Annotated in this window: 99 protein-coding genes (1 of these 99 only partly in view); 30 read left to right on the forward strand and 69 right to left on the reverse strand. The window is 47.7% G+C overall.

The window, feature by feature from the left end:
• From pdhA to D3D03_RS13825, 5 genes are all read left to right on the forward strand, one after another.
• Window positions 1-1,036, forward strand: the 3' portion of a protein-coding gene (pdhA, locus tag D3D03_RS13805) for a pyruvate dehydrogenase (acetyl-transferring) E1 component subunit alpha (protein ID WP_119923882.1). It extends 17 nt beyond the left edge of the window; only the last 1,036 of its 1,053 coding nucleotides appear in the window; its start codon lies off the left edge, out of view; its stop codon occupies window positions 1,034-1,036.
• 1 nt (window position 1,037) lies between these two features.
• Complete coding sequence (locus D3D03_RS13810; protein WP_119923883.1) at window positions 1,038-2,036, forward strand: alpha-ketoacid dehydrogenase subunit beta; 999 nt, start codon at window positions 1,038-1,040, stop codon at window positions 2,034-2,036.
• A gap of 12 nt (window positions 2,037-2,048) precedes the next feature.
• Window positions 2,049-3,257 (forward strand): dihydrolipoamide acetyltransferase family protein, encoded by a 1,209-nt coding sequence (locus D3D03_RS13815; protein WP_119923884.1) that lies wholly within the window; start codon window positions 2,049-2,051, stop codon window positions 3,255-3,257.
• Window positions 3,258-4,658 (forward strand): dihydrolipoyl dehydrogenase family protein, encoded by a 1,401-nt coding sequence (locus tag D3D03_RS13820; protein WP_119923885.1) that lies wholly within the window; start codon window positions 3,258-3,260, stop codon window positions 4,656-4,658.
• A 69-nt stretch (window positions 4,659-4,727) separates the two neighbouring features.
• Window positions 4,728-5,231: a methylated-DNA--[protein]-cysteine S-methyltransferase gene (locus tag D3D03_RS13825; protein ID WP_119923886.1), complete on the forward strand. Its 504-nt coding sequence runs from the start codon at window positions 4,728-4,730 to the stop codon at window positions 5,229-5,231.
• Here D3D03_RS13825 and D3D03_RS13830 read toward each other — a convergent pair.
• The 17 genes from D3D03_RS13830 to D3D03_RS13905 form a co-directional block, all read right to left on the reverse strand.
• Window positions 5,220-5,624, reverse strand: a complete 405-nt coding sequence (locus tag D3D03_RS13830) for a VOC family protein (RefSeq protein ID WP_158583702.1) — start codon at window positions 5,622-5,624, stop codon at window positions 5,220-5,222. The two genes, D3D03_RS13825 and D3D03_RS13830, sit on opposite strands and share 12 nt — an antisense overlap.
• Before the next feature lie 446 nt (window positions 5,625-6,070).
• Window positions 6,071-7,090, reverse strand: a complete 1,020-nt coding sequence (locus D3D03_RS13835; protein WP_119923888.1) for an aldose epimerase family protein — start codon at window positions 7,088-7,090, stop codon at window positions 6,071-6,073.
• Window positions 7,087-8,577, reverse strand: a complete 1,491-nt coding sequence (locus D3D03_RS13840; protein ID WP_119923889.1) for a UDP-glucose--hexose-1-phosphate uridylyltransferase — start codon at window positions 8,575-8,577, stop codon at window positions 7,087-7,089. The genes D3D03_RS13835 and D3D03_RS13840 overlap by 4 nt, the downstream gene beginning before the upstream one ends.
• A gap of 30 nt (window positions 8,578-8,607) precedes the next feature.
• Entirely contained in the window at window positions 8,608-9,606 is a 999-nt protein-coding gene (gene galE, locus D3D03_RS13845) for a UDP-glucose 4-epimerase GalE (RefSeq protein WP_119923890.1), read from the reverse strand.
• The gene (locus D3D03_RS13850; protein WP_119923891.1) at window positions 9,607-10,779 is read right to left on the reverse strand and encodes a galactokinase; all 1,173 of its coding nucleotides are present in this window, start codon (window positions 10,777-10,779) and stop codon (window positions 9,607-9,609) included. It abuts the gene before it with no gap.
• On the reverse strand, window positions 10,776-12,908 hold the full coding sequence (locus tag D3D03_RS13855) for an alpha-galactosidase (RefSeq protein WP_119923892.1): 2,133 nt from the start codon (window positions 12,906-12,908) through the stop codon (window positions 10,776-10,778). Before D3D03_RS13855 ends, D3D03_RS13850 begins: the two co-directional genes overlap by 4 nt.
• A 14-nt stretch (window positions 12,909-12,922) precedes the next feature.
• The gene (locus D3D03_RS13860; protein ID WP_119923893.1) at window positions 12,923-14,917 is read right to left on the reverse strand and encodes a beta-galactosidase; all 1,995 of its coding nucleotides are present in this window, start codon (window positions 14,915-14,917) and stop codon (window positions 12,923-12,925) included.
• Window positions 14,918-14,942: 25 nt separating this feature from the next.
• Window positions 14,943-15,728 (reverse strand): carbohydrate ABC transporter permease, encoded by a 786-nt coding sequence (locus tag D3D03_RS13865; RefSeq protein WP_026834043.1) that lies wholly within the window; start codon window positions 15,726-15,728, stop codon window positions 14,943-14,945.
• 13 nt (window positions 15,729-15,741) lie between these two features.
• Window positions 15,742-16,707: a carbohydrate ABC transporter permease gene (locus D3D03_RS13870; RefSeq protein WP_028107046.1), complete on the reverse strand. Its 966-nt coding sequence runs from the start codon at window positions 16,705-16,707 to the stop codon at window positions 15,742-15,744.
• A 74-nt stretch (window positions 16,708-16,781) separates the two neighbouring features.
• A complete protein-coding gene (locus D3D03_RS13875; RefSeq protein WP_026834045.1) occupies window positions 16,782-18,092 on the reverse strand; it encodes an ABC transporter substrate-binding protein in 1,311 nt (436 codons plus the stop codon).
• Window positions 18,093-18,122: 30 nt separating this feature from the next.
• A complete protein-coding gene (locus tag D3D03_RS13880) occupies window positions 18,123-18,605 on the reverse strand; it encodes a hypothetical protein (protein ID WP_119923894.1) in 483 nt (160 codons plus the stop codon).
• 231 nt (window positions 18,606-18,836) lie between these two features.
• On the reverse strand, window positions 18,837-19,997 hold the full coding sequence (locus D3D03_RS13885; RefSeq protein WP_026834047.1) for an ROK family transcriptional regulator: 1,161 nt from the start codon (window positions 19,995-19,997) through the stop codon (window positions 18,837-18,839).
• Between the two features lie 152 nt (window positions 19,998-20,149).
• On the reverse strand, window positions 20,150-20,854 hold the full coding sequence (locus tag D3D03_RS13890) for a hypothetical protein (RefSeq protein WP_119923895.1): 705 nt from the start codon (window positions 20,852-20,854) through the stop codon (window positions 20,150-20,152).
• Between the two features lie 118 nt (window positions 20,855-20,972).
• Entirely contained in the window at window positions 20,973-21,101 is a 129-nt protein-coding gene (locus tag D3D03_RS16970) for a hypothetical protein (RefSeq protein WP_255415535.1), read from the reverse strand.
• A gap of 87 nt (window positions 21,102-21,188) precedes the next feature.
• Complete coding sequence (locus D3D03_RS13895) at window positions 21,189-22,040, reverse strand: MBL fold metallo-hydrolase (protein WP_119923896.1); 852 nt, start codon at window positions 22,038-22,040, stop codon at window positions 21,189-21,191.
• A 74-nt stretch (window positions 22,041-22,114) separates the two neighbouring features.
• Window positions 22,115-24,784 (reverse strand): MMPL family transporter, encoded by a 2,670-nt coding sequence (locus D3D03_RS13900; protein WP_028107049.1) that lies wholly within the window; start codon window positions 24,782-24,784, stop codon window positions 22,115-22,117.
• 36 nt (window positions 24,785-24,820) lie between these two features.
• A complete protein-coding gene (locus D3D03_RS13905; protein ID WP_026834051.1) occupies window positions 24,821-25,264 on the reverse strand; it encodes a MarR family winged helix-turn-helix transcriptional regulator in 444 nt (147 codons plus the stop codon).
• Between the two features lie 150 nt (window positions 25,265-25,414).
• Here D3D03_RS13905 and D3D03_RS13910 point away from each other — a divergent pair, with 150 nt between their 5' ends.
• Window positions 25,415-25,606 carry a hypothetical protein gene (locus D3D03_RS13910; RefSeq protein WP_026834052.1) on the forward strand — a complete coding sequence of 64 codons (192 nt, stop codon included), beginning with the start codon at window positions 25,415-25,417 and terminating at the stop codon, window positions 25,604-25,606.
• A 59-nt stretch (window positions 25,607-25,665) separates the two neighbouring features.
• On the opposite strand, the gene D3D03_RS13915 is transcribed toward D3D03_RS13910, so the two are convergent.
• The 3 genes from D3D03_RS13915 to D3D03_RS13925 all read right to left on the reverse strand — a co-directional run bounded on the left by D3D03_RS13915 (window position 25,666) and on the right by D3D03_RS13925 (window position 27,401).
• Window positions 25,666-26,115, reverse strand: a complete 450-nt coding sequence (locus D3D03_RS13915) for a universal stress protein (protein ID WP_026834053.1) — start codon at window positions 26,113-26,115, stop codon at window positions 25,666-25,668.
• Window positions 26,116-26,144: 29 nt separating this feature from the next.
• On the reverse strand, window positions 26,145-26,594 hold the full coding sequence (locus D3D03_RS13920) for a general stress protein (protein ID WP_119923897.1): 450 nt from the start codon (window positions 26,592-26,594) through the stop codon (window positions 26,145-26,147).
• A 78-nt stretch (window positions 26,595-26,672) separates the two neighbouring features.
• Window positions 26,673-27,401 (reverse strand): hypothetical protein, encoded by a 729-nt coding sequence (locus D3D03_RS13925; protein WP_158583703.1) that lies wholly within the window; start codon window positions 27,399-27,401, stop codon window positions 26,673-26,675.
• Window positions 27,402-27,516: 115 nt separating this feature from the next.
• On the opposite strand from D3D03_RS13925, the gene D3D03_RS13930 reads away from it, so the two are divergent.
• Window positions 27,517-28,149: a FusB/FusC family EF-G-binding protein gene (locus tag D3D03_RS13930; protein ID WP_158583704.1), complete on the forward strand. Its 633-nt coding sequence runs from the start codon at window positions 27,517-27,519 to the stop codon at window positions 28,147-28,149.
• A 50-nt stretch (window positions 28,150-28,199) separates the two neighbouring features.
• On the opposite strand, the gene D3D03_RS13935 is transcribed toward D3D03_RS13930, so the two are convergent.
• The 4 genes from D3D03_RS13935 to msrB form a co-directional block, all read right to left on the reverse strand.
• The gene (locus D3D03_RS13935) at window positions 28,200-29,720 is read right to left on the reverse strand and encodes a GGDEF domain-containing protein (protein ID WP_119923900.1); all 1,521 of its coding nucleotides are present in this window, start codon (window positions 29,718-29,720) and stop codon (window positions 28,200-28,202) included.
• Window positions 29,721-29,927: 207 nt separating this feature from the next.
• Window positions 29,928-32,465, reverse strand: coding sequence for a HAMP domain-containing sensor histidine kinase (locus tag D3D03_RS13940; RefSeq protein ID WP_119923901.1), 2,538 nt, complete (start codon window positions 32,463-32,465; stop codon window positions 29,928-29,930).
• 159 nt (window positions 32,466-32,624) lie between these two features.
• The gene (locus tag D3D03_RS13945; RefSeq protein WP_119923902.1) at window positions 32,625-35,537 is read right to left on the reverse strand and encodes a S8 family peptidase; all 2,913 of its coding nucleotides are present in this window, start codon (window positions 35,535-35,537) and stop codon (window positions 32,625-32,627) included.
• A 147-nt stretch (window positions 35,538-35,684) separates the two neighbouring features.
• Entirely contained in the window at window positions 35,685-36,785 is a 1,101-nt protein-coding gene (gene msrB / locus D3D03_RS13950) for a peptide-methionine (R)-S-oxide reductase MsrB (protein WP_119923903.1), read from the reverse strand.
• A gap of 185 nt (window positions 36,786-36,970) precedes the next feature.
• Between msrB and D3D03_RS13955 the strand changes: the two genes are divergently transcribed.
• A complete protein-coding gene (locus tag D3D03_RS13955; protein WP_119923904.1) occupies window positions 36,971-37,357 on the forward strand; it encodes a DUF302 domain-containing protein in 387 nt (128 codons plus the stop codon).
• 267 nt (window positions 37,358-37,624) lie between these two features.
• Here the strand turns inward: D3D03_RS13955 and D3D03_RS13960 are convergent, their stop codons facing one another.
• The 9 genes from D3D03_RS13960 to D3D03_RS14000 all read right to left on the reverse strand — a co-directional run bounded on the left by D3D03_RS13960 (window position 37,625) and on the right by D3D03_RS14000 (window position 42,950).
• Window positions 37,625-38,401 (reverse strand): sulfite exporter TauE/SafE family protein, encoded by a 777-nt coding sequence (locus tag D3D03_RS13960; RefSeq protein WP_026834062.1) that lies wholly within the window; start codon window positions 38,399-38,401, stop codon window positions 37,625-37,627.
• Between the two features lie 54 nt (window positions 38,402-38,455).
• Window positions 38,456-38,683: a sulfurtransferase TusA family protein gene (locus tag D3D03_RS13965; RefSeq protein ID WP_026834063.1), complete on the reverse strand. Its 228-nt coding sequence runs from the start codon at window positions 38,681-38,683 to the stop codon at window positions 38,456-38,458.
• 36 nt (window positions 38,684-38,719) lie between these two features.
• A complete protein-coding gene (locus tag D3D03_RS13970) occupies window positions 38,720-39,856 on the reverse strand; it encodes an MBL fold metallo-hydrolase (protein WP_119923905.1) in 1,137 nt (378 codons plus the stop codon).
• A 32-nt stretch (window positions 39,857-39,888) separates the two neighbouring features.
• Entirely contained in the window at window positions 39,889-40,455 is a 567-nt protein-coding gene (locus tag D3D03_RS13975) for a sulfurtransferase TusA family protein (RefSeq protein ID WP_119923906.1), read from the reverse strand.
• A 49-nt stretch (window positions 40,456-40,504) separates the two neighbouring features.
• On the reverse strand, window positions 40,505-40,801 hold the full coding sequence (locus D3D03_RS13980) for a rhodanese-like domain-containing protein (protein ID WP_119923907.1): 297 nt from the start codon (window positions 40,799-40,801) through the stop codon (window positions 40,505-40,507).
• Window positions 40,802-40,822: 21 nt separating this feature from the next.
• Window positions 40,823-41,182, reverse strand: coding sequence for a rhodanese-like domain-containing protein (locus D3D03_RS13985; protein WP_026834067.1), 360 nt, complete (start codon window positions 41,180-41,182; stop codon window positions 40,823-40,825).
• A gap of 21 nt (window positions 41,183-41,203) precedes the next feature.
• Complete coding sequence (locus D3D03_RS13990; RefSeq protein WP_014969361.1) at window positions 41,204-41,683, reverse strand: DsrE/DsrF/DrsH-like family protein; 480 nt, start codon at window positions 41,681-41,683, stop codon at window positions 41,204-41,206.
• A 55-nt stretch (window positions 41,684-41,738) separates the two neighbouring features.
• Window positions 41,739-42,002 carry a metal-sensitive transcriptional regulator gene (locus D3D03_RS13995; RefSeq protein ID WP_026834068.1) on the reverse strand — a complete coding sequence of 88 codons (264 nt, stop codon included), beginning with the start codon at window positions 42,000-42,002 and terminating at the stop codon, window positions 41,739-41,741.
• A 99-nt stretch (window positions 42,003-42,101) separates the two neighbouring features.
• A complete protein-coding gene (locus D3D03_RS14000) occupies window positions 42,102-42,950 on the reverse strand; it encodes a LysR family transcriptional regulator (protein ID WP_028107059.1) in 849 nt (282 codons plus the stop codon).
• A gap of 112 nt (window positions 42,951-43,062) precedes the next feature.
• Between D3D03_RS14000 and D3D03_RS14005 the strand changes: the two genes are divergently transcribed.
• Entirely contained in the window at window positions 43,063-43,929 is an 867-nt protein-coding gene (locus tag D3D03_RS14005; protein ID WP_119923908.1) for a sulfite exporter TauE/SafE family protein, read from the forward strand.
• Between the two features lie 275 nt (window positions 43,930-44,204).
• Here the strand turns inward: D3D03_RS14005 and D3D03_RS14010 are convergent, their stop codons facing one another.
• Entirely contained in the window at window positions 44,205-45,062 is an 858-nt protein-coding gene (locus D3D03_RS14010; RefSeq protein ID WP_028107061.1) for a YihY/virulence factor BrkB family protein, read from the reverse strand.
• A 185-nt stretch (window positions 45,063-45,247) separates the two neighbouring features.
• Between D3D03_RS14010 and D3D03_RS14015 the strand changes: the two genes are divergently transcribed.
• The 3 genes from D3D03_RS14015 to D3D03_RS14025 all read left to right on the forward strand — a co-directional run bounded on the left by D3D03_RS14015 (window position 45,248) and on the right by D3D03_RS14025 (window position 47,627).
• Window positions 45,248-46,348, forward strand: a complete 1,101-nt coding sequence (locus D3D03_RS14015; RefSeq protein WP_119923909.1) for a nitric oxide synthase oxygenase — start codon at window positions 45,248-45,250, stop codon at window positions 46,346-46,348.
• The gene (locus D3D03_RS14020) at window positions 46,345-46,791 is read left to right on the forward strand and encodes an NUDIX hydrolase (protein WP_119923910.1); all 447 of its coding nucleotides are present in this window, start codon (window positions 46,345-46,347) and stop codon (window positions 46,789-46,791) included. The genes D3D03_RS14015 and D3D03_RS14020 overlap by 4 nt, the downstream gene beginning before the upstream one ends.
• 149 nt (window positions 46,792-46,940) lie before the next feature.
• Window positions 46,941-47,627 carry a hypothetical protein gene (locus D3D03_RS14025; protein WP_119923911.1) on the forward strand — a complete coding sequence of 229 codons (687 nt, stop codon included), beginning with the start codon at window positions 46,941-46,943 and terminating at the stop codon, window positions 47,625-47,627.
• Between the two features lie 187 nt (window positions 47,628-47,814).
• On the opposite strand, the gene D3D03_RS14030 is transcribed toward D3D03_RS14025, so the two are convergent.
• The 8 genes from D3D03_RS14030 to D3D03_RS14065 all read right to left on the reverse strand — a co-directional run bounded on the left by D3D03_RS14030 (window position 47,815) and on the right by D3D03_RS14065 (window position 58,317).
• Window positions 47,815-48,594 (reverse strand): GNAT family N-acetyltransferase, encoded by a 780-nt coding sequence (locus tag D3D03_RS14030; RefSeq protein ID WP_119923912.1) that lies wholly within the window; start codon window positions 48,592-48,594, stop codon window positions 47,815-47,817.
• Window positions 48,595-48,698: 104 nt separating this feature from the next.
• Window positions 48,699-50,087 (reverse strand): branched-chain amino acid transporter BcaP, encoded by a 1,389-nt coding sequence (gene bcaP / locus D3D03_RS14035; protein ID WP_119923913.1) that lies wholly within the window; start codon window positions 50,085-50,087, stop codon window positions 48,699-48,701.
• 223 nt (window positions 50,088-50,310) lie between these two features.
• Entirely contained in the window at window positions 50,311-52,116 is a 1,806-nt protein-coding gene (locus tag D3D03_RS14040; RefSeq protein ID WP_119923914.1) for a mechanosensitive ion channel, read from the reverse strand.
• Between the two features lie 189 nt (window positions 52,117-52,305).
• Complete coding sequence (locus D3D03_RS14045; RefSeq protein ID WP_119923915.1) at window positions 52,306-53,712, reverse strand: MBL fold metallo-hydrolase; 1,407 nt, start codon at window positions 53,710-53,712, stop codon at window positions 52,306-52,308.
• A 46-nt stretch (window positions 53,713-53,758) separates the two neighbouring features.
• Window positions 53,759-54,094, reverse strand: coding sequence for a rhodanese-like domain-containing protein (locus D3D03_RS14050; RefSeq protein ID WP_369877654.1), 336 nt, complete (start codon window positions 54,092-54,094; stop codon window positions 53,759-53,761).
• 149 nt (window positions 54,095-54,243) lie between these two features.
• Window positions 54,244-56,115, reverse strand: coding sequence for an ABC transporter ATP-binding protein (locus D3D03_RS14055; protein WP_119923916.1), 1,872 nt, complete (start codon window positions 56,113-56,115; stop codon window positions 54,244-54,246).
• Entirely contained in the window at window positions 56,112-57,836 is a 1,725-nt protein-coding gene (locus D3D03_RS14060) for an ABC transporter ATP-binding protein (RefSeq protein ID WP_026834080.1), read from the reverse strand. The genes D3D03_RS14055 and D3D03_RS14060 overlap by 4 nt, the downstream gene beginning before the upstream one ends.
• On the reverse strand, window positions 57,829-58,317 hold the full coding sequence (locus tag D3D03_RS14065; RefSeq protein ID WP_028107069.1) for a MarR family winged helix-turn-helix transcriptional regulator: 489 nt from the start codon (window positions 58,315-58,317) through the stop codon (window positions 57,829-57,831). Before D3D03_RS14065 ends, D3D03_RS14060 begins: the two co-directional genes overlap by 8 nt.
• 197 nt (window positions 58,318-58,514) lie before the next feature.
• On the opposite strand from D3D03_RS14065, the gene D3D03_RS14070 reads away from it, so the two are divergent.
• On the forward strand, window positions 58,515-58,856 hold the full coding sequence (locus D3D03_RS14070; RefSeq protein ID WP_119923917.1) for an ASCH domain-containing protein: 342 nt from the start codon (window positions 58,515-58,517) through the stop codon (window positions 58,854-58,856).
• Window positions 58,857-58,956: 100 nt separating this feature from the next.
• Entirely contained in the window at window positions 58,957-59,508 is a 552-nt protein-coding gene (locus D3D03_RS14075; RefSeq protein WP_119923918.1) for a class I SAM-dependent methyltransferase, read from the forward strand.
• Window positions 59,509-59,547: 39 nt separating this feature from the next.
• Here the strand turns inward: D3D03_RS14075 and D3D03_RS14080 are convergent, their stop codons facing one another.
• Entirely contained in the window at window positions 59,548-60,417 is an 870-nt protein-coding gene (locus tag D3D03_RS14080) for a cation diffusion facilitator family transporter (RefSeq protein WP_119923919.1), read from the reverse strand.
• Window positions 60,418-60,719: 302 nt separating this feature from the next.
• Here D3D03_RS14080 and D3D03_RS14085 point away from each other — a divergent pair, with 302 nt between their 5' ends.
• Window positions 60,720-61,043, forward strand: coding sequence for a thioredoxin family protein (locus tag D3D03_RS14085; RefSeq protein WP_026834082.1), 324 nt, complete (start codon window positions 60,720-60,722; stop codon window positions 61,041-61,043).
• 42 nt (window positions 61,044-61,085) lie between these two features.
• Here D3D03_RS14085 and D3D03_RS14090 read toward each other — a convergent pair whose 3' ends face one another.
• Window positions 61,086-61,385 (reverse strand): excalibur calcium-binding domain-containing protein, encoded by a 300-nt coding sequence (locus tag D3D03_RS14090; protein ID WP_119923920.1) that lies wholly within the window; start codon window positions 61,383-61,385, stop codon window positions 61,086-61,088.
• Between the two features lie 356 nt (window positions 61,386-61,741).
• Complete coding sequence (locus tag D3D03_RS14100) at window positions 61,742-62,686, reverse strand: tetratricopeptide repeat protein (RefSeq protein ID WP_119923922.1); 945 nt, start codon at window positions 62,684-62,686, stop codon at window positions 61,742-61,744.
• A gap of 91 nt (window positions 62,687-62,777) precedes the next feature.
• Between D3D03_RS14100 and D3D03_RS14105 the strand changes: the two genes are divergently transcribed.
• The gene (locus tag D3D03_RS14105) at window positions 62,778-64,049 is read left to right on the forward strand and encodes a M20/M25/M40 family metallo-hydrolase (protein WP_119923923.1); all 1,272 of its coding nucleotides are present in this window, start codon (window positions 62,778-62,780) and stop codon (window positions 64,047-64,049) included.
• Window positions 64,050-64,128: 79 nt separating this feature from the next.
• Here the strand turns inward: D3D03_RS14105 and D3D03_RS14110 are convergent, their stop codons facing one another.
• From D3D03_RS14110 to D3D03_RS14140, 7 genes are all read right to left on the reverse strand, one after another.
• Window positions 64,129-64,602, reverse strand: a complete 474-nt coding sequence (locus tag D3D03_RS14110) for a hypothetical protein (protein WP_119923924.1) — start codon at window positions 64,600-64,602, stop codon at window positions 64,129-64,131.
• Between the two features lie 158 nt (window positions 64,603-64,760).
• Entirely contained in the window at window positions 64,761-67,154 is a 2,394-nt protein-coding gene (locus D3D03_RS14115) for a carbohydrate binding domain-containing protein (protein WP_119923925.1), read from the reverse strand.
• A 67-nt stretch (window positions 67,155-67,221) separates the two neighbouring features.
• Window positions 67,222-68,568 (reverse strand): GH1 family beta-glucosidase, encoded by a 1,347-nt coding sequence (locus tag D3D03_RS14120; RefSeq protein ID WP_119923926.1) that lies wholly within the window; start codon window positions 68,566-68,568, stop codon window positions 67,222-67,224.
• A 22-nt stretch (window positions 68,569-68,590) separates the two neighbouring features.
• Window positions 68,591-69,514: a carbohydrate ABC transporter permease gene (locus D3D03_RS14125; RefSeq protein WP_081776662.1), complete on the reverse strand. Its 924-nt coding sequence runs from the start codon at window positions 69,512-69,514 to the stop codon at window positions 68,591-68,593.
• 3 nt (window positions 69,515-69,517) lie between these two features.
• Window positions 69,518-70,414 (reverse strand): carbohydrate ABC transporter permease, encoded by an 897-nt coding sequence (locus D3D03_RS14130; protein WP_026834090.1) that lies wholly within the window; start codon window positions 70,412-70,414, stop codon window positions 69,518-69,520.
• 60 nt (window positions 70,415-70,474) lie between these two features.
• Window positions 70,475-71,782, reverse strand: a complete 1,308-nt coding sequence (locus D3D03_RS14135; protein WP_119923927.1) for an ABC transporter substrate-binding protein — start codon at window positions 71,780-71,782, stop codon at window positions 70,475-70,477.
• A 201-nt stretch (window positions 71,783-71,983) separates the two neighbouring features.
• The gene (locus tag D3D03_RS14140) at window positions 71,984-72,997 is read right to left on the reverse strand and encodes a LacI family DNA-binding transcriptional regulator (protein ID WP_026829429.1); all 1,014 of its coding nucleotides are present in this window, start codon (window positions 72,995-72,997) and stop codon (window positions 71,984-71,986) included.
• Window positions 72,998-73,208: 211 nt separating this feature from the next.
• Between D3D03_RS14140 and D3D03_RS14145 the strand changes: the two genes are divergently transcribed.
• Both D3D03_RS14145 and D3D03_RS14150 read left to right on the forward strand, forming a co-directional pair.
• Window positions 73,209-73,640, forward strand: a complete 432-nt coding sequence (locus D3D03_RS14145) for a VOC family protein (RefSeq protein ID WP_119923928.1) — start codon at window positions 73,209-73,211, stop codon at window positions 73,638-73,640.
• Between the two features lie 243 nt (window positions 73,641-73,883).
• Entirely contained in the window at window positions 73,884-74,756 is an 873-nt protein-coding gene (locus D3D03_RS14150) for a hypothetical protein (RefSeq protein ID WP_119923929.1), read from the forward strand.
• Window positions 74,757-75,227: 471 nt separating this feature from the next.
• On the opposite strand, the gene D3D03_RS16695 is transcribed toward D3D03_RS14150, so the two are convergent.
• From D3D03_RS16695 to D3D03_RS14180, 7 genes are all read right to left on the reverse strand, one after another.
• Window positions 75,228-75,428: a hypothetical protein gene (locus tag D3D03_RS16695; protein ID WP_147367731.1), complete on the reverse strand. Its 201-nt coding sequence runs from the start codon at window positions 75,426-75,428 to the stop codon at window positions 75,228-75,230.
• A 391-nt stretch (window positions 75,429-75,819) separates the two neighbouring features.
• Window positions 75,820-78,537, reverse strand: coding sequence for a phospholipase D-like domain-containing anti-phage protein (locus D3D03_RS14155; protein WP_119923930.1), 2,718 nt, complete (start codon window positions 78,535-78,537; stop codon window positions 75,820-75,822).
• Window positions 78,538-78,540: 3 nt separating this feature from the next.
• Window positions 78,541-81,381 carry an anti-phage-associated DUF1156 domain-containing protein gene (locus D3D03_RS14160; protein ID WP_119923931.1) on the reverse strand — a complete coding sequence of 947 codons (2,841 nt, stop codon included), beginning with the start codon at window positions 81,379-81,381 and terminating at the stop codon, window positions 78,541-78,543.
• Window positions 81,381-81,971, reverse strand: coding sequence for an anti-phage-associated DUF3780 domain-containing protein (locus D3D03_RS14165; protein ID WP_119923932.1), 591 nt, complete (start codon window positions 81,969-81,971; stop codon window positions 81,381-81,383). The genes D3D03_RS14160 and D3D03_RS14165 overlap by 1 nt, the downstream gene beginning before the upstream one ends.
• Window positions 81,968-85,036, reverse strand: coding sequence for an anti-phage-associated DUF499 domain-containing protein (locus tag D3D03_RS14170; protein WP_119923933.1), 3,069 nt, complete (start codon window positions 85,034-85,036; stop codon window positions 81,968-81,970). Before D3D03_RS14170 ends, D3D03_RS14165 begins: the two co-directional genes overlap by 4 nt.
• Before the next feature lie 685 nt (window positions 85,037-85,721).
• A complete protein-coding gene (locus D3D03_RS14175; RefSeq protein WP_119923934.1) occupies window positions 85,722-88,043 on the reverse strand; it encodes a DEAD/DEAH box helicase family protein in 2,322 nt (773 codons plus the stop codon).
• On the reverse strand, window positions 88,040-88,363 hold the full coding sequence (locus tag D3D03_RS14180) for a nucleoside triphosphate pyrophosphohydrolase (RefSeq protein ID WP_119923935.1): 324 nt from the start codon (window positions 88,361-88,363) through the stop codon (window positions 88,040-88,042). The genes D3D03_RS14175 and D3D03_RS14180 overlap by 4 nt, the downstream gene beginning before the upstream one ends.
• A gap of 110 nt (window positions 88,364-88,473) precedes the next feature.
• Here D3D03_RS14180 and D3D03_RS14185 point away from each other — a divergent pair, with 110 nt between their 5' ends.
• Window positions 88,474-88,863 carry a RidA family protein gene (locus D3D03_RS14185; RefSeq protein WP_088836150.1) on the forward strand — a complete coding sequence of 130 codons (390 nt, stop codon included), beginning with the start codon at window positions 88,474-88,476 and terminating at the stop codon, window positions 88,861-88,863.
• Window positions 88,864-89,114: 251 nt separating this feature from the next.
• Window positions 89,115-89,672, forward strand: coding sequence for a DUF4352 domain-containing protein (locus D3D03_RS14190; RefSeq protein WP_119923936.1), 558 nt, complete (start codon window positions 89,115-89,117; stop codon window positions 89,670-89,672).
• Between the two features lie 82 nt (window positions 89,673-89,754).
• Here the strand turns inward: D3D03_RS14190 and D3D03_RS14195 are convergent, their stop codons facing one another.
• Window positions 89,755-90,132 carry a hypothetical protein gene (locus D3D03_RS14195; protein ID WP_119923958.1) on the reverse strand — a complete coding sequence of 126 codons (378 nt, stop codon included), beginning with the start codon at window positions 90,130-90,132 and terminating at the stop codon, window positions 89,755-89,757.
• A gap of 144 nt (window positions 90,133-90,276) precedes the next feature.
• Between D3D03_RS14195 and D3D03_RS14200 the strand changes: the two genes are divergently transcribed.
• Together D3D03_RS14200 and D3D03_RS14205 are read left to right on the forward strand one after the other, a co-directional pair.
• Window positions 90,277-90,945 carry a Type 1 glutamine amidotransferase-like domain-containing protein gene (locus D3D03_RS14200; protein WP_119923937.1) on the forward strand — a complete coding sequence of 223 codons (669 nt, stop codon included), beginning with the start codon at window positions 90,277-90,279 and terminating at the stop codon, window positions 90,943-90,945.
• Window positions 90,930-91,340 (forward strand): NUDIX hydrolase, encoded by a 411-nt coding sequence (locus D3D03_RS14205; RefSeq protein WP_119923938.1) that lies wholly within the window; start codon window positions 90,930-90,932, stop codon window positions 91,338-91,340. The genes D3D03_RS14200 and D3D03_RS14205 overlap by 16 nt, the downstream gene beginning before the upstream one ends.
• A gap of 116 nt (window positions 91,341-91,456) precedes the next feature.
• Here the strand turns inward: D3D03_RS14205 and D3D03_RS14210 are convergent, their stop codons facing one another.
• Window positions 91,457-91,636 carry a hypothetical protein gene (locus tag D3D03_RS14210; protein ID WP_119923939.1) on the reverse strand — a complete coding sequence of 60 codons (180 nt, stop codon included), beginning with the start codon at window positions 91,634-91,636 and terminating at the stop codon, window positions 91,457-91,459.
• 264 nt (window positions 91,637-91,900) lie between these two features.
• Here D3D03_RS14210 and D3D03_RS14215 point away from each other — a divergent pair, with 264 nt between their 5' ends.
• Window positions 91,901-92,890, forward strand: a complete 990-nt coding sequence (locus tag D3D03_RS14215; RefSeq protein WP_119923940.1) for a DNA/RNA non-specific endonuclease — start codon at window positions 91,901-91,903, stop codon at window positions 92,888-92,890.
• A gap of 56 nt (window positions 92,891-92,946) precedes the next feature.
• On the opposite strand, the gene D3D03_RS14220 is transcribed toward D3D03_RS14215, so the two are convergent.
• Window positions 92,947-94,032, reverse strand: a complete 1,086-nt coding sequence (locus D3D03_RS14220; RefSeq protein WP_119923941.1) for a GGDEF domain-containing protein — start codon at window positions 94,030-94,032, stop codon at window positions 92,947-92,949.
• Window positions 94,033-94,192: 160 nt separating this feature from the next.
• Here D3D03_RS14220 and D3D03_RS14225 point away from each other — a divergent pair, with 160 nt between their 5' ends.
• Window positions 94,193-94,378, forward strand: coding sequence for a hypothetical protein (locus D3D03_RS14225; RefSeq protein WP_119923942.1), 186 nt, complete (start codon window positions 94,193-94,195; stop codon window positions 94,376-94,378).
• A gap of 184 nt (window positions 94,379-94,562) precedes the next feature.
• On the opposite strand, the gene tnpB is transcribed toward D3D03_RS14225, so the two are convergent.
• Both tnpB and D3D03_RS14235 read right to left on the reverse strand, forming a co-directional pair.
• Window positions 94,563-95,735, reverse strand: a complete 1,173-nt coding sequence (gene tnpB, locus D3D03_RS14230; protein ID WP_119923959.1) for an IS200/IS605 family element RNA-guided endonuclease TnpB — start codon at window positions 95,733-95,735, stop codon at window positions 94,563-94,565.
• 108 nt (window positions 95,736-95,843) lie between these two features.
• Entirely contained in the window at window positions 95,844-96,368 is a 525-nt protein-coding gene (locus D3D03_RS14235; protein ID WP_158583705.1) for an NUMOD4 domain-containing protein, read from the reverse strand.
• Between the two features lie 136 nt (window positions 96,369-96,504).
• Between D3D03_RS14235 and D3D03_RS14240 the strand changes: the two genes are divergently transcribed.
• Together D3D03_RS14240 and D3D03_RS14245 are read left to right on the forward strand one after the other, a co-directional pair.
• Window positions 96,505-97,089, forward strand: coding sequence for a DEAD/DEAH box helicase family protein (locus D3D03_RS14240; protein WP_119923944.1), 585 nt, complete (start codon window positions 96,505-96,507; stop codon window positions 97,087-97,089).
• Window positions 97,086-97,382, forward strand: a complete 297-nt coding sequence (locus D3D03_RS14245; protein ID WP_119923945.1) for a hypothetical protein — start codon at window positions 97,086-97,088, stop codon at window positions 97,380-97,382. The genes D3D03_RS14240 and D3D03_RS14245 overlap by 4 nt, the downstream gene beginning before the upstream one ends.
• A gap of 217 nt (window positions 97,383-97,599) precedes the next feature.
• Here D3D03_RS14245 and D3D03_RS14250 read toward each other — a convergent pair whose 3' ends face one another.
• From D3D03_RS14250 to D3D03_RS14260, 3 genes are read right to left on the reverse strand one after another with little or no spacing between them, the layout of a single operon-like run.
• A complete protein-coding gene (locus D3D03_RS14250; RefSeq protein WP_119923946.1) occupies window positions 97,600-97,926 on the reverse strand; it encodes a hypothetical protein in 327 nt (108 codons plus the stop codon).
• Complete coding sequence (locus tag D3D03_RS14255) at window positions 97,923-98,975, reverse strand: DNA alkylation repair protein (protein ID WP_028107112.1); 1,053 nt, start codon at window positions 98,973-98,975, stop codon at window positions 97,923-97,925. The genes D3D03_RS14250 and D3D03_RS14255 overlap by 4 nt, the downstream gene beginning before the upstream one ends.
• The gene (locus D3D03_RS14260; protein WP_119923947.1) at window positions 98,972-100,024 is read right to left on the reverse strand and encodes a bifunctional transcriptional activator/DNA repair enzyme AdaA; all 1,053 of its coding nucleotides are present in this window, start codon (window positions 100,022-100,024) and stop codon (window positions 98,972-98,974) included. The genes D3D03_RS14255 and D3D03_RS14260 overlap by 4 nt, the downstream gene beginning before the upstream one ends.
• Window positions 100,025-100,191: 167 nt before the next feature.
• Between D3D03_RS14260 and D3D03_RS14265 the strand changes: the two genes are divergently transcribed.
• The 4 genes from D3D03_RS14265 (at window position 100,192) to D3D03_RS14280 (ending at window position 104,718) form a co-directional block, all read left to right on the forward strand.
• Window positions 100,192-100,758, forward strand: coding sequence for a class I SAM-dependent methyltransferase (locus D3D03_RS14265; RefSeq protein ID WP_119923948.1), 567 nt, complete (start codon window positions 100,192-100,194; stop codon window positions 100,756-100,758).
• Entirely contained in the window at window positions 100,743-101,432 is a 690-nt protein-coding gene (locus tag D3D03_RS14270) for a response regulator transcription factor (RefSeq protein ID WP_026834125.1), read from the forward strand. The genes D3D03_RS14265 and D3D03_RS14270 overlap by 16 nt, the downstream gene beginning before the upstream one ends.
• Window positions 101,429-102,793: a sensor histidine kinase gene (locus D3D03_RS14275; protein ID WP_119923949.1), complete on the forward strand. Its 1,365-nt coding sequence runs from the start codon at window positions 101,429-101,431 to the stop codon at window positions 102,791-102,793. The genes D3D03_RS14270 and D3D03_RS14275 overlap by 4 nt, the downstream gene beginning before the upstream one ends.
• 134 nt (window positions 102,794-102,927) lie before the next feature.
• The gene (locus D3D03_RS14280) at window positions 102,928-104,718 is read left to right on the forward strand and encodes an acyltransferase family protein (protein ID WP_119923950.1); all 1,791 of its coding nucleotides are present in this window, start codon (window positions 102,928-102,930) and stop codon (window positions 104,716-104,718) included.
• A gap of 44 nt (window positions 104,719-104,762) precedes the next feature.
• Here D3D03_RS14280 and D3D03_RS14285 read toward each other — a convergent pair whose 3' ends face one another.
• Both D3D03_RS14285 and D3D03_RS14290 read right to left on the reverse strand, forming a co-directional pair.
• The gene (locus D3D03_RS14285; protein ID WP_119923951.1) at window positions 104,763-105,779 is read right to left on the reverse strand and encodes a CopD family protein; all 1,017 of its coding nucleotides are present in this window, start codon (window positions 105,777-105,779) and stop codon (window positions 104,763-104,765) included.
• Window positions 105,776-106,351, reverse strand: coding sequence for a copper resistance CopC family protein (locus D3D03_RS14290; RefSeq protein ID WP_119923952.1), 576 nt, complete (start codon window positions 106,349-106,351; stop codon window positions 105,776-105,778). The genes D3D03_RS14285 and D3D03_RS14290 overlap by 4 nt, the downstream gene beginning before the upstream one ends.
• Between the last annotated feature and the right edge of the window lie 168 nt (window positions 106,352-106,519).

Raw genomic sequence — 106,519 nt, forward strand, 5'->3', positions numbered from 1 at the left:
GATCCACCGTATCCTCGATGATGCGGGACAAGTGATCGATACATCTAAAACCGACTTACTGACCAAGGAGCTCAGCCTCGCCCTGTTCACACATATGAACCGCATCCGGACGTTTGACCGCAAGGCGATCAACCTGCAACGCCAGGGACGTCTCGGGACCTATGCTCCGTTTGAAGGGCAGGAAGCCGCACAGGTCGGCAGTGCCTATGCGCTGCATAACAAGGACTGGGTCTTCCCGACGTATCGTGATCACGGGGCGACACTGACCTTTGGCGCTGACATGGTCCGCACGTTTTTGTACTGGAATGGACGGGTCGAAGGATGTGTCCCGACGGACGAGTTGCATATCTTCCCGCCGGCAGTACCGATTGCTACACAAATTCCCCATGCCGTTGGTGCGGCCTGGGCAGAAAAACGTAAAGGGACGAATCAAGTCGCCGTCGCTTATTTTGGAGACGGCGCGACCTCGGAAGGTGATTTCCATGAAGGGATGAACTTCGCGAGCGTTTTCCAAGCACCGGTCATTTTGTTTAATCAAAACAACGGGTATGCAATCTCGGTCCCGATCCAAAAACAGATGCATTCGGAAACGATTGCCCAAAAAGCGTTGGCCTACGGGATGCCGAGCGTCCGGATTGACGGCAACGATGTCTTTGCCGTGTACTTCACGATGCAAGAGGCACTTGAGCGGGCCCGGTCCGGCGGCGGTCCGACATTGATCGAAGCCGTTACATGGCGGTTCGGTGCGCATACGACGGCGGATGATCCGTCGAAATACCGCGATCAGGACCGGTCGCGTGACCACGTCGATCCGCTCACCCGTTTGGAAGATTTCATGAAGGCACAAGGGTTTTACGAGGAACAGGAAATCGAAGCGATTCGAATCCGCCATCAAGAAGAGGTCGAGGCGGCCGTCAAAACGATGGAAGCCTTCCCTTCACCTGACGTCAACGATTTGTTTGACCATACGTTTGCGACACTACCGGACGATTTAATCCGTCAAAAAGCGGATTACCTGACAGCGAGGGGGAATTGACATGGCGACACCAATCAATCGACAAACGGAGATGACGCTTGTCCAGGCTGTCACCGATGCCTTACGGACAAAACTGACGACCGATGAGACGACACTCGTCTTAGGCGAAGATGTCGGAAAAAACGGCGGGGTGTTCCGGGCAACAGACGGTCTACAGGAAGAATTCGGCGAAGACCGGATCATCGATACACCCCTCAGCGAAGCGGGAATCGTCGGAACGTCAATCGGTCTTGCGGTCAACGGGTTTAAACCGATCGTCGAAATTCAATTCCTCGGTTTTATCTATCCGGCCTACGAACAAATCATGACGCATGTCGCACGAATCCGGATGCGGACGATGGGACGTTATGGTGTCCCGATGGTCATCCGGGCTCCTTACGGGGCAGGCATTCGGGCACCGGAAATCCACTCGGACAGTACGGAAGCCCTCTTCACCTCGATGCCCGGCTTAAAGGTCGTCTGTCCGGCAACCCCTTACGATGCCAAAGGCTTATTGATTGCAGCAATTGAAGATCCGGACCCGGTCTTATTCCTCGAATCGATGCGCAGTTACCGCGCCTTTAAGGAACCGGTTCCGAGTGAGTCGTACACGGTTGAAATCGGAAAAGCCAAATGCGTCACGGAAGGTCACGACGTGACACTCATCGCCTGGGGGGCGATGGTGCAGGTTGCCCAAAAAGCGGCGACCGAAGCAGCGACACGCGGTATTTCCTGTGAAGTGATTGATTTACGGACTCTTTATCCGCTTGACCGGACGACGATTGCCGCCTCCGTCCAAAAAACAGGTCGGGCTGTCATCGTTCATGAAGCACAGGCAACGGGTGGACTCGGGAATGATTTGATTGCTTTAATCAATGATACTTCGTTCTTGTATTTACGGGCACCGATTGCCCGGGTCACCGGATTCGATGTGCCGGTTCCATTATTCGCGCTCGAAGACCATTACATCCCGACGCCGACTCGTGTGCTTGAAGCGATCCAGCGTACGATCGATTTTTAAGGAGTGAGCAGGATGATTGAAGTGAAATTGCATGATGTGGGGGAAGGCATGACGGAAGGTGAAATCGCAAACTATCTGGTCCAGGTGGGCGATCGGGTCACGATTGACCAACCGGTCGTCGAAGTCTCGACTGACAAGATGGTCGCCGAACTGCCGGCTCCGGTGTCCGGTGTCGTCACGGACCTGTTAATTCCTGTCGGACAAACGGTTGGCGTCGGGACAGTCTTGTTATTGATCGAGGCAACGGAAGCACAAACGGCAGTCACCGTTGAACGAACGGTTGAACAGTCCCAGCAACCGCAACAACTACAGCCAACCGTGACTGCCCTCCTGAAGGAACGTCCAAAACGTGTGTTGGCAACACCTTACACCCGGAAAATTGCCCGCGATCTTGGCATCGATCTGGAACTAGTTCCGGCTGTCGATCCATCCGGTCGCGTCACGGAAGAAGATGTACGTCGTTTCGTTGAAAGCGGAACGACTCCTGAGCCCGATCAGCGTCCAGTCGCGGTCGAGGCACCACCTGCGCCGGTCGATACGATTCCGTTCCGGGGTATCCGCAAACAGATTGCCAAAAAGATGACCCAGTCACTCTTTACGATTCCGCATGTCACCCACTTTGAAGAAGTTGACATGACCCGTTTGCTGGCATTGCGCGAAGAATTGAAAGTCGCCGGGAAACCGATCAGCGTCAATGCTTTTTTCATCAAAGCCTTGATCGTCGCCTTGCAAGACTTCCCGGTCTTCAACGCCAAGCTCGATGAAGCAAACGAACAGATTCTTTTGGAGCGGCAGTACCATATCGGTGTCGCGACTGAAACGACCGACGGATTGATCGTGCCGGTCGTCCGGGACGCCGATAAACTGACGATGCAACAATTGCATCAACAAGTCGCGGATCTGTCCACCCGCGCCAAGACCGGTGATTTACGGGCAGCGGACCTCAAAGCGAGTACCTTCACGATGAGTAATGTCGGACCACTCGGCAGTACAGGTGCAACGCCGATCATCAATTATCCGGAAACGGCGTTGATCGCCTTCCACAAAACGAAAAAACGGGTCTGTGTCGACGACCAAGATCAAATCGTCATCCGCTCGATGATGAATCTGTCGATGTCCTTTGATCATCGTGTGGCGGACGGCGCGACCGCCGTCGCCTTTACGAATCGGTTTGCCGGACTGATCGAACACCCTACTACTTTATTGCTGGAGTTGATCTAAATGGTTGTTGGTGAACTGACCCAAGAACGTGATCTGTTGATTCTCGGCGGCGGTCCGGCCGGTTACACGGCTGCCATCCGCGCCAGTCAATTGGGACGAAAAGTGACCTTGATTGAACAAGCACAACTCGGAGGGCTTTGTCTGAACAAAGGCTGTATTCCGTCCAAAGTCGTTGCGCATGCGGCGGAAGTAAAACAACAAATGAATCATTTGACGGCACTTGGTTTTTCGATCGAACCGACGCATGACTTCAACCAATTAGTAAAGTACCGGGACGGGATCGTCCATCAGTTACGCACCGGCGTCGAAGCTTTATGCCAGGCAAACGCCATCGAATACATTCAAGGGACCGCCTCGTTCTTGGCGGACGACCGGATCGGCGTTGAACAGGGACATCAGTTCGACACGTACCGGTTCAATGATGTCGTGATCGCAACCGGAAGCCATAGTCTTCAGCAGACGTCCCCTCTCCTCTTAAATGCGGAACAACTCTACCAGCTGACCGACTTGCCGGACCGGCTCGTCATCATCGGTCAGGACTATATCGCGATTGAAGCAGCAATGAGTTTTCAGGCACTCGGCACACAAGTCACATTGATCGCCGATGCGTTTCAGCTCGATCCGAGCCTCGACAAAGAACTGCGGCGGCTCTTTAAAAAACAAAAAATCCGACTCGTAACGGGCATCGTGACCGCCATCGAGACAACGGATGAAGTGACGGTCACCGTCGTCAAAGAAGGACAGGAAACGACCTGGACCGCTCCGTTTTTATTCCACTCGTTACCACGGATTCCAAACACGTTGGAGTTGGGTCTCGAGCGCATCGGTGTGACGATGGCAGAAGACGGCACGATTCCCGTCGATCCGTTCGGACAAACGAGCCGGTCCCATATTTATGCGATTGGTGACGTTACACCCGGTCCGCCGTTGGCAACCCGGGCCATTCATGAAGCCAAACGAACCGCCGAACAGTTGGCGGGACAATCCCCCGACCCGACGATGCCCTATTATCCAACGGTCATCCGCTCCCTTCCGCCGATCGTCTCGATCGGATTGACGGAGCAAGCGGCGACGGATGCCGGTCATGCTGTCCGGGTTGGTCAATTCGCCTTAAACGCCAATGGCGCAACGACGATTGAAGCCGGCAGTGGATTTGTCAAAGTCGTCACGGATGCCACGACGAGTCTGTTATTAGGCGTTCATATGATCGGTGAAGGATCGGTTGAACTCGCCGGCACCTTTGCCCAAGCCCTTGAAATGGCGGCCAAAGAAGAAGATGTCCGTTTCCCGGTCATGCCGCATCCAAGCCGGAATGAAGCCTGGACGGAAGCCATCGAATCTTTGGTTGGACAAGCCATCCACTTGTCACCCCGGCAACAAGCTATCTTGACGAAGTCGTAATCCAAAAACCGGTCAACTGAACAGTGACCGGTTTGTTGTATGAATTTTTTAGTTGAAGGAGGGACAACGATGGACTTGTACTTTACGACGCTCAACTGGAACGGTACATCATTCCCGATTGCTGCGACGACGGATGGACTGTGTTACGTCGGCGCCTTAAACGAACCGGTCGACCTGTTTCCCGACTGGGCCCGGAAACAGTTGCCGCGTGCAGATCTCATCGAAGACACCCGGATCATGCAACCGTATCAGGAACAGTTGATGGAATACTTAAACGGCACACGGACTCAATTTTCATTTCCGCTGCACTTGATCGGAACCCCTTTTCAACTGGAGGTCTGGAACGCCTTGCGTCACGTTCCGTATGGCGTGACGGCGACCTACTCGGATATCGCGGAACGGATCTACCGACCGAATGCGACACGCGCCGTCGGTACGGCAATCAGTAAGAATCGTGTCTTGATCGTCATCCCCTGCCACCGGATCATCGGCAAAAAAGGCGATTTGACCGGTTATTGGGGTGGTTTGAACATGAAACGGCAATTATTGGCATTGGAACAGTTAACCGGCTGATTCGCGTCCGTTTTCGGAGTATTCCAAAACGAAAGTGACCCCAAAAGGATCCGTCACTTGAGCATATAATCCGCCGAAACTCGGCACGCCCAACGCTTCCATGATCTGACCGTCCGCTGCCAGTGCCGCGTAGGCGGCTGAAATTTCTTCGCTCGTCTCAAATGATAGCAACAGCAGGATGTGCGAAGCCGCCGGAATCGCTGACGAGACGTCCCACAGCATCAATTCAAAAGCACCATTCGCCAAATGGGCATGAAAGATTTCCTGTTGTCCCAGCGCATTTGTTTCCGATAAGATGCGGCGTGGTTTTAACCCCAATGTCCGGTCGTAATACGCAATGGCTTCTGCCGCTGTGCCATTCAAGGTAATGCAAGGTGTCGCTGGGTAACGCATATTCTCTCCTCCTCTTCGTGTTCCCTCCCTTTCTCTAATCCGACGGGCGTTCCCTGCTTGATGATCCGGAATCGTTGGTTCTGATAAGCGGGCGCAAAAGTCGCTGATAAACAAACAAGGGCCTGACTCAAAAGTCAATCTCTCCAAAGATAAGGGTGGCAGAATGATCATCTGCCACCCTTGTCTCTTAAAAAAAAGAATTACTCGTTACACGCAACTCCTACAGGAAAAAGCGCATGTTTGCGCTGCCAGAGACAAACAAGACCCGCTTTCCTGCCTGAATGAGGCAGGAAAGCTGGCTTGTGTCTCGCCTGAGGAACGGGCGTGAAAAGACGAGTGATTCTTTTTTTGAGTCAGCCCCTCGTTTCATCCAAAAGGAATCATTTGTTTCACACGCTTCTTGTTCGACTGGTCCCTCTGTTGCCTGAAATCCATCTGTCAATCCTTTACGAACCATCTGTCCCGAAGCGATACGTCGTTTCCCAGCGGTATGTCTCGCCCGGTCGTACCAAAACATCCGGAAAAGATGCCTCTTTGACGGCATTCGGATGGACCTGTGTCTCAAGACACAGACCGAGTGACGGACGAGAAGCGACACCGCGAATCGTATAGTTTGTTTCGAGTTGTGTCCCGGTGTAGAGGACAACGACCGGCTGATCGGTCGTCACTTCCAGAAAACGGCCGCTTGCCGGGTCTTCCAGTCGAATCGCTTGTCCCGACAAGATGAACGGATGGTCATACCCGTTGCCGGCTGCCGTTGTTTCCGGATGCCCGGACTCCGCACCACTGCGGATCGAACGTCCGGTACGAAAATCAAGCGGTGTTCCGGTCACGTCACGAACCTCTCCGGTCGGCAACAGATCCTCTCCGACGGGCAGGTACGTGTCGCTCGGTACTTGCAAACGGTGATCGAGAATATCCCGACGTAAGTTCCCCGACAGGTTCCAGTACGTGTGGTTCGTCAAGTTCAACGGTGTTGTTTGGTCCGTCGTCGCTTCCATCGTCAACGTCAGCGCCAGACCGTCGAGTTGATAAATCGCATCCAGCGTCACAGTACCGGGATAACCTTCCGTTCCATCCGGACTGACGTGCCGTAAATGAAGCCGCGTTTCCGTCATCTCCATGACTTCAAACAGTGCTTGATCAAATCCGTGAATCCCGCCATGAAGATGGTGCTCTCCGTCATTGGCTGCCAACGGATAAACGGTGCCCTCGACTCCCATCCGCGCTTGGCCGATGCGTCCGGCGACCCGGCCGACAATCGCTCCAAAGTACGGGGAATGGTTTTGATACTCTTGGACGGATTCCAGTCCAAGGACAACACTTTCCATCACGCCGTCCCGGTCGGCCACACGAATGTCATTGATGATGCCGCCGTAGTTCCAAATCTCGACTTCAATCCCGGGTTGCGTCAACGTATGGCGTATGAAATCGATTTCCGGAAGTGATTTTGTGTGCTCACTCATCGTCGATCACCTGCCACTTGGCGGCTGACTGTCTCAAGAAACCGCCCGAGTCCGGCTTGTCCGTGCTCCGTCTGCTTGAAGACACCACAGTCTTCGAGCCCGCGAACGAATTTTGCTGCGACAGCCTGGCGGACATAGTCTGATACGTCTTGTCCGGCATAGGTTGACTTCAGTTGTTCCGCCCAGGCTTGGTGTGACGGAGCGACCTGGCTTGTGCCGGTGATGAACTGTTCGACTTCTTTCAGTTCACTGAGCAGACGGGCCGGCAGAACGGCGAGTCCCATCACTTCAATCAAACCGATGTTCTCACGTTTAATATGGTGAATATCCGCATGCGTATGGAAAATGCCGTCCGGATGTTCCGCCGACGTCCGGTTATTGCGCAAGACCAAATCCAGTTCAAATCGTTCTCCGCGCATCCGGGCAATCGGTGTCACCGTGTTATGGCGGACACCGTCCGTTGCCGCAATAATCTCATGCTCGGTATCTTCGTATGTCAACCAGGTCTGATACACCTCGTCTGCTGCATCGAGCAAGGCCGACGCATCGGAACTGCTCAAGCGCACGACCGTCAGCGGCCAGTGCAACGTTTCGCCGGTGACGTCCGGATGATCCGGTAAAACAAACTCATGCAACGCTTGTGCCCGGTCCATCGCAAATTCATAACGACCGCCTTGATAATGATCGTGGGTCAAAATCGAACCGCCGACAATCGGTAAATCGGCATTCGATCCGGCAAAATAATGCGGGAACTGAGCGACGAAATCCAGGAGTCGCGCAAATGCTTGACGGTCAATCACCATATCACGGTGCGTCTGTGACAAGATGATGCTGTGTTCGTTGTAATAGACGTATGGGGAGTATTGCAAAGCCCACGCTTCGCCTTCGAGGGAAAGCGGAACAATCCGGTGGTTGGCACGGGCCGGATGATTGATGCGACCGGCATAACCGACGTTTTCGACACAGAGCAGACACGTCGGATAGGTCGAATCAACGATTTCCGTCCGTGCCGCCGCAATTTCACGCGGATCTTTTTCCGGTTTTGAGAGATTGATCGTAATATCGATTTCACCATACACCGTATCCGCCTGGTATTGAATATTTTTAGCGATTCGTTTTGTTTGAATGTAGTTGTTCGCCTGACTGAGTTGATAGAAGTAGTCGGTCGCCTGTTGCGGACTTTCCGCATACAACCGTCGGAAGGTCGAAGTGATGGTCGACGGACGATCGACGAACACATCCATCAGTTCCGCTGCCAATCGTTCTTTCTCGTCAAGACGTGCTGCCAATTGTCCGGCAGCAATCTGTTGTTCAATCATCGCATCCAAGATGTCGGGAATCGACGCGGTGTCGACAGTACCCGGATCCGTGTAAGCTGCTTCGCCCAGCAACGCCAATAATCGGTTTCGTGCATACACCGTGTCTTCCGGTTGAATCAACTGCTGACGGATTGCCTGCTCTACTAATTGTTTGATGAGTTCGTTCATCGCCTTCACTCCCCTAAATCCATTCTCTCTTTACCGTACCGGTGTCTTGTAGCCTTGCGGACGTTGTTCATGCCAGCGCCACGCATCTTGAATGATCGTTTCGATGTCTGTCCGGCTAGCATTCCAGCCTAAGACTGTTTTCGCCTTATCCGATCCGGCAATCAACGTACTCGGATCGCCGGCGCGTCTTGCAACGACTTGTTCCGGAATCGCATGTCCCGTCACGCGGCGTGCGGCTTCAATGATCTCCCGGACTGAAAAACCGCGGCTTGAGCCCAGATTAAAGACATCACTCGGCTTTCCTTGTTTTAAGTAGTCCAAGGCGAGCACATGGGCATCAATCAAATCCTCGACGTGAATATAATCGCGGACACATGTCCCGTCCTCCGTCGCATAATCATCCCCATAAATCGAAATGACCGGACGCTGATTGTTTGCGACTTCGAGCACGAGCGGAACAAGGTGTGTTTCCGGTGTATGGTCTTCCCCGATTTCCCCTGTCGATCGGGCTCCGGCGACGTTAAAGTAACGCAACGCAACGTAATTCAGCCCGTAAGCCGTCTCACACCAGCGCATCATCTTCTCCATCATCAACTTCGTTTCGCCGTAGGCGTTCGTCGGATTCGTCACAGCTGTTTCGAGAATCGGCATCTGTTCCTGCTCCCCGTAGGTCGCGGCTGTCGATGAGAAGACAATCTGTTTAACGTCGTGCGCCATCATCGCTTCCAGCAACACTTGTGTACCGTAGACATTGTTGTCGAAATACGCCAGCGGATGTTCCATCGATTCACCGACTAACGAAAAGGCAGCAAAATGGACGACCTGATCAATCACTTCCGTCCCGAAGACCGTATCGAGAAAGGCCCGATCCCGGATGTCCCCTTCATAAAAACGGGCTTCCGGATGAACGGCTTCCCGGTGACCGGATTTTAAATGATCGATGACGACCACTTCCTGTCCGGCATCGATCAATTGATAGACTGCATGCGATCCGATATATCCTGCTCCACCTACTACCAGTACTGCCATTTAGATGACCTCCTGTTCTACTTCGCGTGCTCCATCCCCGACGGTTGCCGTATAAAACGATGCCGGATAACCGATTGCTGCCTCATATTGCCGACCGACTGCCGTCATGAATGTCTCGACTGTCTCGTCTTCGACGATGGCAATCGCACAGCCGCCAAAACCTGCCCCTGTCATCCGGGCACCGAGGACACCCGATTGCGACCAGGCGGCCTCGACCAGCGTATCGAGTTCTTGTCCCGTGACTTCATAATCCACCTGTAACGACCGGTGAGACGCATTCATCAATTGACCAAAAGCTTCGAGCCGTCCTTCCATCAAGGCATCGAGCGCCTGCAACGTCCGCTCATTTTCGGAAATCGCATGACGTGCCCGCCGTTGCAATCGTTCATCTTCGAACGGAACTGCTTCGAATTCAACCGTCGACCACTGTCCAAGCGTTTCATACGGACGGTATTGTTGCAGATAAGTAAGTGCTTCTTCACATTCAGAACGGCGTTCATTGTATTTCGAGTCTGCCAGTTCGCGTCGTTTGTTTGTATTCATGATGATGATCGTGTAACCCGATAAATCGAGCGGGGCATACGTATAATCAAGTGTTTCGCAGTCAAGCAACAGACCGGAGCCCGCTTTTCCCATGCCGATCGCGAATTGATCCATGATGCCGCTGTTGACACCGATGTATTGATTTTCCACCTGCTGACCGTACTTAACGAGTTCGATCCGGTCGACCTTCAATTCATACAACGTATCAAGCAGCACACCGATGACAAGTTCGAGTGAAGCCGAGGAAGACAATCCCGCTCCGTTCGGAATATCTCCTTTGATGAGAATGTCGCATCCCTCGTCGATTTGGTATCCGGCTTCACGCAATACGTGAATCATCCCTTTGGCATAGTTCGCCCAACCGTGGACCGGTTGATGCGTCAAATCATCTCCCGACACTTCGATGATGCCGTTGGCTTCAAAGTTCAAGGAATAAAAACGAAAGACCTGATCGTCCCGTTTCCGGACAATGGCATGAGTCCCAAGCGTCAAGGCGCACGGAAAAACGTGACCCCCGTTGTAATCCGTATGTTCGCCGATCAGATTGATTCGTCCGGGGGCAAAAAATCGGTGGGTCGACGGTTGACCGAATTGTTGTTCAAAAATCTGTTCGAGTGTCTGGTCTGTCATACGATCGGCTCCTTTGACTGTTTTGTTGTCACGCCGCGACGAACCGGTTCGATCTGCAAGCAACCTGCTTCATAATCGTTCGTATACGTCACGGTAATTCCTTGTTGCATCAAGTAGGCACCACTGAGTGTGCGTCCTTCAACCTGATACAGGACGGTTGCCTCAAGTCCTCTTAACCGGAAGCTGTATTGTCCGATTCCATGCTGACGCATCGGCGCAACAGCCAGGATGACCGTTTGTTCACTCGCCGTATACTGCATGATCGAGGCGCCTTGATTATCCGCTTGAATCCGCTGTTGACGTCCGAATTGAACCGTTTCCCGAATCGTCTTGTATGTTGCAATCCATTCTTTTGCTTCTGCTAATTCTTCCGTCGTCCATTCGCTTAAGTTGCCGCCGATGCCAAGCGTGCCCTGCATCGATGAGACAAACCGTGTCGCAAGCGGCAGGTTCCGACCGTTGAGCCAGTTCGGGCCATCCGTCACCCAACAACTCATCATCTTCGCATTGTAGGCAAACGAGAAATCGTGTTGAATCGCCAGTCGATCCAGTGGATCCGTGTTGTCGCTCGTCCAGACTTGTTCCGTCCGCTTGAGAATTCCGAGATCAATCCGTCCGCCGCCTCCGGCACAGGCTTCAAAATCGACTTCCGGATGACGCGTCCGTAAGCCGTCAAAGATCCGGTACAACGCATCGACATGCCGTTTCCACAGTTCCTGTTGCGCTGCCGGTGTCGCACCCGGAACGCCCGGTTCTGAAAAGGCACGGTTCATGTCCCATTTGATGTAATCAATCGCATGGGTTCCGAGCAGTTCATCCATCATCCGGAATACGAATTGTTCCACTTCCGGTAAGCCGAGGTTCAGGACAAACTGATTGCGCGAGGTCGTCCGCCGGGCACCGGGACTATGATAAATCCAGTCAGGATGTATCCGGTATAAATTTGAATCCGGATTGACCATCTCCGGTTCGACCCATAAACCAAACTGCATGTTTTGTTGTTTCACATAATCGATCAACGGCGTTAATCCGTTCGGAAACTTCTCCGGATTGACGACCCAGTCGCCAAGACCGGCCTGATCGGAGTTTCGTTCCCCGAACCAGCCGTCATCGACGACGAACAGTTCACAACCGATTGCAGCTGCTTGATCGACGAGCGCGCGTTGTCCGTGTTCCGTCACGTCAAAATAGGTCGCTTCCCAGGAATTGTAGAGCACCGGCCGGACTTTATTCCGGTCCGATTCCGGCATGATGACGTCCCGTTGGAAATCGTGGGCCCGGGCACTCATCCCAGCAAATCCATCCTGAGCATAACCGATATAAAAGTCTGGTGTGACGAGCTGTTGTCCGGCTTCGAGCGTCCAGCTGAAATCAAACGCATTCATGCCACCCGACAGTTGAACAAAACCAAACGCATCCTGTTCAAAATGCATCGACCAGTTGCCGGAATAGGCGAAATGACCATAAATGACTTCTCCTGCCGATTCAGTGGCACCGTGTTCCAAAGCGAACCACGGATTCGCCTGATGGCTTGTCACGCCGCGTCGGCTGTCAATTGTCTTACGTCCCGGCGTTAGTGGCGTGACTTGTTTTTGGAACTCGCCGGTCCATGTTCCCGCAAAGTGATGCAGGTTCAAGTTCGGACGTTGCAAAATGCCCATTGCAAACGACTGGGCCGTCGTCAACCGGACCGATTGTGTGCCGGTATTTTCAATCACGAGCGACCGTCCGATGATATCGTAAGCTTCATACAGATCGTAGCGAATCCCGACACGAAGTTCCTGTAACGGATCAAACAACCATAACGTCAATCCGGTCTCCGATGTCTCAGCACGTTCAAATGCAAACTGGCTGATCCGTTGTCCGTCCTGCCGCTCTGATTTTAAGGTCGGTTCTGTGTAGACCATCTCACCGAATGGAATGAAATCATAGACGGCGACACCGTCCGGTGATTCAAACGAACTGTGCGCAAGTACCGGATTCGGTAATGCTTCATAGTCGGATGGGTACGGCAGACGGGCGCCAAAATACGTATGCAACACTTTGCCGTGCTGTCCGATCGTCACGACATGCGCGACGTGTTGTCCTTCGAGGACGAACCGCTGATTCGGCAGTTCAAGAATAGCCATGGTCGTTCTCCTCCTTACGTTGTCAGAATCAGCGTCTCGAGTGGGGCGAGCGTCACTGTTCCACTATATGTCTCGTTCGTATTCAACTCGCTGTAGGCAGCATCAAGTACAACCTCACGGCTGGCTTTTGTATCGTGGTTCATCAAGAACAGGAAGTCTCGTGTTTCCCCGTGACGGCGGACGACTTCGACTTGATCCGGTGCTTCAAACGTTTGAACATCGGCATCGAGAAACGCCTGGCGGTAGATCGTATCAATCATCGCATCGTCAATCGATGCGCCGATGTAGGTAATGGTTCCTTTATACACATTGCGTGTTACCGCAGCGACTCCGTCATAAAACGTATCGCGGTAAACGGCGAGCGGTTCCGCTGTCGTCGGTGTGATCAAATCGCACCAAAGACGTGCCGGTGACGCTTGTCCGGCGAATGCCCCGATTCCTTCGACCCGGTTTTCCTGAACCGCTTGAAGGGATTCGTATTCATCAATTTCAATCCCGGCATATGGTGCGAACTTACCCGGTAACGTCAACGGAATGACGTTATTGTGCGGATCCTTGACGCCGGTCCGGTACGTAAAGATGACGTGACCGCCCTGTTCCATGTAATCGATTAACGCTTGGTCAAATGTTGGATTCGTTAAGAAATACAGGGGAACGATGATCAATTTGTATTGATCGAGCCGGTCACCCGGGAAGACGATATCAGTTGCGGCCTGACGCCGGACGGCGCCGCCGTAAAACCGAACGAACTCGGTCCGGAAATCAAATGCGTCACTGTGCGGTTGATGCGTCCAGGCCCAGACGTTTTCCTGGTCAAAATAGACACCGACTTCTGCTCGATAGCTGCTCGCGTTGATCTCGTCACCAAATGTGTTGAGTTCCGTCATGATTTGTTTGACTTCATTGAATTTCCGTTTTGGTTTTCCATCGTGATCGATGATGCCGTGGCAAAACTCTTCCGTCCCGAACAAGGCGGCGCGGAAACGGAAGTAGACGATGGCTTCCGCGCCGCGCGCGACAGCCTGATACGTCCACAGTCGGATGTGTCCCGGACGCGGCAAGTAGCCGATTTTACTCCACCCTTGCGCTCCGCTGAGTTGCTCCATTACCCAAAAGCCTTTACCTTGTTTTGAGGAACGGCAGAGATCGTGATCGCTCGCCATCTTCTCGAAACGGTTCGGTTCCGGCAATCCTCCCCAGACCGGGTAATTGTCGAAAGCGACGTAATCGAGATCTTGCGCCATCTGTTGCTGATTCACCGCCATGTCACTGTAGACGAGGTTGTGTGTGATGAAGGCATCCGGGTGAATGTGTTCCCGGAGCGCATCGACTTGCAACTTGTTGTAATGGTTGTAACCGTCGGCACAGAAACGGTCGAAATCGACGAGTAACGACGGATTGTGCTCTTGATAAACTTTCCGCGGTACCGGGATTTGTTCCCATGCTGTATAGGTCTGGCTCCAGAAAACCGTTCCCCATGTTTCGTTTAACGCGTCAAGCGTCCCGTAACGGTTTTTCAACCAGATTTGAAAAGCTGCCCGGTCGACATCACTGTACGAACGGTCGGACTTTTCATGACCGTATTCGTTATCCGTCTGCCAACCGATGACACGTGGATGTTTTCCGTAACGCTTCGCCATTTCCGTCGTGATGGCAACGGAAAAACGTTGGTACATCTCACTGTGGACCGTATAGTGACGACGAGCGCCAAAGCTGATCGTCACGCCGTTCTCGTCTGCCGGCAAAATCTCCGGATACTTATGACACATCCAGGCCGGTGGTGTCGCCGTCGGTGTCCCGAGCACGATGTCAAAATCGGCCGCACTCAGGCGCTCAATGATATCGTCCCAAAAACGGAAATCGTAGACTCCTTCTTCCGGCTCCATCATCGTCCAGGCAAATTCCGCCAAGCGAACGACGTTGACCCCGAGCTCTTTCATTAAACGAAAATCTTCCTCCCATAACTCGCGTGGAGTTTGTTCCGGGTAATAATCGACTCCTAAATACATCGTGCTCCCCCTGACTGAAAACAAATTATTTTACTGCGCCCGCCGTCATTCCTTTTTGGAAGAAACGTTGGAAGAAGATATAGAACACCATCGTCGGTAAACTGATCAAGACGAGTGAAGCGTAGATTTTTCCAGGGTCACCGCCAAGTGCATCTTTGAAGAAGCTTGGAGCCATCGTGACCGTTTGATACGCTGGGTCTGTCATGAACGTCAAGACCATCAAGTACTCGTTCCACGAGTTGAGGAATGCATAAATCAAAGCTGTCGCAAGGGCTGGTTTCGCAAGCGGCAACATGACTTTGAAGAACACTTCGAGAATCGTCGCACCGTCAATGTATGCGGCTTCCATCAATTCATTTGGTAACTCGTCAAAATATCCTTTGATCAACATCAAACCGAACGGGAGGAAAAAGGCGACTTCCGCCCCGATCAATCCCCAGTGGTTGTTGAGACCGTCAAACGAACGTAACGTGAAGAACAATGGCACGATCATCGAAGCGACCGGTAACATCAGACCGGCGAGCACCATGTTGAACAACAGGCGTTTGCCGGCGAACTCAAGTTTCGAGAACGCGAATGCCGCAAAGGCGAGAATCGAGATCGAGATGATGATCATGAAGAACGCGACGAAGAAACTGTTGAAGACGAACGTCGGGAAGTTCGGGTTTTGCAGCGTCGCGATATAGTTTTCAAAGCCGTTGACACGCAGGCTTTCCTTAAACATGACGAAGATCGGGAACAGCCAGACGATCGAGGCGAGCACTAGGACGAGGTTAATCATCCAGCGGCTTTTTTTAGATTCTACATTCATGGGACGTTCCTCCTTAGTTATCCATTTTCTTTTGTACACGCAGTTGGAAGTACGTGATCAATAGGGCGATTGTCAGCAATACGATGGCGACGGCACTTGAAAAGCCGACTTCTTGTTGCAGCATCGATTTACGGAACAGGTACGTCGAGATGAATTCTGTTGAAGAACCGGGTCCGCCGGCGGTCGTGATCCAGACTAAGTCAAACGTCTTCAATCCACCGATGACGCCGAGAATCGATAACGTGAACGTCGTTCCTTTTAAGTTCGGGAAAACGATGCTCCAAAGTGTCCGGAAGAATCCGGCACCATCGATTTTGGCTGCTTCAAAGATTTCTTTTTCAATCGTCAGCATTGCCATGTAGTACATGACCATCGACGAACCGGTCCACTGGAAGATGTTGATCGCAATGACCGAGTACAGGGCGATATCCGGATCACCGAGCCAGTTCTGTTCCAAACTGCCGAGTCCGATTGCCCGAAGGAATTCATTGATATAACCGAATTGGAAATCATAGATTTGCGAGAACGCGGCACCAAGTACAACCGGACTTAAGACAACCGGGAAGAAGAAAACCGATTTCATCGCTGTCCGAAGCGGTCCTTGTGTGTGCAGGAAGTACGCCAGCACCAGACCGATAAAAGCTTGGATCGTGACCGTTAAGATCGTAAAGATGAATGTATTTTTAAGCGAGAGGTAGAAATCCGGGTCACGGAACATTTCCGCGTAGTTCTCAAAACCAACGAAGGCCTTATCAAACGAAATGCCGTCCCAAGAGAAGAAGGAATTGTAGGCATTATAGAAGATGCCGTAATAGATGAACGCGACGACAAACAGGACGATGGGTCCAACGAACGCCCAACCGACCATATTTTGTTTCATTTTCCCTTTGTTTTTCTTCTTCGGAGCAGTTGCCCGTGGTGCAGGCTTCAGCGGCTCGGCCTTTGGTTTGATCGGCAATTCTTGTTGCTCTGTCTGCATAACGATTTCCCCACTTTCTTGATCTTAAAAATCAGGAAGTGGCACGCAAGGCGCACCACTTCACTGTCTCGTTCTTATTTTTTCGATTGGTCGGCTGCATCCTGAACACGTTGAAGTGCTTCTTTTGGATCTTGACCCGTCGCGATGTTTTGAAGTTCCTTACCGAGGATATCGTTGAGTTTCGTATCACGGATTCCACGGCTTGCTACCGCTTTCGAAAGTGTTTCGTTTAACATCTTGTACGACTCTTTTTCACCTTCTGATGTGAAGGCAGCATCGGAGTCAATTTTGACATCCTTGATTCCCGGCGCCATTTCGAACTCACCCATGTAGACTTCTTGTCCTTCACCTTGACTCATGAAGGCGACGAATTCAGCTGCACCCTCTTGTTGCTTCGATTCTTTGTTGACCGCAAGCGCCATGTCGATGGAGGCGATGATCGGCTGTTCTGTTCCACCGGCCAAGTTTGGAAGTGGTGTGAAGCCGAGTTCATCTTCAATTTTCCATTTTTCTTTTTTCTCTGCTGTCGTCATAGAGTGCGCTTCCCATGAACCGATGACCCACATGGCTGCTTTTTTATCGAAGAACTGGTTCATCCCGTCATTGTATGTCGCAAGACCAAGTGCTCCTTCTTGGAAGACTTTATCTTCGAACAGATCTTGCCAGACTTGCGCTGTCTTGACCATTTCGTCGTCCGTCCATTTCGCCTCACCCGACAAGACTTTTTGGATGTAACCCGGTGCGACCTGGTGGCTTAAGACGTTGTAGACATCGATGTCGATCCAGGCATCTTTTGCGCCAAGCATCAACGGAATGACTTTATCGCCGGACGCTTTGATCTTTTTGACGGCGTCGACCGTTTCTTTGTAGTTTTTCGGTGGTGTCACACCGTATTTATCAAGCATCGTCTTGTTGTACATCAAGTACGCTTGACCGGTAAAGCCGATTGGAACCGCGTATTGTTTGCCGTCGATTGTCGTCTGTTCGATGCCGAGCTCAACGAACTTATCTTTCCAGCCTTTGCCGGCTGCTTTATCCATGTAAGAATCAACCGGTACGACACGGTCTTTGTATTGTTGAATCATTGGTTCTTTTAAGCCGATGATGTCTGGTCCCTTACCTGACAACATCGCGACTTGAAGTTGTTTTTCATAGTCTTCGCTGTAACGTTTGAATTCAACGACGTATTTGTCCTGCGATTTGTTGAACGCGTCAACGACTTCTTTCCCTGCTTCCGGCTGAGGTGCCCAGCCCCACCATGAAATGATTGTTTTTCCATCTTTTGTTGTCGCTTGTTTTTCGTCTTCGCCACCACAAGCAGCGAGAAGTGCCGACAATGTTAAGACTGAAGCGGCTGCGAGAACTTTTGATTTTTTGAATTTCATGTGAGTGATCCCCTTTGTATGTGTGAGTGGTCAAGCATGTTTTTTAAGCTGCTGTCCTTCGTCCCGTGCCTGTTGACACCAATGTTCAATGACATCGGTTCCAATCGGCATCCGTTGGAGTTGAATCAGAACACGTGCGATCAGCCGGAGACGGTACTCTAACGTATCGACTTCGCCGGCGACGAATAAGTAAAACTCACCGCCGAGTGTCAAACAGCCGGCTGTACGCATTTGTTGCATCAACGCCCGTAATTCAATGTATCCGCTCTCATTTTTTCGAATATGAAGTTCCGAAGAACGAATCGTCAGCACCCCTTGTACAGACGACATCCGAAATTGAAAGACTCCATCCTGTCGTGGACGAACAAGAACGCCGTCTTGATTCGCAGTTCGCTCATCTCCCGGTTTCTGTTCCGTCATTTGTTGTGTTAAACGGTCCACATAAAAGCCACGGATTGCTCCGTAACGCCCGAAAGCTTCACGGTAGGAAACCCATAAATCTTCTGTTTCCATCTGCGCGACGCCTCCTTCTTTTGGTTCAGCTTCACCGGTCCCTGCCGGTCTGCATCCACCTCCACTGGTTGATGAAAACTTAGTAAATTAAATTTATTATCTAACTTTAAGAAAACTATAGCACAGATGATTTTATTTTGTAAACGGTTTCATAAAATTTTTATTTTTTGAGTAAACAGCAAAAAAAGCTTGTCCGATTCCGGTCCTCGACCAAAAACGAACAAGACTTTTTCAAATCGTCTGAAAGATACTGTTGGTAGCCAAGGCCGCTGCACTGAGCGCTCCTTGTTTTTCACTCCACGGAACCATTTTGACATCGGTTTCACGTGAAGCCGTCGTCAAGGCCGTATGCGCAACACGTTCCTTAATCTGATTGACGATGGATGGAGCCAATTCAAACATCGGGCCGCCAAGCAGAATCCGCTTCGGATTCAACAAGTGAATCGTGTTCAGGACACCGATGCCGATGTATTCCCCTGCCCGGTGATACGCCGCTTTCGCATAGGGGTCTTCCTCTGTCAGGCGTTTCCGGAGTTCGGTCAACGTCTTGACTTGTGGATCAATCGCTTCGAAATCCCGTAATAACGCTTTTTCACCAGCGAGTGCTTCGAGACATCCCCGATTCCCACACGAACAAATCGGACCGTCTAAATCGAGGCGCATATGACCAACTTCCCCGGTGATATGATTTTCACCGTCAATCAATTTCCCGTCGAGGACATAAGCGCCCCCGATTCCTTCTCCCGCGTACAGGTAGAAAAATTGATCGACTCCGACGCCTTCTCCGAACAACAATTCAAACGAAGCGAGTGCCCGGACGTCGTTTTCAATGAAGACCGGATACGCAAACCGTTCTTCCAAATGTTTTTTTAAGGCGACGTCATGCAGGTGAAAACGTGGTGCAAACAGGATGACGCCGGTTTCCGGATTTACCATCCCGTGAACGGAAATTCCGATCCCGTGAATCGTTCCGACCTGATTCGTCGCCTGAATCAATTCATCACACAAACGAATGACGGCTTCAATCATGTCGTCATTTGTATCAAATTGACCAACTGCTTCCACTTCATGAATCGTATTCCCGCTCAAATCAGCGATGACACCGATAAAACGGTGACTCGTCGCATCAATTCCGATGACATACTGTTCTGTCGCCACCAGTTCCAATAAAATCGGTTTTCGTCCGCCGTTCGAGACGCCTAACTCACGTTCCGTCACCAACTGATCCGCAATCAGTTCTCCGACGATATTCGAAACGGTTGGTTTCGTCAATTTTGTCTGTTGTGCCAATTCCACCCGTGAAATCGGCTGATGCATCCGAATCAAACGTAATACGAGCGCACGGTTGTAGGATCGCATCCATTTCGAATTTCGTGGCATCTCTTTGACCATGTTCTCCCCGCATCCCTTCCATGCTGTCTCTTTTCTTATTCTCGCATATTTTGTAAGGGATTTCATTCTTCGGACGGAGATTCTTGGAAACTGTCAGTTGCCTGTACCAAAATTACTGTCGTGTTTTTTTGATTACGCATTTTTAACTCGAATCACGCTTCATCATACGGCTGTTCAATGACTAAGACACGACTTCCGTCTGCATTTTCGGTCAGTTCCATTTCGATGATGGCTTCTCCAACCAACAGCACAATCGGTAATGCTGGATCGGTGTTCCGGAAAAAACCAACCCGACCCTGATAAACATCCATATAGTCGGCAAATAAAAACGTTCCGTTGACATGCAGTTCATCTTGATTCGGATTAAATTCAAGGCGCGGCACGCCAAACCATGCCTCACCGTTCAAATACAGCAATGGCTTTTTTCCCATCACTTCACTAGATTCCCGACGCATCTCGATTGCTCCTTCGGTGTCATAATACAACCGGTCTGTTCCTCTGGTTGCAATGACGATTGGATTCCCTTGATACAACACAATTTCTAAAATTTCATCCGCCTGTTCCACGTAGTAACCGGATGCGTCAGAGATCGCAAAACTAATCGTGTACAATTGCATCCACGATACGATATCTGCCACCTCAACCGGTTTTAAGAATAAAGCCGAAACGAGCCGGACCTCACTTTTTGTCATCGCTAAATTCACATAAATATCAGCCAGTTGAATCGTTCGGATCTCGTTTGACTGATACACCTCATCATAGTCGGGAACAAACATCGTTTCATAATAATCGTCCATTTCACGTAATTCAAGCGGCGGCATACGACGGTCAAAGTCGGCAATCTGGATGCGTTTCATGGGGAAGTGCCTCCTTTTCGTAAAGTTCATTTTGTCCTTTGTATTGAATTACCCAATATCTGGTTCCGTTGCACTCCCCTAAAACGAAAAAAATCACCCTGGGCTACAGGATGATCCGTCATTTCATAAAAAATTGATACAGCAGATATAAGGCAAAGCCAATCACTACAAGGACCGTGAAAATATTAGCTGTTCCAAAAAACACACGATTGGCCGTTTCATTCCGATCTTCAGGCTGACGATCCATTACGAGAACTCCTTTGCTAAAATCCATTTTTTTCTATCTTATACCTAAGGAATTCTCGAATGTTCTGTTCAGCACCTGCTGTTTTAATTATTTTTTCGCACCATTTGCAAAAAAGACGAGTGTTTCTTCTTCGTCTGTCGTCAAGTCCCGTTCGACCACCTCACGGTATAACCGCCGCATCTCGGATATTTTTCCCGCCGCCTGTTTCGTTACTTCGATTGCCTGACGCAACAGGCGGACTTCTTGCTCAAACGCGTCCTTTGGCATCGCTTCGCCATGCGACCAGACGTAATAGTCAGCGTCGTACTCAGCGATGACATCCAGTAACCGGGTCGTCTGCTCCACCGTATAGTTCCATTTAGCAGAAAAGATGTCGGCGTACATGGCGTCCCCTAAAAACAGAACACGGTCTTGCGGTACATAGATGAGCGCACTGCCCGGCGAATGGTCATTTTCGACCTGGCGCAAGAGGCACTGGACACCACCGAGATCCACTTCGAGTTGTCCGGCAAACCGAATCGTCGGCAAGACCAGCTCAATATCCCGGTTCGCCCCAAATTCGAGTTTGATCGCATCGGCACAAAACGGAATTTCGATCCCCTGTCGGATCCGTTCCGCAAGCGCCTCGTCCGACCAGTCATAGTCCATCATCTTCCGCATCTCGTCGACGGTCCGGTGGGTCGCAATCGCCGGTACAGCCATCTGCTTCATACCGAAAACATGATCCCAGTGCCAATGGGTCAACGCCACCAAGTCCGGTTTTCCAAGCCCTTGTTGTTCCATCTCGTCGACAAACAATGCCGCATGACGACTCGAATTACCAGCATCAATCACGAGGTTTCGTTCGTCACCGGTGATGACAGCGACGATCGGTCGATCCGTCTCACTGACCGGTGTCTGATACCAAATACGATCGGTTAATTGTTTAAACTGTTGCATCTTGATCGCCTCCTGTTTGTAGTATAACGAAAAAATCCATCCGGATGATGTCCGGATGGATCAGTCGAATCGACTTACTTCTTATTTTGCTTTTGACGGAATGGCCACCAGACACCTGGTCCAAACGATACTGTAATCGCCGGAATCAGGAGCGGTAAGACAATCAATCCGTACAAGAGAAGACCCGTGATGACGATTGTCGCAATCTGAACCAGACTGAGGACGCCGGAAGGCATCATCGCACCAAACGTTCCGGCAAGAATGATTGCCGCCGTAATGATGACCGAGCCCATCTTTTTCATCGAGAGGTACATGGCTTCTTTTGTATCCAATCCGTTGATAGTTTCTTCCCGGAACCGATCGAGCAGGAAGATCGAATAATCGATTCCTAAGGCAACGAGCATGACGAAGCCGAAGAATGGAACCGCCCAGCTGATGCCGTCATAACCAAGACCGTTGACGAAAATCAGTTCCGCAATCGAGACCGACGTATAGTACGTCAATAACAAGGAACCGATCATAAACAGCGGCATGATCAACGAACGGAACATGATCGCAAGAATGATGAACAAGCTGACGATCATGATGATGACGGTCCGTGTAAAGTCCGCTTTCGACGTATCGTTTAAATCACTGTTGATGCTTGAAATACCGCCATAGGCCACTTCTGCCTGTTCGAGCGGCGTATCTTTTAATGTGCTGGCTGTCGTTTCTTTGATCGCCGCGACCGTTTCAATCGCTTCCGGTGAATACGGATCATCGTTTAAGATGACTTCGAATTTCAGACCGGTTTGATCATCAATCGTATACCGTTCGATGACCGGTTCAAAGTCTTTGCCCGACAAGGTATCTTTCGGAATGAACATCCCCGTGCCACGAATCGTTTCGGATTCCCCCATCTCCTTGAGGAAATCGGCAGCTTCCGTCAATCCGTCTTCGATCTGACCGAGTCCTTCATTGGCAGAACCTACACCATCGGCAAGTTGCGTCAAACCGCTTCCGAGTTGACCGGCCTGTGCGCCCTGCGTTTCAATGCCGGTTGCCGCTTGCGCGATACCGGTTTGAATTTGTGTCAATTGACCGGATAACGCTGTCAATGTTCCGACGGTTTGTGGAATGTTTTCAGCTGATTGTAAGCCTTGACCGACAAGTGTCAGCTGTTGGTTGATTTGACCAAGACCAGTTGCTGCTTGTTGCAACTGTGCCGCACCGGCTGCTGCTTGATCGCCGGCTGGAATCTGACCGCTGATGGCTTGCAAGTTGTCTTCAACTGTCTGCAGACCCTGCCCGACTTCGCCGAGTCCATCTTTGGCATCGGTCAGACCATCGGCGACTTGCTTCAGTTGTTGATCGACATACAAGTCTTCGATGACGTCACCAGTGGGACGTGAAATCGAACGAACGGCTTTAACTCCGTCCAGTTTGACGAGTTCACGGCTCAATTGTTCTGCATACGGAACAGTTTCTTCCGTCACGATATTCTGATCATCTTTTAAGATGACATTGACCGGCAACGATTCGCCGGCTCCAAAGCCGTCCGAAATCGCATTTAAGCCTTTGACCGTCTCATACTTTTCCCCGATCTCATCGACCGTATTGAAGGACAGATCGTCATCGTACGTAAACAAGGTCGGAATCGTGACGATGGCAACAATCGCCATCGCAAGCAACGGACGACGAATCGATAATCCACCGTACCGAGCCCATAAGCGGCTGTCTTTGTGACTTGCCGCATTTTTCGACGGCCAGAACAATTTCTCTTTTAAGGTCGCCATGAAGAACGGGACAAGTGTAAAGAGCACAAGTAACAAGACGGCGATTCCGACCGCAACGGCGACGGAAGATTTAAAGATTGGGAAATCAGCAAAACCGATGGCCGAGAAACCGACGAGAACAGCGAGTCCACTGATCAGCAGTGTCCGACCTGCCGTTTTATACGTGTTGACGATTGCCGTCTCGACGTCATGACCGGCAGTCAACTCTTCTTTGTAGCGGCTTAAAAGCAGGATACAATAATCCGTCCCGATCCCGAAGAGAATCGCCACGAGGAAGATTTGGGTAAAGTTCGAAACCGGGAACCCAAACCAATCGACGAAAAAGGCGACGAATGATTGGCTCATCAAGTAAGTCACACCAACGGCGAATAACGGAACGAACGGTGTGACGATCGAGCGGAAGACAATCAACAACAGACCAAAAATCAGTCCGACAGTGATCAATTCCGTTCGTTTTAACCCTTCCTGTGAACTCGTGTTGACGTCCGCATTGATGAGCGACTCACCCGTCAGGTAAATCGTCCGATCGTCCGGTAACAGATCGCTCCGGATGTCTTCAGCGAGTGCAGTGATTTCTTCTTGTGAACCGTCGACCGTAATCGGTACGAGGACGGTTTTTTTATCTTCTGAAATCAACTGGCCTTCTGTTTCTTTGCTTTCGAACGGGTTCAAGACACCCGTCACCGGCTCATCCAGTTGTTCGAGATCTTTCACGATTTGACCAATTTCCGTCCGGTCTTCTTTCGTGACCGCTTCTTTTAACGGAATGACCAGTGAAATGGTTTCCTCACTTGCACCGGCTGCCTTTAAGATTTCAGCCGCCCGCTGTGAATCATTATCGCTTGCGAGCTGAATAGCCCCTGCGTCTTCTGCTTGTTTCGATAAATTTGGTGCCGCTAAAAATAATCCGACTGTCGCAAGCAACAAGACGATTACGATCGGCCAACGCCATTTGACGATTTGTCGCATTCCCGTTCCACCTCTTCTGTCTCTATTTTTTCTGAATCAATCTTCAATCTTCAAAATCGCTTTGACTTTCCGGAACGTTTCGATGAATTGTTTGATTTCCTCATCATCCACTTTTCCGTCAATCAATTGTTCCAGGTAACTGTAAATCGCTTGATTCGAAGCTTCCACGATGTCGCGTCCTGCTTCGGTCAAGACGATGCGTTTCGTCCGATGATCGTCTTCCGCACGTTCGACCTCGACCAACCCGTGTTCATTCAATTTTTTTAAGCGGTTTGAGATTGCACTTTTATGCACACCTTGCATGACTGCAATCCGACCGGACGCGACCGGACCATATTTATCCACCAACTTCAACAAGTGGAGTTGTTCCGGCGAATAGAGCCGCCAGACCGGTGAATCAACGGATTTCAGCACACGTTCGGTTCCGTGAATCATCACCTCTTCAAACAAAAGAACGGCTTCCCGCAGATTGTCTTTCATTTTTAGTTTACCCCCTAAACTTATACAAGTAGTTTAGCCCCTAAACCAGATAGCGTCAACTCCAAACTGTCACAAAATATCCTGACGGACAATTCCAATCTTCGTTATGATGAAAGAGCATACATCATACCTAAAGGGGGGGACTGACACATGACCGCATTATTTTGGATTGCATTAGTGATTTGTGTACTTGGACTTATTTTTACAGTGATGGTCGGACAAAGTCGGAACGAAGAAACGTACAGTAACAGCCAAACAGCGAAAAATATGTCCTGGATGTACTTGGTATTGTTGCCCGTCATTTTGATTATTTTAGGCGTGTTCTATTATTTATTGACGTAAGTCGAAGGACCGAACAAAAAAAGCTGCCTCGATTGACCATCGAAGCAGCTTTTTGGCACTTATTTGAGTGTTTTCGGGCGAACGATATAGATGTCACATTTGGCGTAACGGGAGATGTTTTCAGACACACTGCCGATCATGATCCGCTCCATCGCATTCATCCCGACGGCACCACAAACGATCAGTCCCGCTCCGACACGCGGGGCGATGACTTTCGGAATCAATGTCTTCGGTGAACCGTTCTCGATGACAAGTTCGACTTCACCAACCCCTGCTTCTGTCGCCCGTTTTTCATACTTGTCGAGGAGCTGTTGTGCATACTCGGTCACGTTTTGATCGATGAATCGTTGGTTGGCACGAACGTTGGCAAAGGTTTGGATATCAATGACATGTGCGATGACGAGCTTTGCTTGATCAAGTTTTGCGAATTGGACGGCTTTTTCGAAAGCCAAGTCTGCCGTCTTTGATCCATCGACTGCGACTAAAATTGTATGATAGTGACTCTCCATCGTTGTTCACCCTTTCCACTCAGGCACGTTTACAACATACGGTCGTTTTCATTCTCAAGTGCCCGGTTCTCATGATCAAGCTTCCGCTCCGCCTCAATGCCTTCCGGTTCACTCTCTAAAATACTCTTCGGTTCAGGTGCCGGACGTTTCGCCCCCTCTTCGTCCGCAAGCAAAACATAGGCGCCACTTTTAACGCTCGCCACATGCTTGTCGACTTCTCCGTCCGCTAAGCCAAGCGAGTCAAAGGCGGCTCGCGTTTCCTCGTCCGTTACCGGTTTTCCGGTAAATCGTTCGAACAGTGTCCGTTTGCCGGCAACGAGTTGGGCGGCAGATTGCCCCCGTAACATTGCCATATCGGTTTTATCCTGCAGGACAACATATAAATCCTCTTCTAAATAGCCTGCAAAATGTAAGTCTTCAATCTGGCGAATTAAATCCGTCTCATTTTCGTACGTACCGATCAACTGCTTTTTCCCCATTGGTCATTTCCCCCTTTTATACTTCTATAAGGGATATACCCCAAAAAACCAAAAGCAACGTCATCAACTGCTGTTTTCTTAGGAAACCGGTCTTTTTTCTTCCGCAAACAATTTTTCCCGTTTCCGAAAGACGACAATCACGGCTACAGTTACAATGATGACACTGAAGATTGTGATGCCCTGTTGAAAGTCGGTCAATCGTCCGTTAAAGAACAGACCGATGTAATACCAAATCATGACGAGTCCGAACACCCAATCAGTATGAACGAAAATAAAGAATGCGGCTCCCAGTGCAAACAGGATCAGCATCACCGTGATCCATTCCGACGTCGTCAGTCCAAAAAGATCGTCAAATCGAAAGTCCCGTAAAATCCGGAACGGCAGAATTAAAATCTGAATACTCGACCAGGCGAGAAACACTGAAAACGGTGAGCGCATCCAGGGGGAACGGTTCGGATGATGTTGAATTTTCATATAAATGATGCATAAGGCAATAAAAGAAATCGTCGTCAAAACAAGTTCCCATGGCGGTCCGATGATGCTGCTGGCACCATAGCCGATCATCGTCAGCATGAACCAGCCGCTCATATCAAAAATCAATGTCCGGTCGGCCGGATAAGCCTGGACCGGTCGAATACACCAAATCAATAACGTCGTATAGACGACACCGAAAATCGCATCGATGAACGGTGCCGGCATGATCGCGAGACGTTCGCCCACCGGTGCCTCATACCAGACGACACGAGCCAAAAGAACAAATAAGAAACTGATCAGGTTCAACAAGCGAAGTGCGGTTAACGGTTGCATGACTGGACACCTCCTCAGGTATTTAATTCCCGCCTGTCGAACGGTGGAAACAAGGAAAATGTCGTTTCGACAAAAGCGATTCCGTGAATATAGGACTACAAAGGAGCGATGTCGTATGGAACCATTCATTAAACCCTTTCAATACAATTTCATCCGGAGCCAAGTCGATTTGTTGACGCAACAACTGACGACGGTCCATGATCCGGACGTGTTGGATGCCGTCATCTACAGTGCCGCTCAAAAGATTTTTGATTTAATCCCGGTTCTGACGTCAGAGCAAGAAGAATTGCTGATGCTCGTGCGAAATGTACACTCGGAAGCAGATTTAATCCGGTATATCGAGAAAATCCAGCCGTTTGTTGCGTCTTTTCCGTCCATTACGGAGTCCCAGCTCCAGCAACTGTTTCGAAAGACTAAAAAATTGCGGAATCCGCCGCTTCATTCCTTCGATTTTCTTAAAACGACCTATTTAAGTTGGAATGATACCGGTAATAAAAAGAAGTTTTTTGTCTATCCGTTGCAAGGAGAATGGGTCGGCGTTGAAGGTCATTATGTTCCAACGATCAAAAAAGGCATCTGTACGGTCTGTCATCAGTACAGCGATGTCACCCTGGTCTCTTCCCGCACGAACCAATCGGCAGATCACTACCGGGCTGTCGGCAACTACATTTGTATCGACAGTGATCATTGTAATGAGCAAGTGACGGATCCCACGTCTCTTGAAAAATTATTAGCTAAAATGAAGTAACAACAAAAGAGGAGCGAACCGAGTTGAATCGGCGCTCCTCTTTTGTTGGATCAGACTTCCACATGAAACTGATTTTTCCCACGGCGTTTTGCTTCATACATCGCGACATCTGCCTGCTCAATCAGGGCTGTCCGCGACGTGGCGTGGGTCGGATAAATCGCACCGCCGATGCTAGCGGTCATGAAGACCGGCGTCTCCTGGAGAATGAACGGCCGCTCGAACAAGTCAATCAACTGTTGACCGCATGCTTCGATATCCGACTCCTCTTTTACATCAAATAATAACACCACAAATTCATCCCCACCTTGGCGTGAGATGACCGTGTTATGCGGTAATCGTTTTTCAAGGCGGCTCGCAATATCGATGATCAGTTGGTCTCCGACATGGTGTCCGTACGTATCGTTCACTTGTTTAAAATGATCGATATCAATGAAATATAACCCGACGAACCGTTGGTGAATTTCCGCCCGCCGCAACTCTTCCTTAAACAACCGGGCAAACAAGTAGCGGTTCGGTAAATTTGTCAGAGCGTCGTGGTAGGCCATGTGTTCCATCTCTTCGAGCGCCTGTTCGAGAGCAGCCGTCCGCTCCTCGACCTTTGCCTCAAGGTTTTCACGCAGCCGTTGATTATCCATCACAATCCGCACCTGTCTTGAAATCAACAGCGGAACCGCAATCATCAAACCAATCGTTAACCCATTCCAACTGACCGCCTGTCGCGCCATTGTCACGAATAAAATCAACAAAAAGATGTACGGTGTCACGAGGCGAATGCCCTCTAAAATCTGCCGATCAATCTTTAAGCCGATGGGCCGTTCGTCTGCATCAAATAAGATCGCCGCCCCGCCAATCAACAACACCGTCGCTATCCAAAGGGGATCGAGCCACATGACCGAGATCGGAAAATCGGTTCGATACAAAGCGACATATAATATATCTGCAATGAGTTGCAGATGGAATCCAGCTAAAATCATCAGAAGTGGAATGCTGTTGCCTCGCTTCATGATGCCAAAAAATAAGATGATCATTCCGCCGAGTAACAACAAATCTCCAAGGGGATAACGGAGCAACAGTAGCGTTTCAAAACTGAGAAATTCTGCTCGCTCCAAGTAAGGGCTGACAAGATAATGCCAAGAAATCGCGCCCGTAACGATCAGGATGATCAACTCATCAAATAAAAAGAACCGCAGATTGACCTGTGAACGACGACTGATTAAAAAATAACAAAACGCCAGCAAATAAAAAACGATTTGCAAGCTGAAGACTAAATCAATACCGTCAAAAGGTCCTGAACGTTCCAGATTGCGCCTTTCCGCAATCAGTTGTGCCGTTTCACCAATGGCTAACGATACATTTCCGAACAACAACAACAAAAACAGACGTTGGGTAAAGGGGCGAGTCGGATGACGGCGCACCGCAATCACTAACAAAACCGTCGAGACGACAGCACCCAGAATCATAAACAAGCTGTTGCCGATTTTTGAAAGTTCCGAAGACGTGCCGATGATTCCTAACCATAACGTATGAGACAAGACCCATCCGCCAATGATTGCATAGATTAGTTTATACATCGTTCACGCCCTTCCCTATTTTTGTCTAGTTCGTTTGTCCTATATGATTATCGGCAAATCTTTCTGTTTTTTAACCATCTTTTCATTATATTTAAATATTCTTAACGTGTCCTGTTTTTTTGCTCTGAAGTGGGTCAATCGATTTCTCCAGAATCAGACAACAAAAACAAGCACCACCGGTGAAGCGAGGCGGTGCTTGTTTTGACTTCAGACATTCTCGGTGACGTGTAGCGGCAACTGAACGGTAAACGTACTGCCCTGTCCTTCGATCGACTCGACATGAATCACCCCGTCATGTTCCTTGACGATTTCCTTACAGATCGATAGACCAAGACCTGTCCCGCCAATCCGTCGGGTATCCGAATTGTCGACCCGGTAAAACTTATCAAACAGTTGTGCGAATGCATAATGCGGAATACCGATGCCGTGATCCGTAATCCGAATCGTCGCATTGTCTTCATCGGTACCGACACTCACTTCAATCAATCCACCGTCTGGTGAATACTTGATGGCGTTATTCACCAGGTTGTTCAGCAATTGTTTGATTCGATCTTCATCCCCAATGATGGTCGGACGTTCCGTACCTAGCATTTGGACACGAATGTCATGTTGTCCATTCGACACATCATATAATCCAGCGACCTGCTGGACAATCGTACATAAATCAAGATGCGCCATTTGGTACAGTTGTCCTCCGGACTGCATCCGCTGAACGTCCAAGAAATCTGTCACCAAATTAGACAACCGTTCCGTTTCCGTATGAATCGTCGCTAAATACTTTCGTTGCTTCATCGTATCGATTTCACGATTCAACATCAGCTCCGTAAATCCATAAATGGATGATAACGGTGTGCGCAATTCATGCGACACGGTTGAGACCAGTTCAGTTTTTAATCGATCGGCCTCTGTTTCCCGGGTAATATCTCGAATGACCAGAATGACACCTTTCCAGCCACCCTCAATATCAATCCGCTCGGCATAGACTTCTAAATGGGCCGTATTGTTTCGAACATCAAATTGAACTTTATCCGGAGAAACATCTCCTGCCCGAATCAAAGCTAAATAATCATTAAAACGATCGACATCATCGACGATATTACGCATCACTTCAATCACATAACTGCCGGATGATAACGTCCGGTCTTTTGTGAACTCTGACTGGAGTTCCGGTACCAGTTCAAACAAGGGACGGTTCACGTACAATTCATCGTTTCCGTCTTCCAGATAAATGATGGCTTCTCGAATCGAATCAAGAACTTGTTCCGTTTTTTGTTTCTCTTGTTTCATCTCGTCATAAGAACGTGTCCGAAGCAATGATAACGTCATCTGTTGCGAAAACTCACGCATGTCTGCCAGTTGTTGCGCTTTATATGTCGACTGGTAACGGACCATGTAAACCGCTGCCATTAACTGATTCGTCGATGGATCGTAAATTGGCAGTGCGACTTCATGGGTACTGAAGCTGTATGGAACATCATCCGTCCGGGAAACCCGTTTCTCTGACTGGACGACTTGATTGCGAAGCATCATTCGATTGAGGACAGAGGTTTCATCTGCTAACAATGCCTCGATCTGTTGAAGCTTCATTCCGTTTGTCGTAGCTCCAATGTACTGTCCATCTTCATACAACAATAAGGCACCGTACTCAGACGAAGTAATCTCAAGCATCTTCCGCACAATCGCCGGATACGATTCGACGGTTTCACGGACCGCCAGTGCTTCTGTCAACTCGCTTCGCATTTTTAGCTTTTCTTCGTTTTGCTTCGTCGTTTGGTATGCTTCTTCTAATTCTTCTTGCTGTGCCTGCAGTTCTTCCTGTTGTGCAAGCAGTTCTTCACTTTGCGCCTGTAATTCTTCATTTTTTCCTTGCATCGCTTCTGTATGGGAGCTCGTTGTCACTGCCATCTGGTTAAAGGATGACCGGAGCATTCCGATTTCGTCAGTCCGTTGCTCCTTTAAGTCCATTTCAATCGGTTCGTTGCGTGATAACTTTTGATTGTCATCAATCAGACGCAAAAGTTGTTTTGTCATTTTCCGGATAAACGGATGCACGAACAATAGGATAAACCCGACCAACACTAAGATGCTCGAAATCCAAATCCACTGCGTTTTCGCAACTTCACTTCGCAGGTTCATGACGGCATTTTCCTGCTGTGCTTGTAAATTATCGCGGTAATCCTCAAGTGCCACCGATGCCCGTTCAATATCCGGTGCAATATCAATCGATCCGTCTGCCGAGGGTTTCAACTGTCCCTGTTCGACAAGCCGCTTGGCAACCGGTAATGAAAATAAGCTGTCGCCTTGCAAAAAGTCTTCATTGATTGTATTGTCTTTTTTTCCATTGACATAGGATTGGGTGACCGGGAAAAGGGCACCGTAATACAGGTCATACAAGTTCGTCATCTGTGCAGCAAACTCTTCTTCTTCATCCGTCTTGGCTTTACGGGAAAACCAATCGGTCTCACTCTTGATTTCGGTTCGTAAATCCTCGACTTCATCAAACCGGTCTTGATCTCCGAAAATGACGAATCCCCGAAGCCCGAATTGAACGGTCTGCCAGTTATCCCACAGCGTATCTGCCCGTCGGTTTTGCTCGCTGATAATCTCCAGGTTGTTACGCGATGACTCGATCCTGCCTTCCATATAATCGTAGACAAAAAACGAGGTGACTGAAACCAACACGAGTACGGTATAAAAGACTGCCAACAACTGCCTTCCAATCCGCCTCCGAATCCATTTGATCATGAAATATCCTCCTCATCATTCGCTTCGAATGATGCATTTTTGAAATAAATGTAATCACTTAAAAGTATCATAATTTTTTAAAAAATACTTTAAAAATAAGATATCTGGTAAAAAAAACAAGCCTTTTCCGTTTTACCCGAAAAAGGCTTGTTTGAAGACTTATTTTTTAGCTTTTTTGACGACGACTACCGTGCTCGTACTTTTTTGTTTAAAGCTGTTTTCAACATAAACAGAAAGCTTGGCTCCTGCTTTTTGTTTGGCAATCTTGACGGTGAACGTCCCTTTTGACGTGACCGTTCCTTTACCGATTACTTTTTTCTTTTCGTTTTGAACATAGACACGTGCTTTTTTCTCACCTGTCCCGGTTACTTTCGTTTGACCGGCTGTAACCGATTTAACTTTTGGTGCTGCCGGAGGAGCAACAACGGTAATCACTGTCGCTTTACTCGAACGGTTCGCAATATCTTTCACGGTGACAGCAAGACGGGCATTCGCTGCTTGTTTTTTGACCTTCACTGCGAACTTCCCTTTGCTGTCAACGGTTGCTGTACCGACGACTTTGTTTTTGGCGTCTTTGATCGTGATTTTACCTTTAGCAATCGCTGTTCCTGTTACGGTTGTCGCACCGGCGAGGACACGATTGACTTTCGGAGCAGCTGGTGCTTTTCCTGGTAACACTTCCGTCCGTTCTGACGTGACATCAGAACCGTTGGCGTAACGAATCGTCAAGACAGTTTCTTTTTCCTGACGGGGAATCGTCACGCTGTATTTACCGGATTTTGAAGTTGTTTTCGCTAATCGTTTAGACGTATCTTTTGTATCCGTCAACTTCTTCGTCGACCAGACTTCTACTGTCGTACCCGATTTAACTTGTCCGCTGACAACCAGTTGGTTGTCATAAACCGGGTTTACTTTTCCTTTAAGGTTTAACTGGGCAATCGCACGCGTGATGTTGACTTTTCCGTATCCGGATACCGGACTGACATATGCCGGGAATTCCGGTGTGCTGTCCTTCTCATATCCAGGTGGGTACTCATCTTCCATATCTTCGTCTTCATCGTACCAATCATTCGGATTTTCGAAAGCAAGCGGTTCTGCGCTCGTCCGTAAGATTGCTTCGATTTGTGTCGGCGTCAACTTCGAATCAAGTGACGCGAGAATTCCAGCAACTGCTGCGACGTGCGGTGATGCCATGCTTGTTCCGTCCATATAGACCGTGTTACCGTCCGGAACGAGACTCGCAATTTTTGAACCCGGTGCAACGACATCCAGTCCAATGCCATAGTTCGAGTAGTCCGCGACCATGCCGAGCGGGTTTGTTGCGCCGACAGAAATCGCATATTCCGAGCTGGCCGGGAAACCGACGGACATATCATATTCGTTCCCTGATGCTGCAACGACTGTCACGCCGTGATCGGCTGCGTATTTCATCATGTACGCCATCGTCCGGCTTTCACCGCCGCCAAGACTCATATTAATGATTTTAGCACCATGATCAACCGCGTATTTGATTCCGAGTGCAATCGCATCGGTTTCTCCTTCACCGTTGGCATTCAAGACTTTGATCGGAAGGATCTTCGCTGACTGGTGAATTCCGCGAATGCCGTAATCATTTTCAAGAGCTGCCGCGATGACACCCGAGACGTGTGTCCCGTGACCGTGGTCATCTAACGCATTTCCGTTGCCGTTAACATCGACATAGTTCTTTTCCTGGGCAATATCGACTTTACCTTGGAAGTCTTTCAGACGGTAATCCACCCCGGTGTCGATGACTGCAATCGTGACGGGTGCTAATGTTTTACCCGCACGGTACTTCTCGAACTGTTCAAAGCCGATTCCGGCGTTCGGGAACTGTTCGACATTTGATTTTTGATTAAGTGACCATTGGTAGTCGTAGTTGATGTCCCCTGTTGCACGGTATGTCTGAACTTCCTCGACATACTCAACCGCACTTGATTTCTTCAACGATTGTTTGAGGACAGCTGCCGACTGGTTTTTGACTGTCGGATCTTCCGTGACGATGACAAACTCACCTGTTTTACCAAGCGATAACTTTTCAACATCCGGTGCTTGTGCTCCGGCGATTTTCATCGTCCGCTGCGTGTGACCCGGTTTTAACTTCACGATGAAACGTGTCTTAGCTTCTGATTTCACTTTAATCCCAAATGGCTTGAACGCTTCACTCAAGTCGGAACCACCAATCGTTTCGATTCCCGCAGTTTTTGCGACTTGATTGATTTCAGTTGCGATGACTTCCGGAGAAGCATCACGTGTCAGGGCATGCAAACGATTGATTGCCGTCTGATCCGTTTTGGTTAATGTATAAGCCGTTCCGTTGACAAGAGCTGTCATGGCAGGTTTTAACGTTTTTAAATCTTCATACGTTTGTGTCCGCTTGTCTTTATTGAAGAGAAGTGTTTTGACGACGTATGGAGAGACTTTGTAGTACAACGAGGTTAAGTCGCGTCCTTGTTCTGACTGGCTCAACACCTGTTTTTGGATCGCGTGCATCAACGCAAGCAACGGTTTCTCGTCCGTTGTTTGTTTGAGGGCTTCTTCTGCCATACAGCTCATATCGCTGATTGGCTCATACTCGACTGGCAACTTGACATTGTTGTATGTCAATTTGACGTGTGCTGCTTTCGGTGTTTTGCCTTCTTCGATTTCCGGATAATAGTCGACTTTGACGTAATATGGACCATCCCAGGCGTACGGGACAGCGATTTTTGTTGCGTCTTTATCGTTTGGTTCTGCGTATCCGCGGTAACGATCAAACGTTTCATCCTTTGACGCCATTTCTTGACTTGGGTAAGCCGTCACTTCAATCGGCTGATCCGTATCAAGCGACAATTCAAAGTGGCTTGCTGTTTTTTCAACACCCGCTTGATGCTCGACCTTATACCAATATGTATTTTTTTCTGCCGTTCCGGTTTCAAGCACTGTTTCTTGCCCTGCGTTTAATAAGACAGCTTCCGATAATGCACTTGCTGCCGCGGTCTTCGTAGCTGACGGTCCGATTCCAAGTGACAGAATCAAACAGCTCAGCATGAGCCAAATGGTTAACTTTTTCACGACGTTCCTCCTCAAGATATAATCCTACATTGTTTATAGTATAAACAATATTTGGATAAAATGGATAGCTATTTTTTAGGCGACTCACCTTACAGTTTCGAAAGAAAAGACACCTTCCACAAAAGTGAAAAGTGTCTGTTTGGTTGATTATTTAAATTCAGAAAGATATTGTTCGTACCCTTCTTGTTTCAACTCTTCTTTCGGAATGAATCGTAAAGCAGCCGAGTTCATACAGTACCGTAACCCTGTCGGTTCAGGACCGTCCGTAAAGACATGTCCAAGATGGGCATTGCCGTGACGGCTTCTGACTTCCATCCGCTTCATCCCAAGCGCAAAATCACTTTTTTCAATGATGTTCCCGGGTTCAAGAGGTCGCGTGAAGCTGGGCCATCCGGTTTTCGAATCGTATTTATCCTTGGAAGAGAATAACGCTTCACCGGAAATCAGATCGACATAAATCCCATCCGCCTTCAAATCATGGTACGGATTATCAAATGCCGGTTCTGTCCCGTCTTCTTGGGTGACTTTGTACTGAATATCCGTCAATTTCGCTTTAATTTGTTCGTCAGTCAACTTCGTATACTTGGGTAAATCAAGTTTTGGTTGATCGTTCCAGTATTGGTTAATGAAGTCATCACGTCCAGATGCAGCGCGGTAGAATTTGTATTTCTTTTCGCTTTTCAAGTAATAATCTTGATGGTAGTCTTCCGCCTCATAAAACGGACCGGCCTCAATCAGCGGCGTAATGATTTTTTCATCGAAGATGCCGCTGGCTGCCAACTCTTTCTTCGATTGTTCCGCAATCTGTTTTTGCTCAGCGTTCGTATAGAAGATTGCCGTCGTATACGATTCCCCCTGGTCGACGAACTGACCGTTCGGATCAGTCGGATCCACTTGACGCCAGTAAACATCCAGAAGTTGTTTGTACGAGATGACCGATGGATCAAACGTGATCAGGACCGCTTCCCGGTGACCGGTCGTCTCCGCCGATACTTGGTTATACGTCGGATTTTCAACATCTCCACCGGTATAGCCGGAAATGACTGATTTCACACCTTTTAACTCTTCAAACGGCGGTTCCATACACCAGAAACATCCTCCGGCGAGAATCGCCGTTTCTTCTTTTGTATATGACAACTCTTTACTTCCGCTCGATTTTGCCTGTTGTTGTTGGAAAACAAAGTAGCCGCCAATCATGATCGCAATCAATGCTACGACCGAAAGAATCGTCAACATTCGTTTCTTCATCTCCCTCCGCCTCCTTTTTTAAGCTTACGTCGTTCACCCGCGGACAGATGTCTTTTTTCTAATGTACCTTGATTTCCCACAGTTTGTCGCCCGGTCCGCCTTCATTTGGCACATTCAAAAAAAGATTCATCTTACTCAGACAGGGAATAAGATACAAGAATCCAAAAAAACCGGGAGGGGTATTTATGTTTGATTATACAGTCAGCTCAAATCATTCGACAGCAGAAACCATTACACGACTGAAGACAGAGCTTGCCGAGATTTCGTTCGGAGTCCTATGGGAGTTTGATTTAGCGAAAAAATTTGCTGAAAAGGAGTTACCGTTTGACGACAAGTACCATATCCTGGAAGTCTGTAACCCGAAAGAGGCTCATCGTGTCTTATCGACTGAACGGCGGGCCGGTTACTTTTTGCCGTGTAAACTCGCTGTCTATACGGAAGATGGACAAACGAAGATCGGCATGCCGCGCCCGACCTCACTGATCGGTTTGGTTGAAGACGACGAACTGAAGCAAGTCGCACTCGATGTCGAACAAAAACTTGTTGATGTCATCGAAAAAAGCCGGATGTAAAACCGGCGGGTAGTCAAAAGTTATGTTTTACACAGATGAGGGTGACAGATTTTAATCTGCCACCCTCATCTCGTTCAAGTGGAATCACTTGCTTCGCTTGACTCCTACAGGAAAAAGCGCAAGTCGACTTGCGCTGTCAGAGACAGACAAGACCCGTTTTCCTGCCTCCATTAGGCAGGAAAATTGGCTTGTGTCTCGCCTGAGGAAAGCACGTGAACGAAAAAGTGATTCCTTTTTGAAGCTGTCTATTTTTTGCGTGTCTTTTCCTTAGAGAATATCAATCCAGATTTTGATCGCTGTCGCTAAAATCAGGACCGCCAAAATGATTTGTAAAATTTTCGTGTTCATTTTTTTCCCGGCAAGCGCGCCGAGCGGTGCCGCAATCAGACTCGCGACGACCATGATGGCAGCAGGACCCCAATCGACTTGTCCTGTCGTAATCTTCCCGACCGTTGCACCAATCGACGAGATAAAGGTAATCGCAAGAGACGAAGCAATCGTCATCCGGGTCGGGATCTTTAGAATGACGAGCATGATTGGAACGAGTAAAAAAGCTCCGGCCGCACCGACGATTCCTGCCCCCACTCCGACGATAAACGCAGCACTTGCCGCAATCCCTTTATTGAAACGAACTTGATCAAGCGGGATATCATCGATGCCTTTTCGCGGAATGAACATCATCACGGCTGCAGTCAGTGCCAACACGCCGTAGACAAGATTGATTGTATCTTCTGCCAGCACATTTGATCCGTAGGCACCGATGAAACTCCCAATCAGAATCGCTCCGCCCATATACAGAATCAGCGATTTGTTTAAGAAACCGCCTTTTCGATAGGCCCAAACACCGCCAATCGTCGCAAAAAAGACTTGAATCGCGCTGATTCCGGCGACTTCATGTGCAGAAAAGGCAGCAAATCCGAGCAGTGGTGGAATGTAGAGTAGCATTGGATATTTGATGATCGAGCCGCCAATTCCGACCATTCCCGAGATATATGATCCGACAAACCCAATTAAAAAAATTGTGATGATAAAACCGAGTTCCATTTGATTCACTCCTTTAAAAAAAGAGGACTGTCGCCAGCCCTCCTTCAACTTGAATTACCCTTTTTGGATCCAGAATTTTAAGACACTGGCCTCTTCCTCATGTTTCACAAGCTCATGGCCACCTGATTTTGCCCAGGCTTGTAAATCATTTTTTGCCCCTTTGTCTGTCGCATGGACTTCAAGGATTTGACCGGATTCGAGTCCGGAAATAGCTTTTTTTGTTTTGACGATCGGCATTGGGCAGGCAAGCCCTTTGGCGTCGAGTACGAGTTCTGATTTCATGATTGTGATTCCTCCTGAAGTAAGTGGTTTTTTAGTTTAGCGAACAGCGCAACGGTTGGGTCCGACTTCCATCTCGCGTTGTGCTTCGAGATCCGGCGTCTGTTTCCCCATGTTGGTTTCGCGAATTTCTTGATAGGCATTTGGTTGCGGTGGTAGGTTTTCGGTCACCATCTTCCGGAATGTTTCTTCATCTTCGATGTTCAAACCGTGATTGTTGGCGAGTAAGATATCGAGTTTTTCTGCGACACTGCCATCTTCATTTAACTCTTCAATCAGCATGAAATGGGCCGGTAAGACGACAAGGTCTTTCGCAAGTTCGCGGTACGTCTTGTAAAGCGACTCCCGCAGGTCGCCGACCCAATCTTCTGCCAGACCGGCTAAATCCGGACGGCCAATCGAATCGATGAATAAAATATCACCCGTTAAGAGGTATCGATTGTCGACAATAAACGACGTGGAACCGATTGTATGTCCAGGGGAATACAGTGCCCGGATATCGATTTTTGTATCGCCTACTTGAACGCGGCTTCCGTCTTCGAGTGCTGCATAATCAAACGTGACATCTGTCGCGTCTTTTGGTGGCAACCAGTAAGTTGCTCCTGTTTTTTCAGCAATCTCACGTCCGCCGGAAATGTGATCGGCATGAAGGTGTGTATCAAAGACGTGCGTGATGGTCAGTTGACGTTCGTTGGCATAATCGAGATAAACATCTGTCATCCGCGCGGCATCCACAAGGACGGCTTCGCCTTCTGAGATGATCATGTATGATAAGCAGCCTTTCCCGATCCGGACGAATTGAACGACTTCCCCTTGATCGGCTCCGGTTTCATTTAATGATCCGAGTGAAATCGGCTCCAGGTGTTCGCTCCAGGCTTTCATGCCTCCTGAAAGATACGAGACGGTCCGTCCTGCTTTTTCCAATAAATCCGCGACAAAGATCGACGATCCTTCTTTTGCACAAACGACAAGAACAGGTTGGTCCGTCGGCAGTTGATCTAAAATTTCTTCGACACCGTCGAGTAAATCGAAATACGGAACATTGAGATATGAAAACTGTTCGCCTTCAATTTTCCAGTCTTGAAATGCCTCTTCATTTCGGACATCCAAGATAAACATTTTTTCACGGTGAATGATTTTTTGCGTGACTTCGTTTGTTGTCATTGCGTGTGCCATCTGCTTGATTCCTCCTGCTCATAATTTACGGATTAAACGGTTTGATGCGTGTCATACTTCCAATCACTCATGCCGGGGATCACGTTTTGAACGTTGAACCCTTTTGCATCAAGCTGTTGGCAGGCTAAATCACTCCGACTGCCTGTCCGACAGACGACATAAATCGTTTTCGCTGTGTCGAGCTCTCCGATTCGCGTCTCCAGTTCACCGAGCGGAATGTTGACGGCATTCGGGATATGGGAAAACGCATATTCAGCCGTTTCCCGGACGTCCAAGATGAGCGTATCCGGATTGTTGCGAACCGCTTCAACAGTTTCGTTCGTAACAACCGATTTAAATGCCGGTGCTTCTTGCTCGTCACCGGAAGATTTACGGACGTAATGCCGCAAGACGTCTCCTTCTTCGATTGTTCCAAGATATTGATTCCCGGTACTGTTCGCCCAAGCACGGAGATCGGCTGTTGATCCTTTGTCAGTGGCCTGAACTTCCACGACTTGACCCGGTTCCAGCGTCTTCATCGTCTTTTTTGTCCGGACGATCGGCATCGGGCACGCTAAGCCACGTGCATCGAGTACGATATCTGTTTTGATTGTCTGCAAAAGTATTCGCTCCTTTTTACCTGTAGGGGTATATTTAACATTAAATTTTTTAGTTGGTCTTACCTTCGTATGCCATCATGCCGCCATCCATGTTGATGACCTCAAATCCTTGTCCTTCGAGATATGTTGCGGCACGACCACTTCTGGCGCCAGAACGGCAGACCATGACATATTGTTTTTTCTTATCGAGTTCGTTCATTTTAAACTCGACGAGACCAAGTGGAATATGAATCGCTTCCGGAATCTTGCCTTCTTTGACTTCATCCACTTCGCGGACATCAATGATGTTGAGTTGTTCCCCGTTTTCAAGCTTTTCCTGTACTTCTTTTGCCGTGAATCGTTTCATCTGTGATTCCTCCTCCTAGTGTTAACGCCAAGCGTTCATTCCGCCTGACACTTCTGTAACCTGGGCATAACCCGCCTTTTTTAATTGTTTGACCGCCTGTTTACTGCGCATGCCGCTCTGACAGATTACGATGACTTCTTTGTCTTTCGGAATCTTGTCGAGTTGTGACGGCAATACTTGAAGCGGAATGTTTTTAAAGCCTTTAATGTGATTGCCTTTGAATTCACCCGGTGTCCGGACGTCCAAATAAAATCGGTTGCGGTCGCCTAACTTCTGTTTTAAGTCCGACGTCGACCATTTGTTGACACCTTTAGTTGGCGCAAACATCCGATAAGCAAGAAATGCAACGATGATTAGAAATACGATGGTCAAGATATCCATTTGTATCATCCCTCCTCGAGATTAGATGAACAGGTTGACGTTTCCGTCTTCGGCATCGGCAAGATATGCAGCGACACCGGCATATTCGATCCCGTCATGCAGTTCTTCTTGTTTCAGTCCGAGCAGATCCATCGTCATCGTACACGCGACGAGTTTTACGTCTTGTTCTTTTGCCAATTCAATTAGATCGGGAAGTGGCATCGCGTTGTGTTTTTTCATGACGTTTTTGATCATCTTCTGACCGGCACCACCAAAGTTCATTTTCGAGAGCGGCATCTTGTCTGCTCCGCGCGGCATGAATTTCCCGAACATTTTTTCAAGCAACGTTTTATCGGGCTGAATCGGTTCGTCCTTGCGCATCGCGTTTAATCCCCAGAACGTATGGAAAATCGTCACTTCATGGTCGTAAGCCGCTGCACCGTTGGCAATGATATATGCTGCCATGACCTTATCGTAATCTCCGCTGAACAATACAATCGTTGTTTTTTTAATCTCTGACATCTGAATAATTCCTCCGTTTTTTACCCTAAGGGGTATATTTTCTTTTAAAATTTTTTTATCTGCTTTTCAATAACAGTTGAACCGCTTCTGCTACAGCCTGTTCATGATTGTCTGCCGTGTCATCATTCGTCACACAGTCAATGAGATTTTCACTCACGACCAGTCCAATGACACGATCAATCGCACTCCGTGTCGCACTCAGTTGAGTGACAACCTCTTTGCAGGATGCTTCTTCTTTCATCATCCGGGTGATGGCGTGAAGTTGCCCTTCAATCCGGTTCATCCGGTGAATGATTTTGTCTTCGTATACTTTTTCCATGTGAAGAACACGCTCCTTTTTTCGTGTGACCTGCGTCATATCCATTGGCTACATTCCATACAATAATACCTACAGGGGTATAAGTCAACGAAAAAGTTTTTAATCTGATCCGGAGTGTTCCTTCATCCACTTGTGGGACAGACGGGTCGTCTCCCCTTTTAACGTAATGAATTGAAAAACGCGTTGGTCGATTCGGGAATCATCATGTGTCTTAAATCTATTCGAATCGAGCAAAGTACCTGCCAAACGTTCCGAGAGAATCGAGATTCCCGTCCCGTTCGCGATCAATTGTTTAATCAGCCGATTGGAATACACGGTAATGATCCGTTTTGGAACAATCGCTTGCGTGGCTAACCATGTTTCCAGTGCGAAGCGGGCAGCTGACCCTTCTTCCCGGTAAATCCACGTCGCCTGCTCCAAAGCAAGGCTTTCGTGACCGATGATCCGTAATCGGTCGGTCGCAAAAGGAAGCGCCTCGATTTGATGGGAATGATGTGGTCCTTCCACCATCCCTAAATCGATTTCGTGATGAAGTAATGCCTGCTCGACTTGTTCTTGGTTCATCACCCGGGCATCCACTGACGCGTCCGGATAAGCGACAAGAAAGTCGTGGATCATCTGTTCTAACATCGCTTCATAGATGGTATGCGTCGCGGCGATTCTTAAGGTCCCTCGGGTAATCCCTTCTAATTCATCCATTTCTTGTTCCAACCGTACCGTCTGGTGCAGAATTTCTTTGGCATGGCGATACACAATCCGTCCGGCTTCTGAGATTTCAATCGTCTTGTTAAACGTATGCCGATGAATCAGACTTTGCCCGAAATGTTCTTCAAGATGCTTTAAATGAAGACTGACCGTCGGCTGCGAAATATACAGCCGTTCAGCTGTTTTCGTAAAGTGTTTTGTTTCGACTAACGTAACAAATGTCTTCAGTTCATTAAAATTCATTTCTTCACCTCATTTATTTTTCTGATCCTTAGTATCAGTATAATTCATTTTCCTGATCAAGACTTTCCCCGTAAAGTCATCTGTATCACCTCACAGAAAGAAGGAACACCCTTTGGAACTATTACTTTTTCTTTTACTCGGCGCCGCGATCGGCATTCTTTCCGGCTTTTTCGGAATCGGTGGAGGCATCATTTTGACCCCTCTTTTATTGATCTTAGGGTACGCCCCCAGTACAGCGATCGTCTTAAGTTTACTGTTGACGCTTGGTTCGACGGTAACCGGCACCTTTGCCCACCTCCGCCAGAACAACTTTCATCTTCGGGATGCGGGTACGATTGGGCTGGCAGGGATCATCGGATCTGCTGCCGTTACGCCTGTCGTCTTTTGGATGGAACAACACAGCGGTGCAGACATCATTATTTCCACGCTGTACATCGTCCTGTTGCTTCTATTTGCGATTCAATTCTTAAAACCGGCAAAAAAAATCATCCGCGAGACGCCTGTTCCGCACGCTTCGTTTTATAAATTGATCGCAATCGGCGGAGCCGCCGGAATTCTGTCGTCTTTGATGGGCGTCAGCGGTGGCTTTTTGCTTACACCGCTGCTGATGGGATGGGTGCGTTTCCCCCTTAAACAAGCCATCGGAACCAGTATCGCAGCAGCTACGTTAATTGTCCTCGGCGGGATCACGAGTTACTTCATCTCGGGGACGCAGGCTCCGCTCGGTTTAGGAGTGGTTTTGATTATCGGCGCACTGATCGGCTCACCACTCGGTGCTTCCTTTCTCAATCTCTTCAGCACACACTTTGTTAAAAAGAGTTTGGGCAGTTTTTATGCAGCCGTCGCCACGAGTGTTTTCTTGAAAACGACACACCATGAACAACTTTCTCTGCTCCTGCTCGCTTTGTTTACGACCGGATTGATTGGTCTGTTCTTCTATCAAAAAACCGTTCAACGTCAAACAAAAGACTGTCCTTAACGGACAGTCTCAGAACAATGATGTTGATCTCTTTTTCCCATCATAATGATTCTTCTTCTTTTGAATATCTATGCTGGTTTTATACCCAAAAGCGTGAAAGAAAAAGCGGTTGTTCACTCGAAATCGATTCCTAGGGAAAAACAAGCAGGAGCGACCCAGCAGCAAAGCGATGCGGCGCGATGCTTGTCCCAGGAAAACGATTCGAAGCGAACAAAAAAGCGGTTCTTCTCGATAAAGAGAAAAACCACTACTTTGTCTTCAATCCGAGACTGCCCTTAACGGACAGTCTCTTGTTTGATTTTTTCGGGTTTTAAAACTTTGGCTTCCTTCTTTTGACGCATCCGTTCAGCATTCATCAAGCCGCCGAGCATCAAGACGACCGATGAAAGATAAAACCATGTCATCAAGACGATGATCCCGGCGAGTTGTCCGTACAGACGGTCATAACTGCCGAATTCTGCATAGTACGAGAAGAATTCCGATACCGCCTGCCAGGCAATCGTTGCAAAAACGGCACCCGGTAACACTTGGCGTACAGTCAGCCGGACACTCGGCAAGACGCGGTAGAGCAGGATGAAGAACATCAACAGGAACAACGAACCGAGTCCCCAGCGGAACAGAAACCAGACCCACGAATAGTTGGTGACAAAGTCATTGACGAGGGCAAAATGCGTGATGAAGCGGCGCGTCAGCTTTTCCGCCACCGGAACGAGAAGTGACATCGGTAAGATGACCATCATTCCGATCGTAAAACCAAAGTCCTGCAACAACCCTCTCCAAAACGGCACTTTTCGTGTCACTTCGAGCGCATCATTTAACGAACGGACCAGTGATTGGACCGACATCGAAGCAAGCCAAAAGGCGGCCAGGAAACTGATCGAGGCGAGTTTTAATCCACCGTCATCAAAAATTCCGACGACATTTCTCCGGATCAACTCATACGTCTCTGCCGGTGCAAACGGACGGATCAAATCGAGCACGTCTCCGGACGTAAACGGTAAAAAGGACACCAGTCCCACAACAAATAATAAAAACGGGAATAAGGACAACATCAGATAATAGGCGAGTTGTGCCGACTTATCAAAGAAGGCTTCGCCGAAAAAACGCGCAAATACAGGTTTTAATAATGACATAACTATTTCCTCACTTTCGAATGATTCCTTTCTCTATCCCCCTTTCAGTGCTACTTTTAAACTTTTGTAGTCTTTTGAACTCGTAAGTAAGCGTTTAACGATTATCGATTGGCAGAAAGCTGAAGCAGGCGGTACACTGAAACAAGAACAATCGTCGTGTTGGATAAAAGAAAGGATTCTACGCCGTGCCTACTTTACTTGCCGAAGCCGAACGCTTCTTAACTGACTATATAGAACAATACCCGCAGGACAGTAATCGCCTGCATGAAGTCCGGAATGAAATTTCCCGGACAGGGACATATGAACAAACGTCCCAAGAGTTAGCGTACGGGGCAAAGCTCGCCTGGCGCAACAGCAACCGCTGTATCGGCCGCCTCTTTTGGGATCAGCTCCACGTCATCGACGCACGGGATGCTTTAACCATCGAGACGATTCGCGATGCCTTGTTTGAGCATATCGAGTATGCGACGAATGATGGTCGTGTCCGTTCGACGATTACGATTTTCCACCCGGACCGCGTCCGCGTCTTGAATCATCAATTGATTCGTTATGCCGGATATGAGACACCGGAGGGCATCACCGGGGACCCGAACTCCGTTGCCTTTACCAACCAGTGCCAGTCACTCGGTTGGTCCGGTCAGGGAACCGCCTTTGATGTCTTGCCGTTGTTGATTGAACTCGACGGGCACGTCAGCCTGCATCCGCTTCCGGACGACCTGGTCCTCGAAGTAACGATCACCCATCCCGACTACGACTTATTCGGCGACCAGACCATCAAATGGTACGCCGTGCCGATGATTTCCGATATGCGGCTCGAAATCGGCGGTATCTCCTATCCGTGTGCGCCGTTCAACGGCTGGTATATGGGAACGGAAATCGGTGCCCGTAATTTAGCGGATACCGATCGTTATGATCTCTTGCCGCTTGTTGCGAGACAACTCGGACTCAATACGTCACGGGAACGTTCCTTATGGAAAGACCGCGCCCTCGTCGAATTGAATCTGGCCGTTCTCGATTCGTTTGAACGGGCCGGCGTAACCATCGTCGATCACCATACAGCTGCCAAACAGTTTGCCCGGTTCGAAAAAAATGAAGCCGCATGTGAACGAGATGTCACCGGTGACTGGTCCTGGCTTGTACCGCCGATGAGCGGTGCCGCGACATACCTGTTCCATAAAGACTTTGAACCGACAATCAAACGGCCTAACTTCTTTCCCGGTGTTGCCCCGGCAGAAAAAACAACTGCCCCCACCGGTTGTCCGTTCCATCAGGAGGTTTCCCGATGAATTACGTCAAGACGCTGCGGGATCAAGTCGGACAAACACCGTTGATCTTGGTCGGTGCTGTCGTGCTTGTCATCAACAACGGGCACATCCTGCTCGAGCAACGCAATGAATCGCAGGCACGGTTCGGACTGCCCGGCGGATTGATGGAATGGGCCGAATCAACGGAAGAAACGGCCCGTCGTGAGCTGTTGGAAGAGACCGGTCTCGTCGCGGAACAGTTGACGTTACTGGGTGTCTATTCCGGAAAAAATTACGTCACGACGCTTGCAAACGGTGATGTCTTTCAAAGCGTGACCCTTGCTTACGTGACAACTGAAACGTCCGGTACGTTACGAATCAGCGAGGAAAGTTTTGCGTTGACCTATTTTCCGTTAACGGAAGTACCGGATAACATCGTCGGATCGCATCGTGTGATGATTGAAGACTATCTAAACCAGAGTTAACCTGCGTCGCTATAAAGTGAATGACCATACGCCTTCTTCAGTAAACGAAAGAAAGGCGTTTTTGGTTTTATTTTTTTATCTTTTTAACCGAACTCCTTTTAAATGTTATAAAATGGAAGATGGGCTTATCATGAAAAGGAGGCTATACTTTGAAAAAACTACTTATTACCACCTGTGCCGTAACGTTAATTAATTTCTTACCACTTTCTACTGAAGCCGCTACTACTTCAAAGAAAATCGATCAAACTTATACACTCGTAGACACTAAAAATAAAAAGTACACCGTTTCTGTCCGCTCTACAAAAGCATCTTGTCACAAGGCTACATCAAATGATTCCTTATGGTTAAAAGGAAAAGATGAACTTTGCACCGGAAAGTTCACGCTATATCTTAACGGCAAAGCGACCAATTATTCTTACAACTATACAAAAGATAACCCTTATGTCAGAGCAGCACATGATTTCAGAACGAGTGCAAAATTAAGGAATACGACAGGATCGCCAAACGTATTTTCCTTATCAACTCGAGAAACTCCGTCACTGATTAGTTTAAAAACGTATTCAATTGTAGATAAAAAATTAGTGCGTCATCCTGGTTCGATTTTTTCTTACGGTATGCGCCCTAAAATGAATAAAAACCTCATCCAGACACCAATCTATGTGAACGGTGGCGAAAAAGTCGGCTTTATTTTCCATGATTTTTCTTTGGTAAAAAATAAATTAGTCGAAAAGGAATCCCACAGCTACCTTTCGCGTAGTTTTAACAGCAAAACATATGACAAAGGACTGGACGAATGGGAGAAATATAGTGCAAGCTTAAATTACTTCGTAAAATAAATCGTAGTTTTCTACAGATTTGAGGTTGTTCTATGATGAACAAAATCATGCTGATCATGCTCGGTGGCACCGGAATCCTGTTTGTGATTTTTGCCATTATCGTCATGATCAGTTTATGGACCTGACAAAAAGCCGTGATGTGTGGCGTTCCTCCAGGGGACTTCCACACATCATGGCTTTTTTGATATCAGATGGTTTGACTCATGACGAATTGCTTCAAGTCCCGCTGCTTCCAGCCGGCTTGCCGTAAGTCTTCCCACACTTGTGGATTGGTCGACTGCAACTGATAACGGGTTCCCGTCAAACGGCGTGTCGCTTCTGTCGCAATCCGCGCTATGTCGTCTTCTTCCGTTACAATCGCAAAAATCGACTCATTGGCGGTCGCAATGAACGCCCCGTCGAGTTCATAGTACTGTGCTTGCGCCTGCTTCATTACCGTCTGGTCTTGTTGCCAGATGTATTCCCCTTGCTGTATGTAGCGTCGCTCAAATGCAACAGCATCAATCTCGATAAGCGGCTCCGTCTGGTCGGGTTCTTCCCGAAGAAAATAGCCGAGTTCGTCGACTGTGCGATAACCGAATTTCTGATAGAGCGAAATGGCCGGCTCATTTCCTTGAATGACTTCGAGCATCAGACAATCGACCTTTAACGATTTAGCATAACTTAGCTGGGCGTCATAGAGAGCTTTGGCAATCCCAAGCCGTCGGTATTGGGGATCAACCGCCAGTCCACCACAGCGCATGACAGTCTTTTTCTTGATGGTCTTCAGCCCATTCAACCAAATGGCGACCGGTCGTTCGCCGTGGTAGGCAATAAACGAATGCTCAAGTTGATTCCAGTCGCGTTCCAGGATTCGTTCTTGAAATACCTCACGTGAAAGACCTAATGGAATGATGTAATCGCTGAATCCCTCTTGCATCACTAAAAATGCGGTTTCTGTATCAGGTGCCCGTTTAATATGAATCATCTCGGATCGCCCCTTTCTTTACAATTGTTCGCCTTTTTAGCACGCCATTCCTGCCGAGGACCAAACAAAAAAGCCATTCAGAACAGCTTCTGAATGGCCGAATCTTATTGGTGTAATTTCGAGCGTGTTCTTCCGTACAGGAAGTAAACTGCAAGTCCGATCCCTGTCCAGATGAAGAACGCGACCCATGTGAACGGTTGAAGGTTCAACATCAACATGATACAGGCGAGGACCGAAAGAATCGGCAAGAATGGAACCAATGGTACTTTGAACGCCCGTTTCAAATCCGGACGTGTTTTCCGGAGGATGATGACGGCGATGGAGATTAACGAGAAGGCAGCCAGTGTCCCGATATTGATTAATTCTGCGAGCGTACCGAGTGGAACGAATCCGGCAATCAATCCGGCTGTTGTTCCTAAAATCCATGTTGCTTTCACCGGCGTATGCGATTTTTCGTTCACGTCCGAGAAAACTTTTGGCAACAAGCCATCACGGCTCATTGCGAACAAGAGACGAACAAGACCAAATGTCATGACGAGGATAACCGTTGTCATCCCGACGATCGCGCCTAAGTCAACGAATCCTGCGACCCAGTCCTGACCGGCTACTTTTAATGCAAGTGAAACCGGGCTGTCGACCCCTTCAAATTGTTTGAACGGGACGATTCCGACCATGATGGCGGATACGACAACGTACAATACGGTAACGATCCCAAGTGATCCTAAGATCCCGATCGGTAAGTTACGGCCTGGATCTTTCACTTCTTCTGCTGCCGATGTGACGGCATCAAAACCAAGATACGCAAAGAAGGCGATGGCGGAAGCTTGTAACACACCACTGATACCGAACGGTGCGAACGGTGCGTAGTTGCCTGGCTCAACGTACCAGATCCCGACGACGATGAACAAGATGACGACGGCGACTTTGACGAGAACCATGATATTGTTGACGCGTTTTGTTTCCTTAATCCCCATCGATAATAAGAACGTGATGACCATTAAGATCAAGAAGGCCGGCAAGTTGAAGAACGTTTCGCTGCCGGGTACTGCTCCTGGTGCAGCGGTTAAAGCAGTCGGTAAACTGATACCAAATCCGGATAATAACGACTGGAAATAACCGGACCAGCCTGTTGCGACCGCACTCGACGCTAAACCGTATTCTAATATGAGACACCAACCGATAATCCAGGCAACGAGTTCCCCAATCGTTGCGTACGTGTAGGTGTAGACACTACCCGACACAGGAATCATCGATGAAAATTCCGCGTAACAGAGGGCGGCTAATGCACAGACAATAGCAGAAATAATAAATGCAACCGGTAAAGCTGGTCCTGCATACAGCGCTCCTGTTCCTGTTAGGACAAAGATTCCCGTCCCGATAATGGCACCAATACCGAGTAAGACAAGATCAAAACCCGATAAATGCCGTGCCAATTTGGAATGACTTTTTTGATCCATCATGACACTGACGTCTTTCTTACGAAGCAAACTCATAAAACACCCTCCGAACTTTCTCTTTTTTCTGAATATTCAAATCATTTTTCTGATTGACTTCATCATCATAACAAACGATGTCAGGTTTTATAAGCCGTTCTTTCTGTGTTTTTTCACAAATTGGTCAAACCAGTTTTGTTGTTTTACTACAATACAAATATGTGGATACGCGTTAACGCACTAAAAAACTCCTCCACCGATGGGTGAAGGAGTTTTGGTTTGGTTACGGACGATCATTTGGGTGATCTAAGTTCGGACCGCGGTTAGCATCCGGATCGATCGGATAATCGTCTTGTTGTGCTAAATCATTTTCAGGAAGTGCACCCTTTGGCGTACCATGTGTCGGGTTCACGTTCGTAGAAGATGATGGTTTAGAGGCTTTTGATGCTTGATCTGGTGTGACATCATCTGCTGCTTTTGATGCTGCACCTTTTGCTGCTTCTTTTAAGCTCGGCTTTGTTGAAGCAGACGATGTGTTGTTTGATGGCAGGTTCGATGTGTCGATGTCTGCATTTTCTGCTTTTTTCTGGAGACGATCGAGGTAACGTGATGCGTTATCACGACCACCTAAACCAAACGCCAGTCCGAAAGCAAGTGCGACAGCACCGAGGATCAAGATGAACGCCGAGTTAACGATTGTTGCTGCTACACCAAGCTGATCAAGTGCCATGAAGACAGCAAGAGCAAGGATGGCATATTTTGCGACGCTTGAAAGAACTTTTAAGTCTGAGTTCGCGAACAAGCTGTCCATTGTACGTTTCACCAAGTTGCTGATGATGATACCGATTGCCAAGATGACGATTGCCGTCAAGACACTTGGAAGGAAAGCAAGAACTGCGCGACCCAGGTCAACCATGAAGTCGAGACCAATCAGGTTGAATGCTTCAACGACGAACAAGACGACGATGACGATTTCAACAAGTGATCCAACGATCGATGATGGTGATGTCGAAGCATTGTTCGCATCCCAGCTACCGATTTTCAAATGACGTGTTAAGTTGTTGAATCCAAGGCGTGACAAGAGGTCCGCAACGAATTTCTTGACGAAACGACCGACGTAAAGACCCACAAGGATCAAGACGACGCCGATGATGATGTTTGGAATCATACCGAGAACATCATTTAGCATGTTGATGGCTGGTCCTGTGATTCCTTTAATGTTGAGTTGATCCAGTGCCGAAATCGTGATCGGAATTAAGATCAGGATGAAGACGACTGTACCAAGGATTGAAGAAAGTGATTTTGTATCTTTTTGTTCGTTTGTACCAATGTTAAAGCGTGAAGCAAATTTGTCTGTCCCGACAGCATGCAGGAAGTTCGTTACGATATCGCGAACGATTTTCGCCACGAGGAATCCGACGAAGAAGATGGCTGCTGCAGCGATCAGACGTGGGATGAACCCAAGGAACGATGACAACAATTGACTGAACGGTTCCGAAACACTTTCAATGTTAAGCGCACCGAGTACACCTGGTAAGAACAGTAACAAGACAAGGTAGAAGACGATTTCGCCTGCAACCTTCGGATAGTTTGACAGATCCGTTTGACCTTGAAGCATTTTGTTCGAACGAATTTTTTCATTCGACATCAATTTCGTTCCTGCTTTGACGATGATCATACGGAGAACAACCGCGATGACGTACGCAAGAAGAAGAATCAATGCTGCTTGCAAGATATTCGGGATTGCGGCGAGCAATGTGCTCATCGTATCCGCAAGTGGTCCTGCGATGATATTCAGGTTCAAGATGTTAAAGACTAAGATTAAGACAAATACCATCAAGACCCAAAAAACAACAGTTCCGATAATTTTTTCAGGCGTCCACTTTTTCTTTTGTGGTGGCGTACCTTCTTTTTGCGGTGACAACTTGTTGACGACACCAGATTTTTCTAATGCCTTTTGAATGCCGTTTGCGATCAGCTTCGCAATCAGCCATCCGATCAGGAATACGATAAGTGCTCCTAAAATGTTGCCGAGGGATCCTAGAATCCCGTTCAGGTCAAGCGACGTACTGTTCCAAAAGTTGTTCATCCTGCCACACTCCTTCATCTCTAAATAAATTAATATATCTCCGACACTTCTTTAATTTCCCCCGCTAAAGAAATTACTAAACCACATTTAACCTGAATGTGGGAGTTTGTGAATAGTATTTAAAAAAATGGATGATTCTAGTCAGAACCATCCATTTACAATAAACTATGCTTTTTTAGTATTTTACCGTCATGATTTCGTTGCCGTGCGTTGATTCAAAGCGGTCTGTATCGCCGTATATCCGCCCTCGATATTGATGACGTCTTTGATACCATGCGATTGCAACACACTGACCGCCATCCGTGAACGGACGCCCGATGCACAATGCACCGCGACCGGTCGATCTGTCGGAATTTCCTGATGACGTGTTGCAAGCTCCCCAAGCAAAATCCGGTTTGCTTGCGCATAATGTCCGCCGTCCCATTCGGTTTTGTTCCGGACATCCAGGACAAAGACATCACCCGCTTCTGCCGCTTGCATCGCCTGATCCGCACTCCAATCCGGATAACGTTCCGTCAATTGCTCATCTGAAAGATTCGCGACGTCAACCACTTTTACGAAGCGATCGAGACCAACGGACTGTAAATCTGTCTGGATCATCTGAAGTTGATCCGGTTCTGCAATGACGGCGATGTCATGGTCAAAATCAAGCAACCAACCTGCCCATGTGACGAACTTCAAGTTGTACGGAATGTTGAGCGTGCCGGGTACATGACCGGCAGCAAATGATTTTCCGTCTCGTGTATCCACGACTTGCATCGTTTGAACAAGCTCTGTTAGTTCGGAAGCGTCCGCGGCACGTGGTGCAGAAAGCGTCGTTGTGACGGCAATGCCCTCTTTGTTGACCCGTTTCATCATGGCAAAGTAGTTGGGTGGTTCCGGCTGATCCGTCGTCAATTCTTTGACAAATGCTGCCTCGTCCTCCATCTGCAATGCCCAGTTCGTCGCTTTTTCGTAGCCGACCGTAGAGGTTGGAATCGCACCAAGTGCTTTCCCGCAGGCACTGCCTGCTCCATGACCCGGCCAGACTTGAACGAAGTCCGGTAACGCTTTGAATCGTTTGAGTGAGTCAAACATCTGCTTCGCTCCGACTGCTGTCGTCCCTTGAATCCCGGCCGCTTCTTCGAGTAAATCCGGACGCCCGATATCGCCGACGAAGACGAAGTCTCCTGTAAAGATTCCCATCGGCACCGTTTGGTCACGATCGTATAAAACGAACGAGATATGTTCCGGGGTATGACCCGGGGTATGCATGACTTCGAGTGTCACGTTCCCAACTTTGAACTTCTCCCCATCTTTGACGAGACGCGCCTGAATCTCTGAAGCAAAACCATACTTCCAAGAAGCATCGCCTTCATCGGACAGATAGGCTGTCGTTCCGAGACGTTGCGCGAATTCGCGTGTCCCGGAGACGAAGTCAGCATGAATGTGTGTTTCCGCCGTCGCCGAAATCCGAAGTCCTTCTTTTTCTGCTTCTTTGAGATACGGTTCGATGTTTCGTGCCGGATCGATGACAATCGCTTCTCCCGTCTTCTGGCACCCTACCATGTATGAAGCTTGTGCTAATTTTTCATCATAGAAATAGCGTAATAACATAACGATTCCTCCTTTAGTTGAATGGCTGTGCTCGATTGATCCGTTCTTAGCGTATGACGTTTCCTTCCCAGCTCATCATGCCGCCGTCAACGTTTGTCACGTCAAAACCTGCTTGTTCCAAATACATCGCGGCATTCATGCTGCGTCCGCCGGATAAGCAAATGACATGAAGCGGTCGCGACGGATCCAGTTCGTTGGTCCGCTCCGTCAATTCCGACAACGCCACGTTTTTTGCTTGTTTGATATGACCGCCGGCGTATTCATCCGTTTCCCGGACGTCGATCAGTTGGATCGTTTCGTCTTGTTGCAGTGTTTGTTCCAGTTCATTTGTTGTCATGTTGTTCAAGTTGTTTGCCCCTTTGCTACATAAGTTGATGTCCACAATATACCCCCTACCGTATTTAAGCGCAAGAAAAAAGATTGCATCAAAAAAGACAGCACCCGGATCGGGTACTGTCTGACGTTTCACTTTTCAGGAGAAGTAGGGTGAAGGACAAGCCTTTTCCGAGTCCACTTCCTCTGTTTTTCTCCTTAGACCACTTCTTTTTCCGAGAACTGACTGTTGTAAAGATCAGCATAAAACCCGTTTGCGGCAAGCAATTCTTCGTGTGTTCCCTGCTCGATGACGCTTCCCTGATCCATCACTAAAATCAAATCGGCATCTTTGATTGTCGAGAGACGGTGCGCGATGACAAAGCTCGTCCGTCCTTCCATTAATCGTTTCATCGCTTTTTGAATGAAGATTTCCGTCCGTGTATCGACGCTTGACGTCGCTTCATCGAGAATCATGATGGGCGGATCGGCGAGGACCGCACGGGCAATCGTCAACAACTGTTTTTGCCCTTGCGAGATGTTCGACGCTTCTTCGTTTAATACGGTGTCATAGCCGTCCGGTAACGTCCGGATGAAGTGATCGGCGTGAGCCGTTTTTGCTGCTTCGACGATTTCCTCTTCCGTCGCACCGGTTTTTCCGTAGGCGAGATTGTCGCGGATTGTTCCGTTAAAGAGCCACGTATCTTGCAACACCATTCCGAACGTCGTCCGTAAATCTTCCCGTGACATCTTCCGCGTATCGATGCCGTCGATGCGGATGACACCGTGGTTGAGTTCATAAAACCGCATCAACAGGTTGATCAGCGTCGTTTTCCCGGCACCGGTCGGACCAACAATCGCAACCGTTTGACCCGGTTTAACGTCGATGTTCATGTCCTCGATCAACAGTTGTTCGCCGTAACCGAAGTCGACGTGTTCAAACGCAACTGCTCCGTCGGCTTTCGCCAACTGATGCGTCGTCACTTCTTTGACTTCCTCTTCTTCATCCAACAGTTCAAAGACCCGTTCGGCAGCGGCGACCGTCGACTGGACGATGTTGGCAATGTTCGCCGTCTGGGTGATCGGTTGCGTGAACTGGCGTGTATAGGTGATGAACGCTTGAATGTCCCCGATCGAGATGCTGCGCTGGGTGACGAGAATCCCCCCGACGACACTGATCAAGACGTAACTGATATTGCCGATGAACATCATCATCGGCATGATGATCCCGGAGATGAACTGGGCTTTTCGTCCCGCCTCATACAACTCGTCGTTGACGGCATCAAACTGTTCAACAGCTTTCCGTTCATGTCCAAACGCCTTGACGACGGGATGACCGGTATACATCTCTTCGACGTGTCCGTTTAATTGTCCGAGCGTCCGTTGTTGATCGGCGAAGTATTTTTGCGACCGTTTCAAAATTGGACGAATCGCAAAAATCGACAGCGGCAACGAGACGAGTGAAATCAAGGTTAGCAATGGACTGATCGTCAGCATCATGATCAAAATCCCGACAATCGTCACGATCGATGTGATGAACGACGTCACACTTTGCTGCAACGTACTGCCGATCGTATCGATGTCATTTGTGACCCGACTGAGCGTCTCCCCGTTCGGACGGCCGTCATAATACTTGAGTGGTAACCGCTCCAGTTTCTGATTGACGTCTTCGCGCAAATCATAGACCGTTTTTTGGGCGACACTCGACATGATGTATTGCTGGATGTAACTGAACAGACTGCTGATGACATACAGTCCGGCGAGCACTAATAAAATCTGTCCGATTTTCGTAAAGTCGATTTCCGCACCAGGTACTCCCTGGAACTTGGCATATGCCCCTTCGAACAGTTCCGTGATCGCCGTTCCCATGATTTTTGGTCCGGCAATCATGAAGATGGTACTGAGAATCGCGGCGATGAAGACGGCAATCAAGGCCGTCCGACGCGGTTTCAGATAGCCGAGCAACCGGCGGAACGTCGCTTTGAAGTTTTTCGGTTTTTCGCCCATCATCATCATGTTCCCGCCGCCGGGACCACCACCCGGTCCACCTGGAGGACCACCGGCAGGACGTTTTGTTGTACTTGTACTCATGCGATCTCCTCCTCTGACAGTTGGGATTTGACGATTTCTTGATAGACGTCGTTTGTTTCATACAGTTCGTCATGTGTTCCGATTCCGGCAATTTTCCCTTCTTCGAGAACGATGATCTGATCGGCATCCATGACTGTACTGACACGCTGGGCAACGATCAAGACGGTTGCGTCCTCCGTTTCTTGCTTCAGAGCTTTGCGTAAGGTCGCATCTGTTTTAAAATCAAGCGCCGAGAAACTGTCGTCAAAGACATAGATGTCGGGTTTGCGGACAAGCGCCCGGGCAATCGACAAGCGTTGTTTTTGGCCACCGGAGACGTTGGATCCACCTTGTTCGATGATCGAGTCATACTGATTCGGCATCCGTTCAATGAAATCCGTCGCTTGGGCGACACGCGCCGCATGTTTGATTTCTTCGTCCGTCGCGTCCTCTTTCCCGAAGCGGATGTTGTCCGCGATCGTTCCCGTGAACAACAACGCTTTTTGCGGCACAAAACCGATTTTTGAACGTAATTCCTCTTGCGGGACGGCTTGGCTGTCGACACCGTTGACTTGAATACTGCCGTTCGTCACGTCATAAAACCGGGGAATCAAATTGACCAGCGTTGATTTTCCGGAGCCGGTTCCGCCAATCACGGCCGTAATTTCACCCGGACGCGCTGTAAAGCTGATGTCTGATAAGACCGGAGCTTCGGCTCCCGGATAACTGAACGTCACCCGGTCAAAGACCAGTGTGCCGCGTTCGCGGTCGGCGGAAGCTGTTCCGGCGTCGACCATCGTCGGCTCCATCTCGAGGACTTCATTAATCCGTTTCGCCGAGACGGCTGCCCGGGGAATCATGACGAACATAACGGATGCCATGACGAGGGCAAACATGATTTGCATGACGTATTGAATAAAGGCCATCAAATCCCCAATCTGCATCCCGCCGTTGTTGATCCGGATGCCGCCGAACCAAATGACGCCGACGACGGTCAAGTTCATGACAAGCATCATGACCGGCATCAAAAAGGCCATGATTTTATTGACTTTGATCGAGACGTCCGTCAAATCGGCATTCGCTTTCGTTAACCGAACCTTTTCTTCCGATTCCCGGTTAAAGGCCCGGATGACACGAATCCCGGTCAGATTTTCCCGTAAGACGAGATTCAAACGGTCGAGCCGTTTTTGGACTTGTCCAAACAGCGGAACCCCTTTCCAGAGAATCAACAGAATCGATACAACCAAAACCGGCATCGCGGCGACGATGACGAGTGACAGTTTGGCGTCTTTCGAGACGGCCATGATCAGACCCCCGACAAACATGATCGGCGCACTGACGACCATCCGCAACATCATGATGACGACTTGCTGGACTTGCGTAATATCATTCGTCGTCCGCGTAATCAAGGACGCCGTTCCGACTTGATCAAACTCTTGTAGCGTAAAGCGTTCGACGTGGTTAAAGACTTTTCGGCGGATGTCGCGTCCAAGCCCCATCGCGGCTTTTGAGGAATAGTAGCTGGCGGCAATCGCTGCGAGTGCACCGAGTCCGGTAATCCCGAGCATGACCGCACCGATTTTCCAAATGTACGCCGTATCGCCCGTCACAACCCCTTTATCGATGATGTCCGCCATCAAGGTCGGTAAATACAAATCGGACATCGATTGGGCGAAGACGAGGATCAAGACAGCGAAGACGGCCCATTTATAGGTCGTCAGATTTTTGAGTAACTTAATCATCTGCACAGCCTCCGTTTCCTGGTGACAAGATGTCTTTTAATCCGTCTGCAATTTGTTCGTGTGTCTTGAGCATCTGTTCAAAGGCAGCAGGATCAATCTGATCGAGGACCTGTTCGAGCCGTTGTTGCATCCCCGCCTCCTGCCGCTTGATTGCATCAACGAACTGTCGCCCGTGATCACTCAAATTCAGGACGACTTCGCGCCGGTTGTCCGGATTTGTTTCCCGGATCACCCAACCTGATTGAACAAGCCCTTCAATTGATTGACTGAGCGTACTTTTCGGTAAATGCGTATGTGCGGCAAGTTCCTTTTGAGTAATCGGACGTCTTGGCGCAATCGTCATCAAGCTGTGAAATTGCGGTAAACTCAGTCCATTTTCCTGCGCCGTCTGATGAGCTGCCCGAACGAGATGCCGTTGGACGTTCCAAAAAGATTGCATCATTGCCGTTGAACGGACCGGCTCACGTTGTTCCGTTTCCATCCTTCCACCTCCATGTTCCATTTTGAATCGTTCCATATCGAACGATTATCTATATAAATTAAATTACGCCGATTAGTTCAGAATGTCAATGAATAAACAATGTGAAAATGCACATATTCATCATCGTGCGGTTAATCGTTTCAAGTATAATGAAGTATCTGCAAAATCAAGGGGATTGTCAGGAAGGAGAAACTGAAATGCTACATAAGATGGGATTATACGAAGAACCGTTTCAGTCAATCGTTGCCGGAAAAAAAGTGATTGAAATCCGTTTGAACGATGAAAAGCGGCAAGCTGTCCAAGTTGATGATTTGATTGAATTCACGAACCTCTCAACCGATGAACAAGTGATTGTCAGAGTCCTTGAACGGCAAGCATTCAACGATTTTCAATCGCTTTACGAAAACGTTTCTCTCGAACAAATCGATTGTATCGGTTGGTCGATGAATGACTTGTTAAAGGCAACCTATACGATATACTCAAGAGAATCAGAGAAACAATTTGGTGCACTGGCATTAACAATCGAACGGAATCTTTAAGCGGAAGGAGCGGATCACCATCATTGCAACCATTAAACGTTTCATTGATCAGCAATATGCACATCCTACAGGACGGTTTGGAACATACATCGGGGAAAAAATGGTGAGACAACATCAACCTGAGACTGAGTGGACCGTAAATCTGCTGAACGTCCAAAAAGATGACACCATTCTAGAACTCGGCTGCGGAGCAGGTTATGCCATCGAGCGACTTGTCCATCAATCATTAGCGAAAAAGATGGTTGGTGTCGATTCTTCTTCAACCATGATTCGTTCCGCCCAAATCCGAAATAAACAGGCCATTCAGTCGAATCAAGTCAATATCGTATACGGCGACCTAAACAAATTAGCTTTTCCAAACGAACAGTTCGATAAAGTATTTACTATACACACACTTTATTTTTGGGAAGATATCTCGGGTACCTTATCAGATCTCTATAAAGTGCTAAAACCAGGTGGTCACTTCGTCATTACGTTCTGCGATGGCAAAAATGATGAGATCTGGACTGGCGTGAAGGATTTGGTACAAACCCAAGTCATTCCCGCTGCAAAAACACATGGTTTTACCGACATCACACTTGTCGAAGGTCCCGTCTCAAGGCAATTCCATACTGTAGCGGTCATCGGACATAAATCTACAAATAAAAAATGAACGACCGTCCGTCGACGGTCGTTCATTTTATCGTTTGATTCATTCCGGTTCGACATGGACATGAATGTCGTACACACCGTACTCATCGGTCAACGTATCTTCGACCTTCGTCGCGATATCGTGCGCTTGATGGACGTTTAACTGGGAGTTGACGAGAATGACGACATCGACGACTTCATTGTTGCCGTAATTCCGGCCTTTGATTGATTTAATCCCTTTGACGCCGTCAAGATCATAAATCACATCTTCATACATTTTGAGTTTGTGTTCATCAAACCCGTCCGACAGCTCATGAGACGCTTCCGAGAAGATGTCCCACGCGGTCTTACAGATCAAGAATCCGACGATGACCGCCGTCACGACATCGAGCCACGGCATCCCGAACTGGGAACCGATGATCCCGACCGTCGTCCCGATACTGACCCAGGCATCGGACAAGTTATCCTTCGCGGCCGCCATGACCGCCTTGCTGTCGATTTTACGCGACAAGTTCCGATTGTAACGGTAGACGAAGTACATCACGATGGCAGAACCAATCCCGACATAGGCAGCAATCAAATCCGGCGACTCCTGTTTTCCTTCGAATAACGTTGAGATCGTATCAATCAAGACTTGCAGACCAACTGCCATCATAATGAAGGAAGCGACCATCGAAGCAATCGTCTCACTTTTCCAGTGCCCGTATTTATGATCATCGTCTGCCGGACGTCTTGAGATTCGTAATCCGATCAAGACGGCAATCGATGCAATGATATCGGTCGTATTGTTCAAGCCGTCTGCCCGTAAGGCAGCGGAATCGGCTGTGTAGCCGACAATCAATTTAATGACGGATAAGACAATATAGGCAACGATGCTGATGATGGCACCGCGCTCGCCAAGCTTTAAATTATCGTATTTTTGTTGATCCATTTGTAGTCGCCCCCACTCGCTCTGTCGATTAGCAAACCTCATCGTAACAGGTCGAAATCAAGTGGGTCTATAGAAATCATTTTGCTTAAAACTAGTTAATTAACAAAAGACCAATAGTGTTTCCTGAGGGCAATTCATCTTTTGTTGTTGCACGGCGCTTCTTGTGCAATTTGCGCATACTTGATGTCATTCTATCCGCCAACATTTTTGCAAAATTTCTTTGTTGGGCAATCATAATTCGTGCATCTTATGCTCGGAATCAGTAGACTAAAGATACACACCAACAACAGGGGGATGAACACATGAGTAACTACATTAAAAGTGAAGATACGTTTAAAGAATTGATCGCAAGCGACACACCGGTCATCATCAAGTTCGAAGCAGACTGGTGCCCGGACTGCAAACGGATGGATTATTTCATGCCGGATGTCGAAGCACAATTCAAAGAATTGCCGATCTATACGATCGACAAAGACGAGTTCCCGGAAATCGCATCGGACAACGTCGTCATGGGGATTCCAAGCCTGCTCGTCTTCCAAAACAACGAGAAACTGGGTCACTTACACAGCGCTAACGCAAAAACACCGGACGAGGTCACAGACTTCCTCAAGAAAAACTTCAACTAAACAGACGAAGACCCACTTTCCAAAATGGAAGTGGGTCTTTTTTTAGCGTTCGCAGGCGATGCCGTCTTTGTCACGGTCACTTTTCGTATTAAGGTTATATGTCGCTGAGCTGACATAGGCTTTGTATTTTGTGTCTTTGTAGATGGCTTTGCCGTTTTTATCGTAACCGGTCCGGTTTTTAATTCCCTTTTTCTTCGCGACGCCACCTTTATAGGTTTTCTGCATCTCCGTACAGTTTTTGAAGGCCTTCGCTTTCGTCGCGGCGTGGCTTTCTGCCGATGTCACACTGATCAATGAGAGACTCAGTACACCGGTCATGATGAGTTTTACTGCTTTGTTCATATCAATTCCTCCTCAATTTTAAAATTCCAAATTTTAGTGATAATTTGATTATAGAGGATTTTTTTAGAATGTGTTTTGACTTTTTGATTTTTACAGGGATGATTTGTCAGAATTTTTTTTATGAATCCATAAAAAAAGACCTATCGCGTCGCGACAGACCTTTCTTGAACACCCGATTGAATTATCGTGTTCCTGCCAAATACATGATAACAAACATCAAGATTAACGGGGTTATCAAGAGGACCAGAAGCGTCAACCACAATCCTAATGCAAAAGCACCCGAATCCCGTAATCGAATCGCCTTCCTGGACTTTGCTTTTCGTTCCCCACTTTTTTCCTCACGTTCACTGACTGGACTAAACATCGCTTCTCTCCTTTTGAATCGGATGAATGAAATCATCTGCCCGGCAAAGAATCGTCACCGACCAGTTCGGGTGAATCCGAAATCCTTGGACAGGACGTGCAGAACCCGGGACGACTATTGGTGTCGCCTCAATCAGATCCAGCCGGGTAAAACGATCGCGGATTCTTCGAATCAACTGCCGCATATGATCGTACGTGATGTCTTGTCCACTCAGCTCGGACAAAGCACTCTGCAAGACCGGATACGTTTGAAATGTCGCTTGATTTAATAACACGATTGTCAAAAACATATGTTGATTCAGCAAATCACTTGGTCGCCCGGCAGTATGTAACGTTTTCCCGGCATCTGAACTTTTCAGCAATATTTCCATTTTACCCGGTTGCGTCTCGTGAAACGTTTCTTCGTTGATAATCGTTTCATATTCTGCTGCGATTTTCCGGTAATAGATCCGGTCCAGTACGTACTCATCCTGAACGACCATCTCGGCCCGGTAACGGTCGATTCGTTCTTGATCGATGTCGCCCTCGATTTGAAGTTCTAAATCCTCAAGCTTCCGCAAGGCTTCCCGCGTAATCGCAACGCCACAATTAACGAGAAACGTATTCGCTAAAATCAGTTGTGTGTCACTTAAGACGTCCGTCCGTGTACCATCAAGTGCTGTTTTCAAATGATAGGCGGCTTGTTCATATTCACGTTCACGATACAAGATATAACCCAATCGATAGTTCGCGATTGGATGATGTTTTTCGATTTTAATGGCTTCCAGTAACCACCGTTTTGCTTGGTAATAGTCCGGTGTATTCGACAACTTATAAAACTCTGCCTGACGAACAAGTAAGTCAAGATGTGCTTGACGCTTGATTGCCCGTTCCTCGTGAGTTTCATTCGGTAATTCCCGGCGGATTCGTTGCGCTTCCAAATATCCTGACAGTTCCATTCCCTGTGACTCCTTCATTTTTGACGTGTGACAGCTTGTCACAGCTCCCTTGCTACACTGAAAACAACTTATCTGACAAGGAGCTGTTTTTATGACAAACGCAACGATTCTCTTAGCACGACACGGTCTGAGCCAGGACGACCGGTACAGCAAAACGCATGTGGCCCGTTTGACTCAATCCATTTTACAATATCCAACTAATGACTGGAGCGATCGCCGGCTGATCGAGTGGATTCAGCAGGTTCCTTTTCAGGATCTGCCCGGGCGAGAAGCGATGATCAATCCATTGACGGATGACTTGCCGTATCAATCCTTTGATCCGTACATCCGGGGAATCGTCCGTTGGCTGAACACTCTCGGTATCCTGACATTGTCTTGTTGTGACGGACATGCCCGCGGTCAAGCTTCAGTCACCCTCCAGCAAGCCCCCTCTTTGGAGCAATGGCAACTTCTCGAGCTTGCCTTGCCGCAACAGATGACGATGCAACTGATTCATCTGACGTTGCAGCTGAACTACCGCAGAAGCGGATTCGCCTCCCTCTTGCTATTTGCGGAACGTCTTTACCGGTTGACCGCAGATCAACACTACCTCAAGACTTTGCGACTGGAACGGTTTAAACATCGTTTGCTGACTTGGCTTGAGGTCCCTGGTGTCAGCAGACGGGAACGACTGGTCGCGATGCGCCTTCGCAATGAACTGAAATCACAGACCGATTTCCTCTATACCGACAAGCGAGGCAATGTACTGGCGACCATTCCGTGTGGCGTCGGTCCGACTGTTCTGTTGTCCGCTCATATGGATACGGTCGAACTGATCGAGGAGGATCGGGTCATTCTCGAGGACGGAACGACACTCCGCAGTTCCAGCGGCATCCTTGGAGCTGATGATCGTGCCGGGATCACAACCATTCTGGAAGTACTTGACCGCGTCCGGAACACGAACTTCTCCGGTACGCTGAAACTCGCCTTCACAGTACAAGAAGAGATCGGTTGCCGGGGTGCCGAGGGCATCGATCCCGCTTTTCTCAAGGATGTGGATGCCGCCATCGTCGTCGACCGCCGCGGAACACGGGATATTGTCACGGCCTGCCGAAATCAAATACCGTTCTGCACACAAGAGTTTGGTCAGCTGTTCGAGGAAGCCGGTCGTCTCGTCGGGATGCCGGACTGGCAGACGACGACCAATGGCGGATCAAGCGACACGAATGTATTTGCCGGCTTCGGAATTCCTTCCGTCAATCTGTCGGTCGGTTATAGACACGAACATACGGAGCACGAAACGGTCGACTACGCCGCGACGTTCGAGACTGTCGCTCTGATCGAATCGGTTCTCCACCATCAGCTCATTCCGGTTCGTTCTTAAACTTCCTGCACCTCTTCGACACGAAAAGCGCGCCAAGGCGCGCTGTCAGAAGAAAACGATGAATTAGGAAAATCTGCCTTCAGTACCGCAATCGCTTCGCCTCTAGTCTTTTGTATCGGACACTTACACCAATCGCCAGCAGGATGTAGGCAAACCCGGCAAACATCGCAAACTGTCCGTATAAGACGTCAAACCATGCATTAAAGCCAAACAGCGGGACCGCAAACAGATAATAAAACGGGTATTGAATAGCGGATACGATATCAAACCAAAAGTCCCCTAACCAGTACCGCTCAAAGAACGTGACTAAATAGACAATAATGCCGGCTAAGAACCCGAGACGCAGGTAATTGAAGACAAACAAGATTGTCTTTTCTTCGCGGACCAGCATCACAGAACCGATTAAAAAGATCAGCCAAACGAAGGATGCTGCGATTTGCAGCAGACCAATCGAACCGTCCGGATAAAGACTTGCCGGCCAGGCATTGATACTGATGGTTGCGAGCAAAAGCACGACAAACAAAGCGATATACTGTTTCGTCGAACGAACCATAATGGTGTTCCTCCTCTAAAATTGCATGGTATACCCTTTCTCCGAATTGGATTTAAATTCCTTTTTCATATGAAAATAAAAACGTCCAGAAGTCTCTTCCCCTTTAACAAGCGAGAAAGTTATTCTGGACGGATTTGTATAAAACAATTTAATTCGTGTTATTTCACTTCCAGTTTCACATCATCAATTGTCACGTCATGCGCGGCAAACGGAGAACCAGCTGCCTTGCCAAGCAAGAACTTCAACCCGGCTGTATCGTCTTGTTCGATCGTAAAGTCAAACTGATACGTTTTTGCTTCTGTGCCAAGTTCGACGATCTGACTGAAGTAACGTGTATATGAAGCGTTTTCGACAGTGACTTCGAGTGGGCGCGCCACCGTTGACGATGCCTTAAACGTCAGCTGATACGTCTGTCCTTTGACGAGCTGCAAGTTGCCTTGCTCCAGCAGAACGCTCCATGGTTCCTGTCCTTCTGATGCAATGGCGAGCTTCGCGGCGTCATTGACCGTTGAGACGACCGCTTGCGCGTCATAATGAACGTACGAACTCCAGAAGTTCAGTCCGTCCGAGAACGAACCGTTTTTCAGCGGTGACCGGTCGACTTCGACCGGTGTGACATCGATCAACTCGACATCATCCAGTGTCACTTCCCCTTTTGCTAATCCAAAGTTGAACTGGAGTTGACTGTTCAAATCCGTTGCTTGTGTCATCGTGAACGGAATGTCAACGGTCGTTGCCTGTTTGGTCAACGGTACGTCATGCGTCGGCAAGTAGGCTGTTGTTCCATCCGCATTTGTCGCCTTGACTTGAATCTGTTTGATCCGTTTGCTGTCCGCCTTGAAGCGAAGCACATACTGATGGTTTTCCTGCAGTTGGACACCACGTTGTGTCAGCGTCGCCGGTTGTCCCTTTTTCGTCTGTGCTTTTGTTTTGAATGTAAAGTCACGTGTCACCGGGTCGACCGATCCGGTTCCTTTTGTCTGACCGGCATCAAACTGCCAGTACGTCAGGCGATCCATTGCGCCCTGGTCAAACGTACCGTTGTAGATCTGATTGCCGTCCGGTAAAGCTGGTTTGGTTGCCGTTTCATCGATTTCACCGCGTGGCACCTGTTCGACACGGACATTCCCGATCTTAACACCGGCTTGCGCAAGACCCAGATTGAATTCGAGTCGTGCCGCTAGATCCGTTTCTGCTGCCATATCGAATGTGAAAGTATGCCGTTTGACGGTTGGTGTCAAATCGATGACTTCTTCATTCGAATATTTCGTGTAGCCCCGTTCTGCCCCGCCGCCGACTTTGGCGACGATTGTCCGCGCCTGTTCACTGCTGGCGTCAAAGCTGACTTCATAGCGTCCGCCTTGGGCGAGGGAAATCTTTTGGATCAATTGGTGGGCATAGTTTTGCGCCCCCGGTTGATCGATCGTGACGCTGGCGAAGCGGGTTCCGTCCTGCTCCGTCACGTCGACCGATCCCTTGCCGCCGAAGTCCGGCAACGTCACATAGTTCCAGTACGTCGGGTCAAGGACTTGCGCGCCGTCAGTGATCGTCTTGATGGCTTTTTCATACGCTTGATCATACACGAGATTGCCGTCTTCTAAAGGTTGTTTTGCCCCGTCCGGTAACGTCACGTCTTCATAGACCGGTTCAACCGGTTCGCGGTAGTCGCGATTCTTCAGATCATAGACCCGGACATAATCGACTTCCATCTCGGCCGGGAACTTCGTCGTCTCGTCGACTTCGCCGTCAAACCAACCGCCGACCGCGAGGTTCATCACGAGATAAAAGTTCTGGTCGAATGGTGCCGGATAACTGTAGTTGGTGGCCGTGTTTTTGCCTTTGCTGTACCAGTCGTTTTGTGTTTGAAAGAGGTTGCCGTCGACATACCAGCGGAGTTCGCCCGGCTCCCACTCGACGGCATACGTATGCCATTGGTCAATCCGTCCGCCGTCCGGGAAGTGGTAGTCCTTGCCGGTGTACTTATTGTTCGGCCAGTTTTCACCGTAGTGGATTGTCCCGGCGATTTTATCCGGCTGACTGCCCCACGCTTCCATGACATCAATCTCACCGGACGAAGCCCATGCCCCGTATTTGTCCTGCTCCGGCAACATCCAGAATGCCGGCCATAACCCTTTGCCGGTCGGCAGTTTCGCTTTGATTTCATAACGTCCGTATGTCTTGCTGAATAAGCCTTTTGTTTTTAATTTGGCTGATGTGTAGTCGTACGATCCAAGCGAGTCGGTCGTCTTTTCTTCTTTTGCCCGAATGACGAGTTTACCGTCCCGGATAAACGAATTGTCTTTTTTGGTCGTATAGTATTGTTTTTCATTATTGCCCCAACCCGGTGAAATCGCATTCCCTTCAGCATCGACAATCCAGTTTCCCGTATCATAGGTCCACTTCGTCCGGTCGAGCTGTTGTTTCGTGAATTCATCGGACCAGACCATCTTCCATTTCGCCTTGTCTTTTTTGTCTGCTTTCTCGGCATGACCGGTCCCGGCATAGGACAGGACAAGTCCAGTTCCGAGGGCAATTGCGAGCCATTTCTTCATCTGTAATTCCTCCTTTGAATGAACAACAGGCAAGGGCGATGAATTCGACCTTGCCTGTTCGACGACGTTACGCTTCTTGCGGAAGTGCTGCCTTATGCGTCTGGATGACATTCGCATACCAATGCGCGCTGTCTTTCCAGATTCGTTCTTGTGTATCGAAATCGACGTAGATGATGCCGAATCGTTTGTCGTATCCGAAGCTCCACTCGAAGTTGTCGAGTAACGACCAGAGGTAATAACCGGCGATGTTCATGCCTTCCTCATTCAGATCAGACACGGCTTGCAGATGCTGCGCGACGTAATCGATCCGGTTTTGATCGTGCACTTTCCCGTCGACGAGCTGGTCGTCAAAGGCGGCACCGTTTTCCGTGATGAAGATCGGCAGGTCCGTATACTCGGCCCGCAACCGGCGGATCAGGTCTTTGAACTCACTTGGTGCGATATCCCAGCCCATGCCGGTTTTGTCGTAGTCCGAGTAGGAGTCTTTGTGTAAGAAGTCACTCGCAGCACTGAACTCAACCAAGTTCCGGCTGTAGAAGTTGATCCCGAAGAAATCACACGGCGTCGAAATCGTCGCAAGGTCTCCCGCGTGGATGAAGTCGTACGTATGAACATATTTCGAGAACAGGTTCATCATGTCGATCGGATATTGTCCTTTGAAAATCGGATCAAGGAACCAGCGATTCGCGTACCCGTCGGCATTGTTCATTGCAATCTGATCGTTAACGGAATCCGTCTTCGCGTACTTCGGTGCCAAGTTGAGCGTGATGCCGATTGGCGTCGAGGACTGGAGTTCCCCTTTCAACAGTTCGACGGCTTTTCCGTGTGACAACAACATATGGTGAACAGCCCGGACAGCTTCGTTCATGTCCGTATGTCCCGGTGCATGTTGCCCAAGGTGATAGCTCAAGAAGCCGGCACACCATGGTTCGTTGTGCGTGATCCACGAGTCGACGATGCCGTCGAGCTCTTCGAAGCAGACGCGGGCGAAGTCGAGGAACCAGTCAACCGAGTCGCGGTTGACCCAACCGCCTTCTTCATGCGCCCACATCGGGAGATCCCAGTGGTAGAGCGTGACGGCCGGTTTGATGCCTTCTTCCTGCAGACGTGATGCCAGTGTCTTATAGAAGGCCATCCCTTCCGGATTGAACTGCCCTTTGCTCGGGAAGATCCGTGGCCAGGCAATCGAGAAGCGGTACGTATCGACGCCCAGTTGTTTGATGTGTTGAATGTCTTCTTCAAACCGGTGGTAATGGTCGCAGGCGACATCGCCGTTGTGTTTTTCAAAAACTTTTCCGTCCGTATCGCAGAATGTATCCCAGATCGACGGCGTACGACCACCCTCGTCGTGTGCGCCTTCGATTTGGTACGAGGACGTCGCCGTCCCGAAGACGAAGTTCGGTGCAAATTTCATAGATGTAAGCTCCTTTACCAGTTTATTCTTTGACGGCACCAGCTGAGATGCTGCTGACGATGTATTTCGAGAGGAACAAGAAGGCGATCATGATCGGTACGACGGAAATCGCGATTCCGAGATAGAGCGAGCCGAGGTTTTCGGCGACTTGTGACCCTTTGAGGAAGCCCATCAAGACCGGTAACGTATACTTTTCCGGTGAGAACAGCAGGACAAGCGGCATGATGTAGTTGTTCCATGAACCGATGAACGTAAAGATCGACATCGTCGCAATTGCCGGCATCATCATCGGCAAAGCAATCGTGTGGAAAATGCGCATTTCACTCGCGCCGTCCATCCGTGCTGCCTCAATCAAACTCGGGTGCATGACCGTCTGTAAGTACTGACGGACAAAGAACACCGTGAACGGACTGGCAATCGCCGGCACGATCAACGGGATGAAGCTGTCGAGTAGACCTAAGTTCTTACTGAGTTCGTAGAACCCGATCAATCCGAGTTGTCCCGGGATCATCATCATGACAAGCATGAAGACGAACAGGACGTTTTTTCCTTTGAACTGGTAGAAGGCAAATCCGAACGCTGTCATTGCCGAGAAGTAACCCGATAGGACGGTGACGAGGACGGCGATGATCAGACTGTTCTTGAAGCCGGACCAGATATTGACGTAAGAGCTTAAAGCGGCATAGTTTTCAGCGAGCGAGTTCCCTGGAATCAATGAGAAACCGGATAACACTTCTTCGTTCGAGCGGGTCGCGTTGATGATCATCATCAAAAACGGAATGATACAAGCGATCGTCAAAGCAATCAGTCCGACGTAGATCAGACTTTTCCCGAACCAGGCTTTTTTCTGCTTCGGGGGTGGTGTCAACTTCAGTGGACGTTCTGAACGTTCTGGTTGATCTTCCGTTTGTGGCACGATCCGACGTGCTTCTGCATTTCGTTCCATCGGTCAGGCTCCTTTCGCTGAACGTTCTTTTCGGAACATCCCTTTGAAGACGATGATTGAAAAGACGAGCGTGATGGCAAACAATCCGTATGCGACCGCAGCGGCGTAGCCATAGTTGTTGTATTTAAAGGCTTGGTTGTAGAGATACAGCACCATCGTGTTCAGGGCACCATCCGGCGCACCGACACCGTCCGTGATCAACATCGGTAAATCGAACAATTGCAGTCCGCCGATCAGTGACGTGATCATGATGTAGAGCAGGATCGGTTTTAAGAGCGGTAACGTGATCCGCGAGAAGATTTGCCAGCGTGTCGCACCGTCAATCAGTGCCGCTTCGAAATAGTCCTTCGAGATCCCCGATACACCGGCCATGACGACGATGAACGAGTGACCGAGCCACATCCAAGTCAGGATGAGGGAGACGGAAATCTGTGCTGTGACCGGTTGTGTCAACCAGTTGATCGGCTCCGAGATGATGCCGATTTTGAGTAACATCATGTTCAGTGAACCGTGCTGCCAGTCGAGCAGGATACCGAACAATAAGGCAACCGAGCTGATTGTGATCAAGTTCGGCAAGTAGAATGTCGCGCGGAAAAATGCGAGACCTTTCATCTTGAGCTGTAAATCCGAGAACAGTAAAGCGAGCATCAAGGCTCCCCCGATTTGCAGGATGAAGTTCAGTCCCCAAATCTTGATCGTATTGAAGAACGCTTCAATGAAGTACGTATCTCCGAGCAAACGCGTATAGTTCGCGAGTCCGACGAGTTGTTCGCCTTCTGCGCCTGTGTAGTTGGTGAAACTGTAATAGAACGTCAAGGCAACCGGATAGATGCTGAAGATCAAGAAGACGATCCAAAACGGTGCGATGAACAGATAACCATGGCGATCAAGTTTTTTCACAGGTCAAACCCCTTTCTTAAACAAGAAGAGGTGAAGCGAGGACCGCCCCACCTAGACTCCTTATTCCGGTACTTTTACGTCCGGATACGCATTTTTGACTTTTTTGTAGAATTCAGCAAGTGCTTCGTCTTTTGATTTTTTGCCTTGGACATATTCCATGACCGACGCACCGTATAACGTATCAAGCTGCTGGTCGTACTTCGTCACGATTCCCGGTGTGATCTTGTCTGCTTGATCGAGGAAGAACTCGTAGTTGTTCTGTCCGCCGAGGAACTCATCTTTGAAGTCGGTTTTGATTTTGTCAGTAACCGGTTTGTAAGCGAGAACGTCCCCTGTTTCTTTCGCCCAGTCAGTCAAGAATTCATCGTCTTGCGTCATCATTTTAACGAAATCATACGCAAGCTTTTGTTTCTTCGAATCTTTGTAGACACCTAACCAAGTACCGCCCCAGAAGTATGGGCTCGGTCCGCTTGTGACAGCCCAGTCACCGGCTGATTTCTTCGCGTTTTCTTTCAAGACACTGTGTAAGCCCCATGTTGGAAGGACATACGAGAAGATTTCTGTTTCAGTTTCTTTACCGTTTTCTTTGACTTTAACCGGCTTGTCCATCCCGGCGAACCATGATGGTGACCACTCCGGCGCAAGTGCCGTGTATTGTTTTGTCCGTAATTCTTTCGCGTAATCCATGTAGTTTTTCTTGTCTTCCGTCACGACGAGTTCCTGTTTGTCGTTGACCCAAGCTTCCGGCTCATTTCCTTGTGCGAACCAACGGATCGATCCTTCATCCGGGAACATTTTGTAGCCTTTGCCTTTCATCTTCTCAGCGACTTCGAAGACGCCGTCCATCGAGTTCATCATCGCACCGATTTCTTTTGGATCATCTGTGCCGAGGACTTTTTTCGCGATGCTTCGTTTGTAGTAGACGCCACCCGGTGTCGTTTGCCATGAAAGGGCACGAACATTACCGTCTTTGTCTTTCCCCATGTCATAGACATACGGGATATAGTCATCTTTGACGTCACCCGCGTTAAATGGTTTTTCCGACAAGTTCGCCCAGTAGCCCGCATCGACCCATTGTTTCAAGAAGGCGATTTCACCTGTGAAGATATCCGGTGCGCCGACGCCGCTCTCAAGTGCCGGCTTTAACTTCGTCGGATAGTCAGCGATCGGGACGATCGTCAATTCGACTTTCACGCCGTTTTTCTCTTCGAACTTTTTGATTGGCTCTTTTAACTCATCCGTGAACGACCAGATTTTCAGGACTTTCTTGCCACCGCTCGTTTTTTCCTCTTCGCCGCCTGAACATCCTGCTAAAACGCTTGCTGTTAATGCGCCGACTGTTAATACGCTGACTAACTTCTTCTTCATGTCATCCCATCCTTCTCATCTGTTGGTAGTCCCCTAAGTAAGCGGTCTCATTTATTATCCAAAAATATCGAAAGCGCTTTCGTAAATGGTCTGAAAAAAGTTCCGAAAGCCCTTTCGGAAACGTACAAAAAAATATCATGTATTTCGAAACCGCTCTCGCGTTTTCTCGAAGGCAACCTGCGAGAGCGATTCCGAAAAAAATTATGGTTTTACGGGTCCTGTCGACTGACGGACGATCAAGTCGACTGGAATGATATCCGTCGTCATGACACGTCGTTTGTTGACGATTTGTTCAATTAACAATTCTGCTGCATGCTGCCCGATCCGTTCCGTATCTTGCCGGACCGTCGTCAGCTTGGGTGTAACGTATTTCGACATTTCGATATCATCGTAACCGACGACGGAAATGTCATGCGGCACCTGAAGGCCCGCTTCATGAATCGCTTCCATCGCCCCGATCGCCATTTGGTCACCTGCGACGAAGACTGCAGTCGGACGCTTCGGTAAAGCAAGCAACGTCTGCATTGCTTGTTTTCCTTCTTCGACCGAGAAAAATCCTCCGTTGATCAGATAGCCGTCCGGAATCGGTAAGCCAAGTCGATCCATCGCCTGTTTGTATCCTTCGATTCGTGCGAGTCCCGCATCGATCGTCATATCACCTGCGATATGGGCGATCAAACGATGTCCCAGTTCGTAGAGATGGTTGACGGCGAGTGTCCCGCCGGATAGGTTATCCGAGAAGACGACACTGCAATCGGTGCTGTCCATGTCGACGACAACGATTGGAATCGAACTTTGAATCAGTTCCTGGACATGCTTGTCCATTTGATCGGAACAGATGACGACGATGCCGTCGACCGCCCGATGCTGGAAATGCTCGAGGTAACTCATGTCCCGATTGCGGAGATTCCGCGAGGCGAAGATCAAGTCATAGCCCTGCTGCTCCGTTGCTTTCCGGAAACTTTCGATAATCGCGTTGAAGAATGGATGCATCATCCCGACTTCGTTTGCTTCCGAGAACATGACCCCAATCGTCCAAGATCGTTTCGTCGAGAGCGACTGGGCGTGGGCGTTCGGCAAGTAGCCCATATCGGCTGCTGCCTGAACGATTTTTGCTTTTGTCTTCTCACTGACGTCGGAATAATTATTTAAGGCTTTTGAGACCGTCGTGATCGAAAAACCGGTTATTTTCGCTAAATCATAAATTGTACCCATGTAACCACTCCATTTCACCGAAAGCGCTTTCGATAAATTTAGTATAGGTCGGAATCTGGAAAGACGCAACCATTATTTGCGAAATTTTTTGGAATTTAAAAAATAAATGATATCGCTTTCATTTTTAATCAGAAAGCCCTTTAAATAAGAACAAATGTTTGGTACACTATAAGCATCAGTCAGACGTGTTCAAATGGAGAGGAGCATTACCATGCCAATTAACCCTTACCTTGTTTTCAACGGAAATACCCGTGAGGCGATCCATTATTATGCCAAAGTTTTTGGGCAAGACATTCCTGACATCATGGAGTTTGGTCCCGGCAATGGTCCGGACGGTCAACCGTTTGAAAAAGATGTCCAGTCACTTGTCCTGCATTCGCAATTAATTGTTCACGACACACGCGTCATGTTTTCTGATGCGATGCCGCATGATTCGGTCACGATCGGCCAAAATGTCACGCTCGCTCTACATCTGCCGGACATCCAAATCATTCACGAGACATTTGATAAACTGGCGCAAGACGGCAACGTCATCATGCCGATTCAAAAAACGTTTTGGAGTGAAGCCTACGGCATCGTCGAAGATCCGTTTGGTGTTCAGTGGCAGCTCAATCACGAAGTGAGTGAAGTTCCAATAACTTAATTTTTTTATACAATTAGGATGAAAATCCAAACGATGTAGATTTAATCCAAATCTACATCGTTTGTACATCACGACCGTCATAAGTGATAGCTATCTAACCATAAATGTATTACCAAGGAATCAAATGAACAAAGACAAAATTTTGTACTCTCCTCTCAAGAACTGGAAATTTTTTATTATTTCGAATCTTTTATCATTGAATACTCGTAAAGTATATTAATAAAAAATAAGGAGTGTATGCCATTGACATTTGATACAGTGATTTATCGAAATAGTGAGGGCGAAGAAGAATTAGTTAACGCTGAAGAAATTGCTTTAAGAAGTGATTACGAAGTGATTAAAAAAAATCTGCACTGTTCTTTTGAAGGATGTACTTCTAGAATTAAATATGTTCCCAAAAGTAAAATAAAAGCATTTTTTTCTACATGGCCAAACGATAATCATACTGAAGAATGTTTAAATTATTTTGAGCGAGAAAGAAAAAATGCATCTACTAAAAAAATTGCTTCTAGTTCTGCTAAATTAGAAGATAAACATATAAGCAATATTTTAAAAGATATGTTCAAAATTAATAATGAAACTCTTGAAGAGAAGGAACTACGCCTAAAAAAACAAAGAGAAAAAAGCAAAAAAAACAAGACTAAGGTAGTTGATAAAACTCAAGAACCAAACACTACGGTTTATGCTAGACCATCAACAAGTAATGATGCTGAGTTTGTTGCATCAGGAACAAGAGCACCAAACGTTAAAAGACGATTTAATATATTTGATTTACAAGAAGATGATATTGGTAAAGCAACTGCATTAATAGAACGAGCTAGTTCGATTGAACTTTCAGAAAAAAGAGCTATATTCAGTTTACAAAATAAAGATAAAGAAGTGAACGTCTATTTAGAAGAAGAATTTTTTGCCACTGGATATACAAATATCAATACTTTTTTAGAAATAGTTAACGAAGCTTTTATAAACGGAGAAGAACTTACCTTAGGTTGTGTGGGAGACGTAGAAAAAAGAAATGGAAAGCTTTGCTTAATTGTAAATGGTCAGGCTCATCTGAAAATAAACGGTCAGCGTATCGATAAGTTTGCTTTCAATTACAGAGGTTCAGATTATTGATGAAAAACAAATCAATAATACAGTAATACGATATATTAATTGAAAAATTTAATTTAGGAAAATTCTCTTAATAAATCATGTAATTTTGAATGGTTTAAATGAAACAGTGTAGGCCTGACCTTATGTTACAAATAATATCTGTAAAATTTCTTTAACACTATGGTATTAACAATCAATTAGAAATTTGGAATTAGTTAATTCGTAAGAATGGAAATACGATAGTCATCATCGCTTGAAACTTACATCGTACAAAAATCATTTAGAAATTAGTTTTAAAATAGCAGAAATAAGCTAATTGTTATCGATCGATAAAAAGTTGTGTATCATATAGCAAACTTCATTCAGATAATCAAACAAGTAACTTTACCTTTTATTCAACTCATTGAGTATTTTTCTAATAGAAGATCTGAGGATGGAACGATTACTAAAAAAAATAGTTAGCTTTTTACAATAATAAGAGGCGATTCTATATCATAGAATCGCCTCTTTGTTAGCTCTCAATTGATGAATTTGAAGATGCATATGTTTTGATGAATTGTTCTGTCTCATTTCTGCTAAAAAGTCAAATACCTTTACTTTAAGCGGAAGTACAGTTAACAGCTGACGCTCGAATGCTTGCCGTGCCTGTAAAACAGCGGTCATCCCTATAATTCCTGATAACGAGCGATTCATAACATACGCCTGCTCAGTGTAATAAGATACGAGTCCGTCTCCTATTCCATCGGATGCTCTTTTATTTCTTAGCGGAAGCTTTATTATATATCCAGTTGATCGACATAGACGAGAATCAATTATAACGGCTCCATGCTAGTCGCTAAGCATTCAATATATGCTTGTAACGTTGATGATAAATCATATTTGATGAGACCAATCGTCAATGGATTTTACAGAAAGCAGCATGGAAAGACATACGTCGTATGAGTCATTAAGGCTCGAGCTTTCGATTACGCTTAAAGAGTTTTTTATATTTAAATTCAATTTATTGGTATTATTCCGTAGATAATTAATATATGCTTTATTATGGCATTTATAAGTTTCTTTACGAATACATTGAAATGGCTTATTACCAAGGTTCGCTAAGTTTTCTCGTAATATCGCTACGAGATAAAACAGACGTACATCGTTCCCATAAATAAGCTTCTGGATCTATGGTCCCACGATATTTTAAGCTAAAGGCATCCTGTGCCTTTTTCCTTTCGTGAATATATTCATTCATTCTATCTTTAAGCTGTTCTTCATCTTTTATCCAATCATCTTCAATAGTATCTGGAAGGGTTCCAAAAATATCATAGGTGTCACGCAGGCGTTCTGATAATACGTTATAGACCTTTTCATCTTGAGTTTCACTATAAACAAGATTAAGCATATCAACAAACTTACGAGATTGACCAAATCGTTTGATTCTACCTAATCGTTGTTCAAGGCGAGACGGGTTCCAAGGAAGATCGATGTTAATCAAAGTACCTAAGGTTTGAAGATTCAATCCTTCACAAGCGGCATCAGTTGCTACTACTAATCTAATCTCACGATTTCTAATAGCAGCTTTAATGACTTCACGTTCAACGTTATTAAACTGATTATCTCGAAAGAAACCGCTTTTCCCTAGACCAGCATATACTGCTACAACTTCGCCTTTCATAGATTTAGCCAGTTCTTTGGCAATCCATTCGGCAGTGTCATAATATTGACTAAAGATAATACAACCATGCTCAAGCCAAGTTTTCCTGTCAGTCCTGAATTCAGTTAAAAACCACTTCACTGTATTAAGTTTAGAATCAACCGCTTCTGGTCGTGAAAGCTGTATTTCTATTTCCTTGAGACAAGCAACTTCGGCCTCAGTCATGTCAGAAAGTATGTGCTCCACTTCTTCAATACGGTCCTCATCCTCGTTTGAAATTGAGTGCTTTAGCATCTTCTGCGCAGTTTTTAAACCCGATGCAAAACTTGAACAAATTCGCTGTAGCATTAATGATTTCATAAAGCCACCAGCCTTAGTTCTAGATTGAAGCAACTGGCTAAACTCTTCTGCTTTTTCATAAGCAACCTGAAAGGGCGTATTGGTGGGAATACCTAAGCCTACAAAGCGAGATTGGTACTGGGCAAGGTTTTGGGTTACTGGATGTGTATTAACGCCTACTTTTTCTAATAAACCATCATCTTCGAGCTGTCTTCGCTTTCTCAAAACTGTGTGGCGTAATACGGGATTATTTTCTTTAAAGAAATTAATATCCAGACACTCAGAAAGCCACATACTCTGAATCATGTAATCCAAATCTTCATACCTATAACTGCAAACGAAAGATTGTACGTCAACTAACAAATAATCACGAATCTGCTGAACAATATGATGTTCGCTCGCCGGTGGAAGTGGATTGCTTAACCATTGCCATGCCTCTTGTTCAGAAGAGACTTGGCTTTTTCCAGTTAACAGAGAAATAGCTTTCTCATGATTTTGCCAAAGTGATAATGAATCTCCGAGAACAAATTCTGCACCGCTGTTTAGAATTCCCAAGAGGTCCCAAAGCTCACGGACATCTGTTTGAATAGGAGTCGCAGTACCCAAAATTATATGCCTAGTACGCTTTCCGATTCGTAGCATAAATGAAAGAAGATTATTAGGTTCTAACGCTTTATTACCCAGTCCACCTCTTAAGCGTGCTTTGTGCGCCTCATCCAAGATAACTGTTCCGAATCGATTTTTAAGAAGCATTCCTGCTTCTTTAACAAAGTCAAACTCATCTCTCTGATGCATAATTAATCCTGTTGAAACAATGGCAATTTTGTAAGGACATTTTTTTATAGAAGATGCTTCTCCACGTGTCGATAAAATTTGACCTTCTACACCAATCCATACTTTTTTTTGTGACGACCATACCGCTGCGGGAACTCCGAGCTTATCCATCATCTCAATTTGCCATTGAATTGTTAATGTAGATGGAGCAAGAATTAGAACCGGACCATCTTCAAGAAGAACACTTACTAAAGCGCTAGTCGCCATTGATAGTGTTTTACCAACTCCAACCTCGTCTGCTAAAAGTAATCGTGCTTTTCCATATATTTCTCTGTGTTTTAAAAACATAGTTACAAAGGAACGTTGCCATGGCTGCAATTGTTCACCAGCCCGATATATCGGAGCTTCTGCCATAGCAGCAGCTGGGACATCATCGGGTTTCAATACTTCTACTGTAACCTCCTGACGATTAGCTACACGATTGATTTCTGACAAAATGGCTTCTGGTAGTGGTACACCATCCTTCCACAATTCCCAGAACTCATTCTCTACCCAGTCAGCGCTCTCTTCATCGTCATCCTCCCATATAAGTTCATAGTTGTGAGAAAAGGCACTTTTAGACTCGTTTACAGATCCTATGAACGACTTACGACTGCCGTCAGGATAATGTACAGACCCAGCCTTACCATGAAGAAAAAGACGTTCCTTAGGTACAACACGAATTTCCACATTACCAGACTGTAATAACTGATCGAGGAGCTGATAACGCTCCTTTTTTAGGAGCGCCTCTGCTTCTATATCCACTTCATTCCAGCGCTCTTTAAGAGCTATATTCCTGCCTGTAGCTACATTAAAGTCGATCAAATCTAGTTCCGAATTACAAACAATCTTTACTTCTGGAATTCGAGAAATTTCTTCGCCAACCAACTCAAATATGGAGCTTCTAAAATACCCTGCAATACGAAAATACTTTGATGCACCATTTAGACTTTTAGCCAGAAATTCAGTATCTAATCTTTTCGTTCGAGAAGAAAAACGCTTTAAGGTCATATTTTATAGCCTCTGATTTCTTATAGATTCAGCTAACACGCGAGCGCAACTAGCTTCCACATTAGGTTTAAAAGTTTTTGTGCCCTTAAGACCTTCTCTTTTTTCTGCTAGATAGTCTGCTATTTTGGACAATAGCGTTTTATTAGGCAAATAGTTCGGGCAGTTCTCCATCAAATGTAACAAAACATCATCTACTTCCACATCTTTAGAGAGTTCAAAGAGAGCATAGAGTAAAGCTCGTAATGGTGTTCCTACAAATTCACCGTTACCAGACATCATCGAGCCTTTAAACTCAGTCGATAGCTTTAATCGCGCAGAATTAGCCTTTGTAGTGTCACTCATCAATTGATCAAAATTATGCACCTTAAAGGCTTTTGCGAAGTTCTGATAGTTATCTAGAGTTTTGGAACCTTGATGTTCCATTTCTACCATTTTCAAATAAAAGCGCTCGGCAGCTTGAAGTTTCTGCCATTCTCCTTTTTCAAATCCTACTGGTACAAGGAACTGGACAGCCGTTTGTACTGCAAATTCTATTAATTCATCAACAAAAGTTTTTTTCCCTTTTTGGCGAGGAGATTCAGCTTCTATGACCATGTCCTTTCCATCAATACGAGAGTATGCTGTCAGGACTTTCAAAGCTGCAGCATATCCCGCCATCTGCAAGTCGGCATCGGTGTAAAGGCCTTCGGATCCTTGAGCTCTAACTTTATTATCCAGCCCGATAAGTGATTCCACCTGCTCTTTAACAGCATCCTCAATTTCCCATCCAAGATCATCACGAAAAGTCTCTAAATTTTGTTGTCTTTTACGAAGAATTAATATGATAGTTCCTTTTACATTTGCTCCTTGACGCAAAGCTGAGTCAGTTTCTGTTACAACATACCAAGCCGCCGTCACTTGTAAACCACTAGCCCAGATAATATTTGCCATATCTGCCCAGATAGCTCCACTTTGATGGGTAAACATTAAAATTTGAATACCATTATTAGGCATATTTTGTGCCATCTTACGATAGGCAGCAACCATGCCTTGACGGAAACCCTCATCCTCACCTTTAATAGCTAACGAACGTCGGCTATCCCAATTCCAATGTGCAAATTCTTTAGGTGGATTTTTTTGTAGCCAAGCAATAAAGAACTCGGTAATTTCTTCATATTTAACCGCGTCACCATACGGTGGGTCTGTCACATAAATGTCGTTTTCAACTTCTAGTTCTTGTGCAGGATGAGCGTTGACTTTTGTTTTAGTTTGAAGTGAATATGATTTAAAATTGCCAGTGGTAAAAAATTCTTCTGACCATACACTACCACGGCAAGCATAGTTGTATAAAGTATTTAAAGCTTGATTATAAAAGGCTTGAGAAGTTTTTCCGGCACGACCTGGACCAGGATATGAATCCCATCTACACAATTTAGCATTATAACCAAGAAAACTTCCGAATTGAGGATAATCGTACGCTTCTAATCGTTTTCGGAATAAGGTGCCAACCAGTAATTGTCTAGGATTAAACAAATGGTGCCAGTGAGTCCAACCACGAGTCCTGATAGGCTCGTCTGTTTTATCTCCCGCTTCAATGACCATGTCTGGAATGTATCCCTTCTCTTGCCAGTCCTCGAAATGTTCACGAACATAGTTTATTACTTTATTTTCTCGAACTAAATCTTCATCGGTCACCGAACGAAATTCATATACATCACCTCGTCCATTTTGCTTTGGTTGCAACCACATTACAGCATAAAGTCGTTCTTGAAAAATGTCATCTGGACGTGGAGAAAAATCCCTTTTTTCCCACATTCGCAAGCGATTTTTAATTTCTTTACCTTCTTTATAATCACCACGAATTGTACTTATCTTTGTGCGATATATTGTAATCCCGTTCGGTGAATGAACAATTTCACCACTTTGTACAGTTCCTTTCACAGCTCCGTCAATTTCTTCTTTAGTTTTGACGTATTTTACAGCTATATTGTATCTTTTCTCTTCTGGAACAGGAATTAATTCGGCTATGACACCATAACCGCGACTAATAACTAAACTGGGGATTAGTGGTACCATCCATCCAGATTCAGGACACTTAACTTCGACACAGTACAGATACGCCTTAGCCCTCCAACCTTTTCCATCAGTCTCAATACCAAGCTCATCAATTTCTTTTCGAACCTGCTCAACCATTTTTTTCTGATCCACTTCTAATTCAGTACGTTTCTCTTTAGAGGCACCAACAATGTTGAAATCACCCCAAGTCAACATACATGCAATAGGATTTAAATCGGAAGCATAAACATCACATCCCAGTCGTGCGGCCTCAAAAGGTATCTGACCAGAGCCAGAGAAGACATCTGCAACCTTTGGTCTCCTTCCAAAGCGAGCAATTCCCATCTGTTCAACCAATTCAGGAAAAGAGCTGGCTGAAGTACCAAGATGCTCATTTACTTTTGGCCACGCATGGCTAAATAGAACATCGTCAACCTCTTCACGTCGTTTCGCTTTTCGCACCTGTTCGTTAAACGGCAGTGTTAGATATTGGTCCGTAGTATCCTGCTTTGAAGCAGGGAGATTTTGTTCAATACGTTTCCTCATTGAATGGGAATCCATACCCATTAAAAGTTCAAATATTTCTAGATCTTTGAGATGATCTTCTGTAACTGGAAGCAATGAACCTAGTATACACGCTTTATTAAGTACAAGCGGCTTCCTCCCTTTCCAATAACTGCCCATAGCTGTAAGAGTTTTACCTGATCCTGCCATCTGTTCCTTGTAACTTTCTGCTGATATTTTCTGCACCGGAAAGAGGTGTTCAATTAGTGCAGGTTTGTCTTTCCATTCAAATAATTTTAGTGTCATCACATATCTCCTTTATCTATGAAATCAAATAGGGACACTGTCTCCTCCTGATTTAATTTTTTTTCATTCATTTTTGGTTTTTTCTTAGGTTCCAACTTAATATTTGCCCCATCGGATAATGCACAATAGAGTGCTTTACGCCAGCCTCTTTTGGACTGATTATCAAGTCCAGCCTCAGAAGCAGTTTTGCTGTAAAGCCACCATCGTTCTTCAGGACGCAATGCCAGCCACTTTTCACAAATCACTGAGCATTCTTCAGGAGAAGCATGTTCCGCTGCCCAACCAAGGACGCACAACTCTCTACCAAGAAATCGATCAAGCTTGATTTTTCCAGTTATCCAACTTCCAGTACTTTGTCTCTTATTTTTTAAACGTGCATTAAAATCACGTCTAGCATCATCTCTAATTTTAGTCCAAAGCTCACGCGCCAAAACTAGTCTACACTCAACGGTTTCTCTTCTAAATTCATCACCATCAAAGCCAAAATCCTCATAGATATAGATAGCATCCCGCGGAGCTACAGGAATTTCCACATAAAAGTGGTGCATGCCAAACTCTGATGGTGCTCCAAAATCTATTGTTTTATTCATTTTTGTTCTACCTCTCCATTTCCTATTTCAATACCGAGTTGCTTGGAAAATTGCTCTAAATCATAACCTGTGGACGTATAAGCTTTTTTAAACGTCATAATAACAGGAGCATCAGGATTAAGGAGAGTCTGAAGATTTTTCAATTCGTTTTCAATAAACTCAGCATTTATTTTTATCTCACCAAGAGAAAGATGAATTGCCTTTGGTGCAGAACCCACCATCAGCATAACCTGCTCAAATTCAATGTTTTTTTCCTTAGCAATTTTCAACCCCTCATACGTTTTGGTGGAACTATCCAAGCGTTTCGGTGATTGGCTAAATAGAATAGCTGGCGCTTCTTTAATAATAGGAACTTCTGTAGATCCGGACTTAGCAAAAGTGAAATTTCGTTTTTCTTCAATACCATCAGACTCTGCAAAGACATAGATAGTCGTTTCTTCATACCCCAATTGAATAGGACCTGTATACTCTGTTCCGTTACGTGCTTCAGAACCATCTAGAGTAAACTTGATAGAACCTCTCGGTGCAACAAACAGCTCTACTGTTCGAGAAGATTCGTCAAAATTATTTCGTAGTGTTAAGTTATTTTCAAAAGTTTTAGGCGGACCTGTAAGATTTTTACCAGTAGGGTCGACGGCAATAAACTGAACGCGAAGTGCTTTGGTAACCAATGTATTTTCATTCAAAATCGGGCTACTTTCAGAAACCTCACTATCTTCAGCGTAGTAAATTCTTGGACTGTTCCCTGCATTCACTACATCAATTTTCAATCGCACTGTACCTGAATCATCCGGAAAAGTGTCTTCACTATAAATAACTTCAGTAGTTTTTGGTTTAGGTTTTTTCGTAATGTATCCATTCCCCAAGTCTTCCCACACACCACGCTGGTACGCCTCAATAGTAAGTTGTTCAAATCCACGGCTTGGGAGCCACGGCATTTGAGTTTTCTGTTTCATTTTGTCTATTAAGTCAGTCTTGCGTATCTCATCCTGAGAACTAAAAAGCAACGACTCTGCTCTGGCGCGAAGCGCATCAAAGTTTTCATTTACCTCTGTATATAGTTTAATTGGATCAGAAGTTAGTGTTTTTACAATCTGTCGTTCCCCATTATAGGTTTCATTTGAAGGATAAGTACTATCAAGTACTTTCGGTCGTAGTATATCTTCTCCTCGACTGTTTCCCGGGAAAAGTAGTTTGTCGAAAACCGAAAGAACTGTTGTTTGAAAATCCTGTTCATATTGTGCTTTCTTTTCATCCAGCTCTTTTCGCTGTGGATGTGAATCAAGAATCTCACTATTCGCTTTTGTTACTGCATAGACATGGCGAGCAGCTTTTTCAATACTAGCTATAGATGACTTATCACCAGTCAAAACAAGTACATTATTTTTGTTAACCATTTCTTTGAAAAATTTCGATATGATCCCTGGTGGAGTCTTTCCGTCTGGACTAATAACGAGAAGTGCTCGTCCAGTTCTTAAAACAGCTCTTGCTTCATCCATTTCAGGAAGAGGTAACACTTTATCGTAAGCTTCTTTTGTTACTGGTTTATACATTTCTTGAAGGCGATCTCGTATCAGTTCTTCAACTTTATTCTGTGGTGCTTTGTCCGCATATCCCTGAAGTTTTTTTGTTAAATTTTCCTGTCGACTAAAATAATTGCGACCTTCTTGAGTCTGATGTAAATACCACGCTGACTTTTGAAGTTCACTGAAAGCAATTCTGTAGTCACTTCCTTGGCGTACAGGATCAATTAAGCATTCAAACATTTCACTTTCAGTGAGCCCTCTTACAGAATTTACAGCAGTAGAAAGACTGGCGGTGAGCAAAAGAGTACCAATTTGTCTCGCGTAATTATTTCCAATATTGATATCAATAATTTGAGCATGAGCACTATAAGTCGAATCCCATAGGTCTCTTGAAATTACATCTCGCATTTCGGAGATTTCGGTCAATTTTTCACGAACTTCATGAAGTGAAAGATCAAAATGTTGAGCACCAATTAAGTATACATCCTCGTTACTTTCCCACACAGACTTTAAAAGACGCGAAACTAATTCCATCAAACCACGTGTTTGTTTAAATTTTTCGTTATTCTTAAATAGTGCAATTATATTTTTGAAACTTGGATGAAAAGGATAAGTAGCTTCTATATCATTAGCCATAGCTTCCGCACTTCTTTCAACTGTTTTTGCCCTTGCTGCTTCTGCTAGTCTTGATGCATAGACAGCAGCTGTTTCCGATATCTCATTTTTATCTGGCAAGGAAAGAAATAGACGTTTCCGAAGAATTTCATATATTTCATTAGATTCTAAATTAACTGGTGTAATAGAAACTTCCGCACGCCCTAACTCTTGAGTAGCATCATCAAGAGCACGTTGGATTAACTTTCCCCCAATCTCATAAGCAGCCTCTAGGTCAGAGACTACAATACAGACATTTTTCTTTTTTTGAGCTGCAGTAAGCATGTTAGAAAACGCTCTAGTAACAACGTCGGCAGCTGTTCCATGCCCTAATACCTGAGTGCTATAGTAATGAAAATATGGTGGCATTTCATCTAATAGAATAAGTATAGGCTCTTCACCATCAAAAAGATTTATCCACGATTGTTCATCTGGAGCTTTAGCACCGTATTCCCAATATTCCCTGAAGTAACTCTCTTTCCCCAACTGACGAGCAATTTCCCCCCAAAAGTAAGTATCAGGATTATTACGTCCATTAAAAGCAGCTATCTTTGCCTTATCAAAATCCGATTGATAAGGTATAGAACCTATTTGGGTCTCTCGAAGTGCAGAATTTTTTGCAAGAAGTCCAAATCCCACCATTAAATGTGTTTTACCTCCACCCATAGCCTGTTTAAGGTGGAATACAGTATCGTTTGAATTTCCGGAAAGACGCGCCATTCCTTTAGAAAGAAGCATTTTCATTCCATCTGTTATAAAAGTTTTTTCGAAGTATTCTTGTCCGTTAGTATCATGAATAATTTGGTCTAGTTGTTCAATTTGATCACCCACATTTATTTCAAGAGCTCTAGGTTGCAATTGACACGCAGATTTTATTGTTTTCATTCTATTTGACTCTCCTTTTATAAGCAGTTTATAAGCAGATAAAATGTCCTCTATTATTTATTTATATTTATATAGTATATTTTATCGTTTTAAAGAAGTATTTCATAGCACGGCTCGTGTATTCATTCGATTTTTGATGAGACTTGTTCATTACTTAATCTTTTTCAATATTTTCACTATTTTTATATTGATTAAATTCAACTTTGAGTTTTCTCTGATTAATTAATAAGGTTTATTACTTCCTTTTAAGCTTAATTATAATTTTATAAAGACAATTTATCCTCCACTGCTCGTAAGAAGAATAGAGAATCACAAGTATTCTTGAAGTAACCCTCCTATTACCTAAGAAAGATTTGAAAGATGTGCTGTATATTAGTAACACAGATGTTTATATTAATTTAAGAAAGAAATGGAGTACTTTGCTATAAGTCTTAGCCTATAGAGCAGATGTTTTATTTTTATCAATAAATGAAAGGAATAATTCAATTTTATTATCAATTATTTAATTTATTAGCATGCTTTTAGACTTAAAATTTTTAAAGGTTTATCCATACTGACATTTGTAGAAGGTAAATAAGTATCAAAAAGAAAAGTGCTTTTTAAACTTCGCTAACATTTGTTTTTAACATTTCAATCATTAGTTTACAGTTCTTTTGTGATATGTCTCACCTTACTATAGTTAACTTTAATCATTTATTACAAAGTATAAGTAAGTTCTAAATAAAATAATCTCCTGGATTATTTTATATAAATTTCGGAAACCTGGTTTCACCGTTTTTATATACAAAATATTATCATTAAATACAAATGGCTTACCCATCTTTGGAAATGGCATCTTCTTCAATAACTTTTCTACTTTTGTTGCATCAAACGGTCCTTTTAGCTCCGTCGTCTGCGCATCCTTCAACTCCCGGTACTTTTCCGCATGCAAATACTCATAAAAAAACGGCGCGACTTCCTCTGCGGTAATCGGCTCCATCCAACGTTCTTCTCCCCGCTCGAGCATCGCCAGCAAGACAACCATCTTGTAACTCCGGTTCATGACCGTCTTTTCGATCTGTTCAATCAATTCCTGATTAGCATCGTAAGTCTCGATTTCTTCGTCCGTCAATTCACTTTGTTCCTTTAAAAAGCCGACGTACGAGCCCCACTCTTGTTTATAGCCCGTTGGCACGGCTGTCAGTTGTCCGATTTCAACGTAAGTCGGACGACGTCCAAGATCGAGTTTCAATTGTTCGTAACTCTCAATCAAACGTAGTTTCCGCTGATTCGGTTGACGCATCCGATGAATAATATTCAGTGCTTGTGTATCGAACTCGATGATGCATCCCTTTGGTGGGGTAATCGGCTCCTTATCTCCCCGCTCGAGCTTGTCTTTTACTGTTCCAAGCAACATTAGCTTCGTCTCGACATTTTTGTAGTTCCCAATCAAATCGATGATGACACAATGTGATTTCTCATTCGCTAAACGTAAGCCTCGTCCGATTTGCTGCGTGTAGATTGCAATCGATTCCGTCGGACGACAAAACAGTAACGTATCAACTTTTGGAATGTCGACTCCTTCATTAAACAAATCGACCGTAAAGACGATTTCTACCGTTCCCTGTTCAAACTTCTGAATCCGCTCTCGTCGATTAATGGTCTGTCCGGTCAAGGCAATCGCTTGGTGTCCCATTTCCCGGAACGTCTGCGCTAAGTATTCGGCTTGGCGGATCGACGAACAAAAGCCGATCGTCTTCGTCTGCCGGTGCTTCGACCAGGCAGCATAGATGTTTTCTGAAACTGCCCGATCGATCTGCGCCTGTTCCAGTTCCATCGCATCATATTTCCGTCCCATGCGCCGTAGTTGCGAATAGTCGATGACGTCATGAATCCCGTAATAATGGAACGGTGTCAGGAATCCTTCGTTGATCGCTGACGTGAAGTGCATTTGAAACGCAACGTGATTGTCGCACAGTGCATAGACGTCCGCTCCGTCCATTCGGTCCGGCGTCGCTGTCAGTCCCAGCAAAAACCGCGGTTCGAAATGCGCCAGGACCTTTTGATAACTTTTAGCTGCTGCATGATGAAACTCATCGATGATGATCAAATCAAAATAATCTTGTGCGAACCGTTCGAGATGACGGTTTTGGGATAACGTCTGGACTGATCCAAATAACACGTCCGTCTGTTCATCGTTCGTGCGGTCTGATCCGATATAAAAGGCTGTCTGCCAATTGGATTCGACCTTTTGAAACGAACGTTCCGCTTGTTCCAGCAACTCACGTTGATGTGCGAGGAACAGAATTCGTTTAAAATCACGCGCAAAGAACGCACTGAGATACGTTTTCCCAAGTCCAGTCGCAAGCACAGTCAAAGCACGCGTCCGTCCTTCTTCCATCGTTTCCCGGAGTGCACGTAAGGCTTCCTCCTGCACCCGGTGCGGCAGAATTTCTTCGGACATGACGAGCTGTTGCTCCGCATAGTCAACTTCTGGTTCTGCAACGTATTGCCGTGCGTCATGTTCCTGTCGGTACGCTTCAAGGACCATCAAATTCAGGTCTTGAGCTGTTTCACTTAAATAAAGATCCATGAATGCTTCGATCGCATCATCTAAAATATGCGGTGCGACGGCTTGCGGCAAATGGAGATTCCACTCGACACCGGTCCGGAACGCGCTTTTAGAAATATTCGACGAGCCTACAATCGACAGCCCTGTCTCCGCATTGCGGAACAGATAGGCTTTCGGATGAAACGCCCGTCCGCCGGAGCGGTAAAACCGGATCGACAGACCATCCAGTTTCAATAATTCTGCCAACGCTTCCGGGTCCGTAATATGTAAGTAGTCGCCAATCAAAAAATGAATATCTGCGCCTCGTTCGACGGCGCGACGTAACGCCGGTAACAACAGTTCGACACCCGAGCGTTGTGCAAAGGCGGCGACGATATAGACTTCATCGGCTTGATCAATGGCGTCGACCAACGACGCATACAAATCGTGTGTCGTCAGTTTTGCTGCCGGAATCAATCCTCGACCTCAATCAGATACAGCTTATCATCAAAGCCGCCCCGCTTATCATGTTTCGTCAGCCGGATTGCTTCCAGTTGTTCCGGTGTCGTCCCGTGCGTCCGAGCCAGCGCGTGAACCAGCTCCAATAAGTCGGCCAATTCTTCGACCGCTTCTTCGGTCGCCGTTGCTTCTTCATATTCGGCTACTTCTTCATGCAATTTCCGTTTCGCTTCAACGAGGAATTCTTCCTCGTTAAGTGTCCGGAACGTTGCTTTTTTTCCGTTCCGAGCAATGATAGTTGGAATCTGATCCCGGACTAATTTATGATAAAGAGGCATTGGATTCACTCCTTGTAAGTATGGTAATGGTGTTGTAAAAATTATCCTATAGTTCAAGGCAGATAGCACGTTCTACATACGATTTATTTTAGATTAGAGGAGGAGTTTTCATGAGTTCATTCCAGAAAATCGAAACAACCAACGCCCCGGCTGCCATCGGTCCTTATTCGCAAGGCTTCATCGCTAACGGTACGTTATATGCTTCAGGTCAAATCCCGATCAATCCAGCAACGGGTGAAATGGTTGTCGGTGGCATTACTGAACAGACAGAGCAGGTCATGAAAAACGTCGATGCCATCTTAAAAGAAGCCGGTCTGACGCCGGATCGTGTCGTCAAAACAACGTGTTACTTAACAAGCATGGATCATTTCGCTGCGTTTAATGATATCTACTCCGATTACTTTGCTCCGCATAATCACTTCCCGGCACGATCTTGTATCGCCGTCAAAGAGTTGCCGAAAGGTGCTTTGGTCGAGGTTGAGATTTTAGGGTTAGTTTAATGACTTGCCATCCTATTTAATAAAGGATGGCTTTTTTTCTCTTAAATAATCAAATAAATTGTAATAGCTATATTTTTTTTACTTTTTTATTTTGAAATGTGGGAAATTATTGGATTGGGTGTTAAAATATTTTTAAGCCCAATATTTTTTAATTACGCCATTTTATTTCAAAATAAATATCGTATTAAACTATAGGCTAACTTACATATGAGTTTTGTAGCAAAACTCTCGAAAGGAAAGAAACGTACAGAATGAAAAAGTTTTTTAAGCTCGTCCTTGGTTTTATTATTGCGCTGGTTATCTTAATCATCGCTATGGTCGCATGTACATCATTTTTTGCAAGTGAGGTTGACAAAGAATTAAAGAAAAGTGATTCGGTTTCCTCAGTTGACAGCAATGGAGATTCTGAGTCAGCAGACAAAGAAGAAGCTCCAAAAGAATTTAAGCTCGGTGAAACAGTGAAAGTCGGAGATGTTCAATTAACCGTTTCTCAAGCTCAAAATCAATCGCCTGACCAATATAGCGAAACTAAAAATAATAATGTCATCGTATTTGATATTACCGCTGTCAATAAAGGAACTGATTCAGCTTTCATTGATAGTACTGAATTCAATCTTTATATTAACAATGAAAAAGTTGAGTCTTACTACGGTAGTGATGAAATGGCAATCAGTGATGACTTGAACAAAGGGAAAACACTGAAAGGTAAGATTTTCTTTGACGCACCAAAAGGACAACAACTTGAACTTATTTACGAACCATCATTCTCTTGGAATGACACTGAAGTTGTCTTTAAAGGTAGTAACTAACGCATGTTAAATGCCGTCTGTCCTAGTGACAGATGGCATTTTTTATTCCTCATTACCTTTTCTTTTATCTTTTTTTGTGTGTTCATTTTTTGCCTTCGCTGCTCCTTCCAAACTGTCCATACAACCAGTCCCGAAGAAGTTCCCACTTGTCCGGAAAAGCATTACTGCCTCGAGACGTCCCCTCTCCATTTGGACCACTCCACCTGATCTCCCAATTCGTGCCGTCGAGAATCAGCCACTCCGTCGTATACACCGGTTGCCAGTGCATAAGATTAACGTGGAGCAACAGGTGCTCGAGTTCCATTTGTTGGTGCTCTGATAACAGATAAACGTCTTCCGAGACTTTTCCTTCTTCATCTTCTAACCGTAATTCCCGTGTTGCTTTCGTCCACGTGAACATTTGACCTTTCCCCATGCCTGATTCCCGGTATGTTATCTGATTGATCTGCTTTTTCATCATTTCACTTAACCCTTTCGTTTTCTCCCTAGTATTACCATTGTAATTCATTTTCCGTTTTCTACCTATCCAAAAAAAGAGTCAGGTACCCTTGTTTTCGATTTTCTTTTATTCTAAGAGAATAGTTTGAGTAAGGAGGTAGCAGTCATGGTCAATCAACACCTCTTTTTATTTGGCGGTGGTCCCCCGTTCACGCCGGGTTTATGTCAAACGTTTGTTTCGTGTTTGAACGGGACACGTCCCGTCGCTTTACTGTATGTGCCGCGTCCCGGTTCGTCCTGGTCCGATTACGCGCCGATCTATACGGAGATGTTAACCGCTTGCGGCGCAACAGCATTTTTCCACTTGCCGTTGTCCGCAAGTCCAACAGACGACCAACTCGAGCAGCTGAGTACCTGCGCCGGCATCATCATCTCGGGTGGGGAAACGGAACTGTACCAACAATTCATCGTGCAGACGCCAATCGGAGCCATCGTTCAGGACCGGTTTCAGCACGGCGTCCCGGTCGCCGGTTTTTCCGCCGGCGCCTTACTGACACCGAACGAATGCCGAATTCCCGCGATCGATCAACGGGCGGGCAAGGCGCTCGTCCTTGAAGGACTCGGTCTAATGGACGCCGTGATTTCCGTCCACTATGACACATGGCAGGAAGAGACGAACTTGTTGCAGGCATTTGAAGCAACACAGAGTCGCTTCGGTTACGGCTTACCGGAGCAAACCGGTATTCATCTGCAAGACGGTCAGTTGATTCAACAAGAAGGACCGGAAGCAGTTGTACTGAAGCGAAAGGAGGAAATGACATGTCGACTATCGTAACAGCCGTCAAAGGGATCGTGCGGCACGACAACCGGATTTTAATCGTTCAGCGTGCTGCTGCCGACTCGGGTGGCGGAACGTGGGAATGTCCGGGTGGAAAAATCGATTTTGGCGAGCAACCGGAAGACAGTCTGATTCGTGAAATCCGGGAAGAAACGGGGTTGACGGTCACCGTCGACAAAATCGCTTATGCCTCGAGCATTCTGACACATCCCGATCGCCAGGTCATCCTGCTGGTCTACTTCTGTACAGCTGTGACCAGCAGTGTAATGTTATCAGAAGAGCATGACGCCTACTCATGGGCAGATGAACAGCTGATTCGGCAACAGATTGCGCCGAGCATCTTAACTGCCTTTGAACGGCATCAGATTTTTCAGCAGCTTGTCTTAACATAGGTGTTCCATACATTCTGCATTACAAAAGGTGATCCTCCCGGAAAACGGGTGGATCACCTTTTCTGTCTGATTATGACTCGTTGAAACGGTACGTTCAGACAACGTGCTGCTAACAATTATTTTCTTGCATCATGCGTTAAAAAACGTCGAAATTCGTATAAAAAAACAGACAGTACCACTACTACAATCACAGCGACGGCACTTATTCCTTTCGGTAAATCCAGTACACTAAACAATATTACGGCAATTCCTAAAATGATGAACGAGATACCATAATCCTTCATCCGTTTGGTCATACCATCCCTCCTCTGACATCGTCACGCTTCGCGATCTGTTCAGGTGGTGAATGCTTATTTTACACACTATTCCTATTTTAAAACAAGGTCACGCCCTTCTGCGATTTTCGAATCACTGTCTCCTGCCCTCGAAGTAATCTCCCATTTTTCGTTAACTTTATCTATTGTTCTATTAAGACCGCTAAATGTTAAAAATCACCTTGTATTCGGACTGGAAGATTTCTACAATGGACAAGTATGTCATGATACGCGAGGAGTCCACTGATGAAATCATCCTTTACTTATTTTGCTTTACCGTTAGCCGCCCTGTTGTTGACGGGATGTGCTGCGGAAGAATCATCTGCGCCGGCACCAAAGGTCGACCAGGCGGCGTCTCAAGAAACGCCTTCCGCAGAGAAGACCGAAGAAAAACAGCAAGAGACAACATCTGCTGATGTACCTTCCGCAGAAACTGCCGAGACAGAAGCAACGGAACCGATTCAGGAAAACGAGTCGACCGTCTCTTCCGAGGACAAGTCGTTCCCCGGCTATACACCCATTGAAGTCGACGGCGGCGACCTGTCCGGCGACCGGGAACCAAATGCCGTCGTGAACATCGGTTTTGGCGACCGCGAGTATTGGGCCTTTACAAATGAACACGCGCAACTCGTTAAAGTCACTGCCAAAAAAATCACGCTCCAGCAAGATACGGAAGACGTGACGTCATCCGGTCGCTATTATTCGGACGAAGCGAAGGTTCCGGGTGTCGAGAGTCCTCAGCTTGATGAAGGACATGTCATTGCCGATTCGCTCGGTGGTGTCTCGAACGCCTACAACATCACGCCGCAGGAGAGCACGCTCAATCGCCACGGCGATCAAGCCTATATGGAGAACAGTATCCGCCAGGCCGGTGAGGTGTCGGATTTTGAGGCGATCATCACCTATCCCGATACCAAGACGCAAATTCCGTCCCATTATCGGTACACGTATACGTTAAAGGGCAATGTCATCGTCGATGACTTCGACAATGTGAATCCGGATGAAGTCAATGCGGCACTCGGTTTGACAGAAGACGAGGACAAGACAGCAGAAGCTGCTGTTGAAACGGCACCTGCTCCAGACACGGGTGATGTCTCAACCGTCGACACTGACGGCAACGGACAAGTCACGATCCAAGAGGCGAAGGACGCCGGTTTCGCTATGCCGATCGCGGATGACCATTGGCTCTATCCCCATATGCGGGACAATGACCATGACGGGATGGTCGGCGAATAGTTTTACGTGCAGCATGAAACAGGCGGACTCCGAGGAGCCCGCCTGTTGGTGTTGGATTATTCTTCGCTGTAACCGACGACCTTGTTCCGTCCCGTCTGTTTCGCTTGATAAAGGGACTGATCGGCCTTTTGGACGACTTCAAACGATGTCTCACCTTGATCCGACGAGGCCGCCCCGATCGATAACGTGACATGGAATGCCGGATACGTGCTGAAGACAAAATGTTGATCGGCGCAGGCCAAGCGAATCGTTTCCCCGAGGCGGACGGCTTCTTTAAGCGGCATGTCCGGCAGCAAGACAACAAACTCTTCCCCGCCATAACGTCCCACAACGGCTTCGTCGGGACTACAGTGTTGCAACAGATGACTCAGTTGACGTAAGACGACGTCGCCGCCGTCATGGCCGTATGTATCATTGACCGATTTGAAGAAATCAATGTCGACGATCAGGACGGAGAACGCATAGCCGTGTTGGTCGTAATGCGCCAACGTCTCGTCGAGCTTTCGCCGATTGGCGAGATTCGTCAGTCCGTCGGTCAACGCCAGTTCCTGTTGCGTCTGGACGAACTGGAAGTGTTTGCGTAACTCCTGCAGGAAGCGGTACGTGACGTAGCCGCCAAACAAATTAAAAATAATATAGACAAATGCCATCTCCAAAAAGCGCATAAATGTATCCGTCAACAAATATAAGGCCGGTAGACTATACCCGATCCCGACTCCAAGGAGAACCAAATAATCCTTGAAGGTTTGGGCTGCAAATCGACGGTAAATACTTGCCGTGACAAGCAATGCCAAACAAATCAATGTGGCAAGAATCAACCCTTCATAGACCCCGGGCGGCGTAACCAGAAAACGTGCTCCGATGATCGCCGTCATCGTAATCCCACCACTGACCCAGCCGCCATAATAATAAGCCGTCACGAGCGCGACGAGCCGTAAATCAATTTTCGCCCCGTCATAGGTGATACTGTTCAAGACAAGCAATCCGCCGATCAGACCGGCAATTAGTCCTACCACTAAGCGAGTTCGAATAGGAGAATCCGCTGAAATCCGTTCCGTATGCCGAAGCGGTAAAAACGCAAACAAGAGGGATGTAATCAACAATGAAAAATTCAACAGAAACTGATTAAACTGACTCAACATGGCACCCTGACACCCCTTCGACTGACAAACTTCATACTTTGTATAGTTCTCTATCGGTTGATTTCAGTCCTTTTTCAAGCAGACCAAAGGTTTCCATTTTTGCAACGAGGGAAACATTCCATACAGGCTTTGCTTATTTTGGATAAGGGGGATTATTACAATGGACATGAAAGAGGAAAAAAAGAAAAGTAAGATGCCGTTTTTTGTTGTTCTCGTCATCATCATCTTTGTTGCCGTCGCCGCTGCCCTGATTATTTACGTCACATCCGAACCAAAAGAAGAAACACAACAGCTGCTCCAAATGACGACCAGTTTCGTCTCGACTTACCTGCCGCATGCCGGCTGACAGCGGACATCCTCGGATGTCCTTTTTTTGTGGGCTGAACCTTTACAAGAACGCTACATGTCCTTCATAAAATCTGCCCTCCCACTTCCCGATAGGAAGCATGGAGGCGTTGAACTACCTCCACCTACGCTTCACTTAGAGGTGAAGGATTCCTGAGTTATCCGACCTAACGGTCGAAACCTGATCAGGCTAACCCCGTCGTCCCGACGGTTGAAGAAGCTAAGATACGTTCGGCTTCTTGTTTGAGATTCAGTCCTGCGTTCACATCCCGGTCGTGATGGATGCCGCAACTCGGGCATGTCCATTCACGCAAGCCGAGATGTTTCACGTCTTTGTGTTGATGTCCGCAACTGGAGCACAGTTGACTGGAAGCAAAGGTCTTGCCGACTTTCACGACGGTCTTCCCGTACCATTCTGCCTTGTATTCCAGCATACGGAAGAACTCCGACCAGCTGACGTCAGAGATGGCCTTGCTCAACTTACGATTCTTCTGCATGTTCTTCACCTGCAAGGTCTCAATCCCGATGACATCGTGGTTTTGGACGATCTCGGTCGATACCTTGTGCAGGAAGTCAGTGCGCTTGTTGACAATCTTCTCGTGGATACGCGCAACCTTCCGCTTTTGCTTCTGATAGTTCTTCGACTCGGAAAGCTTCACTTTCTTGTTCAGAGCGATGCGTTGACGGCGGGAGAGCTTACGCTGTTCGCGCGCCAGTTTCTTCTCAAGTGTTCGGAAGTAACAGTCGTTCTTGTACATCGTTCCGTCCGACAGGATGGCGAAGTTCTTGAGTCCGACGTCGACACCGACAGATGAACCGGTCTTCGGCAGTTCGTGGATTTCCTGCTCGACGAGCAGGGAGACGAAGTATTTTCCTGAAGTATTGCGTCGGATCGTGGCGTTCAAGATACGGCCTGTGACCTGTTTCGAATGGGCGAAACGTACCCATTTCAGTTTTGGCAGTTTGAGCTTGTTGCATTCAATCGAGACTTCAGGAAGCTGGTTTTTACCTTGGATGTTGGTCTTGTATGACTGGACGGGATTGCGCTTGGACTTGAAACGAGGGCGTTCGTTCTGCTTCTTGAAGAAGCGGTCAAACGCATCAGCAAGATGCTTGACGCTGATCTGAACAGATGTGCTATCGACTTCCTTCAACCAGTCGAACTCCTGCTTCAACATAGGAATTTCTTTGGAACAAGAACCGTAGGACAGACCTCTTCCAGTGGTCTTGTACATTTCATCCCACTTCGCTAAGAAGTGGTTGAAGATGAAGCGCGAACACCCAATCGTCTTCGCAATCAGGATTTCCTGCTCTTTTGTGGGGTAGATTCTGAATTTGTAGGCCTTGTGCTTCAACACCATTTTTCACCTCCTTCAAAGAGAATATACCCGAAAGGCAGGCTGGCGATTCATCTCCCACTTTTGATAAACGGACCCTGTGCTTGAGGCACGGGGTCTGTTTATCTTTTAACTAATATACCGGGCTTCCTTTTTGTCGATGATGTTGCGAATCCGGTTTTCCGTCACCTGATAGGTCAACGCCAACCGGCGAATCGAAAGTCCGGTTTGATACCGACGCCGAATGTCCCGGATCTGCTGCGGCGACAATTCGATATGTTGCGTCAATAACAGGTCGAACTCGTCGAGGAGCGACGCGTACGCTTGACTCGTCGACGGTCTGACGGTCAGATTGTCGATTTGATCGTTTACACGATCACCGTCCGCCCGGATAATCCGGTCGTGCGTGGCCTCGGAATCGAGAAACGCTTTGGCGACAAGCTCGGCGATATAAAACCGTTCCCCGCGTCCTTGTTTGTACAACGTCACTTTCCGGTAACCTTCTTGATTGATTCGCGGGCGCAACACGACACCTTGCCGTCGTTGTTTAACACCACGACTCGTCTCGATGGTCCGGTCGAGCGACCGGACGTTCCCTGATGTTGAGACTTGATACATGCCTGCATAGCCCTGTACTGCCTTCCAATATTCCATATAATCAATGACCTCCATTCGGTCCTAAAACGACAACATTTCCTACTGCCATTATACCATTTAACGAACAAACGTTCTAATAGGAACACTCTGTTTTTCTGTGCTAGTATTAACAAAAAAAGGAAGAGGTGTCAGGATGAAGTTTGTTATGTTACTTGGTCCGCAAGCGGTCGGCAAAATGACGATTGGTCAGGAACTCGAACAAAAAACGGGCATGAAATTATTCCACAACCATCAGACGATCGACTTGTTGCATCCGTATTTTGATTTCACGAAACCGGCGCATCATAAACTGAAGGACTTGATCCGGCGGGAAATGTTCAAGGAAATGGCGGTCAGTGATCTCGAAGGGGTCATTTTTACGTTTTTATGCTTGTTTGGCGTCGAAGACGGCGGCATCGAATTCATCGAAGAGACCGTTCAACTGTTTGAAGAAGCCGGTGCCGAAGTCTTCATCGTTGAACTGGAAGCCGAACTGTCCACCCGTCTGGCCCGAAACCAGACCGAGAACCGTTTACTCCATAAGTTCACGAAACGGGACATCGCTGCGTCGGAAGCCAACTTGCTTGAAACCGCCGAACAGTACCGGACGCATTCGCTTCCGGGAGAACTGTCGTATCCCAACTATCTCCGTCTTGATACCGACAGACGTTCGGCCGGCGAAAGTGCCGAGACGATTTGTCGACACTTTAACTGGTCAACGAATCTGGTCGAACGATGAACCAATCCAAGCAGACGTATTTTCCGGTGTTCTTGACGCTCGGTTTGTTGCTGTTTAACATGTTGACGTCCTATTTGCTGAGCGGACGGTTTTTCCCGAATCTCAGCCTGTGGGTGCCGATTGGTCTCAACATCTTGGTCGGACTCGGGTATATCGTTTCGCTGGTGCTTGGTCTCCGGTCGACAAATAACTACGTCAAATGGTTCAGTGTCTTCGCAAACATCGCTTTTTTACTGTCATTATCCGTCATCACCTTTTTATTGTTGCTCGCAAACGGCATCTCAGAACCGTAATCCGGACACGAAAAACCGTCTCTTCAGAAGCACGTTTTCTGAGGAAACGGTTTTATTTTTGCCTATCCAAAAAAATCGTCGACTCCACTCGACTTCTACAGGAAAAGGAAGCGTGCTTCCGTCAGGAACAGGCGAGACCCGGTCGTCCTCGGACGACCGCGGCTTGCGTTCCGCCTGAGAAAAGCGAGCGGAGGAAAGACGATTCTTTTTTTATCATTCAATGCATCAAGTCACGCCGAAAGACCGGTCCGTCCGCACGAAAGCCATTTCGGAGCCAAACCGCTGCTTCTCCGTCCCGTCCGATCACAAACGGCAATAACAACGTCCGGGCGAGATACGCGACGATGACCGTCAACGCTTCTTCGATGTAGCCCGCCCGGTCGGTCGGATCAATTGCGTCATAACTGAGTTGCTGACCGCTGAACTGAATCGTCGCAATCTGTTGTCTCTCCCGTGTCTGCAGTGTCCAGATACAACCGTCCGTCGTATCTGCTGCTTCAATGTGCAGGCGGGACGTCGTAAAGTCCGGATGGCGACCGTTCATTCTGTTTCCTCCTCTACGTCAAAAGCTGCCGTCGCGTAGGCTTTACCGTTAATCAGAATCGTCAGCTGATGTGTACCCGGATAATGGACGCGTGTCGTCAAGTTCCGGAACGACTGCCGTTTCGTAAACGTCTCCCGTCCAATCACTTGCCGTTCACTGATCCGGAAGACCTTTTGACTTGTCCCCCGCTTTTTGACATAGTCGATCGCATATTCAATTCGCAGGACTTGCGGTTCGGTTGTCGCAAGGGCAAAGGTAAACGTCAGTTCCCCGCCAATCGGCAACGCGGGTGTCACCGTCAGTTCGTCGACCGTCACCGTCCCCCGCGTGACGAGACCAAACGCCTTCAAGACGTCCGGATGTCCCTGTTTCAGGAGTGTCCGTGAAGCATGCCGTAAAATCCAGTCCGTATGCGGATGGTTCCCGAGCTGTTCCAAGCGTTCGATGACGAGTTCCGGATGGGTCTTCGCGATATCGTTTAAATGATTGGCGACACTTTTGCGGACGTAAAGCGCCTCGTCCTGCAACAAGTCATCTAAAATCGGCAGGACCGGACGCGGATCGGCAATCAACGCCGGTATCCGTTGCCCCCACGGCAGGCGCGGACGGGTTCCTTCTGACGCCAAGCGCCGGACGTGCTCGTCACTCGACTGACTCCACCGGACCGCGAGTTCTAAAAACCGGTCTTGATCTTCGAGCAGAAACCGCCGGACCGCAAACTCCGACGTCGAGTGCCGGGTCAACCTTTCCAGTGCTACCATTGCCCGGTCCCAGGCATCACTCGGCGCATAAACTTCGATGTAGTCCGGAAAAACGATGCCCGGCAGTCCCGGAAACTCCGGAGCGATCGTTTCTAGATGCGTCGCCGCTTGCTCAAAATCAGCCGGCAAATAACGGTTAAGTTCAGTCGCAATCCGGCGGACCCGTTGCTTAAACGCCAGCTCTTCCCAGTCCCCTTGTTGCACGATGTCTCTAAAGTCCGGTGCCTGCACCGCCTCCCCTAATCGGTGCAACCAGTCTGGTGTAAACACATCTTTAATCAAACTCATATGTGATTCAATCCTCTCTTCGTCCGTTCTAATTTTAATAAGGCCGCTTTTCGTGCCAAGCCACCGGCATATCCGCCGAGATCGCCCGTCAAGCGGATGACCCGGTGACACGGAATGATCAATGCCAATTGATTGGCGCCGTTTGCCCGGGCGACAGCACGGACGGCTGCCGGATTGCCGACGCGGACAGCGAGTTCCTGATAGGAAATCGTCTTCCCCGCCGGAATTTGTTGCAACTGTTCCCAGACCTGTCTCTGGAACGGCGTCCCGTACAGGACGAGCGGCACCTCGAACCGGTCAAGCGTTCCCGCAAAGTACGCGTCCAGTGCAGCTGTCACCTGCTCAAACACCGGTGTCTCACCGGGAATGATGACGGCGCGGGCTGCGAGCCGCAACCGTTCCACTTCCCGTTCGAGTCCGCGACGATCAACAAACTCGAGTAAGTGCAGTCCTTGTTCGTCGGCAATCGCCAACATCGGTCCGAGCGGCGTATCGAGCCACTTCGCTTGCAGGTATGTTCCGTCCCATCGTTTCGGTGTCTCGCCCATGATGCGGGCAAATGCATCGCGAAAACCACTGCTCGATTCATAGCCGCTTGCCAGTTGCGCCTCGATGACCGGTTGCCCCTTCCGGATTTCTTTCATCGCAAGGCCCATTCGCCGGGACCGGGCGTATTCGACGAACGTCATCCCGAACCGTTTTTTGAACTGCCGCCGGGCGGTCGAGGCATCGAGCCCCAGTTCCCGGAAGTCGGCGTCTTTGAACCGTTTCTCGGGACTCGCTTCGACGGCGGCAACCAAGCGGCTGATGACCTCACTGTCACCGGGATAGGCCAGTGGTTTACAGCGTAAACACGGACGGTAGGAGGCAAGTAACGCCTCTTTTGCCGTCTCAAAAAATTCACAGTTCTCCTGCTTCGGCTTCCGCGCCGGACAGGTCGGCCGGCAAAAGATTCCCGTCGTCTTGACTCCGACAAAAAACGTCCCTTCGTACGAGCTGTCTCGGCGGACGAGTGCTGCATAATAATCCGTTTCCGGTAAGTTATTCATCTCATGCCCTCCCCTTCTTTTCCTCAGTATACCGAGTTTACCCTCCTGCATGTCGCCGAAAATCAGGCATGGATCTTTTCTTAAGACAAACTTAAGAAAACTCTCCTGTTTGTGAAAGATATGCCCTGTATCATCGATGGTATACTCAAGAAGAAAGTAGGTTTCGCATGTTTGATTTTTTGAAAGAAGCCATCCAATCCCCGAAAACAATCGGCGCGATTGCCCCAAGCAGTTCCCGGTTAGCGAACATGATGGCGCAGCGGGCGGTCGCTGACCGGCCAGCCGTCATCGTCGAAGTCGGTGCCGGTGACGGGGCGATTACCCAAGCCTTATTGCGCGCGCGACACCCGGAAACGACTTTATTGATCTGTGAACAAAATCCGGTGTTTCAAGAAGCCTTGGCGAAGCTGTTAGCTGATGAGACGAACGTCGAACTGTTCATCGGCGACATTCAAAACTGTCCGGAAGACTGGCATCATCAGGCCGGTGTCCTGGTCAGCGGCTTACCATTCGCTTCGTTCCCGCTTCCGTTACGCCATGACTTGCTCGAAACCTTCCAGACCCTGTTGCAACCAGGCGGTCATTTCATCGCCTTTCAATATACCAAACTCCATTTCAAGACATTCCGCCGGTATTTCTTTGAGCACAGTTATTCTTACACACTGCAAAACATGCCGCCCGCCTACGTCTTCGAAGGTGTCCAAAAGGAGGATCTCCCGTGCCCACAATCTTAATCGTCGATGATGAAGCCGATATCCGGCAATTGTTGCGACTGTATCTCCAAAACGAAAATTATTTGATTCTTGAAGCCGCCAACGGCGAAGAGGCCCTTGCACTTGTTCAGCAACAGCCGATCGATCTGATGGTCCTTGATGTCATGATGCCGGTCCGGGACGGCTTTTCAACCGTCCAAGCCATCCGGCAAGCGAACTATACCTTCCCGGTCCTGATGCTGACTGCAAAACAGGAGGATCTCGATAAAATCCAAGGGTTGACGTTCGGTGCCGATGACTACATCGGGAAACCGTTTAATCCGCTCGAAGTCATCGCCCGGATCAAAGCGATGCTCCGCCGGGTCGCCCAGTATCAAGTCCCGCTATCGGCAAGCAGCCTGCAAGTCGGTCCCTTCACCTTACGTCAGGAAGAGCGGGTCATCTTAAAAGAAACGACTCCCTTAGCCTTGACACGCCGGGAGTTTGACTGCCTGGCGCTTTTACTGAATCATCCGCGCCGCGTTTTTTCAGCCGATGAATTGTACGAACGGATTTGGCAGGAGGAAGCGCTCGGTTCCGCGACCAATGCCGTCATGGTCCTGATTCATAAGTTACGGGAAAAAATCGAGGACGTTCCGAAAGAGCCGCGTCACCTCCAAACCGTTTGGGGCGTCGGCTACAAGGTCGAGCCATGAGACGTTTCCGCTTCAAACTGACTTCCTGGATGACGGTCCTGTTGTTGGCCGCAGCGTTTCTGAGTACGGCATTGGCCTGGTTGATTGCGAGCCAACTCCCGCTCGGAACAAAAAACGTCCCCCGTTATTATTATCCGACGGAACAGGACATTACGCAGCGGGTCGAGCGCGATATCAAACGGTACGAATCCGGTCAGACTCCGAACGGTGATTACGAGTGGGCCGTCTATCGGTCCAACGGGACGCGGGTCGACGCCTCACCCGACTTTCCGCGGACGATGACCCCAAGTCGCTTATTAGCCGCGCAAACGCCGGGTGAACGGGATCCCTCTGACGAATCGGACGTGCGGACGCTGCATCATATGCAGGCGATTAACCTCGGTGAAGGTGCACCCGGTTATTTTCTTTCCATCGAAACGGTCACGCCCCGCCTGAATCAATACCAAGTCGGTAATTCAACAGCGTTTTTCTTTTTACAATTGGCCTTGTTCATCTTATTTTTATTTGGCATGACCCGCTGGATCGCCGGTCTGTTCCGCCAACTCGAGACGCGGCTCGAACGGCTCGTCGAACCGGACCACGCCGTCAGCCCGCTTCGTCCGGTCAAAGGACCGCGTGAGTTCAAAGCCTTTGCCCATTCGATTGAACGGGTCGGCGACGAACTCGATGTCCTCCGACGAAACGAGCAGGAACGTTTTACGGAACAACTCCGCTTGATCACCAGTCTGTCGCACGATCTACGCACCCCCCTGACATCGATTCAAGGATTCGTTCAGTGGTTGTCTGAACATCACACGACATTATCCGATCAGGAACGGACCGATGTGCTGGCAATCGTCAGCCGGCAATCGGAGACGCTCGCCTCACGAATTGAGGAGCTGTTCATGCTCGCAAAATTGTCGAATAAAGATTATCCGGTGCACATGACGTCCCTGGATTTCGTGACGCTCCTGCATCAGGTCGCTGAACAACACCCGGAAACGACCTATCAGTACACGGGACCGGCTCATCTGACTGTTCAGGCTGATCCCAACCTGTTGCGACGCTTGATTGAAAATCTTGTGCGCAATGCGACGCTTCACGGAACAGGTGATTTGTCGTTCGAAGTGCTCCAAGAAAGCGGTCACTTGACCTTCCGTTGCTCCAATGCCATCGCGGAGACCTTGACGCCGCATCAACTCACGGAACTGGCAACTCCTTTCGTCACGTCCGACATGTCACGATCCAATGGCGGATCCGGCATCGGTCTGTCGATCATCGAACAAATCGTTGCCCGGCACAACGGGACGATGCAATTAACGTCGGAACAAAACCGGTTTATCGTCTCGATTGTCTTGCCGGATGCTTATAAAGAGGGATGACGATACAGGATGAACTCAAAAAAATTGAGTTCATCCTTTTTGGTTGTTACTGGTTCGACACTCCTTCGGAAATGGAATTCGATACACTAGAGAATGTCATTCTTTAGGAACAGCCATGAAGGAGCTCCTTACTTATGAAATCATTCAACCGTTCGACCACATATATGCCCGGACTCGATGGTCTGCGTGCGTTTGCTGTCATCGCTGTCATTTTGTACCATCTGTCGGTACCGATGCTGACCGGCGGGTTTCTCGGCGTGGATGTGTTTTTTGTCCTGTCGGGTTACTTGATTACCGGCTTGTTGCTCAGTGAGTGGCAACAGACCGGTCGCATCGACTTAAAACGGTTTTGGGTGCACCGGTTCCGCCGGTTGTTCCCGCCTCTGTTCGTCCTGCTTGTTCTGGTCCTCAGTTATGTCACGTTGTTTGAACGGGACTTGTTGCATTCGCTTCGCCAGGACAACGTGGCGGCTCTGTTATATACGACGAACTGGTGGTATATCGTCCATGACGTCTCTTATTTCGAATTGTTCGGCAAACCGTCGCCGATTCAAAACCTGTGGTCGCTTGCGATCGAGGAACAGTTTTACTTGATATTTCCGATCGTGCTCAGTTTTGGACTCGGATCAAAACGGCTGTTGCTCCGGGGAATCGGACTCCTTGCCCTGCTGTCCGCACTCCTGATGGCGATTCTGTTTACGCCGGGTGCGGATCCGAGCCGTGTCTACTACGGGACCGATACCCGGTTGTTTGCCTTGTTGATCGGCAGTCTGCTTGCCTTTGCCTGGCGACCGGAACGGTTCAAGAAAGAGATTCCGTCACGGGGTGTCCGCTTATTGAACGTGACCGGTGCCGTGATTGTCCCGGTGCTTGTTGTGCTGATGCTCGTGACAAGCGAGTACGGTCGTTTTCTGTATTATGGCGGGTTTGTATTCGTCGCTGTCCTTGCGGCGTTATTGATCGCCGTCGTTGCTCATCCGGCGTCTTTTTGGAGCCGCTTGTTCGCAGCCCAGTGGCTGATCGCCGTCGGGAAACGGTCATACGGTCTCTATTTATGGCATTTCCCGCTGATCACCTTGATGACGCCCGTTGAACAAACCGGAACATTTTCCTGGCTCCGGAGTCTCGGGATTCTCGTCATCCTGATCGTCGTGACGGAACTGTCCTATCAGTTCGTCGAACGTCCGGTCCGCCGGCTTGGTCTGCTTGGATACATCCGACAATTTCAGATTCACCCGCGGACCTTCCGGCAGTTTTCCCGAACGAAGTGGGTCTCTGTTTCCATCGCCAGTCTGCTTCTCCTCAGCTTCATCGGGAATTTATCGATTCTTGCCGTATCGGACGAACCGGCTCAACAATCGATTCCGACAGTCGCGGCGCCGCATTCCAAACCGGCACTTGTCAAAAAGCCGACAACCCCGGTGCCGGAGAAACGTACACGGTCGATGTGCCGCCCGACGCTCGCGATCGGCGACTCGGTGTTGCTCGGAGTGGAAGATTATCTCGGCAGTACGCTTCAGCAAGTGACGATTGATGCCAAACTCGGACGTCAGCTCCGGGAAGCCATTCCGCTCAGCACAAAGTATGCGGCGTACAATCACACCGACCATCAAGTCCTCCTGCACCTCGGGACAAACGGCAGTTTCCGTCCCGAACAGTTAGAGGAATTACTCGACCGGTTCGCCAATGCCGATCAGGTGTACCTGGTGACGACACGGGTGCCGCGTCCGTGGGAACAAGAGGTCAACACGCTGCTGAAGCAAGCAGCTGAACGTAAACGGGTGTCGCTCATTGATTGGCATGCCGTTGCCGTCAAACATCCGTCCTACTTCGAACAGGACGGCGTCCACTTGAACATCAAAGGTGCCCGTGCCTATTCAAAGCTGCTCGCGAAAGCAACCGGGTGCGCGACTACAACAAAATGACACAACACAGCCACCATTCTCCGTCAGTCGAGAAGGTGGCTGTTTTAGAGCGTATAAACGAGTCCGATGTAGAGAAGGCTGACACCGAGCAGACTGAACAGGCAGCCGAGCACCAGCGGCAACCGCTTTTGGTACGTGAACACCAACAGAAGGACAGAGCTGATTCCAAGAGCAAGGACAAGCCCGTTTGACCACAACCACGTTTCTGCTTCAATCAGTGGTAAGACCGGCTGCTCTAAATTACTGAGTGTTGCACTGGCCAAAAATACGCCGAAAATCATGACACTTTCGAAGCGCAGACCGAGCCGCGGATCAAACGGTTCTGTTTTCTGAAGACGTCGCTTGACGAGCGTTCCGTTGATAAAGGCATAACCGAGCAACGGGATGAGCAAGAGGTGTTTCAGCAATAACGCTTGCCCGTACGGCAGATTCCATACATTGCGGTATTCGCTGATTGGTATGCTCGGACGCATCAAAAAGAAGCCCGTCACGACAACACCGACAAAGAGCACTTGCGCCAATGGACTGAACCAGCGTAAAAAGGCCGACCAATGTGCCGCATCCCGGGCACCCCATCCCACAACGAGCACCACGCCAATCCAAAGCGCCATCAGACTAAAATGACCGGTCTGCAGCATCAGACCCGGTACGCCGTGTTTGGCTGCCGCATGACTGGTGCCGGCAATTCCGAAAAACAACGGAATCGTTAAGCCAACAAGCAGCCATCGTTTGATGAAAACAAGTCGTTTTATACACACGATGATGATTGCCGTCAGCACTGAAAAATACACCAGTAAAAAATAGTGCCCGATCCGGACGTCAAACAGACTGGCGCGCAAGGCGTCTCGCACCGGCAAGTCGAGCTCGTGACGGAAATAGTCAAACACCCGTCCGAGCGGCAGACTGGTTCCGATGACGATGCTGATCAAGGCAACGAGTGCCAGTCCGTCGAGTGCACCCAGGGATGGTTTTTTATCCGGTGCGACAAATAGAAACACGAGTCGTCCCGCCCACAGCGCCCCGCCCAGATAGACGAGCAGTTCACCGACGATGCCGATCATGACCGTTTGCGGCGACGGAGTAATAACAGGGTCGCGACGATTGCCAGGACGAGTCCTGCAACGACCCACGGTAAGACGGTCGGAACGAGACCCGGTTTGACGGATTCCGTCGATTCCGTTGATTCCGTCGGGACGATGCTCGCCTGTTCGGTGTCGACGGTTGGTGCTGCTTCTTCGGCTTCTTCGACCGCTTCCGGTTGAACGGTTTCTTCCGTTGCCGGCATCGCTTCAAAACGAATCGTCCCTTCGACCGGATGACCATCTTCGGAAATCAACTTCCAGGTAATCAAGTAGGTGCCTTGCTCAAGTTCCTGCTTCAAGACCGCGCTTAACTCATTTCCGATGATCAACGGTTTTTCCAAAGGAACGGTTTCTCCTTCGGCTGTCTTCAGTTCGAGTGTGCTTGTTTTTTCGATTGGTGCATCAAACGTCAAGCGGATCCGTTCCACGTTTTCTGTTAAGACGGCTCCCTCTTCCGGATTGGAATTCGTCAGACTCGTGTGAGCCGAGACCGAAAACGGTTGAACGACGAACAAGACGAGAACGAGTAACATCAACCATTTGATCTTCATCCTAAACTCCTCCTTTACAGAAAATGTGTAGAAAAAGACCCGCTGTTTCCAGCGGGTTCGGTTGTCCGATTAGTGTTGTGAACGACGTCCGCGAAGTCCGAAGAATCCGAGGATGGATGCAGCGGCGATTCCGAGTAATGACCAGAGGATGCCGGCTGAAGATTGTGC

The sequence above is a fragment of the Exiguobacterium sp. RIT452 genome (assembly GCF_003598705.1).
GTDB classification, from domain to species: domain Bacteria; phylum Bacillota; class Bacilli; order Exiguobacteriales; family Exiguobacteriaceae; genus Exiguobacterium_A; species Exiguobacterium_A undae.

Bases quoted from the DNA above. Each gene is read 5' to 3' on its own strand.
- D3D03_RS13810 (WP_119923883.1), top strand. From the start codon at position 1,038: ATGGCGACACCAATCAATCGACAAACGGAGATGACGCTTGTCCAGGCT.
- D3D03_RS14255 (WP_028107112.1), bottom strand. From the start codon at position 98,975: ATGAGTTTGATTAAAGATGTGTTTACACCAGACTGGTTGCACCGATTA.
- D3D03_RS14245 (WP_119923945.1), top strand. From the start codon at position 97,086: ATGAACCAATCCAAGCAGACGTATTTTCCGGTGTTCTTGACGCTCGGT.
- D3D03_RS13935 (WP_119923900.1), bottom strand. From the start codon at position 29,720: ATGTATAAACTAATCTATGCAATCATTGGCGGATGGGTCTTGTCTCAT.
- D3D03_RS14160 (WP_119923931.1), bottom strand. From the start codon at position 81,381: ATGACACTAAAATTATTTGAATGGAAAGACAAACCTGCACTAATTGAA.
- D3D03_RS14070 (WP_119923917.1), top strand. From the start codon at position 58,515: ATGCTACATAAGATGGGATTATACGAAGAACCGTTTCAGTCAATCGTT.
- D3D03_RS14145 (WP_119923928.1), top strand. From the start codon at position 73,209: ATGCCAATTAACCCTTACCTTGTTTTCAACGGAAATACCCGTGAGGCG.
- D3D03_RS13925 (WP_158583703.1), bottom strand. From the start codon at position 27,401: ATGCAACCGTTAACCGCACTTCGCTTGTTGAACCTGATCAGTTTCTTA.
- D3D03_RS14105 (WP_119923923.1), top strand. From the start codon at position 62,778: ATGACAAACGCAACGATTCTCTTAGCACGACACGGTCTGAGCCAGGAC.
- D3D03_RS13870 (WP_028107046.1), bottom strand. From the start codon at position 16,707: ATGCAGACAGAGCAACAAGAATTGCCGATCAAACCAAAGGCCGAGCCG.
- D3D03_RS13905 (WP_026834051.1), bottom strand. From the start codon at position 25,264: ATGAAAGACAATCTGCGGGAAGCCGTTCTTTTGTTTGAAGAGGTGATG.
- D3D03_RS14155 (WP_119923930.1), bottom strand. From the start codon at position 78,537: ATGACCTTAAAGCGTTTTTCTTCTCGAACGAAAAGATTAGATACTGAA.
- D3D03_RS14045 (WP_119923915.1), bottom strand. From the start codon at position 53,712: ATGTTATTACGCTATTTCTATGATGAAAAATTAGCACAAGCTTCATAC.
- D3D03_RS14220 (WP_119923941.1), bottom strand. From the start codon at position 94,032: ATGTTGAGTCAGTTTAATCAGTTTCTGTTGAATTTTTCATTGTTGATT.
- D3D03_RS13840 (WP_119923889.1), bottom strand. From the start codon at position 8,577: ATGAACGAACTCATCAAACAATTAGTAGAGCAGGCAATCCGTCAGCAG.
- msrB (WP_119923903.1), bottom strand. From the start codon at position 36,785: ATGAAGAAACGAATGTTGACGATTCTTTCGGTCGTAGCATTGATTGCG.
- D3D03_RS13850 (WP_119923891.1), bottom strand. From the start codon at position 10,779: ATGACAGACCAGACACTCGAACAGATTTTTGAACAACAATTCGGTCAA.
- D3D03_RS14165 (WP_119923932.1), bottom strand. From the start codon at position 81,971: ATGAATAAAACAATAGATTTTGGAGCACCATCAGAGTTTGGCATGCAC.
- D3D03_RS14205 (WP_119923938.1), top strand. From the start codon at position 90,930: ATGTCGACTATCGTAACAGCCGTCAAAGGGATCGTGCGGCACGACAAC.
- D3D03_RS13855 (WP_119923892.1), bottom strand. From the start codon at position 12,908: ATGGCTATTCTTGAACTGCCGAATCAGCGGTTCGTCCTCGAAGGACAA.
- D3D03_RS14115 (WP_119923925.1), bottom strand. From the start codon at position 67,154: ATGAAGAAATGGCTCGCAATTGCCCTCGGAACTGGACTTGTCCTGTCC.
- D3D03_RS14265 (WP_119923948.1), top strand. From the start codon at position 100,192: ATGTTTGATTTTTTGAAAGAAGCCATCCAATCCCCGAAAACAATCGGC.
- D3D03_RS14225 (WP_119923942.1), top strand. From the start codon at position 94,193: ATGGACATGAAAGAGGAAAAAAAGAAAAGTAAGATGCCGTTTTTTGTT.
- D3D03_RS14010 (WP_028107061.1), bottom strand. From the start codon at position 45,062: ATGTCATTATTAAAACCTGTATTTGCGCGTTTTTTCGGCGAAGCCTTC.
- D3D03_RS14080 (WP_119923919.1), bottom strand. From the start codon at position 60,417: ATGGATCAACAAAAATACGATAATTTAAAGCTTGGCGAGCGCGGTGCC.
- D3D03_RS14020 (WP_119923910.1), top strand. From the start codon at position 46,345: ATGAATTACGTCAAGACGCTGCGGGATCAAGTCGGACAAACACCGTTG.
- D3D03_RS13895 (WP_119923896.1), bottom strand. From the start codon at position 22,040: ATGCAACAGTTTAAACAATTAACCGATCGTATTTGGTATCAGACACCG.
- D3D03_RS13890 (WP_119923895.1), bottom strand. From the start codon at position 20,854: ATGAAACGCATCCAGATTGCCGACTTTGACCGTCGTATGCCGCCGCTT.
- D3D03_RS13960 (WP_026834062.1), bottom strand. From the start codon at position 38,401: ATGGAACTCGGTTTTATCATCACAATTTTTTTAATTGGGTTTGTCGGA.
- D3D03_RS13835 (WP_119923888.1), bottom strand. From the start codon at position 7,090: ATGAGTGAGCACACAAAATCACTTCCGGAAATCGATTTCATACGCCAT.
- D3D03_RS14000 (WP_028107059.1), bottom strand. From the start codon at position 42,950: ATGAATTTTAATGAACTGAAGACATTTGTTACGTTAGTCGAAACAAAA.
- D3D03_RS14040 (WP_119923914.1), bottom strand. From the start codon at position 52,116: ATGAACAACTTTTGGAACAGTACGTCGCTTGACCTGAACGGGATTCTA.
- D3D03_RS13875 (WP_026834045.1), bottom strand. From the start codon at position 18,092: ATGAAATTCAAAAAATCAAAAGTTCTCGCAGCCGCTTCAGTCTTAACA.
- D3D03_RS13865 (WP_026834043.1), bottom strand. From the start codon at position 15,728: ATGAATGTAGAATCTAAAAAAAGCCGCTGGATGATTAACCTCGTCCTA.
- D3D03_RS16970 (WP_255415535.1), bottom strand. From the start codon at position 21,101: ATGGATCGTCAGCCTGAAGATCGGAATGAAACGGCCAATCGTGTGTTT.
- D3D03_RS14290 (WP_119923952.1), bottom strand. From the start codon at position 106,351: ATGAAGATCAAATGGTTGATGTTACTCGTTCTCGTCTTGTTCGTCGTT.
- D3D03_RS13980 (WP_119923907.1), bottom strand. From the start codon at position 40,801: ATGAAACGATTCACGGCAAAAGAAGTACAGGAAAAGCTTGAAAACGGG.
- D3D03_RS13820 (WP_119923885.1), top strand. From the start codon at position 3,258: ATGGTTGTTGGTGAACTGACCCAAGAACGTGATCTGTTGATTCTCGGC.
- D3D03_RS14235 (WP_158583705.1), bottom strand. From the start codon at position 96,368: ATGGAATATTGGAAGGCAGTACAGGGCTATGCAGGCATGTATCAAGTC.
- D3D03_RS14060 (WP_026834080.1), bottom strand. From the start codon at position 57,836: ATGATTAAGTTACTCAAAAATCTGACGACCTATAAATGGGCCGTCTTC.
- D3D03_RS14190 (WP_119923936.1), top strand. From the start codon at position 89,115: ATGAAAAAGTTTTTTAAGCTCGTCCTTGGTTTTATTATTGCGCTGGTT.
- D3D03_RS13885 (WP_026834047.1), bottom strand. From the start codon at position 19,997: ATGGTCAAAGAGATGCCACGAAATTCGAAATGGATGCGATCCTACAAC.
- D3D03_RS13815 (WP_119923884.1), top strand. From the start codon at position 2,049: ATGATTGAAGTGAAATTGCATGATGTGGGGGAAGGCATGACGGAAGGT.
- D3D03_RS14285 (WP_119923951.1), bottom strand. From the start codon at position 105,779: ATGATCGGCATCGTCGGTGAACTGCTCGTCTATCTGGGCGGGGCGCTG.
- D3D03_RS13965 (WP_026834063.1), bottom strand. From the start codon at position 38,683: ATGAAATCAGAACTCGTACTCGACGCCAAAGGGCTTGCCTGCCCAATG.
- D3D03_RS13955 (WP_119923904.1), top strand. From the start codon at position 36,971: ATGTTTGATTATACAGTCAGCTCAAATCATTCGACAGCAGAAACCATT.
- D3D03_RS14250 (WP_119923946.1), bottom strand. From the start codon at position 97,926: ATGAACGGTCGCCATCCGGACTTTACGACGTCCCGCCTGCACATTGAA.
- D3D03_RS14075 (WP_119923918.1), top strand. From the start codon at position 58,957: ATGGTGAGACAACATCAACCTGAGACTGAGTGGACCGTAAATCTGCTG.
- D3D03_RS13900 (WP_028107049.1), bottom strand. From the start codon at position 24,784: ATGCGACAAATCGTCAAATGGCGTTGGCCGATCGTAATCGTCTTGTTG.
- D3D03_RS14180 (WP_119923935.1), bottom strand. From the start codon at position 88,363: ATGCCTCTTTATCATAAATTAGTCCGGGATCAGATTCCAACTATCATT.
- D3D03_RS14065 (WP_028107069.1), bottom strand. From the start codon at position 58,317: ATGGAAACGGAACAACGTGAGCCGGTCCGTTCAACGGCAATGATGCAA.
- D3D03_RS14280 (WP_119923950.1), top strand. From the start codon at position 102,928: ATGAAATCATTCAACCGTTCGACCACATATATGCCCGGACTCGATGGT.
- bcaP (WP_119923913.1), bottom strand. From the start codon at position 50,087: ATGAGTTTGCTTCGTAAGAAAGACGTCAGTGTCATGATGGATCAAAAA.
- D3D03_RS13915 (WP_026834053.1), bottom strand. From the start codon at position 26,115: ATGGAGAGTCACTATCATACAATTTTAGTCGCAGTCGATGGATCAAAG.
- D3D03_RS14100 (WP_119923922.1), bottom strand. From the start codon at position 62,686: ATGGAACTGTCAGGATATTTGGAAGCGCAACGAATCCGCCGGGAATTA.
- D3D03_RS14090 (WP_119923920.1), bottom strand. From the start codon at position 61,385: ATGAACAAAGCAGTAAAACTCATCATGACCGGTGTACTGAGTCTCTCA.
- D3D03_RS16695 (WP_147367731.1), bottom strand. From the start codon at position 75,428: ATGAATCGCTCGTTATCAGGAATTATAGGGATGACCGCTGTTTTACAG.
- D3D03_RS13825 (WP_119923886.1), top strand. From the start codon at position 4,728: ATGGACTTGTACTTTACGACGCTCAACTGGAACGGTACATCATTCCCG.
- D3D03_RS14195 (WP_119923958.1), bottom strand. From the start codon at position 90,132: ATGATGAAAAAGCAGATCAATCAGATAACATACCGGGAATCAGGCATG.
- D3D03_RS13930 (WP_158583704.1), top strand. From the start codon at position 27,517: ATGGAACCATTCATTAAACCCTTTCAATACAATTTCATCCGGAGCCAA.
- D3D03_RS14125 (WP_081776662.1), bottom strand. From the start codon at position 69,514: ATGGAACGAAATGCAGAAGCACGTCGGATCGTGCCACAAACGGAAGAT.
- D3D03_RS13985 (WP_026834067.1), bottom strand. From the start codon at position 41,182: ATGGATATCTTGACCATCGTATTTCTAATCATCGTTGCATTTCTTGCT.
- D3D03_RS13970 (WP_119923905.1), bottom strand. From the start codon at position 39,856: ATGGCACACGCAATGACAACAAACGAAGTCACGCAAAAAATCATTCAC.
- D3D03_RS13830 (WP_158583702.1), bottom strand. From the start codon at position 5,624: ATGCGTTACCCAGCGACACCTTGCATTACCTTGAATGGCACAGCGGCA.
- D3D03_RS13920 (WP_119923897.1), bottom strand. From the start codon at position 26,594: ATGGGGAAAAAGCAGTTGATCGGTACGTACGAAAATGAGACGGATTTA.
- D3D03_RS14260 (WP_119923947.1), bottom strand. From the start codon at position 100,024: ATGAATAACTTACCGGAAACGGATTATTATGCAGCACTCGTCCGCCGA.
- D3D03_RS13995 (WP_026834068.1), bottom strand. From the start codon at position 42,002: ATGGAAAAAGTATACGAAGACAAAATCATTCACCGGATGAACCGGATT.
- D3D03_RS14170 (WP_119923933.1), bottom strand. From the start codon at position 85,036: ATGAAAACAATAAAATCTGCGTGTCAATTGCAACCTAGAGCTCTTGAA.
- D3D03_RS14210 (WP_119923939.1), bottom strand. From the start codon at position 91,636: ATGACCAAACGGATGAAGGATTATGGTATCTCGTTCATCATTTTAGGA.
- galE (WP_119923890.1), bottom strand. From the start codon at position 9,606: ATGGCAGTACTGGTAGTAGGTGGAGCAGGATATATCGGATCGCATGCA.
- D3D03_RS13860 (WP_119923893.1), bottom strand. From the start codon at position 14,917: ATGTATTTAGGAGTCGATTATTACCCGGAACAAACTCCACGCGAGTTA.
- D3D03_RS14135 (WP_119923927.1), bottom strand. From the start codon at position 71,782: ATGAAGAAGAAGTTAGTCAGCGTATTAACAGTCGGCGCATTAACAGCA.
- D3D03_RS14240 (WP_119923944.1), top strand. From the start codon at position 96,505: ATGAAGTTTGTTATGTTACTTGGTCCGCAAGCGGTCGGCAAAATGACG.
- D3D03_RS14055 (WP_119923916.1), bottom strand. From the start codon at position 56,115: ATGAGTACAAGTACAACAAAACGTCCTGCCGGTGGTCCTCCAGGTGGA.
- D3D03_RS14030 (WP_119923912.1), bottom strand. From the start codon at position 48,594: ATGATTCATATTAAACGGGCACCTGATACAGAAACCGCATTTTTAGTG.
- D3D03_RS14215 (WP_119923940.1), top strand. From the start codon at position 91,901: ATGAAATCATCCTTTACTTATTTTGCTTTACCGTTAGCCGCCCTGTTG.
- D3D03_RS14120 (WP_119923926.1), bottom strand. From the start codon at position 68,568: ATGAAATTTGCACCGAACTTCGTCTTCGGGACGGCGACGTCCTCGTAC.
- D3D03_RS14140 (WP_026829429.1), bottom strand. From the start codon at position 72,997: ATGGGTACAATTTATGATTTAGCGAAAATAACCGGTTTTTCGATCACG.
- D3D03_RS14110 (WP_119923924.1), bottom strand. From the start codon at position 64,602: ATGGTTCGTTCGACGAAACAGTATATCGCTTTGTTTGTCGTGCTTTTG.
- D3D03_RS13940 (WP_119923901.1), bottom strand. From the start codon at position 32,465: ATGATCAAATGGATTCGGAGGCGGATTGGAAGGCAGTTGTTGGCAGTC.
- D3D03_RS13910 (WP_026834052.1), top strand. From the start codon at position 25,415: ATGACCGCATTATTTTGGATTGCATTAGTGATTTGTGTACTTGGACTT.
- D3D03_RS14275 (WP_119923949.1), top strand. From the start codon at position 101,429: ATGAGACGTTTCCGCTTCAAACTGACTTCCTGGATGACGGTCCTGTTG.
- D3D03_RS14200 (WP_119923937.1), top strand. From the start codon at position 90,277: ATGGTCAATCAACACCTCTTTTTATTTGGCGGTGGTCCCCCGTTCACG.
- D3D03_RS13880 (WP_119923894.1), bottom strand. From the start codon at position 18,605: ATGGAAACAGAAGATTTATGGGTTTCCTACCGTGAAGCTTTCGGGCGT.
- D3D03_RS13990 (WP_014969361.1), bottom strand. From the start codon at position 41,683: ATGTCAGAGATTAAAAAAACAACGATTGTATTGTTCAGCGGAGATTAC.
- D3D03_RS14085 (WP_026834082.1), top strand. From the start codon at position 60,720: ATGAGTAACTACATTAAAAGTGAAGATACGTTTAAAGAATTGATCGCA.
- D3D03_RS14185 (WP_088836150.1), top strand. From the start codon at position 88,474: ATGAGTTCATTCCAGAAAATCGAAACAACCAACGCCCCGGCTGCCATC.